The sequence below is a fragment of the Rhodococcus sp. 06-418-5 genome (genome assembly GCF_002258285.1).
In the GTDB taxonomy this organism is placed as follows: Bacteria; Actinomycetota; Actinomycetes; order Mycobacteriales; family Mycobacteriaceae; genus Rhodococcoides.
The window spans coordinates 170,542-285,884 of sequence record NZ_NOYE01000037.1 but is presented as its reverse complement, the minus strand read 5'-3'; the positions used below and the strand labels follow the sequence as shown (position 1 = coordinate 285,884).

105 protein-coding genes and 1 pseudogene (2 of these 106 only partly in view) are annotated in these 115,343 nt (G+C 64.9%); 63 read left to right on the top strand and 43 right to left on the bottom strand.

Features of this window, described 5'->3' with window-relative positions; all coding sequences use genetic code 11:
- The 5 genes from CH274_RS26495 to CH274_RS26475 form a co-directional block, all read left to right on the top strand.
- Positions 1 to 445: the 3' portion of a hypothetical protein gene (locus CH274_RS26495; protein ID WP_094659384.1), read on the top strand. The gene continues 416 nt to the left of window position 1, outside the view; only the last 445 of its 861 coding nucleotides appear in the window; its start codon lies beyond the left edge, outside the window; its stop codon occupies positions 443 to 445.
- A 212-nt stretch (positions 446 to 657) separates the two neighbouring features.
- Positions 658 to 3,234 carry an aminotransferase class III-fold pyridoxal phosphate-dependent enzyme gene (locus CH274_RS26490; protein ID WP_094659594.1) on the top strand — a complete coding sequence of 859 codons (2,577 nt, stop codon included), beginning with the start codon at positions 658 to 660 and terminating at the stop codon, positions 3,232 to 3,234.
- 507 nt (positions 3,235 to 3,741) lie between these two features.
- Positions 3,742 to 7,248: a DNA-directed RNA polymerase subunit beta gene (gene rpoB / locus CH274_RS26485; protein ID WP_032393968.1), complete on the top strand. Its 3,507-nt coding sequence runs from the start codon at positions 3,742 to 3,744 to the stop codon at positions 7,246 to 7,248.
- A gap of 97 nt (positions 7,249 to 7,345) precedes the next feature.
- Positions 7,346 to 11,302, top strand: a complete 3,957-nt coding sequence (locus CH274_RS26480; RefSeq protein WP_032393969.1) for a DNA-directed RNA polymerase subunit beta' — start codon at positions 7,346 to 7,348, stop codon at positions 11,300 to 11,302.
- Between the two features lie 181 nt (positions 11,303 to 11,483).
- On the top strand, positions 11,484 to 11,873 hold the full coding sequence (locus CH274_RS26475) for a VOC family protein (protein WP_094659383.1): 390 nt from the start codon (positions 11,484 to 11,486) through the stop codon (positions 11,871 to 11,873).
- Between the two features lie 12 nt (positions 11,874 to 11,885).
- Here CH274_RS26475 and CH274_RS26470 read toward each other — a convergent pair whose 3' ends face one another.
- The 3 genes from CH274_RS26470 to CH274_RS26465 are packed head-to-tail and all read right to left on the bottom strand — an operon-like array spanning position 11,886 to position 12,757.
- Positions 11,886 to 12,083 carry a hypothetical protein gene (locus CH274_RS26470; RefSeq protein ID WP_094659382.1) on the bottom strand — a complete coding sequence of 66 codons (198 nt, stop codon included), beginning with the start codon at positions 12,081 to 12,083 and terminating at the stop codon, positions 11,886 to 11,888.
- On the bottom strand, positions 12,080 to 12,316 hold the full coding sequence (locus CH274_RS28985; protein ID WP_143546648.1) for a hypothetical protein: 237 nt from the start codon (positions 12,314 to 12,316) through the stop codon (positions 12,080 to 12,082). Before CH274_RS28985 ends, CH274_RS26470 begins: the two co-directional genes overlap by 4 nt.
- Positions 12,317 to 12,334: 18 nt before the next feature.
- Entirely contained in the window at positions 12,335 to 12,757 is a 423-nt protein-coding gene (locus tag CH274_RS26465) for a VOC family protein (RefSeq protein ID WP_094659381.1), read from the bottom strand.
- A gap of 121 nt (positions 12,758 to 12,878) precedes the next feature.
- Between CH274_RS26465 and CH274_RS26460 the strand changes: the two genes are divergently transcribed.
- Positions 12,879 to 14,498, top strand: coding sequence for an alkaline phosphatase D family protein (locus CH274_RS26460; RefSeq protein WP_094659380.1), 1,620 nt, complete (start codon positions 12,879 to 12,881; stop codon positions 14,496 to 14,498).
- Between the two features lie 6 nt (positions 14,499 to 14,504).
- Here CH274_RS26460 and CH274_RS26455 read toward each other — a convergent pair whose 3' ends face one another.
- The gene (locus tag CH274_RS26455) at positions 14,505 to 14,846 is read right to left on the bottom strand and encodes a hypothetical protein (RefSeq protein ID WP_094659379.1); all 342 of its coding nucleotides are present in this window, start codon (positions 14,844 to 14,846) and stop codon (positions 14,505 to 14,507) included.
- Between the two features lie 47 nt (positions 14,847 to 14,893).
- Positions 14,894 to 16,534 carry a GMC oxidoreductase gene (locus tag CH274_RS26450; RefSeq protein ID WP_045199049.1) on the bottom strand — a complete coding sequence of 547 codons (1,641 nt, stop codon included), beginning with the start codon at positions 16,532 to 16,534 and terminating at the stop codon, positions 14,894 to 14,896.
- A 131-nt stretch (positions 16,535 to 16,665) separates the two neighbouring features.
- Between CH274_RS26450 and CH274_RS26445 the strand changes: the two genes are divergently transcribed.
- On the top strand, positions 16,666 to 17,604 hold the full coding sequence (locus CH274_RS26445; protein ID WP_094659378.1) for an endonuclease/exonuclease/phosphatase family protein: 939 nt from the start codon (positions 16,666 to 16,668) through the stop codon (positions 17,602 to 17,604).
- Here the strand turns inward: CH274_RS26445 and CH274_RS26440 are convergent, their stop codons facing one another.
- Positions 17,605 to 17,979: a VOC family protein gene (locus CH274_RS26440; RefSeq protein WP_032393975.1), complete on the bottom strand. Its 375-nt coding sequence runs from the start codon at positions 17,977 to 17,979 to the stop codon at positions 17,605 to 17,607.
- Between the two features lie 93 nt (positions 17,980 to 18,072).
- Between CH274_RS26440 and CH274_RS26435 the strand changes: the two genes are divergently transcribed.
- Positions 18,073 to 19,035 carry an MsnO8 family LLM class oxidoreductase gene (locus CH274_RS26435; protein ID WP_179275868.1) on the top strand — a complete coding sequence of 321 codons (963 nt, stop codon included), beginning with the start codon at positions 18,073 to 18,075 and terminating at the stop codon, positions 19,033 to 19,035.
- Here the strand turns inward: CH274_RS26435 and CH274_RS26430 are convergent.
- Positions 19,011 to 19,910, bottom strand: a complete 900-nt coding sequence (locus CH274_RS26430) for a LysR family transcriptional regulator (protein ID WP_032393977.1) — start codon at positions 19,908 to 19,910, stop codon at positions 19,011 to 19,013. The genes CH274_RS26435 and CH274_RS26430 overlap by 25 nt on opposite strands.
- 130 nt (positions 19,911 to 20,040) lie before the next feature.
- Here CH274_RS26430 and CH274_RS26425 point away from each other — a divergent pair, with 130 nt between their 5' ends.
- The gene (locus CH274_RS26425; RefSeq protein ID WP_094659376.1) at positions 20,041 to 21,363 is read left to right on the top strand and encodes an NAD(P)/FAD-dependent oxidoreductase; all 1,323 of its coding nucleotides are present in this window, start codon (positions 20,041 to 20,043) and stop codon (positions 21,361 to 21,363) included.
- A gap of 10 nt (positions 21,364 to 21,373) precedes the next feature.
- Here the strand turns inward: CH274_RS26425 and CH274_RS26420 are convergent, their stop codons facing one another.
- The 3 genes from CH274_RS26420 to CH274_RS26410 are packed head-to-tail and all read right to left on the bottom strand — an operon-like array spanning position 21,374 to position 23,909.
- Positions 21,374 to 22,024 carry a response regulator transcription factor gene (locus CH274_RS26420; protein WP_032393979.1) on the bottom strand — a complete coding sequence of 217 codons (651 nt, stop codon included), beginning with the start codon at positions 22,022 to 22,024 and terminating at the stop codon, positions 21,374 to 21,376.
- Entirely contained in the window at positions 22,021 to 23,319 is a 1,299-nt protein-coding gene (locus tag CH274_RS26415; RefSeq protein ID WP_094659375.1) for a sensor histidine kinase, read from the bottom strand. The genes CH274_RS26420 and CH274_RS26415 overlap by 4 nt, the downstream gene beginning before the upstream one ends.
- Positions 23,319 to 23,909: a hypothetical protein gene (locus CH274_RS26410; protein WP_179275867.1), complete on the bottom strand. Its 591-nt coding sequence runs from the start codon at positions 23,907 to 23,909 to the stop codon at positions 23,319 to 23,321. Before CH274_RS26410 ends, CH274_RS26415 begins: the two co-directional genes overlap by 1 nt.
- 163 nt (positions 23,910 to 24,072) lie before the next feature.
- Between CH274_RS26410 and CH274_RS26405 the strand changes: the two genes are divergently transcribed.
- A complete protein-coding gene (locus tag CH274_RS26405; protein WP_027498199.1) occupies positions 24,073 to 24,273 on the top strand; it encodes a membrane protein in 201 nt (66 codons plus the stop codon).
- A 17-nt stretch (positions 24,274 to 24,290) separates the two neighbouring features.
- Here the strand turns inward: CH274_RS26405 and CH274_RS26400 are convergent, their stop codons facing one another.
- From CH274_RS26400 to CH274_RS26390, 3 genes are read right to left on the bottom strand one after another with little or no spacing between them, the layout of a single operon-like run.
- Positions 24,291 to 24,815 (bottom strand): SixA phosphatase family protein, encoded by a 525-nt coding sequence (locus tag CH274_RS26400; RefSeq protein ID WP_032394193.1) that lies wholly within the window; start codon positions 24,813 to 24,815, stop codon positions 24,291 to 24,293.
- Complete coding sequence (locus CH274_RS26395) at positions 24,802 to 25,344, bottom strand: GtrA family protein (protein WP_032393981.1); 543 nt, start codon at positions 25,342 to 25,344, stop codon at positions 24,802 to 24,804. The genes CH274_RS26400 and CH274_RS26395 overlap by 14 nt, the downstream gene beginning before the upstream one ends.
- A 60-nt stretch (positions 25,345 to 25,404) precedes the next feature.
- Positions 25,405 to 26,010, bottom strand: coding sequence for a TetR/AcrR family transcriptional regulator (locus CH274_RS26390; RefSeq protein WP_094659374.1), 606 nt, complete (start codon positions 26,008 to 26,010; stop codon positions 25,405 to 25,407).
- A gap of 111 nt (positions 26,011 to 26,121) precedes the next feature.
- Here CH274_RS26390 and CH274_RS26385 point away from each other — a divergent pair, with 111 nt between their 5' ends.
- Complete coding sequence (locus tag CH274_RS26385; RefSeq protein ID WP_094659373.1) at positions 26,122 to 26,373, top strand: hypothetical protein; 252 nt, start codon at positions 26,122 to 26,124, stop codon at positions 26,371 to 26,373.
- Positions 26,374 to 26,480: 107 nt separating this feature from the next.
- The gene (locus CH274_RS26380) at positions 26,481 to 27,425 is read left to right on the top strand and encodes a CPBP family intramembrane glutamic endopeptidase (RefSeq protein WP_256993702.1); all 945 of its coding nucleotides are present in this window, start codon (positions 26,481 to 26,483) and stop codon (positions 27,423 to 27,425) included.
- On the opposite strand, the gene CH274_RS26375 is transcribed toward CH274_RS26380, so the two are convergent.
- On the bottom strand, positions 27,415 to 27,924 hold the full coding sequence (locus CH274_RS26375; RefSeq protein ID WP_094659371.1) for a GNAT family N-acetyltransferase: 510 nt from the start codon (positions 27,922 to 27,924) through the stop codon (positions 27,415 to 27,417). The genes CH274_RS26380 and CH274_RS26375 overlap by 11 nt on opposite strands.
- A gap of 75 nt (positions 27,925 to 27,999) precedes the next feature.
- Between CH274_RS26375 and CH274_RS26370 the strand changes: the two genes are divergently transcribed.
- The 7 genes from CH274_RS26370 (at position 28,000) to CH274_RS26340 (ending at position 35,818) form a co-directional block, all read left to right on the top strand.
- Entirely contained in the window at positions 28,000 to 30,111 is a 2,112-nt protein-coding gene (locus CH274_RS26370; protein ID WP_143546646.1) for an HNH endonuclease signature motif containing protein, read from the top strand.
- A gap of 152 nt (positions 30,112 to 30,263) precedes the next feature.
- Complete coding sequence (locus CH274_RS26365; protein ID WP_179272889.1) at positions 30,264 to 30,815, top strand: biotin transporter BioY; 552 nt, start codon at positions 30,264 to 30,266, stop codon at positions 30,813 to 30,815.
- The gene (locus CH274_RS26360) at positions 30,812 to 31,933 is read left to right on the top strand and encodes an AMP-binding protein (RefSeq protein WP_094659369.1); all 1,122 of its coding nucleotides are present in this window, start codon (positions 30,812 to 30,814) and stop codon (positions 31,931 to 31,933) included. The genes CH274_RS26365 and CH274_RS26360 overlap by 4 nt, the downstream gene beginning before the upstream one ends.
- Positions 31,930 to 33,063 (top strand): thiolase family protein, encoded by a 1,134-nt coding sequence (locus CH274_RS26355; RefSeq protein WP_094659368.1) that lies wholly within the window; start codon positions 31,930 to 31,932, stop codon positions 33,061 to 33,063. The genes CH274_RS26360 and CH274_RS26355 overlap by 4 nt, the downstream gene beginning before the upstream one ends.
- Before the next feature lie 10 nt (positions 33,064 to 33,073).
- Positions 33,074 to 33,754, top strand: coding sequence for an energy-coupling factor ABC transporter ATP-binding protein (locus CH274_RS26350; protein WP_032393986.1), 681 nt, complete (start codon positions 33,074 to 33,076; stop codon positions 33,752 to 33,754).
- Positions 33,751 to 34,377: an energy-coupling factor transporter transmembrane component T family protein gene (locus CH274_RS26345; protein ID WP_094659367.1), complete on the top strand. Its 627-nt coding sequence runs from the start codon at positions 33,751 to 33,753 to the stop codon at positions 34,375 to 34,377. The genes CH274_RS26350 and CH274_RS26345 overlap by 4 nt, the downstream gene beginning before the upstream one ends.
- Positions 34,367 to 35,818, top strand: a complete 1,452-nt coding sequence (locus CH274_RS26340; RefSeq protein WP_094659366.1) for an AMP-binding protein — start codon at positions 34,367 to 34,369, stop codon at positions 35,816 to 35,818. Before CH274_RS26345 ends, CH274_RS26340 begins: the two co-directional genes overlap by 11 nt.
- Here CH274_RS26340 and CH274_RS26335 read toward each other — a convergent pair.
- From CH274_RS26335 to aroQ, 5 genes are all read right to left on the bottom strand, one after another.
- Positions 35,722 to 36,513 (bottom strand): acyl-[acyl-carrier-protein] thioesterase, encoded by a 792-nt coding sequence (locus tag CH274_RS26335; protein WP_373453947.1) that lies wholly within the window; start codon positions 36,511 to 36,513, stop codon positions 35,722 to 35,724. The genes CH274_RS26340 and CH274_RS26335 overlap by 97 nt on opposite strands.
- A gap of 36 nt (positions 36,514 to 36,549) precedes the next feature.
- On the bottom strand, positions 36,550 to 38,088 hold the full coding sequence (locus tag CH274_RS26330; protein ID WP_032393989.1) for a C40 family peptidase: 1,539 nt from the start codon (positions 38,086 to 38,088) through the stop codon (positions 36,550 to 36,552).
- A 119-nt stretch (positions 38,089 to 38,207) separates the two neighbouring features.
- Positions 38,208 to 38,780, bottom strand: a complete 573-nt coding sequence (locus tag CH274_RS26325; RefSeq protein ID WP_032393990.1) for a vitamin K epoxide reductase family protein — start codon at positions 38,778 to 38,780, stop codon at positions 38,208 to 38,210.
- 19 nt (positions 38,781 to 38,799) lie between these two features.
- Positions 38,800 to 39,549: a DsbA family protein gene (locus tag CH274_RS26320; protein WP_256993701.1), complete on the bottom strand. Its 750-nt coding sequence runs from the start codon at positions 39,547 to 39,549 to the stop codon at positions 38,800 to 38,802.
- 62 nt (positions 39,550 to 39,611) lie between these two features.
- Entirely contained in the window at positions 39,612 to 40,046 is a 435-nt protein-coding gene (gene aroQ / locus CH274_RS26315) for a type II 3-dehydroquinate dehydratase (RefSeq protein ID WP_032393992.1), read from the bottom strand.
- Positions 40,047 to 40,169: 123 nt separating this feature from the next.
- On the opposite strand from aroQ, the gene CH274_RS26310 reads away from it, so the two are divergent.
- Both CH274_RS26310 and CH274_RS26305 read left to right on the top strand, forming a co-directional pair.
- Complete coding sequence (locus CH274_RS26310) at positions 40,170 to 41,450, top strand: MFS transporter (protein WP_094646941.1); 1,281 nt, start codon at positions 40,170 to 40,172, stop codon at positions 41,448 to 41,450.
- A gap of 91 nt (positions 41,451 to 41,541) precedes the next feature.
- The gene (locus CH274_RS26305; protein WP_094659364.1) at positions 41,542 to 43,236 is read left to right on the top strand and encodes an MDR family MFS transporter; all 1,695 of its coding nucleotides are present in this window, start codon (positions 41,542 to 41,544) and stop codon (positions 43,234 to 43,236) included.
- 78 nt (positions 43,237 to 43,314) lie between these two features.
- Here the strand turns inward: CH274_RS26305 and CH274_RS26300 are convergent, their stop codons facing one another.
- Positions 43,315 to 43,995: a TetR/AcrR family transcriptional regulator C-terminal domain-containing protein gene (locus tag CH274_RS26300; protein WP_094629527.1), complete on the bottom strand. Its 681-nt coding sequence runs from the start codon at positions 43,993 to 43,995 to the stop codon at positions 43,315 to 43,317.
- Positions 43,996 to 44,385: 390 nt separating this feature from the next.
- Here CH274_RS26300 and CH274_RS29415 point away from each other — a divergent pair, with 390 nt between their 5' ends.
- The 3 genes from CH274_RS29415 (at position 44,386) to CH274_RS26285 (ending at position 48,714) form a co-directional block, all read left to right on the top strand.
- The gene (locus tag CH274_RS29415; protein WP_256993700.1) at positions 44,386 to 45,774 is read left to right on the top strand and encodes an ice-binding family protein; all 1,389 of its coding nucleotides are present in this window, start codon (positions 44,386 to 44,388) and stop codon (positions 45,772 to 45,774) included.
- 3 nt (positions 45,775 to 45,777) lie between these two features.
- Positions 45,778 to 46,455, top strand: a complete 678-nt coding sequence (locus CH274_RS26290) for a class F sortase (protein ID WP_218829242.1) — start codon at positions 45,778 to 45,780, stop codon at positions 46,453 to 46,455.
- 102 nt (positions 46,456 to 46,557) lie between these two features.
- Complete coding sequence (locus CH274_RS26285; RefSeq protein WP_179275866.1) at positions 46,558 to 48,714, top strand: glycosyltransferase family 39 protein; 2,157 nt, start codon at positions 46,558 to 46,560, stop codon at positions 48,712 to 48,714.
- Between the two features lie 83 nt (positions 48,715 to 48,797).
- On the opposite strand, the gene CH274_RS26280 is transcribed toward CH274_RS26285, so the two are convergent.
- On the bottom strand, positions 48,798 to 50,681 hold the full coding sequence (locus tag CH274_RS26280; RefSeq protein ID WP_256993699.1) for an HNH endonuclease signature motif containing protein: 1,884 nt from the start codon (positions 50,679 to 50,681) through the stop codon (positions 48,798 to 48,800).
- A gap of 174 nt (positions 50,682 to 50,855) precedes the next feature.
- Entirely contained in the window at positions 50,856 to 52,007 is a 1,152-nt protein-coding gene (locus CH274_RS28975; protein WP_179275865.1) for a CdaR family transcriptional regulator, read from the bottom strand.
- Between the two features lie 163 nt (positions 52,008 to 52,170).
- On the opposite strand from CH274_RS28975, the gene CH274_RS26265 reads away from it, so the two are divergent.
- From CH274_RS26265 to CH274_RS26245, 5 genes and pseudogenes are all read left to right on the top strand, one after another.
- Complete coding sequence (locus CH274_RS26265; RefSeq protein ID WP_094659589.1) at positions 52,171 to 53,601, top strand: sodium:solute symporter family protein; 1,431 nt, start codon at positions 52,171 to 52,173, stop codon at positions 53,599 to 53,601.
- Positions 53,602 to 53,715: 114 nt separating this feature from the next.
- A complete protein-coding gene (locus CH274_RS26260; protein ID WP_032393997.1) occupies positions 53,716 to 54,114 on the top strand; it encodes a RidA family protein in 399 nt (132 codons plus the stop codon).
- On the top strand, positions 54,111 to 55,409 hold the full coding sequence (locus CH274_RS26255) for a D-amino acid dehydrogenase (RefSeq protein ID WP_094659361.1): 1,299 nt from the start codon (positions 54,111 to 54,113) through the stop codon (positions 55,407 to 55,409). The genes CH274_RS26260 and CH274_RS26255 overlap by 4 nt, the downstream gene beginning before the upstream one ends.
- Positions 55,410 to 55,476: 67 nt before the next feature.
- Positions 55,477 to 55,617 (top strand): annotated as a pseudogene (gene eutB, locus CH274_RS29850) (ethanolamine ammonia-lyase subunit EutB); the annotation flags it as partial.
- A complete protein-coding gene (locus CH274_RS26245) occupies positions 55,598 to 55,963 on the top strand; it encodes a WhiB family transcriptional regulator (RefSeq protein WP_306436615.1) in 366 nt (121 codons plus the stop codon). The pseudogene eutB and the gene CH274_RS26245, both read left to right, overlap by 20 nt.
- A 48-nt stretch (positions 55,964 to 56,011) precedes the next feature.
- Here CH274_RS26245 and CH274_RS26240 read toward each other — a convergent pair whose 3' ends face one another.
- Complete coding sequence (locus CH274_RS26240) at positions 56,012 to 56,416, bottom strand: ASCH domain-containing protein (protein ID WP_094659360.1); 405 nt, start codon at positions 56,414 to 56,416, stop codon at positions 56,012 to 56,014.
- Between the two features lie 7 nt (positions 56,417 to 56,423).
- A complete protein-coding gene (locus CH274_RS26235) occupies positions 56,424 to 57,476 on the bottom strand; it encodes an endonuclease/exonuclease/phosphatase family protein (RefSeq protein WP_179275889.1) in 1,053 nt (350 codons plus the stop codon).
- 100 nt (positions 57,477 to 57,576) lie between these two features.
- Here CH274_RS26235 and CH274_RS26230 point away from each other — a divergent pair, with 100 nt between their 5' ends.
- The 18 genes from CH274_RS26230 to CH274_RS26145 all read left to right on the top strand — a co-directional run bounded on the left by CH274_RS26230 (position 57,577) and on the right by CH274_RS26145 (position 79,196).
- The gene (locus CH274_RS26230) at positions 57,577 to 58,389 is read left to right on the top strand and encodes a TIGR03084 family metal-binding protein (RefSeq protein ID WP_094659359.1); all 813 of its coding nucleotides are present in this window, start codon (positions 57,577 to 57,579) and stop codon (positions 58,387 to 58,389) included.
- Positions 58,386 to 60,080 carry an acyclic terpene utilization AtuA family protein gene (locus CH274_RS26225; RefSeq protein ID WP_094659358.1) on the top strand — a complete coding sequence of 565 codons (1,695 nt, stop codon included), beginning with the start codon at positions 58,386 to 58,388 and terminating at the stop codon, positions 60,078 to 60,080. The genes CH274_RS26230 and CH274_RS26225 overlap by 4 nt, the downstream gene beginning before the upstream one ends.
- Positions 60,077 to 61,225 (top strand): acyl-CoA dehydrogenase family protein, encoded by a 1,149-nt coding sequence (locus CH274_RS26220; protein ID WP_094659357.1) that lies wholly within the window; start codon positions 60,077 to 60,079, stop codon positions 61,223 to 61,225. The genes CH274_RS26225 and CH274_RS26220 overlap by 4 nt, the downstream gene beginning before the upstream one ends.
- Complete coding sequence (locus tag CH274_RS26215; protein WP_094646946.1) at positions 61,222 to 62,820, top strand: acyl-CoA carboxylase subunit beta; 1,599 nt, start codon at positions 61,222 to 61,224, stop codon at positions 62,818 to 62,820. Before CH274_RS26220 ends, CH274_RS26215 begins: the two co-directional genes overlap by 4 nt.
- 4 nt (positions 62,821 to 62,824) lie before the next feature.
- Positions 62,825 to 64,795 carry an ATP-binding protein gene (locus CH274_RS26210; RefSeq protein ID WP_094659356.1) on the top strand — a complete coding sequence of 657 codons (1,971 nt, stop codon included), beginning with the start codon at positions 62,825 to 62,827 and terminating at the stop codon, positions 64,793 to 64,795.
- Entirely contained in the window at positions 64,792 to 65,952 is a 1,161-nt protein-coding gene (locus CH274_RS26205) for an acyl-CoA dehydrogenase family protein (protein WP_094659355.1), read from the top strand. The genes CH274_RS26210 and CH274_RS26205 overlap by 4 nt, the downstream gene beginning before the upstream one ends.
- Positions 65,952 to 66,704, top strand: a complete 753-nt coding sequence (locus CH274_RS26200) for an enoyl-CoA hydratase family protein (RefSeq protein WP_045199092.1) — start codon at positions 65,952 to 65,954, stop codon at positions 66,702 to 66,704. The genes CH274_RS26205 and CH274_RS26200 overlap by 1 nt, the downstream gene beginning before the upstream one ends.
- A gap of 55 nt (positions 66,705 to 66,759) precedes the next feature.
- The gene (locus tag CH274_RS26195; RefSeq protein WP_032394207.1) at positions 66,760 to 67,383 is read left to right on the top strand and encodes a TetR/AcrR family transcriptional regulator; all 624 of its coding nucleotides are present in this window, start codon (positions 66,760 to 66,762) and stop codon (positions 67,381 to 67,383) included.
- Positions 67,384 to 67,430: 47 nt separating this feature from the next.
- Positions 67,431 to 68,849 carry a guanine deaminase gene (locus CH274_RS26190; RefSeq protein WP_256993698.1) on the top strand — a complete coding sequence of 473 codons (1,419 nt, stop codon included), beginning with the start codon at positions 67,431 to 67,433 and terminating at the stop codon, positions 68,847 to 68,849.
- 42 nt (positions 68,850 to 68,891) lie between these two features.
- Entirely contained in the window at positions 68,892 to 69,413 is a 522-nt protein-coding gene (locus CH274_RS26185) for a hypothetical protein (protein WP_094659354.1), read from the top strand.
- A gap of 14 nt (positions 69,414 to 69,427) precedes the next feature.
- Positions 69,428 to 69,946 (top strand): DUF3558 domain-containing protein, encoded by a 519-nt coding sequence (locus CH274_RS26180; RefSeq protein ID WP_094659353.1) that lies wholly within the window; start codon positions 69,428 to 69,430, stop codon positions 69,944 to 69,946.
- On the top strand, positions 69,943 to 70,470 hold the full coding sequence (locus CH274_RS26175; RefSeq protein ID WP_094659352.1) for a DUF3558 domain-containing protein: 528 nt from the start codon (positions 69,943 to 69,945) through the stop codon (positions 70,468 to 70,470). The genes CH274_RS26180 and CH274_RS26175 overlap by 4 nt, the downstream gene beginning before the upstream one ends.
- A gap of 293 nt (positions 70,471 to 70,763) precedes the next feature.
- Positions 70,764 to 71,138: a 30S ribosomal protein S12 gene (rpsL, locus tag CH274_RS26170; RefSeq protein WP_008714048.1), complete on the top strand. Its 375-nt coding sequence runs from the start codon at positions 70,764 to 70,766 to the stop codon at positions 71,136 to 71,138.
- A 1-nt stretch (position 71,139) separates the two neighbouring features.
- A complete protein-coding gene (rpsG, locus tag CH274_RS26165) occupies positions 71,140 to 71,610 on the top strand; it encodes a 30S ribosomal protein S7 (RefSeq protein ID WP_003941856.1) in 471 nt (156 codons plus the stop codon).
- A 95-nt stretch (positions 71,611 to 71,705) separates the two neighbouring features.
- Entirely contained in the window at positions 71,706 to 73,808 is a 2,103-nt protein-coding gene (fusA, locus tag CH274_RS26160) for an elongation factor G (protein WP_045199098.1), read from the top strand.
- A 102-nt stretch (positions 73,809 to 73,910) separates the two neighbouring features.
- Positions 73,911 to 75,101, top strand: a complete 1,191-nt coding sequence (tuf, locus tag CH274_RS26155; protein WP_008714056.1) for an elongation factor Tu — start codon at positions 73,911 to 73,913, stop codon at positions 75,099 to 75,101.
- 277 nt (positions 75,102 to 75,378) lie between these two features.
- Positions 75,379 to 76,674, top strand: coding sequence for a 3' terminal RNA ribose 2'-O-methyltransferase Hen1 (locus CH274_RS26150; protein WP_256993697.1), 1,296 nt, complete (start codon positions 75,379 to 75,381; stop codon positions 76,672 to 76,674).
- Positions 76,671 to 79,196, top strand: a complete 2,526-nt coding sequence (locus tag CH274_RS26145; RefSeq protein WP_094659350.1) for a polynucleotide kinase-phosphatase — start codon at positions 76,671 to 76,673, stop codon at positions 79,194 to 79,196. The genes CH274_RS26150 and CH274_RS26145 overlap by 4 nt, the downstream gene beginning before the upstream one ends.
- 65 nt (positions 79,197 to 79,261) lie before the next feature.
- Here CH274_RS26145 and CH274_RS26140 read toward each other — a convergent pair whose 3' ends face one another.
- The 5 genes from CH274_RS26140 to CH274_RS26120 all read right to left on the bottom strand — a co-directional run bounded on the left by CH274_RS26140 (position 79,262) and on the right by CH274_RS26120 (position 83,089).
- Positions 79,262 to 79,651, bottom strand: coding sequence for a hypothetical protein (locus CH274_RS26140; protein ID WP_094629540.1), 390 nt, complete (start codon positions 79,649 to 79,651; stop codon positions 79,262 to 79,264).
- A 33-nt stretch (positions 79,652 to 79,684) separates the two neighbouring features.
- Positions 79,685 to 80,203: a hypothetical protein gene (locus CH274_RS26135; protein ID WP_141214765.1), complete on the bottom strand. Its 519-nt coding sequence runs from the start codon at positions 80,201 to 80,203 to the stop codon at positions 79,685 to 79,687.
- A 276-nt stretch (positions 80,204 to 80,479) separates the two neighbouring features.
- Positions 80,480 to 81,481: a GAF domain-containing protein gene (locus tag CH274_RS26130; RefSeq protein WP_143546643.1), complete on the bottom strand. Its 1,002-nt coding sequence runs from the start codon at positions 81,479 to 81,481 to the stop codon at positions 80,480 to 80,482.
- Positions 81,482 to 81,605: 124 nt separating this feature from the next.
- Positions 81,606 to 82,157 carry a hypothetical protein gene (locus CH274_RS26125; protein ID WP_094659348.1) on the bottom strand — a complete coding sequence of 184 codons (552 nt, stop codon included), beginning with the start codon at positions 82,155 to 82,157 and terminating at the stop codon, positions 81,606 to 81,608.
- Positions 82,157 to 83,089 (bottom strand): DUF6286 domain-containing Asp23/Gls24 family envelope stress response protein, encoded by a 933-nt coding sequence (locus CH274_RS26120; protein ID WP_094659347.1) that lies wholly within the window; start codon positions 83,087 to 83,089, stop codon positions 82,157 to 82,159. The genes CH274_RS26125 and CH274_RS26120 overlap by 1 nt, the downstream gene beginning before the upstream one ends.
- Before the next feature lie 185 nt (positions 83,090 to 83,274).
- Here CH274_RS26120 and ilvA point away from each other — a divergent pair, with 185 nt between their 5' ends.
- Positions 83,275 to 84,438 carry a threonine ammonia-lyase gene (ilvA, locus tag CH274_RS26115; RefSeq protein ID WP_217901372.1) on the top strand — a complete coding sequence of 388 codons (1,164 nt, stop codon included), beginning with the start codon at positions 83,275 to 83,277 and terminating at the stop codon, positions 84,436 to 84,438.
- Between the two features lie 22 nt (positions 84,439 to 84,460).
- Here the strand turns inward: ilvA and CH274_RS26110 are convergent, their stop codons facing one another.
- Positions 84,461 to 85,597, bottom strand: coding sequence for a hypothetical protein (locus CH274_RS26110; protein ID WP_256993696.1), 1,137 nt, complete (start codon positions 85,595 to 85,597; stop codon positions 84,461 to 84,463).
- 119 nt (positions 85,598 to 85,716) lie between these two features.
- On the opposite strand from CH274_RS26110, the gene CH274_RS26105 reads away from it, so the two are divergent.
- Genes CH274_RS26105 through CH274_RS26095 form a run of 3 tightly spaced genes read left to right on the top strand, consistent with a single transcriptional unit; the run spans position 85,717 to position 90,663 of the window.
- Positions 85,717 to 88,848 (top strand): arabinosyltransferase domain-containing protein, encoded by a 3,132-nt coding sequence (locus CH274_RS26105; protein ID WP_094659346.1) that lies wholly within the window; start codon positions 85,717 to 85,719, stop codon positions 88,846 to 88,848.
- Positions 88,849 to 88,903: 55 nt separating this feature from the next.
- Entirely contained in the window at positions 88,904 to 89,872 is a 969-nt protein-coding gene (locus CH274_RS26100; protein ID WP_032394016.1) for a daunorubicin resistance protein DrrA family ABC transporter ATP-binding protein, read from the top strand.
- Positions 89,869 to 90,663 carry an ABC transporter permease gene (locus CH274_RS26095; RefSeq protein ID WP_032394017.1) on the top strand — a complete coding sequence of 265 codons (795 nt, stop codon included), beginning with the start codon at positions 89,869 to 89,871 and terminating at the stop codon, positions 90,661 to 90,663. The genes CH274_RS26100 and CH274_RS26095 overlap by 4 nt, the downstream gene beginning before the upstream one ends.
- 69 nt (positions 90,664 to 90,732) lie before the next feature.
- On the opposite strand, the gene greA is transcribed toward CH274_RS26095, so the two are convergent.
- On the bottom strand, positions 90,733 to 91,227 hold the full coding sequence (gene greA / locus CH274_RS26090; protein WP_032394210.1) for a transcription elongation factor GreA: 495 nt from the start codon (positions 91,225 to 91,227) through the stop codon (positions 90,733 to 90,735).
- Positions 91,228 to 91,452: 225 nt separating this feature from the next.
- Positions 91,453 to 91,893: a DUF4307 domain-containing protein gene (locus tag CH274_RS26085; protein WP_045199113.1), complete on the bottom strand. Its 441-nt coding sequence runs from the start codon at positions 91,891 to 91,893 to the stop codon at positions 91,453 to 91,455.
- A 103-nt stretch (positions 91,894 to 91,996) separates the two neighbouring features.
- Between CH274_RS26085 and mca the strand changes: the two genes are divergently transcribed.
- From mca to CH274_RS26065, 4 genes are all read left to right on the top strand, one after another.
- Positions 91,997 to 92,872: a mycothiol conjugate amidase Mca gene (gene mca / locus CH274_RS26080; protein WP_179275446.1), complete on the top strand. Its 876-nt coding sequence runs from the start codon at positions 91,997 to 91,999 to the stop codon at positions 92,870 to 92,872.
- Positions 92,869 to 93,141 carry a hypothetical protein gene (locus tag CH274_RS26075; protein ID WP_032394020.1) on the top strand — a complete coding sequence of 91 codons (273 nt, stop codon included), beginning with the start codon at positions 92,869 to 92,871 and terminating at the stop codon, positions 93,139 to 93,141. Before mca ends, CH274_RS26075 begins: the two co-directional genes overlap by 4 nt.
- On the top strand, positions 93,141 to 95,150 hold the full coding sequence (locus CH274_RS26070; protein WP_094659345.1) for a thioredoxin domain-containing protein: 2,010 nt from the start codon (positions 93,141 to 93,143) through the stop codon (positions 95,148 to 95,150). The genes CH274_RS26075 and CH274_RS26070 overlap by 1 nt, the downstream gene beginning before the upstream one ends.
- A 111-nt stretch (positions 95,151 to 95,261) precedes the next feature.
- Positions 95,262 to 96,182, top strand: coding sequence for a sensor domain-containing diguanylate cyclase (locus CH274_RS26065; RefSeq protein WP_179275864.1), 921 nt, complete (start codon positions 95,262 to 95,264; stop codon positions 96,180 to 96,182).
- 7 nt (positions 96,183 to 96,189) lie between these two features.
- Here CH274_RS26065 and trhA read toward each other — a convergent pair whose 3' ends face one another.
- On the bottom strand, positions 96,190 to 96,855 hold the full coding sequence (gene trhA / locus CH274_RS26060; protein WP_032394022.1) for a PAQR family membrane homeostasis protein TrhA: 666 nt from the start codon (positions 96,853 to 96,855) through the stop codon (positions 96,190 to 96,192).
- A gap of 133 nt (positions 96,856 to 96,988) precedes the next feature.
- Here trhA and CH274_RS26055 point away from each other — a divergent pair, with 133 nt between their 5' ends.
- Positions 96,989 to 97,771: an isoprenyl transferase gene (locus tag CH274_RS26055; RefSeq protein ID WP_032394023.1), complete on the top strand. Its 783-nt coding sequence runs from the start codon at positions 96,989 to 96,991 to the stop codon at positions 97,769 to 97,771.
- A 12-nt stretch (positions 97,772 to 97,783) separates the two neighbouring features.
- On the opposite strand, the gene coaA is transcribed toward CH274_RS26055, so the two are convergent.
- Positions 97,784 to 98,707, bottom strand: a complete 924-nt coding sequence (gene coaA, locus CH274_RS26050) for a type I pantothenate kinase (protein ID WP_037191653.1) — start codon at positions 98,705 to 98,707, stop codon at positions 97,784 to 97,786.
- Between the two features lie 135 nt (positions 98,708 to 98,842).
- Here coaA and CH274_RS26045 point away from each other — a divergent pair, with 135 nt between their 5' ends.
- The 3 genes from CH274_RS26045 (at position 98,843) to CH274_RS26035 (ending at position 103,124) form a co-directional block, all read left to right on the top strand.
- Entirely contained in the window at positions 98,843 to 100,039 is a 1,197-nt protein-coding gene (locus CH274_RS26045; protein WP_094659343.1) for a DUF885 domain-containing protein, read from the top strand.
- Between the two features lie 47 nt (positions 100,040 to 100,086).
- On the top strand, positions 100,087 to 101,370 hold the full coding sequence (gene glyA, locus CH274_RS26040; protein WP_032394025.1) for a serine hydroxymethyltransferase: 1,284 nt from the start codon (positions 100,087 to 100,089) through the stop codon (positions 101,368 to 101,370).
- A 428-nt stretch (positions 101,371 to 101,798) separates the two neighbouring features.
- Entirely contained in the window at positions 101,799 to 103,124 is a 1,326-nt protein-coding gene (locus tag CH274_RS26035) for a PhoH family protein (RefSeq protein ID WP_176459373.1), read from the top strand.
- A gap of 181 nt (positions 103,125 to 103,305) precedes the next feature.
- On the opposite strand, the gene CH274_RS26030 is transcribed toward CH274_RS26035, so the two are convergent.
- Together CH274_RS26030 and CH274_RS26025 are read right to left on the bottom strand one after the other, a co-directional pair.
- On the bottom strand, positions 103,306 to 103,713 hold the full coding sequence (locus CH274_RS26030; protein WP_094659342.1) for a limonene-1,2-epoxide hydrolase family protein: 408 nt from the start codon (positions 103,711 to 103,713) through the stop codon (positions 103,306 to 103,308).
- Positions 103,710 to 105,302 carry a serine hydrolase gene (locus CH274_RS26025; protein ID WP_094659341.1) on the bottom strand — a complete coding sequence of 531 codons (1,593 nt, stop codon included), beginning with the start codon at positions 105,300 to 105,302 and terminating at the stop codon, positions 103,710 to 103,712. Before CH274_RS26025 ends, CH274_RS26030 begins: the two co-directional genes overlap by 4 nt.
- A 129-nt stretch (positions 105,303 to 105,431) precedes the next feature.
- On the opposite strand from CH274_RS26025, the gene CH274_RS26020 reads away from it, so the two are divergent.
- Positions 105,432 to 106,289, top strand: coding sequence for an acyl-ACP desaturase (locus tag CH274_RS26020; RefSeq protein WP_032394029.1), 858 nt, complete (start codon positions 105,432 to 105,434; stop codon positions 106,287 to 106,289).
- 101 nt (positions 106,290 to 106,390) lie between these two features.
- Here the strand turns inward: CH274_RS26020 and CH274_RS26015 are convergent, their stop codons facing one another.
- Together CH274_RS26015 and glpX are read right to left on the bottom strand one after the other, a co-directional pair.
- Positions 106,391 to 107,791: a class II fumarate hydratase gene (locus tag CH274_RS26015; RefSeq protein ID WP_032394030.1), complete on the bottom strand. Its 1,401-nt coding sequence runs from the start codon at positions 107,789 to 107,791 to the stop codon at positions 106,391 to 106,393.
- Positions 107,792 to 107,838: 47 nt separating this feature from the next.
- Positions 107,839 to 108,879, bottom strand: coding sequence for a class II fructose-bisphosphatase (gene glpX / locus CH274_RS26010; RefSeq protein WP_032394031.1), 1,041 nt, complete (start codon positions 108,877 to 108,879; stop codon positions 107,839 to 107,841).
- Positions 108,880 to 109,014: 135 nt separating this feature from the next.
- Here glpX and CH274_RS26005 point away from each other — a divergent pair, with 135 nt between their 5' ends.
- Positions 109,015 to 109,587: a DUF4245 domain-containing protein gene (locus CH274_RS26005; RefSeq protein ID WP_094646963.1), complete on the top strand. Its 573-nt coding sequence runs from the start codon at positions 109,015 to 109,017 to the stop codon at positions 109,585 to 109,587.
- Here CH274_RS26005 and CH274_RS26000 read toward each other — a convergent pair.
- Genes CH274_RS26000 through CH274_RS25990 form a run of 3 tightly spaced genes read right to left on the bottom strand, consistent with a single transcriptional unit; the run spans position 109,584 to position 111,696 of the window.
- Entirely contained in the window at positions 109,584 to 109,805 is a 222-nt protein-coding gene (locus tag CH274_RS26000) for an exodeoxyribonuclease VII small subunit (protein WP_032394033.1), read from the bottom strand. The genes CH274_RS26005 and CH274_RS26000 overlap by 4 nt on opposite strands.
- 14 nt (positions 109,806 to 109,819) lie before the next feature.
- Entirely contained in the window at positions 109,820 to 111,082 is a 1,263-nt protein-coding gene (xseA, locus tag CH274_RS25995) for an exodeoxyribonuclease VII large subunit (protein WP_045199124.1), read from the bottom strand.
- Positions 111,079 to 111,696, bottom strand: a complete 618-nt coding sequence (locus CH274_RS25990; RefSeq protein WP_094659340.1) for a lipid droplet-associated protein — start codon at positions 111,694 to 111,696, stop codon at positions 111,079 to 111,081. Before CH274_RS25990 ends, xseA begins: the two co-directional genes overlap by 4 nt.
- Positions 111,697 to 111,818: 122 nt before the next feature.
- On the opposite strand from CH274_RS25990, the gene CH274_RS25985 reads away from it, so the two are divergent.
- On the top strand, positions 111,819 to 112,826 hold the full coding sequence (locus CH274_RS25985) for a 4-hydroxy-3-methylbut-2-enyl diphosphate reductase (RefSeq protein ID WP_045199125.1): 1,008 nt from the start codon (positions 111,819 to 111,821) through the stop codon (positions 112,824 to 112,826).
- 86 nt (positions 112,827 to 112,912) lie between these two features.
- On the opposite strand, the gene CH274_RS25980 is transcribed toward CH274_RS25985, so the two are convergent.
- Complete coding sequence (locus CH274_RS25980) at positions 112,913 to 114,028, bottom strand: DUF6542 domain-containing protein (protein ID WP_179275863.1); 1,116 nt, start codon at positions 114,026 to 114,028, stop codon at positions 112,913 to 112,915.
- Positions 114,029 to 114,048: 20 nt separating this feature from the next.
- Positions 114,049 to 115,215 carry a DNA recombination protein RmuC gene (locus tag CH274_RS25975; protein WP_032394037.1) on the bottom strand — a complete coding sequence of 389 codons (1,167 nt, stop codon included), beginning with the start codon at positions 115,213 to 115,215 and terminating at the stop codon, positions 114,049 to 114,051.
- A gap of 123 nt (positions 115,216 to 115,338) precedes the next feature.
- Here CH274_RS25975 and CH274_RS25970 point away from each other — a divergent pair, with 123 nt between their 5' ends.
- Positions 115,339 to 115,343, top strand: partial view of an exonuclease SbcCD subunit D gene (locus CH274_RS25970; protein ID WP_094659584.1) — the 5' end (the start) only. Its footprint extends 1,186 nt past the window's final position; 5 of the gene's 1,191 nt are visible here — the first part of the coding sequence; it begins with the start codon at positions 115,339 to 115,341; its stop codon lies beyond the right edge, outside the window.

Sequence of the window (115,343 nt, the reverse complement as noted above, 5' to 3'; positions counted from 1 at the left end):
CGTGCTCGGCGCGTTCGCTGCCGTTGCCGCGTTCAAGCCGTTCGCCACGATCGACAATGCGGCCTGGGTTGATTCCGCGGCGACGCAGGAAGTCACCTCGGCTGCGACCGATGCGTTGCAGACTCTGTACACGTACAAGGCCGCCACGATCGACGCCGATTTCGACGCGGCGCGTGCGGTGCTCAATCAGTCGATGCTCGACGAGTTCAACTCCACTGCCGAAACCACCAAATCTGCTGTGGTGCAGACGGATACGGGGACCGAAGCGATGGTCACCGATATCGGAGTCACGCGGCTGGAGGACGGCGTGGCCGAGTTGATCGCCAACGTGAACATCAGTGCCACCCAGAACGGCGTTGCCTCGGGCAGTGCCGAGGGTCCGTTGACGGTGAACATGGAGAAGGTCGACGGCACCTGGAAGCTGTCGGCCATCGACGATCAGTAGGAGCCCAGCCAGCATTCGATTCGGCCCCGTTCGACGCAGAAGCCCTGCTCGGACGGGGCCTTTTCGTGGGCTTTTCCGCCATCTGTCACCGGCTTTCCATCGCGTTACCATCGCGATTGCGTCCTGGCTTGGGACGAGCCCTGGTTGTTCGGGACAACCAATCGAAGCTCGACAGCCAGGGGTGGATCCGATGAAAACGGAGCATGCTGGTCATGACTGACACAACTATCGAATATTCCGTGGTGGACTCCAGGTCCGGTCGATCGGGGTTTGCCGAGCACGTCAATCCCGAACTGTATCGGCTGTTGTCTGCGTTGAATCTGGATCGCGAGTACGTGCGCGGCGACGGGACGGTCCTGTTCGACGCCTCGGGTCGTCGCTATCTCGACTTCGCCGGGGCGTACGGTGCACTCCCGTTCGGGCACGGTCCCACTCCGATCTGGCAGGCGGTCAACGACGTTCGTTGCAGTGGAGAGGCGATTTTCGTACAGCCTTCGGTGTTGAGCGCGGCCGGTGAACTGGCGGATCGGTTGGGGCGCATCGCACCCGACGGATTGACGCGGACGACGTTCGTCAACAGTGGTACCGAGGCCACTGAGGTGGCGCTGAAGATCGCGCGAGCGCACACCGGTCGGCTGGGGGTACTGACGACCGGGAACAGTTTTCATGGCAAGACTCTCGGTGCTCTGTCGGCAACGGGAAACGTCAAGTACCAGAGCGGTTTCGGTGCTCCGGTCGAGGGATTCGATCACATCGAGTTCGGTGATTCGGATGCGCTCGACGCGGCACTGGCGGCGGCCCCCGGGCACTATGCGGTGTTTCTGGTGGAACCGATTCAGGGTGAGGGTGGCGTGGTGTGTCCGCCCGACGGTTACCTGCGCCGCGTGCGGGAGATCTGTGATCGGCACGGGGTGTTGATGGCCCTCGACGAGGTGCAGACCGGGCTCGGCCGGACCGGCAGGATGTTCGCGGCGGAGCACGAGGGCGTGGTGCCGGACATCCTGACCGTCGCCAAGGCGCTCGGTGGCGGCATCGTGCCGGTGGGTGCGGTGTTGTGTGCGCCGAGGCTGGTGAACGAGAGTTTCGCGCTGCGCCACACGTCCACGTTCGCGGGGAACGCGTTGGCTGCACGGGTGGGTATCGCGGTTCTCGACGAGTTGACCCGGGACGACTGCGCGGTGGTGGAGAACGCGGCCGTTGTCGGGCGGCAGTTGAAACTCGATCTGAGTGTGTTGGCAGAGAAGTACCCGTCGGTGGTCACCGAGGTGCGCGGACGCGGGTTGTTGCTCGGCATGGAATTCACCGCGGACGTCAACATGGTCGGGCGGCAGTCGTTGCTGGGATCGATTGCCGATCAACACAATCTGGCCGTGGTGATCTGCTCGTACCTGCTCAACGTCGAGGGGATTCGAGTGGCTCCGACTCTGTTCGGTAACAGGGTGATTCGGATCGAACCGCCGCTGACGGTGTCGGCGGTGCAGTGCTCGCGGCTGGTCGCAGCACTGGATCGGGCGTTGGGGTACGCGGCAGCGGGGGACATGGACGGCTTGTTCGGACATCTGCTCGGCCGCCCGACCGTCGCCACTCCGCCTGCTCTCGAGGCGTTGCGTCCGGGTCGAACGCCCGATATCGCTGTGCGGGCGACGGATCGTCGCTTCGCGTTCATCGCGCACCCTCTCGATCTGGGGTTCTTCGCGGCGTTCGATCCGGCACTCGAGGTGTTCGATCACGGCGAGCGGCAGGATCTGCTCGAGCGGTTCGCGGCGTCGACGTCCGAGCTCGAACCCGCGTCGTTCGTCATCGGCAGTGGCCGGGTCGTCGGAGGTGGGGAGGCGACGGCGCACGGCGATCTGATCGGGCTGCCGTACACCTCCGAGCAGTTGCTGCGTCTGCCGACCGAGCGTGCGCTCACTGTGGTGGGCGGGGCCGTCGAGCTGGCGATCTCGCGCGGTGCGACGGTCGTCGGGTTGGGCGGCTATTCCTCGGTGATCACCGGGAATGGGTTGGGCCTCGGCGCGACGACGCGTCCGATCACCACCGGCAACACGTTCACCGCTGCGGCGAGTCTGCGGGCTGTCCGACGCGTGTGTCGCGAACGCGGTATCGATGTCGCGCGGGCTCGGGTGACGATTCTCGGTGCCGCCGGGGCGATCGGGCGAACCATCGGCAAGCAGTTGGCGGGCGAGGTCGGCGGCATCGTGTTGGTCGGCAGGAAGGGGGAGAGTTCGGTCATCGCGCCCAAGTTGTGGGCGGCTGCGCAGGAGATGGTGGCGAGTGCTCGGGTCGGTGCTGGTTCGGGGGATCTGGCCGGGGCCGCGCACGCGGTCGACGGCGATCTGGACGATCTGATCAGGTCGCGCCATGTCGAGTTCTTCACCGATCCCATTGCTGCAGTGCGTGATTCGTTGATCGTCATCGCTGCCACGTCGGCACCGCATGCGCTGATCGATCCGACGGATCTGATGGAGGGTGCCATCGTCTGCGATGTGGCGCAGCCGCCGAACATCGGCAGGGACGTGCGCAGTGAGCGGCCCGACGTCACGGTGTTCGACGGCGGCATCGTGCGGGTGCCGTCGGGTTCGGATTTCGGGTTGACCTACGGGTTGGCTCCGGGGCTGACGTACGCCTGCATGGCCGAGACGATGCTGATCGCGTTGTCGGGTGAGTTCGGTCTGCGCAGCATCGGCACCACTCTTGACGGCGACAGCGTGGAGCGGTTGGGTGAACTGGCAGATGTCCACGGGTTCACGCTCGCCGAGGCCACGCGGTGGCGCGAGGCCGACCGGTAGACGGCAGGGGGCGGGGCGCGTCGGGGTCCTCGCCCCCGCCCGCCTCGCCCCCGACCGCGTCAATGGACCGTTGCATACGTCTCGGCGGTGCAGTGGTCCATCGACGCGACCGGTTCGAGTGCGGTCTCACGGAAAACGGATCGGGCCGAACCTCTTGACGAAGGGGGCGGCACGGGTCAGTCTTGTCGTCAGGAGCACCCCCAGTGGTTTTTCGAAGCGCAGTGGTTTCGGCATCGGGCGCCCGGCAGGCGACACGCTTTCGCCGAGTCAGCGCGTGAATGGACCCCGGGTGCTACTTTTGATGCCCCCGTTGCGCTGTGCGCACATTTGGGGTACCTTTGGACGTTGCGCTGGCTGCCTCCTGTCCACCTCTCGATCGCTGTTACCCGAAAGCACGTTTTCGGGCCGCTGTGATGGGGATTCGGTCTGGTTGCACCAGCCGAAATTCGCCCCACATATAGCAAACAGATACAGCGGCGGTCGCACTGCACGAGCGACCCGCGTGAGGTGCTGGAAGGACGCATCTTGGCAGTCTCTAGCCAGACCAAGGCAGTTGTCGGAACACCGGGAGCCCCGAGGAGGGTTTCGTTCGCGAACATTCGCGAGCCGTTGGAGGTACCCGGTCTCCTCGATGTACAGACGGATTCGTTCGAATGGCTGGTAGGTGCGCAGAGTTGGCGTGACCGTGCCGCCGCCCGGGGAGACAGCAGTGTCGCCGGTGGACTCGAGGACATCCTGACCGAGCTCTCTCCGATCGAGGATTTCTCGGGCTCGATGTCTCTGTCCTTCTCCGACCCACGATTCGACGAGGTCAAGGCCTCGACGGATGAGTGCAAGGACAAGGACATGACGTACGCGGCTCCGCTGTTCGTCACGGCCGAGTTCATCAACAACAACACCGGTGAGATCAAGAGCCAGACGGTCTTCATGGGTGATTTCCCGATGATGACCGACAAGGGCACCTTCATCATCAACGGCACCGAGCGTGTCGTGGTGTCGCAGCTGGTGCGTTCTCCGGGCGTCTACTTCGATCATTCGATCGACAAGACCACCGAGAAGGACCTGCACAGCGTCAAGGTGATCCCCGGCCGCGGCGCATGGCTCGAGTTCGACGTCGACAAGCGCGACACCGTCGGTGTCCGTATCGACCGCAAGCGTCGCCAGCCCGTCACGGTGCTGCTCAAGGCTCTCGGCTGGTCCACCGAGCAGATCACGGAGCGCTTCGGCTTCTCCGAGATCCTCATGGCCACCCTGGAGAAGGACAACACCGCCGGTACCGACGAGGCACTCCTCGACATCTACCGCAAGCTGCGTCCGGGCGAGCCGCCGACCAAGGAGTCGGCGCAGACCCTGCTGGAGAACCTGTTCTTCAAGGACAAGCGCTACGACCTCGCCCGCGTGGGTCGCTACAAGATCAACAAGAAGCTCGGCCTCAACTCGGGTCAGCCCATCGTGGCGTCGACCCTCACCGAGGAAGACATCGTCGCGACCATCGAGTACCTGGTGCGTCTGCACGCAGGTGAGACCTCGATGACCGCACCCGACGGCGTCGAGGTTCCGGTCGAGGTCGACGACATCGACCACTTCGGCAACCGTCGTCTGCGTACCGTCGGCGAGCTCATCCAGAACCAGATCCGCGTGGGCCTGTCCCGCATGGAGCGCGTCGTGCGCGAACGTATGACGACTCAGGACGTCGAGGCGATCACGCCGCAGACCCTGATCAACATCCGTCCCGTCGTCGCTGCGATCAAGGAGTTCTTCGGAACGTCCCAGCTCTCGCAGTTCATGGACCAGAACAACCCGCTGTCGGGCCTGACGCACAAGCGTCGTCTGTCGGCACTGGGACCCGGCGGTCTCTCACGTGAGCGCGCCGGCCTCGAGGTCCGCGACGTTCACCCGTCGCACTACGGCCGCATGTGCCCCATCGAGACCCCGGAAGGCCCGAACATCGGCCTGATCGGATCGCTCTCGGTGTACGCACGCGTCAACCCGTTCGGGTTCATCGAGACCCCGTACCGCAAGGTCGTCGACGGCAAGGTCACCGACGAGGTCGATTACCTGACCGCCGACGAGGAGGATCGCCACACGCTCGCGCAGGCGAACTCTCCGGTCGACGATTCGGGCCACTTCATCGAGGACAAGATTCTCGTCCGTCGTAAGGGTGGAGAGGTCGAGTTCGTCTCGTCCGACGACATCGACTACATGGACGTCTCGCCGCGACAGATGGTTTCCGTCGCAACCGCGATGATTCCGTTCCTCGAGCACGACGATGCCAACCGTGCCCTGATGGGCGCCAACATGCAGCGTCAGGCCGTCCCGCTGGTTCGCAGCGAGTCGCCGATCGTCGGAACCGGCATGGAGCTGCGTGCAGCCGTCGATGCCGGTGACGTCGTCATCACCGAGAAGACCGGTGTCGTCGAAGAGGTCTCCGCCGACTACGTCACGGTCATGGCCGACGACGGATCGCGCAAGACCTACCGGATGCGCAAGTTCGCGCGCTCCAACCAGGGCACGTGCGCCAACCAGCGTCCGATCGTGGACGAGGGTCAGCGCGTCGAGTCCGGCCAGGTCCTCGCCGACGGCCCCTGCACCGAGAACGGTGAGATGGCACTCGGCAAGAACCTGCTGCTGGCGATCATGCCGTGGGAGGGCCACAACTACGAGGACGCGATCATCCTGTCGCAGCGCCTCGTGGAAGAGGACGTTCTCACCTCGATCCACATCGAGGAGCACGAGATCGATGCTCGCGACACCAAGCTCGGTGCCGAGGAGATCACTCGCGACATCCCGAACGTCTCCGACGAGGTCCTCGCAGACCTCGACGAGCGCGGCATCATCCGGATCGGTGCCGAGGTTCGTGACGGCGACGTGCTGGTCGGAAAGGTCACGCCGAAGGGCGAGACCGAGCTGACCCCCGAAGAGCGCCTGCTGCGCGCCATCTTCGGTGAGAAGGCTCGCGAAGTTCGCGACACCTCGCTCAAGGTTCCGCACGGCGAGAACGGAAAGGTCATCGGCATCCGCGTCTTCTCGCGCGACGACGACGACGATCTGCCTCCCGGCGTCAATGAGCTGGTCCGCGTCTACGTGGCTCAGAAGCGCAAGATCCAGGACGGCGACAAGCTCGCCGGCCGTCACGGCAACAAGGGCGTCATCGGCAAGATCCTCCCGCAGGAGGACATGCCGTTCCTGCCCGACGGCACCCCGATCGACATCATCCTCAACACCCACGGTGTTCCGCGTCGTATGAACATCGGTCAGGTCCTCGAAACCCACCTGGGTTGGATCGGCAAGACCGGTTGGAACGTTCAGATCGCCGCGGACGGCACGAAGCCCGATTGGGCCGAGCGTCTGCCCGAGGAGATGTTGGCGGCTCCGGCCGACAGCAACATCGCCACCCCGGTGTTCGACGGTGCCAAGGAGAATCAGCTCGCCGGCCTGCTGGAGAGCACGATCCCCAACCGCGACGGCGAGCAGATGGTCGGACCCGACGGAAAGGCCACGTTGTTCGACGGCCGCTCCGGCGAGCCGTTCCCGTACCCGGTGTCGGTGGGCTACATGTACATCATCAAGCTGCACCACTTGGTCGACGACAAGATCCACGCTCGTTCGACCGGGCCGTACTCGATGATCACGCAGCAGCCCCTCGGTGGTAAGGCACAGTTCGGTGGTCAGCGCTTCGGTGAGATGGAGTGCTGGGCCATGCAGGCCTACGGTGCCGCGTACACGCTGCAGGAGCTTCTCACCATCAAGTCGGACGACGTTGTCGGCCGCGTGAAGGTGTACGAGGCGATCGTCAAGGGCGAGAACATCCCGGAGCCCGGTATCCCCGAGTCCTTCAAGGTGCTCCTCAAGGAGCTCCAGTCGCTGTGCCTCAACGTGGAGGTGCTGTCCTCGGACGGCGCAGCCATCACGATGGCCGACGGTGACGACGAAGACCTCGAGCGTGCCGCAGCCAACCTGGGAATCAACCTCTCCCGCAACGAAGCAGCCACGGTCGACGACCTCGCTCAGTAGTTCTGTGATCCCCGTGCCTGCGTCACTGCAGGCACGGGGGTGATCACGCTTTTTCTGATTCGGTATCACAACACCCATAACGGGGAAAGGAAGTTACGTGCTCGACGTCAACTTCTTCGATGAACTTCGCATTGGCCTTGCCACTGCGGACGACATCCGTCAGTGGTCCTACGGCGAGGTCAAGAAGCCGGAGACCATCAACTACCGCACGCTCAAGCCCGAGAAGGACGGCCTCTTCTGCGAGAAGATCTTCGGCCCCACTCGGGACTGGGAGTGCTACTGCGGCAAGTACAAGCGCGTCCGCTTCAAGGGCATCATCTGTGAGCGCTGTGGCGTCGAGGTCACTCGCGCCAAGGTGCGTCGTGAGCGCATGGGCCACATCGAACTGGCGGCTCCCGTCACGCACATCTGGTACTTCAAGGGTGTGCCGTCGCGTCTGGGCTACCTGCTCGACCTGGCTCCGAAGGATCTCGAGAAGATCATCTACTTCGCTGCCTACGTCATCACGACGGTCGACGACGAGCTCCGTCACAACGAGCTCTCGACGCTCGAGGCCGAGATGGAGGTCGAGAAGAAGGCCGTCGCAGATCAGCGCGACGCCGATCTCGAGGCTCGTGCGCAGAAGCTCGAAGCCGACATCGCCGAGCTCGAAGCCGAGGGTGCCAAGTCCGACGTGCGCCGCAAGGTCAAGGACGGTGGCGAGCGTGAGATGCGTCAGCTCCGTGACCGCGCGCAGCGTGAGCTCGATCGTCTCGAGGAGATCTGGACCACGTTCACCAAGCTCGCTCCCAAGCAGCTCATCGTGGACGAGCTCATCTACCGCGAGCTCATCGACCGGTACGGCGAGTACTTCACCGGTGCCATGGGTGCCGAGTCGATCCAGAAGCTCATGCAGACCTTCGACATCGATGCCGAGGCGGAGTCTCTTCGCGAGACCATCCGCAGTGGCAAGGGTCAGAAGAAGCTGCGTGCGCTCAAGCGTCTGAAGGTCGTCGCTGCGTTCCAGGCCGGCCGCAACTCGCCGATGGGCATGGTTCTCGACGCTGTCCCGGTCATCCCGCCGGAGCTTCGTCCGATGGTGCAGCTCGACGGTGGACGTTTCGCGACGTCCGACCTCAACGACCTGTACCGCCGCGTCATCAACCGCAACAACCGCCTCAAGCGTCTGATCGATCTCGGTGCCCCCGAGATCATCGTCAACAACGAGAAGCGGATGCTGCAGGAGTCGGTCGACGCCCTGTTCGACAACGGCCGTCGTGGACGTCCGGTCACCGGACCGGGTAACCGTCCGCTCAAGTCGCTGTCCGACTTGCTCAAGGGCAAGCAGGGTCGCTTCCGTCAGAACCTCCTCGGCAAGCGCGTCGACTACTCGGGCCGTTCGGTCATCGTCGTCGGACCGCAGCTCAAGCTGCACCAGTGTGGTCTGCCGAAGCTGATGGCTCTCGAGCTGTTCAAGCCGTTCGTGATGAAGCGCCTGGTGGATCTGAACCACGCGCAGAACATCAAGTCGGCCAAGCGCATGGTCGAGCGTCAGCGTCCGCAGGTGTGGGACGTTCTCGAAGAGGTCATCGCCGAGCACCCCGTGCTGCTGAACCGTGCACCCACCCTGCACCGGTTGGGCATCCAGGCGTTCGAGCCTCAGCTCGTCGAGGGCAAGGCCATCCAGCTGCACCCGCTCGTGTGTGAGGCGTTCAACGCCGACTTCGACGGTGACCAGATGGCTGTCCACCTCCCGCTGTCCGCCGAGGCCCAGGCCGAGGCACGCGTGTTGATGCTGTCCTCGAACAACATCCTCTCGCCGGCATCGGGCCGTCCGCTCGCCATGCCGCGTCTGGACATGGTGACGGGTCTGTACCACCTGACGCGTCTCGACGCCGGTGCTGTCGGCGAGCGCGTCGACGCATCGACCGATCAGGCCGAGTTCGGGGCGTACTCCTCCCCGGCCGAGGCTCAGATGGCCGTCGACCGTGGAGCGCTCACGGTGCAGTCGCAGATTCGGGTTCGTCTCACCACGCAGCGCCCGCCGCGTGACATCGAGAACGAGCTGTTCCCCGAGGGCTGGAACCGCGGCGACGCGTGGACGGCGGAGACCACTCTGGGACGCGTGCTGTTCAACGAGCTGCTTCCGGCGGACTACCCGTTCGTCAACGAGCAGATGCCGAAGAAGCGTCAGTCGACCATCATCAACGATCTCGCCGAGCGTTACCCGATGATCGTGGTCGCGCAGACCGTCGACAAGCTCAAGGACGCAGGCTTCTACTGGGCCACGCGTTCGGGTGTCACCATCTCGATCTCCGACGTCCTCGTGCCGCCGGAGAAGCCGCAGATCATGGAGACCTTCGAGGCTCAGGCCGATCAGATCGAGAAGAAGTACCAGCGTGGCGCACTCGACAAGGTCGAGCGCAACTCCGCACTGGTCAAGATCTGGCAGGACGCGACCGAGCAGGTCGGTAAGGCCATGGAGGCCCACTTCCCCGACGACAACCCGATCCCGATGATCGTGAAGTCCGGCGCAGCCGGAAACATGACTCAGGTTCGCTCGCTCGCCGGCATGAAGGGCTTGGTGACCAATCCGAAGGGTGAGTTCATCCCGCGTCCGATCAAGTCCTCCTTCAAGGAAGGCCTGACGGTCCTCGAGTACTTCATCAACACGCACGGTGCTCGTAAGGGTCTGGCCGACACGGCGCTTCGTACCGCCGACTCGGGCTACCTGACGCGTCGTCTGGTCGACGTCTCGCAGGATGTCATCGTTCGGGAAACCGACTGTGGCACCGAGCGCGGCATCGTCACGACGATCGCCGAGAAGACCGCCGACGGCAAGATGATCCGCGACGCTCACGTCGAGACCAGCACGTACGCCCGCACGTTGGCGAACGACGCTGTCGACGAGAACGGCACGGTCATCGTCGCTCGCGGACACGATCTCGGTGACCCGGCCATCGACGCGCTGCTCGCTGCGGGCATCACGTCGGTCAAGGTTCGCTCGGTGCTCACCTGCACCACGGGAACCGGCGTCTGCGCCACCTGCTACGGCCGCTCGATGGCCACCGGCAAGCTGGTCGACATCGGTGAGGCCGTCGGTATCGTTGCCGCGCAGTCCATCGGTGAGCCCGGAACCCAGCTGACCATGCGTACCTTCCACCAGGGTGGTGTCGCCGGAGATGACATCACCGGTGGTCTGCCTCGCGTGCAGGAGCTGTTCGAGGCACGTGTGCCGAAGGGCAAGGCTCCGATCGCGGACGTGTCGGGACGCATCCAGCTCGAGGACGGCGATCGTTTCTACAAGATCACCATCGTCCCGGACGACGGCGGCGAAGAGGTTGTCTACGACAAGCTCTCCAAGCGTCAGCGTCTGCGCGTCTTCAAGCACGACGACGGCACCGAGCGCCTTCTGGCGGACGGCGACCACGTCGAGGTCGGCCAGCAGCTCATGGAAGGTGCTGCCGATCCGCACGAGGTGCTGCGCGTGATGGGTCCCCGTCAGGTGCAGATCCACCTCGTCAACGAGGTCCAGGAGGTGTACCGGTCGCAGGGTGTGTCGATTCACGACAAGCACATCGAGACGATCGTGCGTCAGATGCTCCGTCGCGTGACGATCATCGACAGCGGCTCCACCGAATTCCTGCCCGGTTCACTGACCGAGCGCAGCGAGTTCGAGTCGAGTAACCGTCGCGTCGTCTCCGAGGGTGGCGAGCCCGCAGCCGGACGTCCGGTCCTGATGGGTATCACCAAGGCATCGCTGGCCACCGACTCGTGGCTGTCGGCTGCGTCCTTCCAGGAGACCACTCGTGTGCTGACCGATGCGGCGATCAATTGCCGTAGCGACAAGCTCATAGGTCTCAAGGAGAACGTCATCATCGGTAAGCTCATCCCGGCTGGTACCGGCATCAACCGGTACCGGAACATCACGGTGCAGCCGACCGAGGAGGCGCGTGCCGCGGCATACGCGGTGCCGTCGTACGACGATCAGTACTACAGCCCGGATGGCTTCGGCCAGGGAACCGGCGCTGCAGTGCCGCTCGACGACTACGGTTTCTCCAACGAATACCGCTAGAGCGACTCCGTCGCATGTGAGCAGAACTTCGTAGCCCACTACGAATTTCCGCTCACGGCGACAGAGCCTGCAGACAAAGCCCCGCATCGACTTCGGTCGATGCGGGGCTTTGTCGTATCTGGTGGGGAGTTCGTATCGGCGTCCGCGGTGAGTTCTCCGTGCCACTCGGGTCAGTAACGGCATGACCAACCCAGAATCCAGCACCATCGTGAACATCGGCGTGGCCATGTTCACCGTCGCAGATCAGGACGCGGCTCTCGACTTCTATTCGCGCGTGCTCGGCTTCGAGATTCGCGGCGATCTGCGGTTCGGCCCCGAAAACGAATACCGGTGGTTGGAGGTGGCCCCGCCGGGATCGACGGCACGGCTCGCCCTGAACCCGCCGATGGGAGGAACGCCCGGCGGCGGATCCATCGGTGTCGAGACAGCCGACGTCGCGGCCGAACACAAGCGTCTGAGTGCACTCGGCGGAGTCGATCTCGACGACTTCATGGAAGAAGTCGACGGTGTTCCGCCCATGTTCGCGCTGCGTGATCCCGACGGCAATTCGGTGTGGGTCGTGCAAGCCTGACGGTTCGACCGGCTATCTCCGGTCGATGAACGTGTACAGCTCGGCGATCGTGCCATGCTTGATGACGGCGAAGTCCTGGCCGGTGACGACGGCTGGAGCGTCGGGTGGCGAGAGTGCCCAGGAGATGCGTGCGACGTCGCCCAGCACGGCGGGTTCGACTGTGACGGAGAAGGACAGGCCGGCGGAGTCGGTGAGGAGTGCGGTGATCACTCACCGAGCGGACGGTCTCGACCACCGACGGCCGCGCCACGGATGCCGTTCTGACCGAGGCGGGCCGGGCGGCTCTGGACGCGTCGGCGGCGGGTCATGTCGAGCTGGTGCATCGCCTGTTCTTCGACGGCCTGGCAACCAAGGAGGTCGACGCTCTCGGATCGATCCTCACTCGTCTGCGCGACCACGTGCGAACCAACGGGACGCTGCCTCGGCCGCAGTGACACGTCCATCAGGTAGCTCCGGGGTGCTCACTCGTGGTGGCAGACGGCTTCGAGGTCGATGCCGTTGAGGTCGCGCACGAAGGATCCGTAGTACGTGGCGTGGTATTCCGGCTGCAGTCCCGGCGGCCGGAGCTCGACTGCTCCTGCCGAGAGTGCTGCCGCGTGGAAGGCGTCGACGGCGGCGCGATCGGGGGCGCTGAACGCGAGATGGGTGTGGGGTCCGATGGCCGATCCCGGTGCGTCGACGATCCAGAAGAAGGGCTTCACGTTCGCCCAGCCGAACGCGATCATGGCGAGCTGGTTGGCCTCGGGGGTGTGCGGTACCCGCATGATTTCGCTGATCCCCAGCGGTGCGAGTGCAGCACCGTAGAACTCGGCGCTGGCGGTGAGATCGGTGACGCCGATGTTGAGGTGGTCGATTTGGGAGCCGGTGCGGTCGATGTTCGTCATGCGCTCGAGTGTGGCCGAGGTCGCGGACGACTTCGGTCCTGAATCGAATGACAACGTCGTGTTCACTTTCCCGTTCGATCGATGACGGGCACAGTTCGCTCGGGCGCGGGAGCCTCGAAGGATGGTGAGACGGGGTAACGAGATACGGTTCGGGCAGGACATCTCTCTGCGTGCCGGGGCCACGCGTCGACAGTTCCTGACATGGAGTGCGCTGGTGGGGGCGCTGGCGTTCACTCCCGAACTCGCGGGAACCACGGCGACGGCAGGTGCGCAGTCCGTGGTGACCCCGGACTACTCGTTCCGCCTCGGCGTGGCATCCGGCGACCCACTGCCCGATTCGGTGGTGCTGTGGACCAGACTCGCCACCGATCCCTTCGCGCCACTGGGTGGAATGACTCCCGGCGTGGTGCCGGTGCGGTGGCAGATCTCGGCGGACGAGCGATTCGCGAGCATCACCCGCGAAGGTATCGAGCTGGCCACCGAGTTCGACGGCTGGTCGATTCACGTCGACGTCCGAGGTCTCGAGCCAGCTCGTGAGTACTTCTATCGCTTCCTCGTCGGGCCGCATGCCAGCCCGGTGGGCCGCACCAAAACTGCACCGGCACTGGGCCAACCGTTGAGCAAGCTCGACTTCGCGTGGGCGTCGTGCCAGAAGTGGGAGGACGGCTACTTCGGCGCGTACCAGGACTTGGCCGCGTCGAATCTCGATGTGGTGTTCTTTCTGGGCGACTACATCTACGAGTACGCGATCAAGGACGAGGGTGCCAGGCAGGGCGAGCCGCGCACCGAATCCGCTGCCCGAGAAACCATGGTGCTCAGCGACTATCGCGACCGATATGCGCTGTACAAGGCGGACGAGAATCTTGCTGCGGCCCACGCGTCGGCACCGTTCGTCTCGACGTTCGACGATCACGAGGTGGACAACAACTGGGCCTCGCAGATCAGCCAGGACGACGACGATCCGCGAGAGTTCTTGTTGCGCAGAGCCGATGCGTTCAAGGCGTGGTGGGAGAACACTCCGGTTCGGGCGAATCTGAAGCCCGTCGGACCGGACATGACGGTCTATCGCCGGTTCTCGTTCGGAGATCTGGTGGACTTTTCGGTACTGGACACGCGGCAGTACCGCAGCGATCAGGCGCACGGCGACGGCGAGCATGCGCAGGACGCCGAGACGGCAGATCCGTCGCGCACGATCACCGGTGCAGCGCAGGAGAAGTGGATACTCGACGGTTTCGCATCACCGTCGAGGTGGAACTTCCTGGCGCACCAGACGGTCATCTCGGACCTGGCCCGTGGGCTCGGCAGCGATCGCAAGGTCGGGATGGACCCGTGGAGCGGATACGAGGCATCTCGGCACCGAATTCTGGACGGGGCCAGGGATCGCGGCACGAAGAACGTCGCGTCGATCGTCGGCGACATTCATCGCACGATCGTCTCCGAGCTACGCCGCGACTACCAGGATCAGGCGTCGTCGATCCAAGGTGTGGAGATCGCGACCACCTCGATCGCGTCGGGTAAGGACGGTGCCGATGTCGACTCGGCCGGCGCGGCCATCGCCGAAGCTTCTCCGCACGTCAAGTACGGAAATGCTCGGCGCGGCTATCTCCGTAGCACGCTGACGAACACCGAATGGCGTTCGGAGGTCAGGGTTCTCGATCGCGTCTCCACACCGGGGGCATCGGTACGAACCGCAGCGACGGTCACCGTCCCCGAAGGCCGCCCCGAGATTCAGCTGGGCTGACGCCGGTCATTGGCGGATCGCGAACATCGGCATCGCCAGACCGAGCAGCATCACGGTGAACAGCAACCATGCCGCGCCCTGCCAGATCGGCCACGTGCCACCGGCACGGTAGGACCTGTATCCCAACGTCAGAGCTCCGATGCCGCCGAGGAAGCACACTGCGGGCACCGACGCGGCCAACACGGGATTCGTGCGGTCGACGACCAGGAACAGCGCGGTCAGTGCCGCAGCCACCGCCACCACGGCCGCACAGTATCCGGCCGCTCTGCGAAAGACGACGGGGTCGTTCCAGCGCTTTTCGACGTCGCGGTCGGCGATGGTGCGTTCGGTCGGATCGTTGGCGGGCATACCGGTGGGTTACCCGCTGCGCGCGGGTCTACCCACGTGTCGGCCGGTCAGCGACCGTCGGCGATGATCTGTGCGACGTTGCGTTCGGCGAGTGCGGTGATGGTCAGCGACGGGTTCGCGGCTCCGGTGCTGCCCGGGATCAACGCACCGTCGACGACGTAGAGCCCGGGGTGACCCTTCACCCGGCCGTAGCCGTCGGTGACGTCGCCCAGCACCGCGCCGCCGAGGGGGTGGGCGGTGAAGGTGTCGTCGACGTCGCGGGTGAACGGTTCGGCCGCGACGATGGTTCCGCCGGCCTGGGCCATCCGATTCTGTACTGCGCGTAGGGCTTCGACGGTGTCCCGGCTGCCGCCCTTCGGCCAATTCAGCGTCAATCGGTCTGTGGCGGAATCGAATCCGAAGTTTCCGCGCAGTGGGTCGATGGTCATGCCGAGTGAGCCGATGAATCCGAGGTTCACGGGAACGCCTGGCACGTACCAGTTCTCGACGGTCAGTGGCAGTGAGGAGTCGTCGACGATGCGGGATGCGCAGGGCGCTCCTTGCGGTCCGGCGGACATCGGCCCGAGCGACCGCGTCATCGACGCGTCGCCGTTGGTGCCCCAGCCGGTGCCGACGAATTCGTTGAGGTTCGGCAGTGCGCCGGTGGTGCGGGCGCGCATCAGCAGTTCGGTGGTGCCGATGGATCCGGCTCCGAGGACGAGCGTGTCGCAGGTGACGGTGCGTGTCTCGACGATGTTGCCGAACGGGTCGAGGCGTTCGATCTCGACGCGGTAGCGGTCGCCGGATTCGGTGCCGATCGCTGCGACGCGGTGGCTGTGGCACACCGTCGCGCGGCCGGTGGCCTCGGCCTGGGGGATGTAGTTCTGCGTCAGGTCGTGCTTGGCACCGTTGGAGTTGCCGAAGGTGCTTGCGCCGACGGTCGCGGACGGCCGCGAGCGTCCGGCGAGCTCGTCGCGGACGACGTTCCAGTTCCAGTTGCCGTCCACTGCCTGTGGGGTGAACCCGGCCCGCCGGGCGTGGTCGTCCCAGGTGCGCGAGTGCGAGAAGTTCGGGCTGTTGTAGACGTCCTCGGGCATCGGCGACGGCCGGAGCATCGAGCGCGCCTTCGGGTACCAGGTGGCAGCCATCTCGTCGTAGTTCAGGCGTCCGCCGAAGGAGGCGTCGAAGAACTTCTTGTCGGGCGCGATGGTGACGCCGGTGTAGACGATCGAGCCACCGCCGACGGCAGCGCCGCGCCAGACCGAGAGGTTCTCGTACCGGGTGGTGTCGAGTACGCCGCCGAACAGGTCGACCGGTCCGACGGGCATTCCGGTGATGTTGGTGAACGAGGTCTGCTGCCACAGTCCGCGTCCGTCGGCGGTCATGTCGGCGGTGAAGATCTCGCGCCACGGGTCACGTGGCCAGCGCAGTCCACGTTCGAGGACGGTGACCTGGGTGCCGGCCTGTGCCATACGAAGGGCGGCAGCGCTGGCACCGAATCCGGAGCCGATGACGAGGACGGGAGAGTGGTCCGGTGGGCGCGGGGGATCGGCGAACAGCTCGGGGACCAGTGATCGGATTCGTTCGGCACCGATGGGGAGTGCGCCTGCTGTGGAAGAACCCGGTGCCCCGGCGGAGCCCAGGACCGGAGCGGCGGCAGCGCCGAGCATTCCGGCAGCGGCCAAACGCAGCAGTTGCCTTCGATTCACGGAAAACTTCCCCCTAGTACGTGCGGACAGCGCTCTCGATTGTGTCGTGTTTGCTGTAAGAAAGCGAACACTTCGGTCGGATATGGGACGGCTCCCAGCTCGGCCTCAGGTTTGCCTGTCACACTCCGCTCATGGTTTCGCCATCGGTGGCTCTGTTACTGCTCTTGGCAGCGGTAGTGGGCATCGCAGCGCACCGTGTCGACGCCCGTGGGCAGGCGATGCTCGTCTTCGGTGCTTTGGCACATGTCCTCATGCTCGCCGCGGTGCCGGGCACTGTTCTCGCGGCCGTGGCGTTCGGTTGGTGGGGGCTGGCGGCGGGCGCGGTTGTATCGGTGGGCGCCGCTGCCACACAGATTCCTCTGTACAGGCACCGCTCCCGGACGGAGGCCGAGCCGGAGCTGACGGTGTTGCACGCCAACATCTGGTTGGGTCAGGCCGATCCCGACGCGTTGGTCGCGCTGGTCGAGCGGCACCGACCCGACGTGCTCACTCTCGTCGAACTGACGCCGGAGGCCGACGCCCGCCTTCGCCCGGTGCTGTCCGGCTCGTTGCCGTACGCGCACGTCAGCGCCGCTCCCGGCGGCGAGGGCACCGGAATCTACAGTCGCTTCCCGCTGGTCGACGAGCAGCGTCACGACGGTTTCGTGACAGAGCTGCTCTCCGCGCGGGTGGAGATGCCGGGCCGGCCGCTGGTGTTCGCAGTCCATCCGGTGCCGCCGTGGCCGCGGGAGCCGTCCGAGTGGGTACGTGAGCTGGGGCTGTTGCGCCAGCTGCTGGCCAAGATCCCCGTCGACGACGGTCCGGTGGTGGTGGCGGGCGACTTCAACGCGACGCAGGACCATCGGCGGTACCGAGATCTCCAGGACGGCCGGTTCGTCGATGCGGCGGTGGCCACCGGGGCGGGCATGCTCAGGACGTACCCGGCGCACACGTGGTATCCGCCGGTGATCGCCATCGACCACGTTCTGGTGGCAGATCTGGCCGTTGGATCGGTGGAAGCCGTGACGATTCCCGGCTCCGACCACCGCGGCATCCTGGCTCGGCTGGCCTTCGGTCCCGGTCAGCGCTGATCAGGACTGTGCGGGCAGTTGCTGCACCGACCACTTGTTGCCGTCGGGGTCGGCGAAGTACACGAACGTGCCCCAGCCTTCGTCCTTCGGCGGGTCGATGGTCAGGCCGGCTGAGGTGAGGTGCTCGTAGGCCTGCTGGACGTTGTCGACGACCATCAGGATTCCGGCGCCCTTGCCCGGCTCGGCGTCGGTGATGTTCTCGCCGATCGCGATGGAGCACGCCGAGCCCGGGGGAGTGAGCTGGACGTATCGGATGCCGTCCCAGGGGCGGGCATCGTGGTCGGCGTTGAAACCGATCGAGACGTAGAAGTCCTTGGCGCGGTCCACGTCGGTGACGGCGAGGGTGACGAGTTCGAGCTTCATGGTGAGGTTCATGACGCAATGATGAGCGCCATTGCGGACACATTCGGTCCGCGTCGAACGAACACTTCGAGAAATATGCCCGACGCCTCGTCGGTTGAGATATCCGTGTTCTTCTCATTGCTCGACAGGTCCCGCACGCGATCCGGTTTCGACGACGCCTCGGCGCTGCGCCATACCGTCGAACGAGCGGTACATGCGGAGAAGATCGGGTTGCATCGGTTCTGGGTGGCCGAGCATCACGGCGTTCCCGGGATCGCGTCGGGCGCGCCTGCGGTTCTCGCGGCGGCGGTGGCGTCGCGCACCTCGCGCATCCGCGTCGGATCCGGCGGAGTGATGCTGCCCAACCATCAGCCGCTGGTCGTGGCCGAGCAATTTCTGATGTTGGAGTCTCTGTTTCCCGACCGGATCGACCTCGGTGTCGGTCGCTCCCTCGGTTTCACCGAGCCGGTTCGGGCAGCATTGCGCAGTGAGCGGACCGACACGTTCGAGGCCGACATCGCCGAATTGCGTTCCTATCTGGACGGTTCGGGTTCGGTGACGGCCCGGCCCGCTGTCCCGTCTCCGCCGGTGTTCGTACTCGCGACGGGAGCCGGTCTCGAGGTTGCCGCTCGCGCCGGGCTTCCGGTCGTCGTCGGCGGACCGATAGTGCATCAGGACGATCCATTGGCGCTCTACCGCAAGCATTTTCGTCCCTCGCCGTCGAATCCCTCACCGTACGTGATTGTTTCGTTGGACGTGACCATCGCAGCGGACACCGCCGATGCCCGCAGGCTCGCCGTCCCGGAGGCGTGGGCGATGGCCAGGTCCAGACGTGAGGGTGAGTTCCCGGCTCTGCAACCGGCGTCGGGGATCGATGAATCACAGTGGACGCCGCAGACGCGGAATCGAATCGAGGCGTCGTTGGCGTCGAGCATCCTCGGCACGGCCGGGCAGGTCCGTCCGCGGCTGGAGGAGGTGGTCGAGCGCACCCGCGCGAACGAGATCATGGCGTCGACGTCGACGTACGATCGCGCCGAACTGTTCGACGCCGATGCCGCGTTCGCTCAGCTCGCGGGGGTGGCGGGTTGAACCGGTGCCGTCGCTGCCAGGGCGGCCACCAGGTCGCGTTGAATGTCGGTGATGGGCACGGTCGCGTCGACCACTGCCGATACCGGGAGTCTCAGCCTGCGGTCGGCCTCGGTGCGGAAGACCAGGCCGGTCTTGGGGGTGCTGTCGGCGGTGCTGGCGTACAGGATGGACCAGCATTGTGGGTTCTTGAGGAGTTCGGCGCTGGCGGTGTGATCGGACGCCACGGGCGGGCCGAAGCTCAGTGGCAGTCCGCTTCGTTTCATCTCACGCTCGATCACCCGGTGCAGCAGGATCTGTTCGCTCCGTTTGGGAAGTAGCAGGGGGTAGCCGGCGAGCTGACTCAGACTCGGGTTGCTCTCACCCGCCAGAGGATGCCCCTCGGGGAGGACGACGACGAGGTCTTCGGTCCACAGCTCGGTGACGTGCAGACCGGAGCGTTCGACGCTGCCGCGGATCAGCGCCACCTGGCAGTCGCCGGACGTCACCGCTTCGATCTGTTCTGCGAATCGTTTCAGGACGAAGTCGATCTCGGCGTCGGGATGGCGCTCGCGTACCGCGACGATGGCGGAGATGGCGTTGGCTGCGAAGGTCATGTTTCCGGTCAGGCGCAGCTGATTACGTTTGCGCGTCGTCAGCGCCAGGGCGGCTTGCTCCAGCTCCACCATGTGCCGGGCGATGGACACCAATTGTGCTCCGACAACGGTCAATCGGACGGTACGAGAGGTTCGCTCGAACAGGGGCTCACCGATTTCTCGTTCCAACTTGGAGATCTGCAGGCTGATCGCCGATTGCGAGACGTAGCAGCGTTCGGCGGCGCGGGAGAAGTTCAGTTCCTCCCCGACCGCGAGGAAGTATTTCAGCTGCCGCAGTTCCATGCGGCCATTCAATCATGAGTTCTGCTCATAGATGCTATTTCAACTTCCGCGTTGATAGAGCATCGCGGTCGGAGTTTCATGGAGGTAGTTCTTCGTAGAGGGAAAGACTCGAGCCGAAAAGGAAAGTGCTGTGCAAACGTACGACGTCGTCATCGTGGGATCGGGATTCGGAGCATTGGCCGCCGCCAAGTCTCTGGGCAAGGCCGGTGTGACGTTCTCGCTGATCTCCAGCACCACCGAACACCTCTTTCAGCCGCTGCTCTACCAGGCCGCAACCGGAATGCTCTCGACGGGCGAGATCGCCCCGCCGATCAGGCGCATTCTCGCGCAGTACGAGTCGGCCGACGTGCGTCTCGGACGCGTCGTCGATGTCGATCCCGAGGCGCACCAGGTCACCTACATCGGTGCCGGGCAGAGCCACACCATCGGCTTCGGTCGTCTCATCGTCGCCACGGGAGCCACGCAGGCGTACTTCGGTCGTGACGAGTTCAAGGACCGCACGTTCGCGCTCAAGACCGTCGACGACGCGATCGCTCTGCGTGAGCAGATTCTGAGCTGCTACGAATCCGCGCACATGACAACCGATTCGGCTGCTCGCAAGGAGCTGTTGAGCTTCGTCGTCGTCGGTGCAGGCGCGACGGGTGTCGAGCTTGCAGGTCAGATCAGGGATCTCGCGCACCGCTACTTCGCCGGCTCGTTCCCGGACATCGATCCCGACGATGTCACGGTGACCCTCGTCGACGGTGTCAAGGAAGTGCTGCCGGCGTTCGGCGGCAAGCTCAGCGCGTACGCCCGTACGAAGCTCGAGAAGTCGGGCGTCGACGTCGTCACCGGTGCCATGGTCACCGATATTGCCGACGACGTGGTGACGGTGCAGGACGTGGACACCAAGACGTCGAGGACGTTCGCCGCCAAGACGGTCATCTGGTCGGCGGGCGTGCAGGCCAGTGATCTGGCGGCCACCGTCGCCGAGCGGACCGGGTGTGAGACCGACCGTGCCGGACGGCTTCTCGTGCACGACGACCTGACGGTCGGTTCGGCGAAGGACATCTACGCGATCGGCGACGTGACGTCGCTGAACAAGTTGCCCGGTCAGTCGCCGGTGGCGATGCAGCAGGGCAGGCACGTTGCGAAGATGATCATCGGAAAGGTCGACGCGGGAACGCCGTTCGAGTACACCGACAAGGGCAGCATGTCGATCGTCGGCCGCTTCAGCGCGGTGGCACGACTGTTCGGCAAGGTCGATATGTCGGGACCGATCGCGTGGATCATGTGGCTCGCGGTGCACCTGATGTACCTGGTCGGCTTCCGGAACCGCTACGTTGCGGTGGTGTCGTGGATGACCTCGTACATCGGCGACAAGCGACCGCACTTCCAGTACACCGACCATTCCGCTTCGCTCGAGGAGCACACCAGCGACACTGCCGACGAAGACGAGCGCAGAGCGGCCTAGTTGTGAAGACCTAGGTCGCGATGCCGTTGCGGTAGGCCCAGATCACCACGTGCACTCGGGTATTGACCTCGAGTTTGCGGCAGATGTTGCCGATGTGGGTCTTGACGGTGCTCTGTTCGACCTGCAGTGAACGGGCGATCTCGTTGTTGCCCAGTCCCTCCGCAAGTAGTCGAACCACTTCCATTTCGCGCAGACTCAGGTCGTGTTGCGGTGCAACGGGAGTGGTTCGACTCGGCCTGCCCCGGCGAGCGAACTCTGTCATCAAGCGCGGGGTCAGTCGTGGAGAGAGCACCGCTCCGCCGTCGGCGACGGTGACCACCGCGTCGGCGAGTTCGTCGGGGTCGGCGTCCTTGAGCAGGAAGCCGGACGCTCCGCTGTCGAGAGCTGCGAACACGTACTCGTCGAGGTCGAACGTGGTGACGACGATGACGCGAACGCTCTCGAACTGTGCCAGTATCTCGCGCGTTGCGGTCAGTCCGTCGCCGTTCGGCATCCTGATGTCCATCAGTACGACGTCCGGTCGCAGTGCCGACACCTGCTGCACGGCATGCCTTCCCGAGCTCGCGTGCCCGACGACCTCGATATCGGGATGGCCGGCGAGGAACAGCTCGAATCCCTGCCGAACCACGGGCTGATCGTCCGCGATGAGGACGGTGATCATGCCGGCATCTCCTGTGGTCGAGAGATCTTTCCGCCGACAGGTAGTCGAGCACGCACGGTCCACGTCGTTCGGTCGTCGGACGATCCTGCATCGAGGGTGCCGCCGAGTAGTGCGGTGCGCTCACGCATTCCGGGGATGCCGAACCCCTGACCCGAGGACTCGCGCAGCTCGGAGCTGTCCGGCGTGAGCGTGTTGGTGACGGTCACCTCGATGGCCGAGTGTAGGTCGGATACCTCGACGTAGACATCGCAGTTCGGCGCATGGCGTCGGGCGTTGGACAGCGATTCCTGAACGACGCGATAGCACGTCAACTGCACCGCGCTGTCGGTGTCGTCGCTGTCTGCGAGGATGCTCGTGTCGATGCGCCCGAACGACATTCGTGACTGGTCGATCAGTTCGGGAAGGTCAGCGATCATCGGCTGCGGAGCGCTGTTGTTCGTCTCGCTCGGGCGCAGTATGCCGACGATCTGGCGTAGGCTGTCGAGGGTCCGTTGGCCGTGTTCGATTGCGCCGGTGAGTAGTTCGCGTGCCTGCTCGGGGTTGCTCGTGATGAGTGTCTTGGTTGCCTTGGCTTGGATGAGCATGCCGGTCAGGTGGTGGGCTGCGACGTCGTGTAATTCGCGTGCCATGGCTCTTCGTTCGTTGTCCAGGGCTGCGTTCAGCTGTTGCCGGTGTTCGAGTTCGGCTCGGCCCAGGGCGGCCTCACTCTCGAGTTCCTGCGCGCGGTTTCGTGCGATGTACTTGCCCAGTGCGATGAGCACCGTGTAGTTGATGGCGAGGTTCGCGATCTGCTCGGCGACCACGCCGATCGTGCCACCGGGGCCGGCCGCGGCATCCGGGTAGGACAGGCGGGTGTCGACGCTGACTGCGATTTCGAGAATCAGCCCGACGGCGATGGGAGCGAACAGGCGTGGCCCGGTCGCCCGAATTGCCAAGGCGACGATGGCGAACCAGTACAGCGGGGTGAACCCGAGAGTCCGGTCCGGCAGGACGAGTATGAGCGCGACGCTGATCGCCACCACCGACAGGTATGCCGTGACGGGAAAGGATCGGCGCACGCACGTCACCGCGGTCATCGCCAGCAGGGCAACGACACTCACTGCGATCAGGGGTGGGTTGCTGACCAGTTCGTCCCGGGTGTCACCGACCGTGCCGGTGGAGAGTTGGAATCCGGCGTAGAAGAGAGTGGCCAGGAGCATTTCGATCGGCAGTACCACGGGATTGCGCGGCCGCCAGGACGGGCGAAACGTGCGCACTACGCGGTGAAAGCCCGGTACCCGGGAATCACCCAGCATCAGAGTCGACTCCGTTCTCCTGCCGCATCTTTCGAGCTCGAGCTCTTCGTACCCGCAGTTTTGGAACCCAGCACCCACAGCGGTCCGGTGACGAACCAGAAGAACGTGATGACGCCCAGTGGCTGGATCACGGTCTTCAGCGCTGCTGCCTGGTCCGAGTCTGCCACGGTGTAGGCCAATGCGTAGGTGATCGCCAGCGCGATGGCGGCGGCGCACAGCCATTTCACGAATCCCCGAATTTCGTTGCGGTAGGCCTGCGGGCCGGTCTTCGGGGGCTTGACCGGTGCGGGTCCACCGGCGAATCGGTGCGTGAAGCGTACATCGAGCCAGGCCACGGTGGAGTGCGCGAACACGACGGTCCAGCCGAGGTAGATACCGGCGAGGCGATGCGCGAATTCGACGTCGCCGCCTCGGTGCAGATCCAGGGCCACCGCCGCGACGAGGACAAGATCGAGGACCGGGAGCAGGGCCAGGGTGAGGGTGCTGGCGCGCCGCATCCGTGCCACGTAGCGCAGGCACAGCCCGCCGATCACCAGTACCCAGAAGCCGACCTCGCAGATCGCGATCGTCAGCAGAATCGGATTGTTCATGGACCCGATCTCACCGCAGCCGACGCGCGCGCAATACCCCCGCGGAGGCGTCGTACCTGGTGGTTCGGCCGAAGGTACGACGCGGCGCTCCACCTAAAGTCGTAGCCGAACGCGCTACTGTGGAATTACGCATACAGGACACGCAGGCGACAGGGAGTCCGTCATGGCAGGCAAGAAGATCGACAGAGTGCACGCACAGTCCGCGTTGGAGACGGTGCGCGAGAACCCCGGCATCGCGTTGATCGCCGCCGCGCCCGCGTTGGTTGTGCTGGCAGTGGTGTGGTGGCTGCTCGGGTTCCCCGCCGCGTTGATTCTGCTGATCGCGGCAGGTGGGGCCGGCTACCTCTACCTCAGGAACCGCTGACTACCGACCAACACTGATCACTGATCGGCGCGCGGGATGCAGAACTCTGTGATGGTTGCCGAGCCTGCGGCCAGCTCTGCCCAGGACGCCTCGGTGGTCAGCACTGCGATGGCCGAGGTGGGAAAGCGGTGTCGCACCTCGCGGGCCAGGTCGGTGTCGTCGTCGGCCGCCAGTTCGAGTGCGGTCCAGGGGATTCCGGGTTCGTGCCCGACGACCAGCAAGGTCGATACCGTCACGTCGTCGAAGTAGGTGTCGGCCAACCGAATTTCGTCGATGATCTCGTCGGCGGACCCGCCGTAGATGTCTCGCTCGAATCGAGTGGGTAGGTCGCCGAGGCCGGTAGCAGCCAGGGTCTCGCGGGTGCGCAGAGCCGTCGAGCACAGCACTGCGTCGACTGTGCCGACGTGCTCGCCGATCCAGGCTCCCGCGAGCGCCGCCTCGCGTTGGCCGCGGGCGGCCAGGGGGCGTTCGTGATCCGGTACTCCGTCGGGGTAGCCGGATTTGCCGTGCCTCATCAGCACGAGGGTCCTAGTGGTCGCCATGCCGTCCACCGTAAACGGTCAGGGCGGCGGGATCGGGAAGAACGTCCACCTGCTCCGGGAAGACGAACTTGCGCATCGCCCACCATCGGAAAGCGGTTGCCAGCAACGTGCCGATGATGGACCCGCTGACGAAGTCGGCGATGTTCTCGGTGAGGAAGGACACGTTCGGCGACCGCAGATCCAGCATGTAACTCGATACCCACAGCGGTAGCTGGTTGATTGCCAGGCCGGTTCCGGCGACGGCGAAGAACAGCGCTGCCTCGTGGTGGCGACGTCGTCCGCCGCGTGCTGTGAACGACCATTCCCGGTTGAGGATGTACGACACGATCGTCGCGATCAGCACGGCCAGAACGTTCGCTGTCACCGGCTTGTCCTGCAGGATCGTCCACTTCAGGCCGAAGAACAGTACGACGGTGACGACGAAGGTGATCGCTCCGACGATGAGGAACTTGAGGGCCTCGGCGTGCTTGACGAGGGGCTCGAGCCAGCGCTGGGGAACGTGGTCGGTGAGGCGGTCGGACACATGCATCCCATCGACGTTACCTCGAGTAACGGATCGGGCCGGATTCGTCGCGGCTGCGAAGAGGGCCTAGAGCCGCGTCTTCAGGTGGTCCCGCAGCATTCGACGGACCTCTCCGGTCGCGAGTTGCTCGGGATATGTCACTGCCTGCAACGTCAGCCCGTCGACGAAGGCGTGCAGTTCGGCGGCCGCGCGTTCGTCTGTGGCGGTGTCGAAGGTGAAGGCGGGGGAGTTCGGTCGATCGAGGTCGTGCAGGTGTGCCCACGCGAGTCGGCACAGATACCGGCTGCCGAACCACCCGGCCGTCTTGAGGGCGGAGAGTCGTTCGTCGACTCTCGCTCGCACGATCGCTTCGAGCCACACCGACGCCTCGGCGCGGCGGTCCTCGTCGAGTGGCAGCATTTCTTCGAGGACGCGGATAGCTCGCGCCAGGCCGTCGCCCTCGGTGGAGTGCGCCTCCAACCGCGCTACGACGCGTTGCGTCATGGCCTCGGCCGCGAACAGGACGAGTTCTCCTTGGTCGGAGAAGTAGTACCGCAGTGATCCGGGGGACACGCCGGCTTCGGCGGCGACGCTGCGTACCGTCGCCCCGTCCATTCCTGCTCGTTCGATGACGCGCCATACGGCGGCGACGATCTCCGCCCGGCGCGCATCGTGGTCGACGATCTTCGGCATCGGTCTGTTCTAGCACCGTGTGGGCAACGGTGTTGCTCGTGGTGGGCGCACTACTGGCCGCGAATGCGGCGATCGAATTGAACCTGGTCTGAATCGACGAGAGGAAACACGATGAATGCACGAGATGCGCGCAGCATCGTCATGATCGTCGCCGGCGCGGTGCTGGCGCTGTTCTTCTGGGACCTGCAGGTGTTCTGGTTCCAGGGCGGCCCGATCGGCTGTGTTCTGGTGGTGCTCGCGACGGTGGACGTGTGGGAATCGCGTCGCCGCACCCCGAAGAAGGGCCTGCTCGCGGAACTGCGAGATGACATCGTCGGCAGCAAGGAATCGAGCGACCCATCCGAGCGTGACACTCGACCGTGAGCGGGCCCTGCCGGTTCGCGTATCGCAAGGACGGTACTGAATTCTCGGCCCAGGCGTGATAAACAAGCTGTTCGGCGATCTGTATCGAGCGGAATGGTGGTGACCTGGTGACGACCGGTGTCGGCGCGGAACTCGCTCGCTCGCCTCGGCGTGGTCTGACCGCTGCCGGCACCGCGGTGATGGTCCTGGGTCTGGTCGCCGGTTGGGTCGTCGTCTACTCGGTGAGCCTGATGGGTGCGCTGTGGCGCTTCCGTGAACCCGACGCGCCGGCACCGACGCTGTCCATGGGGGATCAGTGGGCCGATCTGGCGGTGGGTGCGGCGCAGGTGACGGTCGGTGCTGTGGCGATCGCCGTCGTCTGTCTCGTTCGGCGTCGGAAGCTGCCTGCGGTGTGGCCTGCCCGCAGTGGCACCGCGCTCGAGGCCGCGCTCACCTGGTGCGCGGCGATCGGTGCCGCGTCTGCTGCGCTGCTCGTGTTGTCTCGCATGGACATCGTCCGATTCAGCTTCTCGGTTCCGGCCTCGGTCGAATCCGATTGGCTCGCAGTGGTTTCTGCTCTCACCGTGGGTCTACGCGAGGAGCCGATTCTGGTGGCGCTACCGGTGTTGCTGCTCGTGGGCCGGCTCCCGATCTGGGCGATCATGGCGTTGTCGGCGACGATGCGAGGCCTCCTCTACATGTACTTCGGTGGCGGCGGATTTCTGTGGGCACTGTGCTGGGGTGCCGCGGCGGTCTGGGTGTTCTACCGCTACCGGCGGCTGTGGGTGTTGATCGCCGTCCACGGACTGGTGATGAACATCCAGGTGTTCGATCGAGTGATTCCATCCGATAACTCGGCGACCGTACTGCAGTGGATAAACATTCTGATCCTGTTCGCGGCGCTGCTGTGGTGGCTCACCCCGCGTGCGCTGGAGGCGTTCCTGCCGAACACGGTGGCCGTTCGGTACGGCGATGCGACCGTCGAGACGACTCCGGTGGTGGCCGAGGTGGTCCTGAACCCCGAGAAACTCGACCCCGACGAGTCCAGACGAGAGCCGCCGGTCAAGCCCTGACCATGCGGGCTTCGCGGCACTCCCAGATCGGGTCGAATTTCTCGGTGCCGTCCAGCTCGAATCGATGCTTGCGGTAGAACGCCACCGCACGGTCGTTGGCCGCTGCCACCCACAGGTATGTCGATGCCTCCCGGTCGATAACGGTGGCCATCAGTTCAGTTGCGACTCCGGTCCCGTGGTGCTCGGGCACGACGTTCAGGGACCACAGTTCGGTCGGTGCCGGCGGATCGTCGTCGCGTGGTGGCCCGCCGGTGGCGAAACCGACGATGCGTGAACTACTGGTGTCGACGGCGCAGCGGGTCCGCACACCGCGGCTCGACTGCTCGTCGCGGCGGGCGATGATCTGCTCCCATCGTTCGATGCGGTCGCGAGGGCGGATTGCATCGAGCTTGGCTCTGTTCATCATTCCCGCGTACGTCGCTTTCCAGATCGCCACGTGCGCTGCACCGAGCTGTTCTTCGTCGCCTGGGCGGATCTCGCGAATCGTGTAGCCGACCACGGTTGTAGTTGTACCGCTACGGCGCGTGTTGTTCGTCGGATTTTCTTGTCGGACCCCTCTCGTACTATCGAATGCATGTTCGATAACGGTGGGTGGGGGGTGGCGCAGACGCCGCCGGTCGACGACTGCATCGCGGGCTTTCTCGACGTCATTGCACTCAACCGTGTCAACGAGAACCTTGCTCGGGCGGCGACCGTGCTCGCGTACTGCGACGTGCTCGAGATGCGCCTCGAAGCAGCCGAAGCCGACGGCGGAGATCCGGGCGAGACCGTCCGCGGTGCCCTGTGCGATCTCGCCGTGACGATGACCGGAACGCGTCGCGATGCGTCCGTTGTGCACGATGTCGCGGAGCGTCTGCATCGAATGCCGTTGACCGCCTTACGTTTCGTGACCGGCAGCTTCGACTGGTCGACGGTGGTCACGATCACCTCGGTGCTGCACCGCGCCGGTGACGAGGTGATCGCGGCAATCGAGCACGAGGTCTGTGCGGCGGGTGGCCGAATGCGTCCGCAGGCGTTGCGCAACCGGATCTGGCGGCTGTGGATGAAAGCCGATCCGGTCGGAGCCGCAGCTGCCCGAGAGGCCGCTAAGTCCGAGGAGGTTGGTGTGCGAATCGACCGCACCGGTCCGGGCGGGATCGCATCGCTCATTGCGAAGATCACCGATCTCGAAGCAGCCGAAGCGGACGCCCTCATCGTCGAGATCGTCGGGACGGTCTGCAAGCGCGACCCACGATCGACGGGCACGCTGCGGGCCGCGGGTCTTATGGCGTTGCTGCACGGCGAGCATTCACTGGTGTGTCAGTGCGATCGCGGCGACGACTGCCCGGTGGCCGGCGCTGCCGACGATATCCCTCCTCGACGCGGGCATCTCCTCCAGATCGTGGTGGCGGTGGAGACGCTGCTGGGACTGTCCTCGGAGCCTGCAACCCTCGCCGACGGCACGCCCATCGACCCCGAAGTGGCGCGCATCGTTGCCACGGACGCGAAATGGCAGGCGCTGCTCACCGAGCTGGTCGAGATGCTGAAACCCGAACAGAGAAATTCGGGCGACGACGGATCGAACGATGATGGCCGGGATGACGACGGCCAGGGTAACGGTGGCCCCGATGACGGTGGTCCAGACGATGAGGGCCCCGATGACGGTGGTCCAGACGATGGTGGCCCGGACGGTGGAGGCAGCACGTGCAGCCCCGACGTTGGTGGCCCTCTCGCCGGTGGTGGCAGCACGTGCAGCCCCGACGGACCGGCCCCGGAACGCCCCGATGGTGGTTCGGACTCCGGCCGCGGGCAGTCGAACAGTGATGCCGGCTTCGGCCCCGGCCGTGCCGGCGTCCGCAGCGGCGATGTGTCTGGTTCGGTGTTGAGTCCGTTCGGGCCGTTCTCGACGGCTCCGCCGCTTCTGCGTCGGGTCGTCGGCATGGGCCGGGTGCGTGGTGCCGCCGAGCTTCCGTCCGCGCGTCTCGTGGATGCTCGCTGTTGCCTACCCGTGAATCCGATACTGGGGGAGGAGTCTGTCCGCGATGGGCTCGTCGCACGGTGGCTTTCATGGATCGTCGAACAGCCCGAGCGTGCTCGCGGCATCTTTCCCGACGGTCATGGCGGCGAGTCGGCTCCGTCGCAGTCGGCGGTGACGTATCGGCCCGGTGCCCGCGTCGTCGCGTTCGTTAGGGCTGCGTATCGCACCTGTACGTTTCCGAATTGCGACGTGCCGTCGGCTCGGTGCCAGATCGATCATCTGGTTCCGTTCGATCACGACGATCCCGAGCGCGGCGGCTGGACGATCGTGACCAATCTTCAGCCGGTGTGCGTGTTCCATCATCAGGCGAAGACCTCGGGGGCGTGGTCTGCGGTGATGCTCGCCGGAGGGGCGATTCTGTGGTCGAACTCCGTCGGTCTACGTGCGGTCTCGTTGCCGGACTTCTCGATCGCCTCGCCTCTCCGACGCCGCCGCCGCCGCCGCAAAAGTACATCGGCCGGGACGTCGCTGTCCCCGGCCGAACCCACCCGTTGGGAGCTCGAGTACAGCGGGTGTGCACCGCCGACACTCGAGGACTTTCGTTGTGCAGCAACGGAAAACGAGAGGCAGAAGCTCGCAGGGAAGAGGCGGGCCTACCTCGAACACTGTCGTGTCGTCCATGCGCGTGTTCGGTACGACCGCACCCGATACGACCCTCCGCCCTTCTGAAGAACACCCGCGCCGGTGTGGCACGGGCCTCTGGCCTGCTACCTTGAACGCCGTTCAAGTCTCTGGGGCAGGTCACCGTCCCACTCCTCGAGGAGCCACCCGTGTCAGATGTAGACCGCAGTACTCGCCGGCCGAGCCGTAAGGTCGGACGAATGAACGTCTCGGCCCGCGACATGGCGCAGATCGCAGTGTTCGCAGCACTCATCGCCGCGCTCGGTCTGCCGGGATCCATCACGGTCGGATTCTCGGGTGTGCCCATCACCCTGCAGACCCTCGGCATCATCCTGTCCGGTGCCATCCTCGGACCCCGCAAGGGCACGGCGGCAGTCCTGGTGTTTCTCGCCCTGACGATGATCGGTCTGCCGCTGCTGGCGGGCGGGCGTACCGGCCTCGCAGCGGTGGCCGGGCCCACCGTCGGGTACCTCGTCGGCTGGATCCCGGCTGCATTCCTGATCGGCCTGCTCACTGCGCGAATCCTGCCCAAGTACTCGATCGTGCTCGGCCTGCTGATCAACGCGGTCGGCGGAATCCTGGTCGTCTACGCATTCGGCATCATCGGGCTCGTTCTGCGCACCGATGTCGGACTCTGGGCCGCCGTCACGTCCAACGGACCGTTCCTGCCCGGTGACATCGCCAAAGTCGTCGTCGCGACCGTCGTCGCCAAGAGCGTCCACCGTGCGTACCCGGGCCTGATCAAGGCGTGACCCTCGAGCTGGGAGGTCGAGGCAACGGCACCGCGATCGTCTGGGCGGGTCGCGTGCTCACGTACACGGACCTCGACGCAGCCGTCGAGCAGTGGCCTCACCTCCCGGTGCACGATGCATCGGCGCTCGATCTGCCCGAGGCGTTGATCTGTGTGTTCGCGGCGGCCAGGCAGGGCAGCGCGGTGCGGGTCGAGGATCCGGCCATCAGGCCGGAACGTGCCGACGAGCAGAGTCCCGACGCGTTCCTGCTGGTGGCGACCTCGGGCTCCACCGGTCGCCCGAAACCGCTCGCTCGCACCGTCGCGTCGTGGGTCGACAGCTTCTCGGAGTTCACCGCCATCTCCGGTATCCGACGGACCGACACCGTGCTGATCACCGGACCGCTGCACGCCACGATGCACCTGTTCGCCGCGGTGCACGCACTGTGGCTGGGGGCGTGCATCACCGACGATCCTGCGCAGGCCACTGCCGTTCATGCGGTGCCTGCGGTACTCCGTGACGTCCTCCGCCGGATGCCTCGCGCGAGGGTTGCCGTCGCTGCCGGCGCCGGCCTCGACGATGCTGCCGCGCAGACGATCTCGGCGCAGGACATCAGGCTGGTCGAGTACTACGGCTCGGCGGAGCTGTCGCTGGTGGCGGCACGAGTCGTGGGCGAGCACTCGTCACTGAGACTGCTCCGGGACGTCGAAGCACGCACCGAGGACGGGTACCTGTTCGTTCGATCGCCGTACGCTGCACTGGGTGCGCGCGATTGGTTCGGCGTCGGTGATCTGGCCGAACTGAACGGGTCCGAACTCCTCGTCCACGGCCGCGGGGATGCAGCGATCAACGTGGGCGGAACCACCGTGATCGCCGAGGACGTGGAGAACATCCTGACCGCACTCGACGGCGTCCGAGCTGCGGCAGCGATCGGTACACCGCACGCGGTTCTCGGCCGAACCGTCTCTGCTGTCATCGAACTGGACGGAACCCGCGACCTCGACCTCGTTCGCGCCGACGCTCGCACGATCATGGCCAAGGAAGCACTGCCGCGACGGTGGACGGTGGTGGAGCAACTGCCCCGCACCTCGAGCGGCAAGATCGCGCGAGGGGCATTGCAGGGAACGGCCCTGCAATGACGATCCCTGCTGTGCATGCGCCCGTCATCGTTGCGGCGAAACGCACGGCAATCGGTATCGCCGGGCATGGCTTCGCCGATGTCACCGCCCCCGAGTTGGCCGCTCCTGTGCTCAAAGCTGTTGCGGCAGAGATCGGCTCACTCGACATCCCGATCGACGACGTGATCCTCGGCAACTGCCTCGGTCCCGGCGGCGACGTCGCACGCGTCTCGGCGCTGCTCGCGGGCCTCGGTCTCGACGTTCCAGGTGTCACCGTCGATCGGCAGTGCGGATCCGGACTCGACGCCGTCGTGCAGGCCGCGTCGCGCATCCGCAGCGGCGACGAGACACTGATTCTGGCCGGTGGCGTCGAATCTGCCAGCACCAGCCCGTGGCGATTCTGGCCACCGGTCGACGGTGAAGCACCCGTCCGCTACACGCGAGCGCCGTTCGCGCCACCCGGCTTCGCGGACCCGGACATGGGCGTGGCGGCGGACGACCTCGCGCGAATCCGCGGTATCGGACGCGAGCGCCAAGATGCCTACGCGGCACAGTCTTTCGCGCGCGCGGCGGTCTGCGACTTCTCGGCCGAGATCGTCACCGTGAACGACGTCGCAACCGACGAGCGTATCCGCCCCAACATGACCGCTCAGCGGCTCGGGAGGCTGCGCCCGACCTTCACCTCCGACGGCACCGTCACCGCGGGCAACTCCTGCGGAATATCCGACGGCGCAGCGATTCTGGCCGTCACCACGGCCGAGCGCGCAGCCGGGATGCCGGCGTTGCGCATCCTCGGTAGCGCGGTCGCAGGGTCCGACCCGGCTCTTCCGGGACTGGGTCCGGTGCCGGCGATCGAGAAACTGCTCGCCCGCACCGGGGTGCGCATCGCCGATATCGACACCGTCGAGATCACCGAGGCGTTCGCGTCGGTCGTGCTCGCGGTCTCGGACGAATTGGGCCTCGACGAGGGTCTTATCTGTCCGGAGGGTGGGGCCATCGCCATGGGGCACCCGTGGGGAGCGTCGGGCGCAATTCTGCTGGTACGGTTGGCATCTCGAATGCTGCAACCCGGAGGACCGGCATTGGGCCTGGCGGCCTGCGCCATCGGCGGCGGGCAAGGGATAGCGATGCTGGTGGAGCGGGCAACATGAGCGAGGTTGTATGAGTACGGTCAGGTTCGAGAACATTTCGCACTCGTTCGGGGAGCGGCAGGTGCTCTGCGGCATCGACCTCGAGTTCGACGAGCGGCGCATCGGCATCATCGGATCCAACGGCTCGGGCAAGTCGACGCTCGCCCGGATGATCAACGGTCTGATCAAGCCCGATACCGGCCGCGTCACGGTCGACGGCGTCGATGCCGCGAAGAAGGGTGCGCAGGTCCGCAAGAAGGTCGGCTTCGTGTTCACCGATCCCGATTCGCAGATCGTGATGCCCACGGTCGCAGAGGATCTCGCGTTCTCGTTACGCAGGTCCGGCCTGAGCAAGGCCGAGGTAGCCGAGCGGGTGGACGAAATTCTGGTCCGGTTCCGTCTGGATCGGCACCGCGACCATCCGGCGCACCTGCTCTCGGGTGGACAGAAGCAGCTGCTCGCCATCGGCGCGGTCCTCATCCGACGGCCGGAGGTGGTCGTTGCGGACGAACCGACAACCCTGCTCGATCTGCGCAATGGTCGCGTCGTCGCGCAGGCTCTGGATTCGATGGATCAGCAAGTGATCGTCGTGACCCACCAACTGGCACTGTTGGACAGCTTCGAGCGCGTCATCGTCATCGACGACGGGCGTGTCGCATTCGACGGGGCTCCCGCCGCGGCCGTTCCGGCTTACCGAGAGCTGATCGGATGATCGGTCTCTATCGGCCCGGGACCTCGCTGCTGCACCGGATGAGCCCGGGATCGAAGTTGCTGGCACTGATCGTCGCGATCCTGGCGACGGTGATCTTCGCGCGCACTCCGCTCGAAGTAGGTGTGGTGGCGCTGCTGGTCGCGGCGTTGTTCGCAGTGGCTCGCATTCCGGCGAAAGTGGCGCTGGCGCAACTACGTCCGGTGCTGTGGATGCTGTTGATCATCGGTGTGTTCCAGGTGATCATCACTACCTGGCAGCGCGCTGTGGTGGTGTGTGGGGTGCTGGTGATCTCCGTTGCTCTGGCGGCTCTGGTCACCCTCACCACCCGGGTGACCGACATGCTCGATACCGTCACCGGGGCGCTCGGTCCCGTCCGACGCTTCGGCGTCGATCCGGATCGCATCGGACTGCTCCTGGCTCTCGCCATTCGGTGCATCCCGCTGCTCGCGTCCATCGTTCAGGAGGTGTCGCAGGCGCGTAAGGCACGGGGACTGCAGTGGTCGATGACGGCGCTGGCAACCCCGGTCCTGGTGCGTGCTCTCCGTACCGCCGACGCCATGGGAGACGCGCTCGTTGCGCGCGGTGTGGATGACGATGACGTGAGAAGAGACGATGACCAGTGAGTTGCTCGCCGCCCGAATAGCGCGGCATTCCGACAGTCCCGAGGCGGCGGTCGTCGATGCGACCGGGGGGATCTCCTATCGTGAATTCTGGGGTGCGGTGGAACGCACCGCGGGCTCGTTGGCGGGCTCGAGTCGCATCGCGGTGTTGCCGACGTCGGATATCGGGTCCTTGGTGGTCGTCGTCGCGGCGATGCGTGCCGGGGTGAGTGTCGTTCTGCTGCATCGACATCTGTTGGCTCGTGAATTCGCCGACGCCATGGCGGTGTGCCGGCCCTCGCTGATTGTCGCGCATCCGCGTCAGCACGGGCGGTTGCATGGTTGGGGTGCAGGCAACGTGGTCGCACCGGACGGTCTTGCGCTCGGGCCCACCGAAATCATCGCCACGCCCACACCGAAATCGGAGTTGCTCGTGGGCGTCACCTCCGGAACCACCGGTCCGCCCAAGTTCTTCGTGCGCAATCAGGCGTCGTGGGCGGCGACGCTGGATCGCTCCGATGCCCTGTTCGATCTCGGTCCGGGGGATCGGGTGTCCGCGCCCGGCACTCTCGATCACACGCACTTCCTCTACGGTGCGTTGCACGGACTGACCCGGGGTGCGACGGTCGACCTGCGGGAGCCGACAGCGGCGCTCGAAGATGCTGCGACCCATCTGTATTCGGTCCCGACCATTGCCTGGGACATCGCTCGTTCGGGAGTGCGATCGGCGAGTGTCCGTGAGGTCCTCTCGTCTGCGGCGCGGTGGGCGGAATCGGGTAGGGCAGCGCTGGCGGCGGTACTGCCCAACGCTGGGCTGACACACTTCTACGGGGCGTCTGAACTGAGTTTCGTGTCCTACGACCGAAGCGAACGCGATGGCGCAGAAATCAGTGGGCAGGTGTTCGACGGGGTCGAGATCGAGATCAGGGACGAGCTGCTGTACGTCCGCAGCGACATGCTGTTCGACGGCTATCTGAGCCGAGTGGGAGACCACACGACCCTGACGAACGGTCCGGACAACTACGGATGGATGACGGTCGGCGATCGCGGCAGAGTCGACGACGGTCGCCTGACCTTGCGCGGCCGCGGCAGCGAGACGATCGTCCGGGCCGGTCTCACGGTGGAGTTGACTCCGATCGAGGCAGCCCTGCTCGCAGTTCCCGGTGTGCTCGAGGCCGGGGTGGTCGGGTTGCCCCACGACCGAACCGGCGAGGAACCTGCGGCCGGAGTCGTTGTGGCGCAGAACGATCCGATATCGGTGGCTCGGATTCGCCGGCACCTACGCACCGTACTGCCGGGTCCCAGCCTGCCGGTGGTGCTCGCCGTCGTGGACAGCCTGCCGCGTACGCCGCGCGGCAAGCTCGATCGTCAGGCTCTGGCGGCAACCTTGGCCACGGTGCGCACCGTCGGCTCGCCCGATGCTCCTGTGACGACGAACCAGACGGTGAGCGCCCCTCCGTCGTAGCGGTGGCGCAGAGTGACACGCTCGTTCGCCAACACCGGGCTCAGGTATTCGATGACGGCTCGGTGCGGCGCGGCAGCCAGCTCGGGCACGTTCACCAGCAACTCCTCGATCGCATGCCAGTAGACAGCGTTGTTGAGGTGGTTGAACGGATCGATATCGGTTGCGCGCAAAGGAAATTCGAGGTCGGCCGGCGATTCGGCCTGCACCGGCTCGGTCAACCACGCCTTCCATCGCAACCGGTGCTGATCGGTGGTGCGTCCCAGCATTTCCAGTGCGCCGTCACTGATGCGGGTCGGCATTCCGGTGTCCTTGCTGATGTTGATCCAGAAGCCCTCGGTCTCGATGCGCCCACCCTTCGGTGTCGTCAGTGCCACCCGCATGTTGGACCATCGCGTCGACATCGAGGAACACCAGCGCCGCATATGGACGCGGTCCGGGAAGTGGATCGGCTCGAAGACGTCGATGACGGTGCGTCGCACGATCCACATCGGATCGGTCTTGCCCAACGGTGTGGCATCGAGGTTGTCGGTGCCGATGTCCTGCAGGTAGCGGGCAACGCCGTCGAACCGCAGTCGGTTGTTCGGATCGATGTCGCCGGTCCGCACCGGCCAGCTGGCCTCGAAACCCTCACCGGGCGGCGGCTCCGGTGCCAGTTCGTCGTCGAAGCCTGCCGGTTCCACGCGTGCATTGGTCACGATGGCACTGTACGCGGACAGGCCGAATGTGCACTGTCAGACGATGTGCCGGGCCCGCATGCCGTCGAACACCGGTGCCACACGCACCACGTCTCCGGTGGTGGGAGCGTGCACCATCTGCCCGTTTCCCATGTAGATCGCCACGTGACCCGGCCCGGCCGGGCCGAAGTTTCCGAACAGCAGGTCGCCCGGTTGCGCGAGCTCCATCGGGACCTCGGTGCCCACGTTCCACTGGGTTTCCGAGGTGCGGGGCAGTGTCACTTTCCCGCCCGAGGCCTTGTACAGGGCATACGACGTCAGGCCTGAGCAGTCGAATCCACCGCCGGACGGCCCGTTGATGTTTCCGCCGCCCCATACGTACGGCAGTCCCAGGTAGTCCATCGCCAACTGCACCGATCGGCCGCCGATTCCGGTGAGGTCGAGTCCGGCGAAGGGCGTCAGGATCGCGGCGAACTGCGCTTCGGTCGCTCGGATGCGAGAGACGTACGGCTTGGTCTGCGTCTCGTAATCGAATGTGCCCGAGGGCATGCCGCCCGATCGCAATACAGCCCCTGCGCCTGCGTTGTATCCGGCCAGGGTCAGATCCAAGGTGTCACCGGACACCTTGCCCTCCCGCTTCCACCCGTCGACCTGTCCGTAGATATCGCACAGCAGTGTGCCCGACGCCATCACCGAATCACCGATGCTGTTGACGTCGGCGACGCCGTTGCCGTCGTAGTCCTTGCCGTACGTGGCCCATGTGCCGGGCATGAACTGCCCCGGTCCCTGCGCGCCGGTGCTCGAGACCGGAGCGGTTGGGCCGTGTCGAAAGCCGTTCTCGGCGGCATACAGTGCCGCGATGGTCGTCGCCTTGACGCCGCCGCAGATGTTGCCTGCCTTCTGCAGCCACGGCACGAAGGCCGTGATGGCTCCCACTGCACCCAAACCGATCGGGCCCACGTTGATGCCGGTGAACGTGGCGGGTTGACCGGGGAACAGCGCACGCCGAATGGCCTCGGCCGACGCCATGAACGCGGTCTGGGTGGCGATGTCGGCGGCGGTGTACGTCCGGCCGGCGAATTGAACGGCACCCGCCCCGAGGGCGGCTGCGGTGGTGGACACCGCATTCGACGAGAACACACTGAACGGCAGTGGCGCAGAGGGGGAACCGGCAGTCGACGTGGTCGACAGTGCGGCGGGCAGGGCGGCAACAGCCGTCGGGTCGGTCGGTACCGCAGAACCCTCGGCTGTATCCGTGCCTGCTGCTTCTGCGCCTGCCGCCTCCGCGTCGGCTGCTTCGATGTCTTCCACCGTCGGCAGATCGGGGAGCATCGGTTCGGCGGCGGTGTGTATGCCCTCGGCGGCGTCGGAGAGGGTGCGGTCGGCGATGTCGGCGGCAGGTTCGGGCAGGGTCCCCAGGAGTTCGGTCCACTGATCACTCATCGTGTTCGCCTGATCCTCGGCATCGGCGGCAATCGCGGCCGCCTGATCCTTCACCGCCTGATCGGGAATCGGAGCCGGGGCGTCGGTTCCGGCGACAACTCCGGCGGCGGACACGATGACGGCAACGATGACTGCGAATGGATCGCCTGCCATGTATCGACTCCTGCTACTCGAACGACCTTCCCCGAGCCAGTGGCTGTGATCAGGCTCACTCGGGTGCTGCTCCCATCATGCACGGTGCAGACGTTCGACTCATGAGTTTTGCGAAACTGTCAGAACAGGGATGCCCAGTAGTCCGAGAAGCGGATTCCGATGAGCGCGACGACGATTGCGTACCACACCGCGAGCAGCGTCCACCGCCATTCGAGGAAGAGGCGGCCGACGGTGCCGCCGTTGTTCGGTCCGGAGCCGATCAGTCGGCTCAGAGCCAGCACGAACAACGGCATCGTCACCGCCCAGACCACCATGCAGTACGGGCACAGGGCGTTGATCTCGTACAGGCTCTCGAAGATCAGCCAGTGTACGAACACTTCACCGAGCAGCAGGCCGCCGCTCATGCCGAGCCAGAACCAATGCGGCAGTTCGACGCGGCCGAGCCACAGCACCCCGGCGACGAGAGCAACGGAGAACGCGACGATACCGAGGATGGGGTTCGGAAAACCGAACAGCGCAGCCTGTTTCGTCACCATCACCGACCCGCACGAGAGCACGGGATTCAGGCTGCACGACGGGACGTACGACGCGTCCTCGAGCAGCTTGAATCGCTCGATCGTCAGCGTCAGCGCTGCGAGCAAGCCGAGAGCGCTGAACAGGGTGAAGACAGCGGCACCAGCGCGGGTTCTCATGTCGGTCGTCGGATGCTGCTCAGCTACCGGCGGCGGCGGTGAGAATGTTCTCCGGCGTCGGGTTGGCGATGTCGGTGCCGTTGACCCGCACGTTCGGTGTTCCGTTGATGCCTTCGCCGAGGACCGACTGTGTCTGGGTGGTGACCCAATCGGTGTAGCTGCCGTCGGTGATGCACGACGCGACGGCGGAGGAGTCGGCACCTGCAGCGGCGGCGATCGCGACGAGCTCGTCGTCGGTCAGTCCGGTACCGCCCTCGGACGGCTGCTGCTCGAACATGGCGGTGTGCCAGTTCATCCAGTTGTCGCGGTCGTTCTCGGCGACGCAGATCGACGCACTGGCCGCGCGGGTCGAGTACATGGTTCCGTTCGAGAACCGGTCGAGAATGGAGATGGGGCGGTAGTCGACGGCGACATTGCCTGCGTCGGCCAGCTGCTGCAACGTCGATCCGCTGACGGACTCGAAGTTCTTGCACGCCGGGCACTGGAAGTCCTCGACGACGCTGATGACGGTGGTGGCGTCGGGATTGCCGAAGCGGATGGCACCGTCGTCCGTCAGCGACGTGGGGGTGAGCTGGGCACCGGTCGACCCGCTGGAGCCGGCGGCCGATGCATCCCCCGACGTCGAATCTCGGTTGACGATGAAGAGAGCGATCGCTGCCACGAGCGCGATCAGAACGACTGCGACGACCACCTGAACGAGAGTCCGACGATTCTTGTCGCCGTTCTGCATGGCCTTGATGTCTTTGGAGACGTTCTTGCTCGTGTTCACGGCGACCAGTTTAGGCAGTCGATCCTGAGTGCCGGATGAGAGCCGGCGTCAGCCCAGATGTGTCAGACCAGGGATGCGAGTCGTTGGATGGCGAACCGGTATCCGTCGATCCCGAGCCCGGCAATGACGCCGCTGGCAATGGGGGAGACGAAGGAGTGATGCCGAAATTCCTCGCGGGCATGCACGTTGGAAATGTGCACCTCGATGATCGGCACCTCCGGGATCACGAGCGCGTCGCGCAGCGCCACGGACGTATGCGTCAACCCGCCCGGATTGATGACGATGCCCGACGCCACCCCGCGGGCCTCGTGGATCCAGTCGATGATCTGACCCTCGTGGTTGGACTGCTCGGCTCGGACGGTGAGACCGTGCTCGGCACCGGTCTTCTCGCACAGGGTGACGACGTCGGCGAGGGTGGCGTGGCCGTACACCTCGGGCTGCCTGGTTCCGAGCATGTTCAGATTCGGACCGTTGAGCACCAACACCTGCTTGGCCACGACGTCACTCCTTTTCCTGCTTCGGGTACTACCGAGTCCGATCATTTCACAGCGGGTTGACACAATCGTCCGGTGAAGGCAGTGACCGCGTGAAGGCAGTGACCGCGTGAGGACCGTGACCGCGTGAGAACAGTGTGGGTGGTGTGGGGCATCGGTGTCTTCGCCTACATCGTCGGGGTGCTGCATCGGACGTCCTTCGGCGTCGCGGGCCTGAGTGCGGCCGATCGGTTCTCGGTGTCGCCGTCCCTGCTGTCGTCGTTCGTGGTGCTGCAGGTGGTCGTGTACGCGGGGATGCAGATCCCGGCCGGGGTACTGCTGGATCGCATCGGTTCGCGGAAGATGATCGCCGCGGGCGCGCTGATCATGGCGACGGCTCAGATCACGCTGGCGCTCACCGAATCGCTCCCCGTCGCCGTGGCCGCGCGAGCGTTCGTCGGCGTGGGCGATGCGCTCACCTTCATCTCGGTGCTGCGATTGGTGCCGCGCTGGTTCACGCCCCGGCGAGTACCGATCGTCTCGCAGCTGACGGGTCTGCTGGGCCAGCTCGGCCAGGTGCTCTCGGCGGTCCCGTTCCTGATTCTGTTGAACGGACCCGGCTGGACGTTCGCGTTCGGCAGCGCAGCGGCGCTCGGGCTGCTTGCCCTGGTGCTGGTTCTCGCCCTCGTCCGAGATCGGCCCGACGACGGAGCTGCTCCCGTGTTCGAGCCGACGACGTTGCGACAGACCCTCGCCTCCATCGCCGAGGTGTGGCGACGGCCCGGCACGCGGCTCGGCTTCTTCTCGCACATGGGCACCCAGTTCTCGATCACGGTCTTCGCGTTGCTGTGGGGTGTGCCGTATCTGACGTCGGCGCAGGGCCTGTCGGCGTCGACGGCCGGAGCATTGCTGACGGTGTCGGTGGCGGCCGCGGTGGTGTCGGGCATCGTGGTCGGGCTCCTCACCGGGCGTTACCCGATGCGGCGGTCGTGGCTGGTGCTGGCGATCATGATCAGCAACGCCGCGATGTGGGCCATCGTGCTGTCGCTTCCCGGGCCTGCGCCACTGTGGTTGCTGGTGCTGCTCGTGGTGGTGATCTCCGTGGGTGGTCCCGGTTCGGTGATCGGTTTCGACCTCGCCCGCACGTTCAATCCGAGCGCCAACCTGGGGACGGCTCAGGGGATGGTGAACATCGGCGGCTTCCTGGCGTCACTGTTGGTGATCGCGGGGATCGGATGGATTCTCGACGCGATGGGTGGCTACACGTTCGACAGCTTCCGGATCGCATTGCTCGTGCAGTTCCCGGTGTGGATCATCGCGATCACCGGAGTTCTGCTCACGCGCCGCAAGACCAGACGAGTTCTCGCGGCCGAGGGAATTCATCCGCACACGATGCGTGAGGTGCGCGATCGGATCCGGCGCAAATAACTCTTTGCACCGACGGCATTCTGCGCGCATGCTGGTGTCCCAATATCGTTGTAGGACACAAGCAAATGCTACGTAAAGGTGCGTCAAAGAGATGGTAACCGAGCCTGAAGTGACCCCCGCGTCCGGCGAGTATTCGCATCGCGAGATCATGACGATTCTGTCGGGCCTGATGATGGGCATGTTCCTCGCGGCGCTCGATCAGACCATCGTCTCGACGTCTGTCCGCACCATCGCCGACGACCTCAACGGGTTCTCGGTGCTGGCCTGGGTCACCACGGCCTACCTCATCACCTCGACGGTCTCGACCCCGCTGTACGGCAAACTCTCCGACCTCTACGGGCGCAAGCCGTTCTTCATGACGGCCATCTCGATCTTCGTCGTCGGATCGATGCTGTGCGGCATCGCGACGTCGATGTACGAGCTCGCCGCCTTCCGCGCCATCCAGGGCCTCGGTGCAGGCGGTCTGATGTCGATGGCGCTGGCGATCATCGGCGATATCGTGCCTCCGCGCGAACGCGCCAAGTACCAGGGTTACTTCCTGGCCGTGTTCGGCACGTCCAGCGTGCTCGGACCGGTCATCGGTGGCCTGCTCGCCGGGCAGTCGTCGATTCTCGGAATCACCGGCTGGCGTTGGGTTTTCTACATCAACGTCCCCCTCGGCATCATCGCGCTCGTGGTGGTGTGGCGAGTTCTCAATCTGCCGGTGTACCGCCGCGAGGCGCGCGTCGACTGGTGGGGCGCAGTGCTTCTCAGCGTCGGCCTGGTCCCGCTGCTCATCATCGCCGAGCAGGGTCGCGTTTGGGGATGGAGCTCGCCGCGGGCCCTGCTGTGTTTCGGAATCGGCATCGTCGGCGTCATCGCGTTCGTGCTCGCCGAGATCAAGATGGGCGACGACGCCCTGATTCCCATGCGATTCTTCCGAAACCCGTTGTTCTCGTTGTGTATTGCCGTCAGTGTCATCGCCGGTGCGGCCATGTTCGGTGGCATCTCGCTGCTGCCTCAGTATCTGCAGGTGGTCAAGGGATCGTCGCCGACGCTGGCCGGCTACCAGACCCTGCCCCTCGTCGGTGCCCTGATGGTCGCGTCGATCGTCTCGGGTCGGATGATCTCGAAGACGGGACGCTACAAGATCTTTCCGATCGTCGGTACGGCACTGATGGCGCTCGCGATGTTCGTCTTCCACTACGTGCACGCCGATACCCCGCTGTGGCAGACGATGGTCGTCATGGGCGTGTTCGGCCTCGGGCTCGGTTCGATGATGCAGCCGCTGACCCTGGCCATCCAGAATGCGATGCCGCCCAAGGACATGGGTGTATCCACCTCTGCCGCAACGTTCTTCCGGCAGATCGGTGCGACGGTCGGCGTTGCCGTCTTCCTGTCGATGCTGTTCACCCAGCTCACTCCGAAGACGGGAGACGCGTTGATCGCCGCCAGTTCGACCCCGGCATTCCAGCAGGCAGTACAGAGCGCCGCCATGAGTTCCGATCCGCTCGAATCGGGTTTCGCTCGAGCCATCGCCTCGGGTGACGCCTCCGTCGCAGGCAGTGCACTGCAGGACAGCTCGTTCATCCAGAAGCTCGAACCGGCTCTGGCCGAGCCGTTCCGCATCGGGTTCTCCGACGCCATGGATTACGTGTTCCTGGCCGTGTCGATCCTGATGGTCCTCGGATTCGTACTGGTGCTCTTCCTCAAGGAGGTTCCGCTGCGCACGATGTCCGGCCTGGCCGCTGCGCAGCAGGAACGAGACGAAGAACGAGCGAACGAGGCAGGAACCGGACTGCTCTGATGGCGTGAAGTCCGATGCCGTGAATCCTGGGACAAGGTACGGCTCGGTCCGGTGCGGGGCCCGGGAGCGTCGATCCGCTCAGGTCGAAGGTGCGGTGATGCCTCGGAACAGCACGTCGAGACCCAACTCGAGTTCGAGGGCACCGTCGTACTCGGTGATCAGAGGTGGCAGCGTCGACAGCAGGGGAAATGTGTCGATGGGGAGTCGGCGCAGAGCGAGGCTGAGGCGGTCGCCGGTCTCGTCCGGGTTGGCGGTCGTTTCCTGGGTCTCGCTCACTAGATGGCCGCGTAGGAAGGAGATCATCAGCCGATAGCTCGTCAGGGCCTCGGGCAGCGTGAATCCCGCGGTGGTCAGCAGAATCAGAATGTTCTCGAGTGAGGCCAGTGACCGGGGCGTGCCCAACCCCAGTGGGGTCGCCTGAGGGCAGGTGGTCAGCAGCACCGCCGCGTGCGGGTGTTGGAGGGCGAGCTCACGGTAGTGCCGCGCAAAAATTCTGAGCTGACGCTGCCAATCGGGGTCTGCGCCGTCGACGCAGACGAGTGTGCCCAGTACCGAATCTGCGATGGCGTCGAGCAACGCCTGTTTGGTGGGTAGGTATCGGTAGACGGTCATCGGATCGCGATCGATCGATGCCGCGAGGCTCCGGATCGTCAGGCTGTCGAGTCCGGTTCGATCGACGATGCTCAGGGCGGCGGACACCACGTACTCGCGGTCGATCTTGATATTGGAGTGTGGGCCCGGTCGGTTCGTCGTGGACATCGGTAGGCAACCTCTCGAAAGCAGTGAACCGACCGGTAAGTAGGGGGCAAACAAACTTGTTGTTCGACAACACTTTTCGCTTGACTCATTATCCTACACATGGTGTGCTGTAGCTCTACACCGTAGAGATACGGGGAAACTCTTAGTTGCGGAGTGGGCACGAGCCTCCGCTGATCGCATAGTTGTGTCACCTTGCCGAACTCCGTCGGCCGGTGACGTCATCGAATACGGAACCGCGATACCTCCACGCACTCGGATCGGTCCGGGGCGGCCGTTGAGCGTCGCGACATCAATTGCTGCGCAATCGAACTCGTCGGGGGATCGATTGCGCGGTTCACGAAGTCCGGCAACAAGTCCGCTTCGCCCAACCAGCAGAACGGTATGCAATCCATGCCCGCTTCACAGCACACGTGCACGTCGACCCCCATCAAGCGCAGGGGACGAACCCTCGTTCCGCTTGCCGGTTCGGTCGCTTTGGCCACCAGCGCACTCATGCTGATCAACGTCCCCGCAGCCGAGGCTCAACCCACCACCGTCGAACTCGGCACCGCGGAGAGTTACGCCGTTCTGGCCGGCTCCAAGATCACGAACACCGGCCCGTCGAGGATCGGCGGCAACGTCGGAGTGAGCCCAGGCGTCGGTGTCGAACCGTTCATCACCGGATTCCCACCGGGAGAGCTCACCAGTGGAGTTATCGACGACCGCAATTCGGTTGCAGCGCAGGCGAAAGCGGATCTGAGTACCGGATACGACGACGCCGCCGGTCGACCGGGAGCAACCTCGACCGGAGTCGAACTCGGCGGACAGACATTGTTGGCCGGGTTGTACGGTTCGGGCACGTTCGGCCTGACCGGAACCCTCACACTCGACGCGCAGGGCAACTCCAACGCCGTGTTCATCTTCCAGGCGGCATCGACGCTGATCACGGCATCCGACAGCAGTGTCTCGCTGATCAACGGGGCCAACCCGTGCAACGTGTTCTGGCAGGTCGGAAGCTCGGCCACACTCGGCACCGGTACCGATTTCGTGGGCACGATCATGGCACGGGCGTCGATCACGGCGACCACGAATGCCGATGTGCAGGGACGGCTACTGGCTCTGGACGGAGCTGTCACCCTCGACTCGAACACGATCACCAACCCGGGTTGCGGAACCACCGAGCCGCCCGTGACCACCACGCCTCCGATTATGACCACGCCTCCGGAGACCACCACGCCTCCGGTGACCACCACGCCTCCGGTGACCACGACATCTCCGGAGACCACCACGCCGCCCGTGACCACGACATCTCCGGTGACCACCACACCGCCCGCGACCACGACATCTCCGGGTGACGGTGGCGGTACGCCGGGTGACGGTGGCGGCACGCCGGGTGACGGTGGCGGTACGCCGCCGATCGTCATCGAGGTGCCCCCGATTCCGGGTGTGCCGCCGGTGATCACCATCCCGCCGATCCCGGGTGTCCCGAACGTGCCGAATCAGCCGAACGTGCCGAATCAGCCGAACGTGCCGAATCAGCCGAACGTGCCGAATCAGCCGAACGTGCCGAATCAGCCGAACGTGCCGAACGTGCCGATCACACCGGGTGGCCCGGATCAGCCGGGCACGTACAACCCCGGTGGCCAGATCACACAGATCCCGAACGGTGGTGTCGACACCGGTGACGGCAGTACCGTGAACCGTTCGACTGCAACGTCGTTCGCTCCGATGTGGACATTGCTGGCGGTACTCGCGGTCGGTGCTTTCTCTGCCTTGGCTCTGACTCGTCGTCGGAACTGATCGGTGAGACCTACCGTCGAGGTATCGGTACCTCCGGCCGAATCCGCCCGCACCACGACCCGTCATCGGGTCGTGGTGCGGGCGGTGGCAGCGGCGTTCCTGGTGCTGCTGTCGCTGGTTGTCGGCTGCGCAACGCCCTCGGATGCCGGCCCCGCGCAGAACGAGTCGATGCCCTCGGCTTCTGCTCCCGCCGTCGTCACGCCGTCGGGTGAGGTCGGCGCCGGATCGTCGTCGGCGCCCGGGTCCCCGCCTGCGCGCCTCGAGATCGGTGCGATCGGCGTCGACTCCGATGTGATGGGTCTGGGTCTGCGTCCGGACGGATCGATGGAGGTACCCGCGGGCGGTTTCCCCGCCGGTTGGTACACCGGGTCGCCGGTTCCGGGGCAGCTGGGACCGTCGATCGTTGCGGGGCATGTGGATTGGGGCGGCAGCCCCGGTGTCTTCTACCGGCTGCGCGATCTCGAACTGGGCGACGATGTGACCGTTGTCAGCCAGGACGGCGGCACGGTCCGGTTCGTCGTCAGCGCGGTGGAGCAGTATCCGAAGGATGCGTTTCCCACCGACAAGGTCTACGGAGACATCGACCACCCAGGCTTGCGCTTGATCACCTGTGGCGGCCAATTCGACTCGGATATCTCCAGTTACGACGACAACATCGTCGTGTACGCCGATCGCGTCTGAGCGAGCTCTCTCGCTCACAGCAAGTTCGCAGACTGCTCCCAGCCCGGCCGACGGTCCATCGCACATTCTCGTAGTCGACAACTTCGACGAACAGGATCTGCGATGACTGCCCAACTCGACCGACCGGCCGCGATGCCTCCGTCGCACGCCCGCCAGCCGTCCTGGCAGGACAGGTGGTGGTATCGCCGCCGGCACCTGCTCGGGCTGCTGGTTCTGCTCGCGGCCACGGCAACGCTGTACCTGTGGAACCTGACGGCAAGTGGCTACGCGAACACCTTCTACGCCGCTGCGGTGCAGGCAGGAACCAAGGACTGGACGGCGTGGTTCTTCGGATCGCTCGATTCCGAGAACTTCATCACCGTGGACAAGCCGCCGGCCGCACTGTGGGTGATGGGACTGTCGGCTCGGGTCTTCGGATTCTCGAGCTTCAGCCTGCTTCTTCCCCAGGCGCTGATGGGTGTTGCCTCGGTGGCGACGGTGTATGCCGCGGTCAAACGCGTCGCGAACCCCACGGCTGGTTTGCTCGCCGGCTTCGCCTTGGCGTCTGTTCCTGCGGCGGCGTTGATGTTCGACTTCGACAACCCCGACGCGCTGCTCGTCCTTCTCATGACACTCGGCGGCTACTTCGTCGTGCGGTCTCTGCAGACTTCGGCCGGGCGTCGGGCTGCGATGTGGCTCGCGTTGGCCGGTGTGGCGCTCGGGTTCGCGTTCCTCACCAAGATGTTGCAGGGATTGTTGGTGCTGCCCGCGTTCGGGTTCACTTATCTCGTTGCGGGACAAGCGCAGTTGCGGGCCCGGTTGCTGCATCTCGTCGGCGCGTTCGCAGCGCTGATCGTCGCTGCGGGGTGGTGGGTGTTGACGGTTCAGTTGTGGCCGGAGAGTGCCCGACCGTACATCGGCGGATCCACCGACAACACCGTGATGGATCTGGTGCTCGGGTACAACGGGCTGGGCCGAATTTTCGGTAACACCGGCGGTGGCGGGATGGAGGCTCCGGCCGGAATGAGTGCCGGGGCAGCCGGGTCCAGCTTCGGCGGCTCGACCGGTCTGGACCGACTGTTCGGCAGCGAGATGGGAATCCAGATCTCCTGGCTCATCCCGGCGGCCCTGGTGGCGCTGGTCTTCGGGTTGATCGCTCGTGGCCGAGCACCACGTACCGACCTTCTCCGTGCCTCGCTGATTCTGTGGGGCGGCTGGTTCCTGGTGACAGCGCTGATCTTCAGCTTCATGTCCGGAACGATCCACCCGTACTACACCGTCGCGCTCGCCCCTGCACTCGCGGGCATGATCGGAACCGGCGGCTACGCGCTGTGGCTTCGACGCGAATCGATGTGGGGCAGAGCCGGTATGGCCACCATGATGGTTGCTGCCGGTGCCTGGAGCTGGGTGTTGTTGCACCGCAACGCGGACTGGCTGCCGGCACTGAAATGGATCCTGTTGGTGGGAACAATCGTCGCTGCTGTGATGATTCTGTTCGCGGGGCGGTACCGAAAGCTCACCGCCGCTGCGTTGATCCTCGGAGCCGTGGCCGGTCTCGGCGGCGGCGCGTCGTATGCCATCGCTACGACGACGAACGCGCACAGTGGTTCCATCCCCACTGCAGGTCCGACCGGTGCAGTCAGCGACGGAGGCCTGGGTGGAATGCCAGGCGGCGGTATGCCTGGTGGTGGGATGCCGGGCGATGCCATGCCGAGTGGTGGAATGCCGAGTGGTGGAATGCCGACGGGAGCGATGCCGGGTGATGCTGCTCCGAATGATGCTGTGCCGAATGATGCTGTGCCGAATGATGCTGTGCTGGGCGGTGATGCGGCCATGCCTGCCGATGCGGCCGATCTTCCGGCCGGCTTCGCCACCGGTGACGGCGGCACAGGCGGCATGCCCAGCATGGGTGGCATGGGCGGTGAGACCGACGAGGAGTTGACGGCTCTGCTCGAATCCACGACCACGAGGTGGTCCGCTGCGGTGAACGGTTCGATGTCCGCAGCCGGATACGAGTTGTCGTCCGATACGGCCGTCATGGCCATCGGCGGGTGGAGCGGTGATCCTGCGCCGTCGCTCGACGAGTTCATCGAGTACGTCTCCAACCACGAAGTGACGTACTACGTGTCCGGAGGCATGGGTGGCGGTATGGCTCGTGGAGGAATGGGCGGCGACTCGGAGAGTACGTCCTCACAGATCCAGGAGTGGGTCGAGGCGAACTTCACGGCGACCACGGTCGGCAGCGCGACGGTGTACGACCTGAGTACCTACGCAGGCTGACACCCACGAACGACCACGCACAGTTGTTCCGCCGCAGACATACTCGACTGCGGCGGAACACCTGTGTGCACGCCCGGGCCCGGTCAGAAGGGCGGTGGCTCGTCCTCGGGTGCCCAGGCGGGCACCGGGGTCGGTTGTGGCTGCGCTGGCTGTTGAGTCGACGAATCACGCTGACGTGCCGCCCCTTTCGGTTTCGGATGGACCGTCGGTAGGTGGTCGAAGTCCGCGAGTTGTGTCGTGCCGGGAACCGTGATCGCGGTGGTGCCGGCGTTCGAGAGCCAGAACTCGACACCGTCGGCGAGCATGACGGGAGTCCACAGGCCCATGGTCTTGAGGCTGTGGTGGTAGCGGCACAGGCAGTGCAGGTTGGTGTCGATGGTCCAGCCTCCCGTCGAGGGGTCGCGATGGAGATACGGCACGATGTGGTCGATCTCGCATTGCTGGGCCGGGACATCGCAGCCCGGGTGTCGACAGGTTCGGTCGCGGTACCGAATACGTTCTGCGAGTGCAGTAGTGGGCCGATAGACGAGCGCTCCGGGTGGTGGCTGTACCAGGCCGCCGTGCCCGTCCGGGTGCAGCGCGAGCCCGAGCGCGGGATCTGCTGCGATTGCCGCTTCGAGTTCGGCAACGAACGTGTAGGTGCCGCGATACGGGGTTGCGACACAGCTGTTTCGCGGTGATTGTGTGGACTTCGGGGCTTGCGGGGGCCGAGGAACAGAACCGCCGACACGGCGACGACTGCGCCCGAGCGGATGGAACACCACATGCGACCTGCTGCCCTCGGACCGGCTGTTCTTTGTCCTACGTGCCGTCGATCCTCGGGGCTTCTTTCGGCCACCTCTCGATTCGCCGTGGTTCTTCCTACCGCTGCCGCTGTCGGTCCTGTTGTCGACAGCCTTGTCTTCCTTACCTGCGTCATTCTCGGTGTCGGTGTCGGTGTCGGTGTCGGTGTCGGTGTAGGTATCGGTCTCGCGATCGATGAGTGATTCCAGGTCGTCGCCGTAGCCGAGTTTCTCGGCGAGGTTGCGTGCCTCGGTGAGGAGGATCTGCCAGTGCGCGTTGTCGGCGAGTTCTCGGGCGTATTCGGCATCGATGGTGCCGTGCCCGGACAGGTGCGCTGGATTGGACAGCAGACCGGCGAGCGTGGCGAGGTCGACCGTGATCACGGTCAGCGGCGCACGCCGATCCGGGCGTGAGGTATCGGCCGTGCACGGATTGTCCTCGTCGGGCTCGCACAAGCATGCTATCGACGACTCCTGATGCAGCAGAGCAACATACGCGGCTGCGCGCTTCTGCCCTTTGTTTCGCGGATCGCGTCGGCACACGGTAGCGGCCATCTCGTTGATGAGTTGCCAGGCCGCGGCGGCGTCCGCCGCGGTGAGGTCGGCCTTCAGCGTCGACAGCACATCTTTGTCGGTGTATGTGACGTTGGTGTGCCGTTCCAAGTCCTTGCGTAGAGCGGCAGCCTGTTCGGGAGCGATTCGAAACATGATCGACCAGATTTCCGTCGCCAGCGGGCCGGGTGACAGGCGTCTTGCGGCGTACAGGACCTCGCTTTGGACGGCCGTCGCCGCGTCCTGAGTCAGGTTGTGGGTGCAGCGGTATATCGCGCGGACGCGGGGTAGGTCGAGTTCGCCGGCCTCGAATGCGTCCGCGACGGCGGGAAGTCGCAGTCGAAGGTCCATTCCGACCTCGGCGTATGTGTTCGCAACGGTCTTCGAGCAACCCAGGACGTGCGCAATTTCGGAAGCCGCGTAGTTGCCCGCGTCCTGAATGACATCACCGACGAGGACGTTCTGATGAATGCATGTGTCCCAGATGGCGGCGGCCAGAGCGACCTTGCGAGCGCACGCCTGATTTTCCAGAATCGCGACATCTCGAATCTCGGCCAACGAAGCAGGCTCGATGTACGGCTTCGCTTGCGGCCCGAGATAGGCCGCGAACCGACTGCGCGTCGATGTGGTCACTGTGTCATCGCCCCCGGCAAGTGTTCTCAAACAGTGTAGAACGTGTGTTCGACTGTAATGGAACGTGGCTCGTCCGTCAACGCCAATATCGTTGCAGCGAAACGGAATCGACGTATGAGTGCCCATACACCAACCCACCGACATGTTGCACGTCCAAGTGCGGCGCTCGGGGAGTCAGGGCGAGTCGTGCATCAGCGCGGCGACGTAGAGCAGCACCGAATCGCTTCCGGGCAAGGTCGTGAATCCGGTGAGCTTGTCGATCTTGACTAGCCGGTAGGTGAGAGTGTTTCGGTGCAGGTGAAGTCTTTCCGCCGTCTTGCTTGCGTTGAATCCGCATTCGCCCCATGTCATCAGGGTTCGCTTCAGTACTTCCCAGTCCGGGGCGTGAACGATGTCGCCCAGCACCGTGTCGACCAATCGGCGACGGGTGCTGTCGGGAACGGCCCGAACGGCGTGCAACAGACGCATCCGGTCGATGTCGTGGATGTGTCGTTCGGGAAAGACCTGCCGCCCGAGCTCGAGTGCGTCACGTGCGTCCCGGGCCGACGCGTTCAATCGAGCGACGCCGGACGCGCTCGGCCCCACCCCGACCGAAATCGACCATGCGTTGGCCTTGCCCCGCTCGACGAGCGTCTGCCAGCGACGGCCGTCGTCGGTGTCGGTTCCCACCGGAGGCATCACGGCGACGATGTTTCGGGAAAGTCTGCCGGCAATTTCCTGCGAGGTTTCGGCTGTGTGTCGAATCCATTCCAGCACAACGGTAGTGGGGTCGACGTCTGCGCGCTTGCCGACCTCGGTTGCCGGTGAGGTGTTGTCGGTCTCGACCAGAAACACACGGCGCGGAATGCCGATGTCGAAGGACAGTGCAGCAGCTCGATTCTCGACACTCTGCATGGACACGTCACTACGGTGCCAGTCGAAGACGTCACGCAGAAAGTCTTCGACGGCGCGCTGGCGGGAGACCCTTGTTCCGATACGGCTGGCCTCGCTCATGAGGATTTCCGTCTGACGCTTGACTATCTGCCCGAATTGCTCGACCAGCTCGGGAGCTCCGGACAGACCTACGGTTCCGACCACTCGACCATCGAGGGTCAACGGAAGTGTGGTGCCGGGGAGGCTGCCCTGCAGGCTTCGTACGTCGGCGCTCGAGTGACTGCGTGTGCTGTTGGTTTCTATGACCACGATCGACGCCTCGTGGAATTGGCCGACGCGTCCCCGCTCGCCGCTGCCGAGGACGATCCCGGTGGCGTCGGTGATCAGCACGTTGTGCCCGATGATCTCGGTGATGTCCACTGCGATCTGCTGCGCCAGCTCGGTACTGAGCACGACGAACTCCCGTCCGATTGACTTCGACGTGACGCCGAAGCTGGGGCATGTGTGCAACTTGCCCAAGAATATAGACGTACGGGAGCTGATGCTGGGCTTTTTGATGAAGACCCGAATGCGTGCTCCGTCATACGATTTTTCCATCGCCGACGGAGGAGAAGTCATGCAAGTATTGGATTGGATTGCGGTAGCCGGGTATTTCCTGGTGCTGATCGTGGTCGGTGTGCAGACCATGAAAAAGGTCTCGAATGCCGATGATTTCGCGGTTGCCGGCAATCGTATTGTCTGGCCGGTCTTCTTCGGCAGCCTCGCTGCTGCCTTTCTCGGCGGCGGCGCATCGTTGGGTGTCGCCGGGGCGACGATGCGCGACGGGTACGTCTACATGTTCGCCTTCTGCGCCTTCGGAATACAGACCGTACTGGTGGGACTCTTCGTCGCACCCAAGCTCAAACGCTACCGGGGTGCACACACGCTCGGTGACGTGATGCATTCGCACTACGGCAAGCCCGCACGCGTCATCACGGGTGGATTGTCGATCGTGTTGTGCACCGGAATTCTGGGCGCGCAGGCATTGGCGATCGGTACCGTTGTCAACGCAACGCTCGATGTGCCGCCGACACTGGCGATCGTTCTGGGTATGGGCGTGACCGTCCTCTATTCCGCGTTCGGCGGAGCCTGGGCCGTCATTCAGACCGACCTTCTCCAGTTCGTGTTCCTCGGCGTCCTCATCCCCGTGACGTTGCTCATCGGATTGCATGCAGTGGGAGGGCCTTCGGCTCTCGTCGACGCCCTTCCATCCGACCACCTGACACTGATGGGTGACTACAGCGTCATGAAGTTCGTCGGTTTGTTCGCGGCCCTGCTGCTCGGTGAGACGTTGGTTCCTCCCTATGCGCAGCGCACCTTCTCGACGCCCGACTCCTCGCACGCCCGTAAGGGATTCGTCACGGCCGGTATCTTCTCGTTCTTCTTCTTCTTCATCTCGGCGTCGATCGGAGCCGTTGCATTCGTCCTCTACCCCGACATCGAGCCGGATTCGGCACTCCCGACGGTCGTGACGAACCTGATGCCGATCGGCCTTCTCGGCTTGTTGGTTGCGGCGCTCCTCGCGGTCGTGATGTCGACGGCGTCGAGCTACATCAATTCCAGCGCAGTGGTGTTCACCGACGACCTCTACCGGCCACTGGCCAAGCACGAGGCCTCGCAGCGTAAGAGGCTGAACATCGAACGAACCCTCAGCGTGGTCGTCGGCGCCGGTGCCACCATCTTCGCGCTCACCGTTCCGTCCATCGTGGACGCCCTGCTCTACAGCTACACACTCTGGGCACCGACGATGATCGTGCCACTGTTCGGAGCAGTGCTGTTCGGTGTTCGTTCCGCGCCGGCCGCGCTGTGGGGTATCTCTGCGGGTGCTGCGGTCACGGTCGTGTGGCAATGGGTACTGATGAGCCCGTTCGGTCTGGACGGTCTTCTCCCCGGGGTCGCTGCGAACTCGATCGCCTACACCGTGGCGGCGGTAGCGACGAGCAAGAAGTATCCACGACGAACTCAAACCTCGAACGAACCGATCCTCGACAACACCGGAGCGCACTGATGTTGGAAATACTTTTCTACGGAGCGCCGATTGTCGCAATTTCTGTCACTGCCTGGTGCGGCTTTCTCGGGTGGCGATTCTATTTCCAAGAAGTTCTGAAGAAAGAGGAATGACATGACCCTCGTATCCGCAAATCTCGCAGGCATCGCCGACGAGACCACGAATTACCCCGCGTATGTGCAAGATGGACGAAACATCCATGTTTCGGGTCAGGTGTCGTTCGACGACGGCGGCTCGATCGTGGGCGAGGGTGATCCGGCGAAGCAGACCGAGATCGCGATCGATCGTCTCGAACGAGTACTGCACGCCGCCGGGTCGGATCTGAACCACGTCGTCTCGACGACCGTCTACCTGACGTCGGCGGCGTACGCCGCCGAGATGAACCGGGTATGGCGCGAGCGGTTCGGGCGGCACCGTCCGGCCAGGGCCACGGTCGTTGCAGGCCTACTCGACGAGAGATTGTTGGTCGAGATCACCGCCGTGGCTGTGCATTCCGGCGCGGGTGCCGAATGAGAATCGCAATTCTCGGTGGCGGCATCATCGGTGTCACGAGCGCGTTCTATCTGGCGCGCGATGGCCACGAGGTGGTTGTCTACGACGAGCGCGATCGCGTCGCAGACGACACCACCGCCTCGACGGCAGGGTTGATAGCGCCCGGACATTCGTATGCGTGGGCGTCTCCGCAAGCACCGAAAATGTTGCTTCGATCGCTGGTCGGAGGACAAACCTCCATTCGGGTGAAGCCTCGCCTGGATCCAGCGTTGATTCGTTGGGGCCTGGCGTTCATGCGGGAATGCACGCCCGCACGCAGCCTGAAGAACACCCTCGCCAAGTACGAGCTCGCCTCCTACAGTCAGACCTTGCTCGAGAAGCTCACGGTGGAGGAGTCGCTCGAGTATCACCGAACCGACGGAGGGATCCTGTACCTCTACCGGGACGCAGCCGCCCTCAACGAGGCCAGCAGCAAAGCCGAGCTGATGCGCCGGCAGGGGAGATCGCAACGTCTGCTCACCCGGGAGCAGGCGTTCGAGGTCGACCCTGCTCTCGCCAACAGCACCGTCGACTTCGCTGGAGCTGTTCACGACGAGGACGACGGCACCGGTGACCCGGCGCTGTTCACCGTGGGATTGGCGGCGGCAGCCGAACGCCTCGGTGTCCGGTTCGAGCTGAACACGAGAATCGAGTCACTCGAGTCCGACGGCACCTCGATCGTCAGGGCTCGTACCGCTCGGGGCAGCGATATCGATGCCGACTGCTACGTGTTGGCCCTCGGGAGTGCGTCGAGCGACCTCGCTCGCACCGCAGGGCTGCGCGTTCCGGTATATCCGGCCAAGGGATACAGCCTTTCGGTCGCGATACGAGACCGGTCGCGGGCGCCGCACACAGGCGGTATCGACGAACGATCTCTGGTTGCATGGTCACCGTTCGGGTCGACACTCCGGATGTCGGCCGTCGCCGAGTTCGCCGGTTACGACAAAACCCACGCGCCCTCGAATTTCGCCGAGATACGCGCCGCCGGCGACGAGCTCTTTCCCGGGGCACTGGACTGGAGTTCGGTCGAGTATCGCTCAGGATTGCGCCCGATGACTCCGGACGGGCCTCCCATCATCGGAGCGACGCCTCGCGACAACCTGTTCGTCAACACCGGACACGGTCATGTGGGTTGGACGATGGCCTGTGGTTCGGCCGCACTGCTTACGGCAGAGCTCGGTCGACGTCCAGCCGAGATCGATGCCACACCGTATCGGTTCGACAGGTTCTCACGCCGCACTCGGAAGTCGGCGACTCGGTCGGTCCGAACCAGGTGAACGGCGACCGGTGGACGTTGCGCTCGACAAGCGTCCACCGGTGGTCGTCGGAAAGGGAAAGCCGCTCATGCGCTACCACCGACAGATATCCGGAACGCGTTGTACGTTCTCCTCGTTGGTCGAAGTCATGGCGAAGGCATCGCCTGTGCGATCCGGTGACGAGCTGGCGGGATGCGCGGCTCGCTCGGATGCCGAACGTGCTGCTGCTCGAACAATTTCACCAGCGAACTCGCTGGTTCGGAGAACTACACGATCGAGCGCGAGACGTCCTCGCGTCCCGCGACAGTCGAGTGATGTCGCCTGATCTGCCTCCGCCGCATGTCGGTCATTGGGAGTGGCAATTGGCTGCCCGGTGTCGCTCGATGCCATCCACCGTCTTCTTCCCTCCGGAAGGATTACGTGGTCCGACACTGCGGTACAGCGAACAGGCGGCCAAGGCCGTCTGCGGTCTGTGTCCCGCGTTGACCGAGTGTCGGCAATACGCCATCGACGTGCAGGAGCCACATGGCATCTGGGGCGGACTGACACCTGCCGAGCGCTCCGCACTGGCGTGAACCCGCAGGCGCGAAGCAGTTTCTCGATCCCGAGGCCGCCACCCGGCCTCATTCCGACACGAGTGCGAACCGCTCCAGGACCACCTGGGTGTCGTCGTTCACGGTGAAGTGTGGATCGCCCAGTTCCTCGCGGACCTCCGCCGACTGCCAGAATCTTTCGTGCCCGGCTCGCCACTGCGCGACGTCGACGTATTCTTCGCCCTCGTCGAGCGCGTGTTGCAGCGAAACATCGCTCAGCGCAACGATATCGACGCCTGTCGTCTCGATGACTCCGACCACGACACCCGCCGAATCCACCACCGCGCCTCGTTCGCCGACTCTCGGCAGCTCCTCGTCGGCGTACTGCACCAACAGGCTTGCTGTGCTGGTCTTCTCGCCGGAGAGAACGGCCGCGACCAGGGCATCCCGCAGGGGGCCGGGATACGCGAATTCGACAATCGGTAGATCGATCACGCACCCATCATATTTCGAGGTCGGCCCACACCAGTCGATGGTCCGAGGGATGCTCGGCCTGATTCGGCCAGTACACCTGCGAATCGATGACCATCAGGTCGTCCGAGGGCAACACGTAGTCCACCCGCAGGTCACCCGGCGTCGGATCGGCGAAATCTGCTGTGTCCGTCCCATGTTCGGCCGACGTGGGTGCCGGATCCTGAACCCGCGGAAGGTCGAGAACCTGCGCGATGGCACCGGCAACCGAATCACCGTCGACCGGATCGCTGTTCTGATCACCCAGCATGACGAACGACGCACCGTCCTCGAGCCCACCGCGCACACCGTTGTCGTCGTAGAGGTAGTCCGCGCCCGAGATGTAGTCGGCACTGAGCCTGATCTCGTCGTGGTTGCGCTTGCCGTTGCGGTCCTCGGGTCCGTCGAAGGACGGGGGAGTGGGGTGCGACGCCAGCACGTGCAGCGTCTTCCCGTCCACGTCGATCGGCACGTCCCAGTGCGATTTGCTGGACAGTCGAAGCCGGTCGGACACGTCGCCGTAGTAGTCGCGCGGCAACAGCGAATCCGGCATGTCCTTCCACAAGAAATTTTGGAACGTGCGTACCGAATCGGTCGCGATCGGATATTTCGAGTACACGACCATCCCGTACTGGCCCGGGAACTGACCGAACCCCCAGGCGTCACCCGGTCCGCCGAGTTCGCCGTCCCGGTCCAGATCGAGCCCCGAATCGACGCCGGTGTTCACGGGCGCGGTGAAGGAGTGCGGGTACTGCCCGTCGAGATAGTTGTCGTTGAACAAGGCCACTGCGTCGTCGCCCGAATAGTCGAACTCGTTGACCAGCAACACATCCGGTGAGTTCGCGGCGATCACATCGGCTGCCGCGCGAGCCTGAGCGTTCTCGCCCTGCAGGTCGGTCATCAGCTGCCCGGCTGAGGATCGATTGAGGCTGGCGTTGAACGTCGCCACCCGGATGCTCGACGGTTCGTCGGTGGCGGTGTCCGCAGAGGAGCAACCGGCAGCCATGAAGGTCAGGGTAACGGCGACGGCCGCGAGTCTCGACATTTTCACGTTCCGCACCGTAGAGACGGCAAGCGAACGTAAGGTTACGAATTAACAAGCAAGCGTGCTTGCTTTTTTCAGGACCTCCTGTGAAGCTGGGCTCATGGCAGACCTCGACCCTCTCGTCGACGACCTACGCGCCGAGGGCAACGACCTCGACGCACTCGTGGCCGAACTGACTCCGGAGCAATGGGCGGCACCGACACCGGCCGCGGGCTGGACCGTCGCGCATCAGATCGCACATCTTTCCTGGACCGATCACGTCGCGGAGCGAACTACGTCCGCAGCGTCTGGCAATATCGAGGCCAAGGAGGAGTTCGCTCACACCCTGAAGAAGGCATGGGAGAACCCCACCGGCTTCGTCGACGAGGCCGCCGAGGAAGAATCTCGTAACCCGAACCTCCTGAACGAATGGCGAACCCGACGCCACGCGATGACCGATGCTCTCGTGCAGGTGCCGTCGGGGACCAAGATCGACTGGTTCGGCCCCCCGATGAGCGCCGCGTCGATGGCCACAGCCCGGTTGATGGAGACCTGGGCGCACGGTCAGGATGTCGCCGACGCACTGGGCGTCACCCGCGTCGCCACCGACAGAATTCGCGGCGTCGCGCACATCGGCGTCCGCACAAGGGATTTCGCCTACGCCGTCAATGATCAGGCTCCGCCCACCGAACCGTTTCGCATCGAGCTCACCGCACCGTCGGGTGAGCTCTGGACGTGGGGGACCGAGAACGCTGCCCAACGCGTGAGCGGACCGGCCCTCGACTTCTGCCTCCTCGTCACCCAGCGCGCCCACCGCGACGACCTCGACATCCGCGCCGAGGGAACCGACGCCGCGCACTGGATCACCATCGCCCAAGCCTTCGCAGGCCCTCCCGGGGCCGGACGGCCACAGTCAGGACGAGAGACAGCATGACCGTACGAATCGGCAACTGTTCGGGCTTCTACGGAGACCGGCTGTCCGCGATGCGCGAGATGCTCGAGGGCGGCGAACTCGACTACCTCACGGGCGACTACCTCGCCGAGCTGACGATGCTCATTCTCGGCCGCGATCGGATGAAGGACGCGACCCGGGGCTACGCCAAAACCTTTCTGCGCCAAGCAGAGGACTGCCTCGGATTGGCACTGGACAAGGGTGTCAAGATCGTTGCCAACGCAGGCGGACTCAACCCCCGCGGCCTGGCCGAGGCATTGGAGAAGCTGGACTCCGGCGCGAAGATCGCCTACGTCGACGGCGACGACCTCCTCGGCAGAGCGGCCGAACTCGGCCTCGGCAGCCCGCTGACCGCAAATGCCTACCTCGGCGCGTGGGGCATCGTGGAATGCCTCAACTCCGGGGCGGACGTCGTCGTCACCGGGCGCGTCACCGACGCCAGTGTCATCGTCGGACCTGCGGCGGCTCACTTCGGCTGGACTGCAACCGATTACGACGCATTGGCCGGGGCTGTCGTCGCCGGGCACGTCATCGAATGCGGAACACAGGCGACGGGCGGCAACTACTCCTTCTTCACCGAGATCGCCGACATGTCTCGTCCCGGCTTCCCCATCGCCGAGATCGAGTCCGACGGATCGTCCGTCATCACCAAGCACGAGGGCACGGGCGGTGCTGTCAGCGTCGGCACCGTGACTGCCCAGTTGCTGTACGAAATCACCGGCGGCCGCTACGCGAACCCTGACGTCACCGCACGGATCGACTCAGCGATCCTGACGCAGGAATGCAGCGATCGGGTGTCCATCACCGGTGTGACCGGCGAAGCGCCGCCGCCCACCTACAAGGTCTCGCTCAATGCGCTCGGCGGCTTCCGCAACGAATTCACCATGGTGCTCACCGGACTGGACATCGAAGCCAAAGCCGCACTGGCACAGCATCAGTTCGAGTCCTGGCTCACGGCGCGGCCGACCGAGCTGGACTGGACGCTCGTTCGCACCGACAAGCCCGATGCCGAGACGGAGGAGACGGCCAGTGCTCTGCTGCGCTGCGTCGCCCGTGACAGCAACCCCGACGCCGTCGGACGTCAGTTCTCAGCGGTGGCAGTCGAACTCGCACTGGCGAGCTATCCGGGGTTCTCGGTCACCGCGCCACCCGGGAACGGAGCCCCGTACGGAGTCTTCACCGCAGGCTTCGTCGACGCAGCCGAGGTACCGCACGTCGCGCACCTGGCCGACGGCACCGAGCGCGCCGTCGCACCGTCGACCGAGACGCGGGCACTCGAGCCCCTCGCAGAACCGGCGCTACCGGCACCGCGACCGGACGAGGCGACCATCCGGCTCCCACTCGGCACCATCGCCGCGGCCCGAAGCGGAGACAAGGGCGGCAACGCCAACGTCGGAGTCTGGGTGCGCACCGACGACGAATTCGTCTGGCTCGTCCATGCATTGACGGTCGAGACCCTGAAGCAGATGCTTCCCGAGGCAGAACCGCTCACCGTCACCCGGCACGTACTGCCGAATCTGCGGGCCGTCAACTTCGTCATCGAGGGCATCCTCGGTCAGGGCGTGGCATCGCAGGCCCGATTCGATCCACAGGCCAAGGGACTGGGCGAGTGGCTGCGATCGCGGTACATCGACATCCCCGAAACCCTGGCATTCAAAGGAGACTTCACATGAGTATCTGGACGACGCCGGAGCGTCAGCAGCTTCGAAAGACCGTCCGCAGTTTCGTCGAGCAGGACATCGCTCCGCACATGAACCAGTGGGAGGCCGATGGCGAGATACCGCGTGAGCTGCACAAGAAGGCGGCCGCTCTGGGGTTGATCGGCGCAGGTTTCCCCGAGGAGGTCGGCGGCGACGGTGGAGATCTGGCCGACGCAGTCGTGATCTGCGAGGAGATGCATCAGGCCGGAGCGTCGGGTGGCCTGTTCGCGTCGTTGTTCACCAGCGGAATCGCGTTGCCGCACTTGGTTGCAGCGGGTGACGCCGACCAGATCGAGAAGTGGGTGCGGCCCACGCTGGCGGGGGAGAAGATCGGCTCGCTCGCGATCACCGAGCCGGGTGGCGGCTCCGACGTCGGCCACCTCAGGACGAGGGCGGTCAAGGACGGCGAGCACTACGTCGTCAACGGATCCAAGACCTACATCACCTCGGGGTGCCGAGCAGACTTCGTCGTCACCGCGGTCCGCACCGGAGGGGAGGGTGCAGCCGGTGTCTCGTTGCTAGTCATCGAGAAGGGCACACCCGGGTTCGAGGTAACCGGCAAGCTCGACAAGATGGGGTGGCGCGCATCGGACACCGCTGAGCTGTCGTTCGTCGACGCCCGTGTTCCCGTCGCCAACCTCGTCGGTGCCGAGAACAGTGGTTTCGCGCAGATCGCGCAGGCGTTTCTCACCGAGCGCATTGCGCTCGCGGCCCAGGCCTACGCCAGCGCGCAGCGGTGTCTCGATCTGACGCTGCAGTGGGTTCGTGATCGCGAGACCTTCGGAAAGCCGCTCATCGCACGGCAATCGGTGCAGAACACCGTCACCGAGATGGCGCGCAAGATCGACATCGCACGTGTCTACACCCGATCCCTCGTCGAGCGGTCCCTGCAGGAGAACCAGGACTTCATCGCCGAGGTGTGCTTCGCGAAGAACACCGCCGTCGAGTCGGGAGAGTGGGTCGCCAATCAGGCAGTGCAGCTTTTCGGAGGGTTGGGCTACATGCGCGAGAGCGAGGTCGAGCGGCAGTACCGCGACATGCGCATCCTCGGCATCGGCGGCGGCACCACCGAGATTCTCATCGGACTGGCAGCAAAACGATTGGGGTATCAGGCATGAGCGTGCTGAAGTCCACGCTGGACACGGCCTCGGAGCAGTTCTCCGGGAATGTCGACGCGATGAACACCAAGCTCGACGAGATCGACGCCGAGCACTCGAAGGCTCTGCTCGGCGGCGGTGAGAAGTACATCGAGCGCCACAAGAAGCGTGGCAAGCTCCTCGCCCGCGAACGCATCGAGCTGCTGATCGACGAGGACTCGGCATTTCTCGAACTGTGCCCACTCGCGGCCTGGGGCAGCGACTTTCCCGTCGGGGCCAGCACCGTCATGGGCATCGGCGTCGTCTGCGGGGTCGAGTGCCTCATCGTCGCCAACGATCCGACGGTCCGCGGCGGTGCCAGCAACCCGTGGACGCTGAAGAAGGGTTTCCGCGGCAACGACATCGCCACGCAGAACCGGCTCCCGGTGATCTCGTTGGTCGAATCCGGTGGAGCCGATCTACCGACGCAGAAGGAGGTGTTCATCCCCGGCGGTCGCATGTTCCGTGATCTGACGCAGCTCTCGGCGGCGGGCATCCCCACGATCGCGTTGGTGTTCGGTAACTCCACCGCAGGCGGGGCGTACATCCCCGGTATGTCCGATCACGTCGTCATGGTCAAGGAACGTTCCAAGGTCTTCCTCGCCGGACCGCCGCTGGTGAAGATGGCCACCGGCGAGGACTCGGACGACGAGTCGCTCGGCGGGGCCGAGATGCACGCCCGAAAGTCCGGTCTCGCAGACTACTTCGCCGTCGACGAGCAGGACGCCATCCGCATCGGACGCAGCATCGTCTCCCGATTGAACTGGAAGAAGAAGGGCCCGGAGCCTCGCGTCGAGGTGATCGAGCCTTTGGCCGACCCCGAGGATCTGCTCGGCATCGTTCCCACGGATCTGAAGATCCCGTTCGACCCGCGCGAGGTCATCGCCCGCATCGTCGACGGTTCCGATTTCGACGAGTTCAAGCCCATGTACGGCGGATCGCTGGTCACCGGATGGGCCGAGCTGCACGGATACCCGATCGGCATTCTGGCCAACGCCCGCGGTGTGCTCTTCAGTGAAGAATCGCAGAAGGCGACGCAGTTCATCCAGCTCGCGAACCGGTCCAACACCCCACTGCTGTTCCTGCACAACACCACCGGCTACATGGTCGGCAAGGAGTACGAGGAGGGCGGGATGATCAAGCACGGAGCGATGATGATCAATGCCGTGTCCAACTCCACGGTGCCGCACATCTCCATTCTGCTCGGTGCGTCGTACGGTGCCGGTCACTACGGCATGTGCGGACGGGCATTCGATCCGCGGTTCCTGTTCGCCTGGCCGTCGAGCAAATCGGCCGTCATGGGCGGCGCGCAACTCGCAGGTGTCATCTCGATCGTCGGACGCGCCGCCGCCGAGGCTCGCGGACAGGCCTTCGACGCCGAGGCCGATGCCGGAATGCGCGCGATGATCGAAGGCCAGATCGAGGCCGAGTCGATGCCGATGTTCCTCTCCGGACGCCTCTACGACGACGGCGTCATCGACCCCCGTGATACCCGCACGGTGGTGGGAATGTGCCTGTCGGCCATCGCCACCGCCCCGATCGAAGGCACCGCCAACTTCGGTGTCTTCCGGATGTGAAGCCATGACCATAACGTCCGTTCTAGTAGCCAACCGCGGCGAAATCGCCCGACGCGTCTTCACCACCTGCCGCGCCGAGGGCATCGACACGGTCGCGGTCTTCTCCGACGCCGACGCGAATGCCCCGCACGTGCGGGAGGCCGATGCGGCCGTCCGTCTGCCCGGCAACAGTTCGGCCGAGACCTACCTGCGCGGCGAGCTCGTCATCGCCGCCGCGGTACACGCCGGAGCCGACGCCGTGCACCCGGGATACGGATTCCTCTCCGAGAACGCCGATTTCGCACAGCAGGTCCAGAACGCCGGCCTGACGTGGATCGGGCCGCCCGTCAAGGCGATCGAATTGATGGGTTCGAAGGTCGAGTCCAAGAAGATGATGGCCGACGCCGGAGTGCCGGTGCTGACCCAGCTCGATCCCGAGTCGGTCACCGAGAACGAACTGCCCGTGCTGATCAAGGCCTCCGCAGGCGGAGGCGGGCGCGGCATGCGCATCGTGCGCGACCTCGACAACCTGGACTCGGAGCTCGAAGCGGCCGGGCGCGAGGCACTCTCGGCATTCGGCGACGGAACGGTGTTCGTGGAGCGCTACATCGAGACCGGCCGACACATCGAAGTGCAGGTCATGGCGGACCGATTCGGCACGGTGTGGACGGTGGGCGAGCGTGAGTGCTCGATCCAACGCAGGCATCAGAAGGTCGTCGAGGAGGCACCGTCGCCGCTCGTCGAACGTATCGACGGCATGCGCGAGAAGCTGTTCCATGCGGCGACCTTGGCCACCGAGGCCATCGGCTACGAGGGTGCAGGCACCGTCGAATTCCTCGCCGACGAGAAGGGCAACTTCTTCTTCCTGGAGATGAACACGCGCCTGCAGGTGGAGCATCCGGTCACCGAGTGCACGACCGGACTCGACCTGGTGGCCTTGCAGATCGGGGTCGCCGCGGGGGAGCGGTTGCCCGCCGAGCAGCCGGAGACCCGCGGACACTCCATCGAAGTTCGCCTCTACGCGGAGGATCCGGCTCATGACTGGCAGCCGCAGAGCGGTGCCGTGCACCGATTCGAGATCCCCGGTGCGCAGTTCGAGGTGCTGGACAAGTCCGGCATCAGAGTGGACTCCGGCGTCGAAACCGGCAGTGTGGTGGGAACGCACTACGACCCGATGCTCGCGAAGGTCATTTCGTTCGCGCCGACGCGGGATCAGGCAGCGAACTTGCTGGCGAAAGCGTTGCAGAAGGCCACCGTTCACGGTCTGAAGACCAATCGCGATCTACTGGTCAACATCCTGCGACACCCGGCGTTCCTGGCCGGGGACACCGACACCGCGTTCTTCGACACGCACGGGCTCGATGTCCTGGCTCAGCCGATCGCACAGGGCCGCGCCCAGGAGTTGTCCGCACTCGCAGCGGCATTGGCCGATGCCGCGAGCAACGTCCGGAACGCCCGCGTGAATCGCGGATTGCCAGGCGGCTGGCGCAATCTCCGGTCCCAACCGCAGCGCAAGACGTACAACGACATCACCGTCGAATATTCGATCGGACGCAGCGGACTCACCTCCTCGGTGGGAGGCGTCGAACTCGATGGCGTCGAACTGGTCGAGTACACGCCGACCTCGGTGACGCTCGACGACAACGGAATCCGTCGCATCTTCAAGGTGAGCAGCTACGGATCGGACGTGTTCGTCGATTCCGCACTGGGCCCGGTCGGGTTGATCAAGGCCCCGCGGTTCACCGATCCGACCGACGAGGTCGCGGCGGGTTCCTTGCTCGCACCGATGCCGGGCAGTGTCATCAGAATCGCTGCTGCGCAGGGCGATACCGTCACGGCCGGGCAGTCGATCCTGTGGCTCGAGGCGATGAAGATGGAACACACGGTGACCGCACCCGCGGACGGTGTGCTCACCGAACTGAACGTCACAGAAGGTCAACAGGTCGAAGTCGGCGCAGTGCTGGCCGTGGTAACCGAAGGAGCAGAACAATCATGAGTTTCATCGAGACCGAAGAGCAGAAGGGACTGCGCAACGCAGTCTCGTCATTGGGCAAGCGCTACAACTACATCGACTACGTTCTGCCCAAGGCGCGCAAGGGTGAGCCGCTGACCGAACTGTGGAACGAGGCGGGCAAGCTCGGTTTCCTCGGCGTCAATCTGCCCGAGGAGTACGGCGGCGGTGGCGCAGGCATCTACGAACTCGCGCTCGTGCAGGAAGAACTGGCCGCGCACGGTGCCGGTCTGCTGCTGGTCGTGGTCAGCCCGGCCATCTGCGGCACCATCATCGGCAAGTACGGCACGCCCGATCAGAAGCAGGAGTGGCTCACCGCCCTCGCCGACGGGTCCAAGATCATGGTCTTCGGCATCACCGAACCCGATGCCGGATCCAACTCGCACCAGATCACCACCACGGCGCGTCGCGACGGCGACGAGTGGTTGTTGAGGGGCAACAAGATCTACATCTCCGGTGTCGATCAGGCCGACGCGGTCCTCATCGTCGCGCGGACCGAAGATTCCAAGACGGGCAAGCTCAAGCCGGCCCTGTTCATCGTGCCCACCGACGCTCCGGGGCTGCAGAAGACGCAGATGGAGATGGACATCGTCGAGCCCGATCATCAGTTCGTGCTGTTCCTCGACGACGTTCGGCTTCCCGCCGAGGCGCTCGTCGGTGAGGCCGACGCCGCCCTGATGCAGTTGTTCGCGGGACTGAACCCCGAGCGCATTCTCGGTGCCGCGATGGCTGTCGGTATGGGTCGGTACGCAATCGACGCGGCAGTCAAGTACGCCAACGAGCGCACCGTCTGGAAGACGCCGATCGGAGCGCATCAGGGTCTCGCTCATCCGTTGGCGCAGTGCAAGATCGAACTCGAACTCGCCAAGCTGATGATGCAGAAGGCCGCGGTGCTCTACGACTCCGGCGACGACTTCGGCGCTGCCGAGGCGGCGAACATGGCGAAATACGCTGCGGCCGAAGCCAGTATCAAGGCGCTGGATCAGGCGATCCAGACCCACGGTGGCGCGGGCCTGAGCAGTGAGTACGGGTTGGCTGCGATGCTCGGGGCCGCCCGCATCGCCCGTGTCGCGCCAGTGAGTCGGGAGATGATACTCAACTTCGTGAGCCAGCACTCGCTCGGACTGCCGAGAAGCTACTGATGGCCGTTCTCGTCGAATCGAGCAAGGACACGGCGTATTTGACGTTGGATTCGCCGCAGAATCGGAACGCGCTGTCGTCGGTGTTGGTCGAGGAGCTGACGGCGGGACTGATCGCTGCGGCGCACGACGACGACGTCAGAACGATCGTGCTCGGCCACACCGGCACCACGTTCTGCGCCGGAGCCGACCTCCGAGAGGCCGGCTCGTCGCCGGAACTGCGCACCAGGCAGATGCTGGACCTGATGCGGTTGATCATCGACACCCCGAAACCCGTCGTCGTGCAGATCGACGGACATGTGCGGGCCGGCGGGATGGGCCTGGTCGCGGCGTGCGATATCGCGGTGGCCGGACCCCAGAGTTCGTTCGCGCTGACGGAGGTTCGCCTTGGTCTGGCCGCGTCGGTCATCTCGGTGGCCGTGCTGCCGCGACTGAGCTCCCGGGCAGCGAGTCGCTACTTTCTCACCGGGGAGACGTTCGACGGTGCCACCGCCGAGGCTATCGGTCTGGTCACCGTGGCCGACGCCGTTCCCGCGGCAGCGGTGGCCGACTACATGATCATGTTTCGGAAGTGTTCGCCGCAGGGCCTGGCCGAGTCGAAGCTCCTCACCACGGCCGCGATCCGGCGCGAGATCGACGAACGCGGGTCGGCCGTCGCCGAGCAATCGGCCAGGTTGTTTGCGTCCGACGAGGCCCGAGAGGGGATGATGTCCTTTCTGGAGAAGAGGCCACCGTCCTGGGCGGCCGAAAAATAGAGCGGTCGAGAAGTAGGTCGGCCGAGCGTCGGTAGGAGGGAGTACGGCGATGGTGATGGCGCGCGAACCCAAGCAGGACCGCAGCAGGGTCACGCGTCAGCGACTGCTCGAGGCGACGATCGATTCGCTCGCGGAGCAGGGCTGGGGTGCAACGACGGTCGGCGTGGTCGCCGAACGGGCCGGCGTGTCCCGCGGCGCGACCCAACACCACTTCCCGACGCGTGAGGACCTGATCACCGGAGCACTCGAGTACATGTTCGACACTCGGATGGACAGTGCTCGCCGCGAGGCGCAGGAGATTCCGGCGGGCCCCGGCAGGACGAAACTGGTGGTGGAGCGGCTCGTGGAGTACTACACCGGACCGATGTTCAAAGCGGCACTTCAGGTCTGGACGGCGGCATCGGCCGACCCCGAGTTGCGCGATCGGATCGTCCCTCTCGAAGAGCGGTTCGGTCGCCGTGCCCACCAGATGGCCGTCGAGAACCTCGGTGTCGACGACAACGATCCCGTCTCGCACCGTCTCGTCCAGGCGACCCTCGACCTCGCGCGTGGATTGGGTCTGGCCGATGTCCTGACCGACGACGCACGACGACGAGCCGAGGTCGTGCGCTCGTGGGCAGAGGTACTGGATGCGTCGTTGAACGCTCGGCTGTCCGCAGCTCCGGCGGGAGCGCTCTAGACCCACACGGTCTGCAGCACTGCGCAACCTGTGCTTGAGTCTGGCGGGTGACTTCCGAAATCGCACGCGTGTACCGCGGCCATATTTTTCACGTCGCAGGCTCGCCCACGGTGACGGACGCGGCAGCCGCGTTGGTGTCGATTCCCGACGGTGCGCTCGTGGTGTCGGATGAGGGAAATGTCGAGTTCTGCGGCGAGTTCGATTCTCTCCCAACCCGATTCGCGCAGGTCCCGGTGGTCGATCACCGACCGGGGTTTCTGCTGCCCGGTTTCGTCGACACCCACATTCACTTTCCGCAGACCTACGCCGGAGATTCCTACGGCGGCGGGCAACTGCTCGAATGGTTGAACACCTGCATCTTCCCGTCGGAGTCCCGCTTCGCCGATCCGGAGTTCGCTGCCGCTGCGGCCCGAGACTTCTGCGCCGCGCGCATCCGAGCCGGAACGACGCAGGCGATGGTGTTCGGATCGGCGTTCCCGCACGCGCAGGATTCGCTGTTCGCCGAGACGCTCGAGCACGGACTGCGGATCGTCAGCGGACGCGGGGTCCAGACCACCGGCCCGGCGTCGGCGCAGGCCTTGATCACCGGTGAGGACGAGGCCATCCGGCTGGTGTCCGAGGAGATCGAGAAATGGCACGCAGCCGATACCGGCGACGTCGACACGGCGATGCTGCACGTGGCCGTCGTACCGCGGTTCTCGCTGTCGGTGACGACGGAAACGCTGAAGAACCTCGGTGAGCTCTACGATTCCGTCCGCGCAAGAGGTGTCTACTTCCACACACACCTCAACGAGAACAACCGGCCGGGAACCGGAGAGATCGACGCCACCAAGAACGCCTACGGTGTGGACACGTACCTCGACACCTACGACGGCAAGTTTCTGCCGGGCTCGCAGGTCGGCGGAAAGAGCTTCCTGGGTCGGCGCACCATCCTGGCCCACGCGGTGCACTGTCAGGACGTCGAACTCGCGCGAATGGCGGAGACAGGCACCTCCGTCGCGCACTGTCCCACCTCGCAACAGTTTCTGGGCTCGGGCACGATGCCGTGGCAGCGAACCGTCGCCGCCGGGGTGAACATCGCCATCGGTTCGGACTTCGGCGGTGGTGACGAGTGGCTGCTGCCGCAGGTTCTCGCCGATGCGTTCAAGGTGCACATCTCCGAGCCGGGCGACGCGGGTCTGTCGCTGCATCCGGCCGAACTGCTGTTCACCGGAACACTCGCCGGAGCCCGAGCGCTGGACATGGAGAACCGGATCGGCAATTTCGACGCGGGCAAGGAAGCCGACTTCGTCGTGGTCGATCCGTCCGCATGGCCGCAGCTCGCGGTGGCCGTCGACCACGGTGTCCGCGCCGACGATCCCGAGCTCGCCCGCGATCAGACCCTGTTCGCGTTGCTGATGGCGATGCGCGAACCCGCCATCGTCGGCGTCTACGTCCGGGGCCGGAAGCTCGCCGCTTCGCGGTAACGTATGGCGACTCGCGTCCACAGGATCAGGAGACACACAGGTATGGCTCGTCTGACTCGATTCGGTCTACTCGCAGCTGCATTCGCGGCTGTGAGCACCATGGCCCTCGCGCCGGTCGCACAGGCCCAACCGCCTGCCGATGCGCCGTCCGCACCCATCGAGAACGCACCCGCGCCCGGACCGGTTTCTGTCCCCGTCCTGCAGATCCCCAACCTCGGCGTCACCGTCGGCGGGCTCGTCGTTCCGGATCAGTGGATCGGCACGATCGAGGTCGCGAGCACCGAGACGCCGGGACAGACCCACATCTGGGGCCGCGCCGCCGAGCCACGGATCTGCGCGTCCTACCAGAACTTCGCCAGCCTGCAGGTGGACTTCGTCAACATCGCCAACGGACGCACCGGGTCGGTGAACGCACCGATCTGCCAGCAGGGAAACGGCGTGTTCGTGCATTCGGGCCCGGTCGTCGCAGACACCGGTAGCGGACCGATTCTGTTCACCGCTCATGTTCTGGCCTCCGGCATTCTGTTCGACATTCCGGGCGTCGGCGGATTCTCGGCCCCGTAGATGTGAGCCACCGGATGACGAGACGGTTCGCGATGGTCGTGGCGGCAACAGCGGTGCTGATCGCCGGGTGCGGCGGGGCGGAAGACGACGCTGCGCCGCCGGAGGACACACCCCCGACCACCGCGGCATACGAGCCCGGTCCCTTCTTCGGCGAATGCGGATCGATCACCGACGCCGAGGTGCAGTCCGCGTTCGGCGCGGGCCCGTTCGCTCAGATCACCCGTAATTCCGTCGGTTGCCAGTGGGAGACGGTCGGGTTCGGCGGACCGGGCGTCAGCTTCTCCTGGTATCGCGGCAGCCCCATCGGACGCGAACGCGCCGGTTCCGAGCTGATCGGCCGTCCGGCGAAGGACATCGAGATCGACGGCAACCCCGGGTTCGAGGCCGAGCAGGGTGCGTTGTGCGAGATCGGCGTGCAGTTCGGCGACGACTTCTTCCATTGGTCCATCACGTACTCCGACCAACCTGCGGCGCGCCCGCCGTGCGAGGTCGGAAACGAGCTGGCGACACTGACAGTGGAGCGCAAGCAATGAGAATCCGACGCGTCCTTGCCGCCGCAGCGACCCTGCTGCTCGTCGCAGGCTGTTCTCAGACCGTGCAGGGCACGCCGCGGCCGGCGAGTTTCGGTGGGTCCGGTGGCCGAGAATTCACCGACTTGTTGACCGAGTGCGACGCCGTCTCCGACGACCAGATCCGCGAGACCACCGGTGCCGACGCCATCGCTCGCGGCTTCTTCGGGGCCATCTGCCGGTGGGATCTCGTCGGATCCGCAGGCACGGTGAAGGTCACGTTCAACTGGTTCGAGTCCGGAACTCTGGCGGCCGAACGAGCCGCCGACGAGACGATGATGTACACCGTCACCGACACAACGGTGCAGGGCCGCAAGGCAATCCAGGCCCAGCGTCCCGACGACTCCGCGTCGTGTGGCGTCTCGGCCGGGGCGGATCGGGACGGCATCTTCGGATGGTGGGTGCAGTACCGGCCGGACGCCGCCCATCCCGATCCGTGCCAGGCCGCCGCGAAGCTCGCCGATCTCACGCTGAACCTCAGTCGTTGATCGCGTAGCCACGCGAGGGGTGTTTTGACCCGAGGTCACGCCGCCGGGTATCGTTATGGGTCGTGTCCGGCCTGGCCGGACCGTTTGTGTGCCTATGCGAGGTACAGCCGTGCGCACGTTCGCTCCAAGAGCGCGCAACCGGCTGGACGTGTGGGGGTATGCGACACACCCGACCGCGGGGTGCAAGAGACCCGCGGTAGCAGTACTGGAGCAGCAGCAGTACCGGGTGAGGAGCAGTGTTCTCTTGCTCCAACTGCTAGATCCCTGTTTATCGACACGAAGAAAGCCGGTTCATGCCAACGATCAACCAGCTGGTCCGTAAGGGACGCACCGACAAGGTTGCGAAACTGAAGACCGCTGCCCTCAAGGGCAGTCCCCAGCGCCGTGGTGTGTGCACTCGCGTGTACACCACCACCCCCAAGAAGCCGAACTCCGCTCTCCGTAAGGTCGCGCGTGTTCGCCTGACCTCCTCGGTCGAGGTCACCGCATACATCCCCGGTGAGGGTCACAACCTGCAGGAGCACTCGATGGTGCTCGTTCGCGGTGGTCGTGTGAAGGACCTCCCGGGTGTGCGTTACAAGATCATCCGCGGCTCGCTCGACACCCAGGGTGTCAAGAACCGCAAGCAGGCTCGCAGCCGCTACGGAGCCAAGAAGGAGAAGAGCTGATATGCCACGCAAGGGCCCAGCACCCAAGCGGCCGCTGATCAACGACCCGGTCTACGGATCGCCGTTGGTCACGCAGCTCGTCAACAAGATCCTCCTCGACGGCAAGAAGTCGACCGCAGAGCGCATCGTCTACCAGGCGCTCGAGCAGGCTCGCGAGAAGACCGGCACCGACCCCGTCGTCACGCTCAAGCGTGCACTCGACAACGTCAAGCCGGCCCTCGAGGTTCGCAGCCGTCGCGTCGGTGGTGCCACCTACCAGGTGCCCGTCGAGGTTCGTCCCGGCCGCTCCACCACGCTGGCACTGCGCTGGCTGGTCACGTTCTCGCGCGCTCGTCGCGAGAAGACCATGGTCGAGCGTCTGGCGAACGAGTTGCTCGACGCCAGCAACGGCCTCGGTGCCGCTGTGAAGCGCCGCGAAGACACTCACAAGATGGCCGAAGCCAACAAGGCGTTCGCCCACTACCGCTGGTGATCTCCTCGCTCGGGCGGCATCCGGAACTATCCGATGCCGCCGGAGCGTTGATCAGCTCAGGCAATACCTCTTCCAACACCAAGGCGGGTTAACTCGTGGCACAGGACGTGCTGACCGACCTCAACAAGGTCCGCAACATCGGCATCATGGCCCACATCGATGCCGGCAAGACCACCACTACCGAACGCATCCTCTTCTACACCGGTATCTCGTACAAGATCGGTGAAGTTCACGATGGCGCAGCCACCATGGACTGGATGGAGCAGGAGCAGGAGCGTGGCATCACGATCACCTCTGCTGCCACGACGTGCTTCTGGAACGACAACCAGATCAACATCATCGACACCCCCGGTCACGTCGACTTCACCGTCGAGGTGGAGCGCTCGCTCCGCGTCCTCGACGGCGCAGTCGCAGTGTTCGACGGCAAAGAGGGCGTCGAGCCGCAGTCCGAGCAGGTCTGGCGTCAGGCCGACAAGTACGACGTACCGCGCATCTGCTTCGTCAACAAGATGGACAAGCTCGGCGCGGACTTCTACTACACCGTGCAGACCATCATCGATCGTCTCGGTGCCAAGCCGCTGGTCATCCAGCTGCCCATCGGCGCAGAGAACGACTTCGAGGGCGTCATCGACCTCGTGCAGATGAAGGCTCTCGTGTGGAGTGGCGAGACCAAGCTCGGCGAGAAGTACGAGATCCAGGAGATCCCGGAACACCTCAAGGAGCGCGCGGACGAGTACCGCACCCAGCTGCTCGAGACCGTCGCCGAGTCCGACGAAGCGCTTCTGGAGAAGCACTTCGGTGGCGAAGAGCTCACGGTCGACGAGATCAAGGCTGCCATCCGCAAGATGACGGTCAACAGCGAGCTGTACCCGATCCTGTGTGGATCCGCGTTCAAGAACAAGGGCGTTCAGCCCATGCTCGACGCGGTCATCGACTACCTCCCGTCTCCCCTCGACGTTGCCGAGACCATCGGACACGCCGTCGGCGACGAGGAGAAGGAGATCACTCGCAAGCCGTCCGCAGACGAGCCGTTCGCAGCTCTCGCGTTCAAGATCGCGACCCACCCCTTCTTCGGCAAGCTGACCTACGTCCGGGTGTACTCGGGCAAGGTCGACTCCGGCGCTCAGGTCATCAACTCGACCAAGGGCAAGAAGGAGCGTCTGGGCAAGCTCTTCCAGATGCACTCCAACAAGGAGAACGCGATCGCGACCGCATCTGCCGGTCACATCTACGCCGTCATCGGCCTCAAGGACACCACGACGGGTGACACGCTCTGCGATCCGCAGAACCAGATCATCCTCGAGTCCATGAGCTTCCCGGACCCGGTCATCCAGGTCTCGATCGAGCCGAAGACCAAGTCCGACCAGGAGAAGCTGGGAACAGCGATCCAGAAGCTCGCCGAAGAGGATCCCACCTTCTCGGTGAAGCTGGACGAGGACACCGGCCAGACCGTCATCGGCGGAATGGGCGAGCTGCACCTCGACATCCTCGTCGACCGTATGCGTCGCGAGTTCAAGGTCGAGGCCAACGTCGGCAAGCCGCAGGTCGCGTACCGCGAGACCATCCGCAAGACGGTCGACAAGCACGACTACACCCACAAGAAGCAGACCGGTGGCTCCGGCCAGTTCGCGAAGGTCATCATCAAGCTCGAGCCTTTCGAGGGCGAAGACGGTGCGACCTACGAGTTCGAGAACAAGGTCTCCGGTGGTCGTGTGCCCAGGGAGTACATCCCCTCGGTCGACGCAGGTGCTCAGGACGCCATGCAGTACGGTGTTCTCGCCGGATACCCCCTGGTCAACGTCAAGGTCACACTGCTCGACGGTGCGTACCACGACGTCGACTCGTCGGAAATGGCCTTCAAGGTCGCCGGCTCACAAGCGTTCAAGGAAGCTGCTCGCAAGGCCAGCCCCGTCATCCTCGAACCCGTCATGGCCGTCGAGGTCATCACTCCCGAGGATTACATGGGTGAGGTCATCGGCGACCTGAACTCCCGCCGTGGTCAGATCCAGGCCATGGAGGAACGCAGCGGTGCCCGTATCGTCAAGGCATTGGTTCCGCTGTCGGAGATGTTCGGCTACATCGGAGACCTTCGGTCGAAGACGCAGGGCCGCGCTAACTACTCCATGGTCTTCGATTCCTACGCAGAAGTTCCTGCGAACGTCTCGAAGGAAATCATCGCGAAGGCGACCGGAGAGTAACTCTCTTCAGCTGCTGGACCACGCTCGACCTGTAATAAGTAACAACACATACGCGTGCTTGCCCCGTCGGGGCCGGCACAGATCAGTCCAGGAGGACACACAGTGGCGAAGGCGAAGTTCGATCGGACGAAGCCGCACGTCAACATCGGCACCATCGGTCACGTTGACCACGGTAAGACGACGCTGACGGCTGCAATCACCAAGGTTCTGCACGACAAGTTCCCGGACCTGAACGAGGCCTCGGCTTTCGATCAGATCGACAAGGCTCCGGAGGAGAAGGCTCGTGGTATCACGATCAACATCTCCCACGTCGAGTACCAGACCGAGAAGCGCCACTACGCGCACGTCGATGCACCGGGTCACGCCGACTACATCAAGAACATGATCACCGGCGCGGCACAGATGGACGGCGCAATCCTGGTCGTTGCAGCAACCGACGGCCCGATGCCGCAGACCCGCGAGCACGTGCTGCTCGCCCGCCAGGTCGGTGTCCCGTACATCCTGGTCGCACTGAACAAGGCCGACATGGTCGACGACGACGAGATCATCGAGCTCGTCGAGATGGAGGTCCGCGAGCTCCTCGCTTCGCAGGAGTTCGACGAGGACGCACCGGTCATCAAGGTCTCCGCACTCAAGGCACTCGAGGGTGACGAGAAGTGGGGCGAGTCGGTTCTGGAGCTCATGCAGGCCGTCGACGATTCCGTGCCGGACCCCGTCCGTGAGACCGACAAGCCGTTCCTCATGCCCGTCGAGGACGTCTTCACCATCACCGGTCGTGGCACCGTGGTCACCGGACGTATCGAGCGCGGCTCGGTCAACGTCAACGAAGAGGTCGAGATCGTCGGCATCCGCCCCGGCTCGACCAAGACCACCGTCACCGGAATCGAAATGTTCCGCAAGCTGCTCGACTCGGGCCAGGCAGGCGACAACGTCGGCCTCCTCGTTCGTGGCATCAAGCGCGAAGACGTCGAGCGTGGACAGGTCATCATCAAGCCGGGCACCACGACTCCCCACACGGAGTTCGAGGGCAACGCCTACATCCTCTCGAAGGACGAGGGCGGCCGCCACACGCCGTTCTTCAACAACTACCGCCCGCAGTTCTACTTCCGTACCACGGACGTTACGGGCGTCGTGACCCTTCCCGAGGGCACCGAGATGGTCATGCCCGGTGACAACACCGAGATGTCCGTCACGCTGATCCAGCCGGTCGCCATGGATGTCGGCCTGCGTTTCGCAATCCGTGAGGGCGGTCGTACCGTCGGAGCCGGTCGCGTCACGAAGATCATCAAGTGATCTAGTTCCACCAGCTGTACCGAAGCGGCACTCACCCGAAAGGGTGGGTGCCGCTTTTGCGTGCGCCCGCCCGTTGGCGTCAATGGACCATTGTCGCGGTCAGACGTATGCAGTGGTTCATTCACGTGGTCCGAGGTGTGTCACCCTCCGTGCGTCAATGGACCCTCGCACCGCTCAGACGTATGCAGTGGTCCATTGACGCGGCCCGAGGTGGCACCCGAAAAATGGGACGCATCGGGCTCGGCTGTCCCGTAACGTCGCTGCGGTGCTACTGACCGTGACTGCAAATGCCACAACCGATTTCCCGGACGCCTCCGACATCGGGTATTTGTTGCACAAGCACCCCGATCGCGTGCAGACGCGAAACCTGCCGATGGGCAACACGACCGTGCTGTACCCGGAAGTCTCGGCCACGCGCACCACAGTCGCAGTTCTCGCCGATACCGACGCCGCCTCGGGACTGGCGGTGGCTCTGTCTAGGCTGTTCAAGCAGACGCTGGCCGGCGTGTGCGGCCACAGACCCGAACTGGTCTCTGCTGCAATCGATCTGACTATTGCGCTACCTGCCGCGCCGTCGCGTGGTGCCGGTGATCTCGCGTCGCGGATGTTCGGTCCGCTCGGGTGGGGCGTTCAGGCGACGCCCATTCCGCTCGATTCGACGCAACCGCAGTGGGGCGACTCCGAATACATCGACCTCGTTCTCACCGGCACGTTCACACTGTCGGCTGCGCTGCGGCAACTGTACGTTCTTCTTCCGGTCCTCGACGACGCCAAGCACTACTGGGTGGGCGAGGACGAGGCCGACAAGCTCGTTCAAGCAGCAGGGGATTGGCTGGGAGATCACCCTGAGTCGGCATTGATCGCCTCCCGCTACCTGGCGCACCGTCGCGAACTGGTGGCGTCGGCGTTGGACCGGCTCGTCCCGGATGTGCCCGACGACGTTGCCACGCCGAGAGATCCGTCGTTGGCCGAGCAGCGGGTGCGTGCCGTACTGGCGGCTCTGGCAGGCGTCGGCGCGAAGTCGGTGATCGATCTCGGTTGCGGTGAGGGCCGCCTGCTGCGAGAGCTGTTCGCAACCAACGATTTCGAGCGTATTGTCGGTGCCGACGTGAGTGATCGCGCACTTGCCAAGGCTCAGCGCAGGCTGCGTCTGGACGACATGTCCGATCGGCAGCGCGCTCGGATCGAGCTGGTCCAGTCCTCGGCCACGTACCGCGACGTTCGGTTGCACGGATTCGACGCAATGGTGCTCATGGAGGTCATCGAACACGTCGACCTCGACCGGATCCCGGCGCTGGTGCGTTCGGTGTTTCTTCAGGCGCGTCCGCGTACGGTTCTCGTCACCACACCCAACTCCGAGTACAACGTGCTCTATCCCGGCCTCGAACCGGGAGCCTTCCGTCACGTCGATCACCGATTCGAGTTCACCCGCGCGCAGTTCGAGCAATGGTGCTCGTCGGTGGCACGTGAACACGCCTATGCGGTGCGCGTCGAGGGAATCGGCCCCGTCGACGACATGCACGGCACCCCGACCCAGATGGCCGTATTCACCCGAGAGGAGCAGTCCCGATGAGTACCTTCGACATTCCGGATCGGTCCCTCGTCGTACTCGTGGGTATCAGCGGCTCCGGTAAGTCGTCGTTCGCCGCGCAGCACTTCGGTCCGTACGAGACGGTGTCCAGTGATGCCTGCCGAGGCATGGTGAGCAACGACCCCAATCTGCAGAGCGCAACCAAGGACGCGTTCGCGCTGCTGGAATTCCTGGTCGCAACCAGGCTTCGGGCCGGTCTGCTCACCGTCGTCGACGCGACGAACGTCCAACCGGCTGCGCGTAGAGCACTGATCGCGTTGGCTCGTGAACACGATGTACTCCCGGTGGCCGTCGTACTCGATGTGCCAGAATCTGTGTGTGCACAGCGGAATGCCGAACGAACCGACAGGACGTTCGGCCGAGAAGTGCTGCGTCGCCAGCAGTCCCAGTTGCAGCGCTCGATGCGAGGGCTGTCCAAGGAAGGTTTCCGCTCGGTCCACGTACTCGACGGTGTCGAGGCGGTTGCGTCGGCGACGTTCGTTCGCACCCTGCTGCGCAGTGATCGTCGCAACCTGACCGGGCCCTTCGACGTGATCGGCGACATCCACGGCTGCCTCGCCGAACTCGAAAGCCTGCTCGTAACAATGGGTTACGCGATCGACCGGGACGATGACGGCCGCCCGGTCGGTGCGACGCCGCCGCCTGGTCGTACCGCGGTGTTCGTCGGCGATTATGTCGATCGCGGACCGGACTCGGTGGGAGTCCTGCGGCTCGTTATGGGAATGGTCGGTTCCGGAACGGCATTGGCAGTTCCGGGTAACCACGAGAACAAGCTCGTCAAAGCACTGCGTGGGCGGAAGGTGATCACCTCGCACGGTCTGGCCGAGACCCTCGAACAGCTCGAATCGGAATCCGACGAGTTCCGCCGGGAGGTTCTCGAGTTCTGCGACGGCCTCGTCGCGCACCTCGTGCTCGACGGCGGCAAGCTCGTCGTGGCGCACGCCGGACTGATCGAGAAGTACCACAACAGGGCGTCGGGCAGGGTTCGAAGCTTTGCTCTCTACGGAGATACCACCGGCGAGACCGACGAATTCGGCTTGCCGGTGCGGTATCCGTGGGCGCAGGACTATCGGGGCTCGGCGACCGTGCTGTACGGGCACACGCCGGTGCCGGAAGTGGAGTGGGAGAACAACACTGCGTGCCTCGATACAGGATGCGTCTTCGGTGGGAAGCTCACGGCGCTGCGCTATCCGGAGCGTGAGGTGGTGTCGGTTCCGGCCGAGAAGGTCTGGTACGAGCCTGCCCGCCCGATGGGCACGTTCACGCGGGATGCGGCATCGCTCGATCTGTCCGACGTCATCGGCCCGACTGGCGTCGAGACGTCGCTGCGCGGACGGGTATCGGTTCGGCCGGAGAACGCCGCGGGCGCACTGGAAGTGATGAGTCGGTTCGCGCTGGCTCCGCAGTGGCTGCACTATCTGCCGCCGACGATGGCTCCGAGTGCAACATCGGAGCGCGAGGATTATCTCGAGTATCCGACCGAGGCATTCGACGCGTATCGCGCGCTCGGTGCGTCGACGGTGATCTGCGAGGAGAAGCACATGGGCTCGCGGGTGGTTGTTGTGGTGTGTCGAGATTCAGCCACCGCTCGAAAGAAGTTCGATGCGCCGGAGGGAGTGCTCGGCACCGCGTACACGCGGACGGGTCGTCCGGTGTTCGACGAGTCGCTCACCGGCGAGATGATCTCCGGGGTGTCCGACGCGATCGAGAAGGCCGGTGTGTGGGACGAATTGGTCTCGAGCTGGCTGATTCTCGATTGTGAACTGATGCCGTGGTCCGCCAAAGCGGAGGGCCTGATCAAGACCGAGTACGCCGCGGTCGCCGCGGTGTCCAGGGCGAATCTCGGGGCCGAAGCTGCGGTGCTGGCGGCGGCCGGAGCGCGGGGTCTGGCTGTGCAGGAGTTGCAGGAACGCAACACCGTTCGGCAGGGCAACCTGGGCGAGTTCACCGACGCGTATCGCCGGTACATCTGGCCGACGGACGGACTCGACGGAGTTCGGATCGCGCCGTTTCAGGTGCTGGCGTCGAACGTCGAGACGTATGCGGATCGTCCGCACACGTGGCACCTCGACGTTGCCGACCGATTGGTAGCGGCAGCCCCTGAGGTGTTCGCCACCACCCGGAGAATCGAGGTCGATCTGTTCAACCCAGGTTCGGTTGCGGCAGCGGAGAAATGGTGGGAGGAGTTGACGGCGAAGGGCGGCGAGGGCATGGTCGTCAAACCGGCAGCGAACGCTCCGCGCGGAAAGATGCAGCCCGGCACGAAGGTTCGCGGCCGGGAGTACCTTCGGCTGATCTACGGTGCCGACTACACCGACCCGGATCGACTGACTGCACTGCGCAACCGAAACGTGGGACACAAGCAGTCGATGGCGCTACGCGAGTATGCGCTGGGAATGGAAGCACTGGATCGGTCGGTGCGCGGTGAGCCGCTGTATCGCATCCACCAGGCCGTGTTTGCGGTCCTGGCACTGGAATCCGAGCCGGTCGACCCGCGGTTGTAGGTGCCGTGGGCAGTGGTGTGGTCGAGTGCCACCTGGGGTCCTCAATCACACCACTGCCGCAGGCACTAACCCCTCGGCGACGAGAACGGACTGATGCCTGCGCTGATCGGTGCCGCAATTGCTGCAACGACGGCTATGGACGCCCAGAACGTCGGTGAGTCCAGCATCAGACCGCCTGCGAGACCACACACTGCGACGACGACGCCGCATCCCACCAGCAGTCCCGACCCGACCGTGACGTGAGCGAGGTGGTCTCGCGTCGGATCACGTCGGGCTGCGAGCCACACCATCGTTCCCGAGGTGACGAAGGCCAGAGGGGCGAAGAAGAAGAGGGAGCTACCACCGAGCTTCGACGAGACACTGACGATCAACAGCACGGCTCCGAATGCCACAGGGGCGGCGAGGGGCATCCCGCCGGACCATCGCTCGAACTTGTTTCGGGTGGGAGCTGTCATGGCAATCGTTCCTTTCCTGGGGAGAAGGGCATGTCAGAGTAGGTACTCCGCGAATATTCCGCCGCCGCAGGACAATGCCGCGATCAGGCCGACTCGCCTCAGGACGAACTTGGCAGCCTTGTCCCACGAGTTCACTTGGCTTTCGATCGCCTCCCAAGCACCGACTGCGCCGAAGAAGTCGATTCCGAGGCAGGCACCGACTACTCGCTTGATTTCATCGGTGACTCCACGCGCCTGAGGTCCCGTGGGAGTCGGCTGCCTGTCGAGGACCTTGCCGGTCTCGTCGACGATCGTCACAGTCGCATCATCGCTGATCTGAAAGCCGGCTGTGCCGGCGGGGAGTGGATTGCGTCCCTGTTCTGCCAGCGAAGCATTGAGCGAGGCAACTTCTTCTGCGCTCACGGGGACGAATTCCTCGACGGTGGAGGACACAGCGGGTGGCGCGGGTTGAGCAAGAGCAACAGCGGCCCCGCTCATCGACGTCACGGCGATCATCGAGCCGGCGATCAGGGCGATGGAGGCGGTGCGAGTCCGAGCAGAAATGCGGTTCATGATGTCTCCCGTTCGTGAGTATGGGGCGATTCGGCGACGTGATGCCGGCTGTCGTTCGGACCGAGCCGGGTGCAGTGCCACAACGGATCTGGGCCGGTTGCGTACTCGATGGGATCGGCCTGGAACGAGAGCGCACGCTCGTCCGGCGATCTGCAATTGTGCGGACCATCCCGAGAGAGACAAGGTAGGTCGCGGGTTACGCCTCGTTGACCGAGTCTTTGCGTAATACACCGAACTTTAAACCCGTTGGTGCCGAAGCGCCAGCGCTGCGCGCGATCAGATGCAGGCCTCGGTCACCGTCACCAGCGCGAGCCGAGGTTCTGTATCGTCAGGGAGAATCGGCAGAGCACAAGCGGTCACCGTGTGCGTGGTGTAACCGCCGTCTCGGTCTCTGAATCGGACGGTAATGCTCGGTTCGTCTCCTGCTCCGCCTGCCCGGGACACTGATTTCGCGAGTGTTTCGACTGCTCCGTCGTCGTCCGGGTGCACTCGCGGTCGGGGGTCGGTCGGGTCGAGATTCCAGGCGATGGACGGCGGCGGCGGCCCGTGCCAGTACAAGGTTTCCAACGTGCACAGATCGACTATTGCGGTATGGCGTCGTGCGGTGGCAGAGGCACCGGCTACGAGCCCGCTCATCGTTTCCGGGACTCCGGTAGGGGATGGATAGTTCATGACGAACGGACCGCGGTCGATTGCAATGCCGCGCAGATAGCGACCTTCGCCTTCGACGGTAGTGTGCGCCAGCACCCGAATTCGATGTAACTCGTCCGTGGTCCAACGCTGGGTGGCGTCGAGATCCACTGCGTCGCCGACTGCGCTGGATACCAGCATCGCGAGGACGTCGGTGGCTCGCAATCCGAAATCCAACGTCGCCATCGCTTCTGCTACCGACAAGTGCGCCACATCGGCATTCAGCGCCGGGGAGTCCTTGGAGTGGGCAGTGCCGCGAGTCAGATTCCAGCGAAAGGCCCAAGCATTCGACGGCGGGGAGTCGCACGTGCCTGGATGCAGTCTGGCCCATACCGCCTGGACCGTACCGTCGTCCCCACGAATCGGACGGGCCGAGACGTACCTGCCCGACCCGCATTCGATGTCCACATCCCTGCCCGATTCTGCACACCGAGAAACCGCATCACGTGCGTGGATCGAGTCGGACGACCTCCTCAGGAACACCGCCATGGGAACCTTGCTCTTCTGCGTTGTCCCTACAGCCACCACGCACGCCGCCGAATCCGGTTTGAGAAGAATCAACAGCCAATCGCCGTTTCTACGCCCCATCGAGGCGGACTCCCTTCCACTCGAGTCGAGCTCCACGGATCTTCCCTGCTTCGGGTCGTGTACCGACACCGCACCGGTGAATCCGACAGAAGGGACAGGTGGCCGGGCCCGTCGCAGTGCCGCGCTACCCTCGCTTGTCGACGTGCAGTTGAATGCGGGTGGCGACGTGTGTACCGGCGAGGGATTCGGCCACGAAGGCGGCACGTGATTCGGCTCGGGCGGTGAATGCGACGACATCGAAATCTGCTGCAGCATAGACGGATACAGCAACAGTAGGCATCCCGCGATCGTCGATCGCCGTACCGCGGGCGCGTCGAACACCGGGGAACTCGGCCAACTCCGCGGCGACGCCCGAGGCGATGGCGCTCAGATCCACGTGCGCCGAGAAATGAGGCTCCTCGATGACGCTTGCTGTTCCGGTCGTGCGTGGAGAGAAGTTGCCGATCAGTAGAAGCAGCGCCACGACCACTGCGATGCAGACAACCACAGCCAGCGTCGGCTCCCACCAGCCCTGTTCCGGTAGTTCCGAAATCCGTGCGCGGTCGAAGCGAGACAGCGTTTCTCGCGCCCACGGAACGTCGTAGTGCCAGGCAAGCGCGAATCCGCCACCCGCGATCAACCCCACCCCGGCCACGATCGCGAGAAGTCGATCGACACCGGCGACGAACGTCTTCATCACGACACCCTCGTCGGAGCTGCCAACGACTGCTTCACCGTCAGGCGTCGCCCGCCCGCGGCAACCGACAGTGTCGGAGCAAGTGCCGCGCGCACGTCGACGTCGACACGGTCGGCATCGTAAGCAGCATCCCGCTCGACTCGCACCTCGATCTTCTTGCGCGTGACGACGGTGTGTGCGTCCACCACTCCGCGCGTGGACTGCGCTGCAGCACTGCACAATCGGGCGATATCCGTGGGTGTGGCCCAGACCGTGGACGCGCCCAGGCCGGAATGCGTCTTCGTCCGCGGCTTGACCCCGATGAACACGAGGATGAGCCCGGCGACGACGGCGGCGATCGCGGCGGCGATCATCCAACTCTGCCAGTGCAATCCGGCTGTCCAGGACACAGCGTCGGCGATCCATCGACGTCCGCCGAGGTGGCCGTGCGCGATCAGGAACTCCCTACCGGCGACGAAGGCGAGACCGAGAAGCGCGAATCCCAACAACAGTGCCACCGGCATCGCGGCGGGCCCGGCCGTGGGTGGACGAGGTGGAATCGCTTGCGATTCTTCGGTATCCGAGATCGACGAGGAACCGGTGTCCAGTGTGGCGTCCGATACCAGGACGTTCACTCGATGCACGTGCAGCCCCGTCATCGTCGCCAACGCGGCCTCGACGGTGGCGTGCACCGACTCGGTCACCTCGGTGATCTGCGACGGCCAGGTCACACCGATGTAGAGGTTGACTGCGATCGTGTCCTCGCCGAGGGTGACGTCGGCGCGGGGGAGTTCTCGACCCGTCAGTCGCGAGAAGCCGCCGGTGGTGCGCGTGACCCGAGGATCCTTCAGTGCCGCCGCGATGGCGGTCCGAGAAATGGCCCGATCCTTGATCTCGACGCTGCCACGCATCTCGCGGCCGTCGTCGACCTCGTCGGGTCCAGCCTGCGTCATCACCGAGAATCCTTTGCGCCGGTCGCGGGTCGCTGTGGTGCGGCACGCGCTCCACAACTGTAGTGACGACCGTCTGCGGATGATGTCACGAGAGTAATTGTTCCTGGCATACTGCCACCGTGTCGGAAATTGTGCGGGTGACCGCGTCGGATATTGCGTCGGCCGAGGAGCTGTTGGAGCCGGTCATGCGCCGGACCCCTGTGGTGGCCTCGCGAATTCTGTCGGATCTGACCGGCCACGAGGTGCGCCTGAAGTGCGAGAACCTGCAGCGCACCGGATCGTTCAAGCCGCGCGGGGCATACAACCGCATCGCCCGGCTCGACGCCGAGCAGCGCGCCCGCGGGGTCGTCGCAGCCAGTGCCGGCAATCATGCGCAGGGCGTCGCCTGGGCGGCGTCGCAGGTGGGGATCGACTCGACCGTGTTCATGCCGGTCGGAGTGTCGCTACCCAAGCTCGTCGCCACCAAGGCCTACGGCGCAACGGTTCATCTGGTGGGCAACACGGTGGACGAGGCACTGAAGTCGGCGCGGGAGTTCGCCGAACGCACCGGTGCCACTCTCATTCATCCGTTCGACCATCTCGACATCGTCGCGGGGCAGGCGACGCTCGGTACCGAACTGCTCCAACAGATGCCGGACGTCGGCACCATCGTGATTCCCACCGGCGGTGGGGGACTGCTGGCAGGCGTCGCCGCTGCGGTGAAGCTGACCAAACCCGATATCAGGATCGTCGGGGTACAGGCCGAGGGTGCCGCCGCATGGCCGGCGTCGCTGAAGGCGGGCCATCCCATCGCGTTGACATCGATGTCGACGATGGCCGACGGCATCGCGATCGGCCTGCCCGGATCGGTGCCGTTCGATCACGTGCAGGGCTGGGTCGACGACGTGGTGACCGTGAGCGAGGATGCGCTCTCTCGCGCGTTGGTGCTGTGCATCGAGCGAGCGAAACTCATCGTGGAGCCGGCGGGTGCCGCGGCGGTGGCAGCGCTGATGACGCATTCCGCGGACGAACTCGGATTGACCGGCTCCGTGTGTGCCGTCCTCTCCGGCGGGAACATCGACCCGCTGCTGCTCACCCACGTGATCACCCACGGTCTCCGGGCGGGTGGACGTTATCTCGCTGTACGCGTGACCATTTCGGACAAGCCGGGCGGACTCACCGGCGTACTCGGAGTGGTGCGTGACGCCGGGGCCAGCGTCGTCGACGTCGTCCACTCCCGTACCGGCGGACGCCTGGGCCTCGAGGAGGTCGACGTGATGCTCACCGTCGAGACCCGCGGACCCGACCATCGAGGTTCGGTGCTCGATGCCTTGGGTGCGGCCGGCTACGCGGTGCATGTCGAGAACTGACCCGGTTATCGAGACGACCGATTCAACGACGCAGGCTTCGACGGATCACCTGGCCGACACGTGAACCTGCGCTACGCATGAAGAACAGGGCCGGGGTCCAGTAGCTTCGTCGAATCGCTGTGTGCACGGCCCGCTGCAGGTCGAGGTCGGTGACACCGGACGCGTCCATCGCGGCGAGTGCGGTTCTCAGGTAGCCGCGATCGCGGCTTCTCAGATCCATTCGACGAATAGCGCGTATGTCGATGATCTCGGGGAACGTCGTGCACTGTGCGCCTGCGGCCGCCAACCCGATCCGGGTGCGAACGCATTTGGCGCATCTGCCGCAGTTGAAGGCTCCGTCGAGGTTCTCCCAGCAGACCCGCAGATGGTTCATCGCGGTCCGGTTCTCGCCGATCCGACGAATCTTGCCCAGACGGTGCAGTTCGAGTTCGTGGTGCTCGAACTCGACTGTGCCACTCGACCACAAGGGGTCGAGGTCGGGATGAGAGCCCCACGGTGTGAGTTCCTCGCGGCAGTTCGACGACGGGATGATGACAGTGCTCAGGTGTTGCGACAACGCCAGACCGACGTGCGCCAATGCGGCACCATGAAAGTCGTATCCCCAGTCGAGCGGTAGTCGGTCGCCGAAGGCCGACCTCATCGTGGTCTTGACCTCGATCAACGGTTTGTTCAACTCCGCCGCCGACTCCCTCGCTGCGGCCGAGGCTCTGGCCGCCAGGTTCTCGTCGTCGACATCGATGTCGAAACCGTGCACGAAGATCAGGTGAGTGATGCGATCCGATTCCGTGATCGCCGAGTAGAAGCTGTCGACGCCGCCGCTGAAGAAGCACCCCACTCCTGTCGCGCCGGTGGCGACTCGGCCGGGTTCGGCGGAGATCGACACTTCTCGAAAACGCTTGGGATACCAGTCGAGGAAGACCTTCTGAGCCCCGGACGCACCTCGAAGCGCGGTCGAATCCACGGGGCCGTCGAACGTGATGTCCCAACCCTTGCGCATTCCGGCCGTCAGGAGCGGCGGAAGCCAGGGGGTGGCGGAATGGTCGAGCGAATAATTGGACTCCGTCGTCACTCGAGTCTCGACACCCGACGGAGTCGTTATTCGCGCGGTGATGCGGTCGGCGTCGGTGCCTTCGACATGCACCGCCATCGGGCTGATCACGGTGGAGAGTGTGCCACAGGGAGAGTTGTCCAGGCCGGATTCGTCTCGACGGGCACCTTCAGGACCGGCTGGTAGCTTGAGCAGCGACTTGAACCAGGACATCGGTGGGAGATATTTGCATGGCTCGGCTCGTCGCGATCGTCTCCGCTGTCCTGGGAATCCTGTTGACGATCGCGATACCGCTGTTGCCGATCGAGCAACAGCAGTCCTCGCTGACCTGGCCGCAGGGCGAGACGATCGGCAGCGTCGAAGCTCCGCTCGTCGGCTACACCCCCATCGGCGTCGACGCGACGATTCCGTGTGCTGCCGTCGAACAGTTGCCCGGCGGCGGTCTGTTGTTGTCGACCTCGCCCAAGGGATCGCCCGACGCCTATCGCTACGGTCTCGTTGCCGAGGTGACGGGCGGTGAGGCATCTCAACTGAAGGTGACGTTGCGTGATTCGGTCCTCCTCGAGAAGCCGGTCTCCGAACTGACCGACTGCGCGTTGACGATCACCTCGAACGGTACGGCGACCACGGTCGGGCTGACCGATGCCGAGACCACCACTCGCGAGGGCGATGTTCGGCCGCAGCTGGTCGGAGTCTTCAGCGATCTTCGAGGCACCGTCGACGGCCTCACGCTGACAGCCCAGCTCGACAGTCGATTCTCGTCGACCCCGAGCGCGCTGAAGTGGTTCGCGATGATCGTCGGTGTGCTCGCCACGGGCATCTCGCTGGTGGCGCTGCACCGCCTCGACCTGTCCGACGGCAGGCGCGCCCGACGCTTCCTCCCTCGTCGATGGTGGACGTTCGGCGTGGCCGACGGCGTGGTGATCGGGACCCTGCTGGTGTGGCACCTCATCGGTGCGAACACCTCCGACGACGGTTACCAGCTGGGCATGGCGCGCACGGCCGATCACGCCGGGTACATGGCCAACTACTTCCGCTACTTCGGCGTTCCCGAGACACCTTTCGGCACACCGCTGTACGACATGTTCACCCTCCTCTCGCACGTCTCGACGGCCAGCGTGTGGATGCGGTTGCCGACGCTGATCTGCGCTGTCGTGGCATGGCTCGTCATCAGCCGCGAGGTGATCCCGCGGTTCGGTGCGGCCGCTCGCGCGTCGAAGACGGCGCTGTGGACCGGCGGTCTGGTGATGCTCGCGTTCTGGCTGCCGTACAACAACGGCTTGCGCCCTGAGCCGTTCGTGGCGCTCGGAGTGTTGCTGACGTGGTGCTCGGTGGAGCGCTCGATCGCCACCCGCAGGTTGCTGCCCGCAGCCGCGGCGATTCTGATCGCGGCGTTGACGGTCACGTGCGGACCCTCCGGATTCATCTGCTTCGCGCCGTTGATCGCCGGGGCTCGACCGGTGTTGCAGATCGTCGTCGCCCGCGCGCGTGACTTGGGCTATCGAACACCGGGCAGCACGACACTGGGAGCGGTGACGCTGCTCGCCCCGCTGGTCGCGTCGGGCACGGTTGTATTGGTGTTCGCGTTCGGCAACCAGACCGTGGCGGGCATGCTCGAGATGCAGCGTGTGCACAATGCGGCCGGTCCGAGCCAGGCCTGGTTCGACGAGTACCTGCGCTACCAGTGGCTGATGAACCTGGACATCGACGGCTCGCTCGCGCGTCGCTTCGGGGTGTTCGTCATGATCGTCTCGCTGATCGCAGTGGTCGTGGCGATGCTGCGCAAGGGCGGCAAGATCCCCGGTACCGCAACGGGTCCGGCACGGCGGATCGTCGGCATCACCGTCGGCGCGATGGCCCTGATGATGATCACCCCAACCAAGTGGACCCACCACTTCGGTGTCTTCGCCGGACTCGCTGCATCGGTTGCAGTACTGGCAGCGGTGGCGACCGGTGCCGCGGTGCTGCGTTCGCGACGCAACCGACTCCTGTTCGCTGCTGCGGTCTCGTTTCTGCTGGCCGTCGCGTTCACCGGAACCAACGGCTACTGGTACGTATCGGCGTGGGGAGTTCCGTTCTGGGACAAGCCGATCCTCGTTGCCGGCCTGGGCATCTCGACCATGTTCCTCGGCCTGACCCTGCTGCTGTTGCTCGCAGCGGTTTGGTTCCATCTTCGTGCGCCCTATGTGCGCACCGACACTCCGATGGCACGTTGGTGGTCGGTGCCGCCGATCGCGGTGGCGGCCGCTCTGATGGTGCTGCTGGCCGTGGCATCGATGGCCAAAGGCGCGGTGGCGCAATGGCCGTCGTACTCGATCGCGAAGTCGAACCTCTCCGCGCTGGCCGGTAACACGTGCGGTCTCGCCAACGACGTACTGCTCGAAACCGACCCCAATGCCGATGTGCTGCAACCGGTGAGCGGCGACGCATTCGCCGCGCTGGGTGCCGAGAACGACGGATTCACCCCGAACGGCGTTGCGGGTGATCTGACGGCCGACAAGGAGGCGTCGGCATCGGGTACCTCGAACACCGTCGACACCGAGGAGCAACAGCAGCCGGCGTCGACCACCGGTGCCGGAACCGGTGGCAGCGCACTGCCGTACGGCCTCGATCCGGAGTCCGTGCCGGTGCTCGGCTCGTTCGGGTCCGACACCCCCGCCACGCTGACGACCGGCTGGTACGCGTTGCCTGCCGATCCGGGCGACCTGATCTCCATCGCCGCTGCCGGACGCATCCGCTCGGTGGACTCCGACGGCATCGTCACCTACGGGCAGAGCCTCGAACTCGAGTACGGAGTGGACGGGCAGGCGCAGGGGCGGGTGACGCCCATCGACATCGGTCCGACGCCGTCCTGGCGCAACCTGCGTGTACCCATGGATCGGATTCCGGCCGGCACCAACATGATTCGCCTGGTGCTCTCCGACACCGATCGCGATCCCGACCAGTGGTTGGCGATCACGCCGCCCCGAGTTCCGCGTACTCAGACGCTGAACGAGGTCGTCGGCCGTGACGCTCCGGTGATGCTCGACTGGGAGGTCGGGTTCAACTTCCCGTGCCAGCATCCGTTCGACCATCGTCTCGGGGTTGCCGAAATTCCGCATTACCGGGTACTGCCGGACCGCAGCGGTGCCGTCATCACCAACGCGTGGCAGGACCACTTCGGCGGCGGGCCGCTCGGGTGGATCGACATCGTTGCCTCCGCCCGCACCATCCCGTCGTACCTGTCCGGCGACTGGGACCGCGACTGGGGGGCGATCGAGCAGTACACCCCGTACGACGAATCGGCGCAGGCGGCGCAGATCACAGCAGAAGAGGTGCAGCGTTCGGGTCTGTGGACGCCCGGTCCGATCAAGACCGGTTAATCTCTACGCGTTCGGAAGTCCTTACACCGACCAGGAGAGAAACGGGGATAGGGCAATGGCGAACGCTATAGAAGTAGAGGACCTCGTACTTCGGTACGGCAAGAACGTCGCGCTCGACGGGATCGATTTCACCGTTCCAGAGGGCACGGTGCTCGGTGTGCTCGGCCCCAACGGTGCCGGAAAGACCACGGCGGTCCGTATTCTCGCCACCCTGCTGCAGGCGACATCGGGCTCGGCCAGAATCTTCGGACTCGACGTGCATTCGCAGGCGAACGAGGTGCGGAGCACGATCGGACTGACCGGCCAGTTCGCGGCCGTGGACGAGTACCTGACCGGGTACGAGAACCTCGAGATGGTCGGCCGACTGTTCGGCCTGCGCAAGGCCGAAGCCAGGAAGCGCGCCGACGAGCTGCTCGTGCGCTTCGACCTCGAGTACGCCCGTGACCGCACCGCCAAGCAGTACTCGGGAGGTATGCGTCGGCGACTCGACATCGCGGCCAGCCTGATCGGGCGACCACGAGTGGTGTTCCTCGACGAACCCACCACCGGACTCGATCCGCGCAGCCGGATCACCATGTGGGAGTTCATCGCAGATCTCGTCCGTGATGGAACCACCATTCTGTTGACCACCCAGTACCTCGAAGAGGCCGACCGGCTGGCCGATTCGATCATCGTGTTGAACAAGGGCAAGATCATCGCCCGCGGCACCGCGGACGAGCTCAAGGCGCAAACGGGCGGGGAGCGAGTCGAATTCGTGCTCACCGATCGATCTCAGGCCGATCGCGCGATGCAGATCCTGGCCCCGATCGGCGTCGAGCCGCCCACCCTCGACGATCAGGTCGGCCGGATCGTCATGCCCGTCAACGGGGGATCGAAGGACCTGTCGACCGCACTGGTCGAGCTCGAAACGAACGGAATCGAGGTCGTCGACGTCGGTCTGCGGCGGCCGAATCTCGACGATGTGTTCCTGAGTCTGACCGGTCAGACCACCGGCGAGCCCGAGACGGCGGAGGAAGAGAAATGAGCAACGTCCTTCTGGATTCCGCGATCATCACCAAGCGAAATCTGATCAAGCTCAAGCGAGTTCCCGATCTGCTGTTCTTCGCCACGCTCTCCCCGATCATGTTCGTCCTGCTGTTCGCCTATGTCTTCGGCAGCGCGATCGAGGTTCCCGGCATCGACTACAAGAGTTTCCTGATGGGCGGCATCTTCGTGCAGACGATGATCTTCGGTGCCTCCATCACCGGGTCCTCGCTGGCCGAGGATCTGCAGAAGGGCGTGATGGATCGGTTCCGGTCGTTGCCGATGGCACGTTCGGCCGTCGTCATCGGGCGCACCGCCGCCGATGTCGGAAACAACATCGTGACCATCACGATCATGTCGATCACCGGCCTGATCGTGGGTTGGCGAATCACGTCGTCGTTCTTCGACGCTCTGCTCGGGTACGTCCTGCTGCTGCTGTTCGCCTATTCGATCTCGTGGGTGATGGCGCTGGTGGGCTTGATCGTGCGCTCGCCGGAGATCTTCAACAACGCGTCGTTCATCGTGATCTTTCCGCTGACGTTCATCGCCAACACCTTCGTCCCGATCGACAACTTCCCCAGCGTGCTCAAGACGATCGCCGAGTGGAATCCGATCTCGTCGGTGACGCTGGCGGTGCGAGAGCAGTTCGGCAACACCAACCCGATGGCACCGCCGCCGGAGGTCTGGCCACTGCAGAACCCCGTGCTCTACACCCTGATCTGGGTGGTGTTGATGCTCGTGGTGTTCGTGCCGCTGTCGGTACGCAAGTACCAGAAGACGATGACCGCCTGACATCGACGCAGAAAAGCACCCCCGGTCGCTCGGCGACCGGGGGTGCTTCGATGTCTTCTGGGGAAAGGCTTACGTGTGGTACGGCTCCGCGCTGACGAGCGTGACCTTCATGGTCTTGCCGTTGGGCAGCGTGTACTCGCGGGTGTCGCCGACCTTGGCGTCGATGAGCGATCCGCCCAGCGGTGACGCGGGGGAGTACACCTCGAGCTTGTTGTCGCGGGCACCCTCTTCGCGAGTGGCGATCAGGAACGTCTCCGTGTCGGACTCGTCGCCGTCGTAGTAGACCTTGACGACGGACCCGGGCAGTGCGACACCGGACTGAGTGGGTGCCTCGCCGACCTTCGCGTTGTTGAGCAGCTCCTGCAGCTGGCGGATACGTGCTTCCTGCTGGCCCTGCTCCTCACGCGCAGCGTGGTAGCCGCCGTTCTCCTTCAGATCGCCCTCTTCGCGACGCTCGTTGATCTCGGCGGCGATGACGGGGCGATTGGAAATGAGCTGGTCGAGTTCGCTCTTGAGCCTGTCGTGTGATTCCTGGGTAAGCCAGGTCACCTGGGTCTCGGTCATCTCGATCACTCCCTCGTAGTCGGAATCTCGAGTTCGGATTCCGGTTTCTGAGCAGGTAGGGCACGCAACGAACAGGGGACTCCAATGGTTGGATCCCCTTGGTCGGCCCACATCCTGGAGCCGTCGTCGTCGTTCGCAGGTGAACCCTGCCCGCAATGCAGCAATACACGGCACCTACTGCGGTGGCCGTGTATGGGCCGAGCTTACCACGAACAGGCAGTTCGCCTATCGGGCTCGTAAATATTCGGGAACATCGAGGCTGCAGCCGTAGACGTCGCCGACGGCGGGTGCGGCCGACGTCGTCACCTCGGTGGTCATCTCCACGGTGGTCGACGCCGACTCCGGCGGGATGTACACCTCACGTCTACCGGTCTCGGAGCCGTCGCGCGATCGGGCGCGGACGATGCACACGGCCGGTTGCTCGGGATCCTGCCGGGTGACGCTGAACCTGATCGACATCGTCTGCTCGTCGACGATGTCGAACGAGAGCTGACTGCCCTCGATGGGTTTGACCGAGAACTTGCTGTACGCGTAGTAGGCCACACCCGTTCCGACCAGCAGGACCAACGCCACGAGTGCGATCTTCGTCGCACGTTTCGGGGCCTGCCGAACGCCGCTCGGACCGGAACCCGACGGGTATCTACCTGCGGGAAGTGCGTTGGTCATGTCAGCTCTCGGGGTCGATTCGGGGGTGCCGCTGGGTGCCTGTCGGCATCAGGTGGAACTATAGGTCAGGCAAGAACCAGGCGAATCCGAGGTGAGGAAGAACGTGTCCGGACTGCGGCTCATGGCAGTGCATGCCCATCCCGACGACGAGTCCAGCAAAGGTGCTGCGACAACGGCTCGCTACGCGGCCGAAGGGCACGAGGTTCTGGTCGTCACGCTCACCGGCGGCGAGCGGGGCGACATCCTCAATCCGGCGATGGACATTCCGGGTGTGCACGAGCGCATCCGGGACGTTCGACGCGAGGAGATGGCGGAGGCCGCCCGCATCCTGGGCGTCCGCCAGACGTGGCTCGGCTTCGAGGATTCCGGGTTGCCCGAGGGCGATCCTCTACCGCCTCTCCCCGATGGCTGTTTCGCGCTGGTCCCGTTGGAGGTCTCCACCGAGGCGTTGGTGAAGGTGGTGCGCGAGTTCAAGCCGCACGTCATCACCACCTACGACGAGCGCGGCGGTTACCCGCATCCCGACCACATCCGCTGCCACGAGGTCTCGATGGCCGCTTGGGAGGCCTCGGGCGATCCCGAACGCTTCCCCGACGCCGGTGAGCCCTGGACTCCGCTCAAGCTCTACTACTCGCACGGGTTCATCCGTAAGCGCATGCAGCTCTTCCACGATTGGTTCATCGATCGCGGCGAGGAGAGCCCGTTCGTCGACTGGCTCAAGCGTTGGGACGGACAGCGCGACGAGATCATGGGTCGCATCACCACGCAGGTCACCGTCGGTGACTGGTTCGAGCAACGCGACGACGCACTGCGCGCACACGCGACGCAGATCGACCCCAACGGGTCGTTCTTCGCCGTGCCGCTGGACGTGCAGCGCAAGCTGTGGCCCACCGAGGAGTTCGAGTTGGCTCGCACTCGGGTCACGACGTCGCTGCCCGAGACGGACCTGTTCGCCGGAATAGAAGAGACCACCGAATGATCGTGTCGATCCTCGCCCAGCAGCCCACCGGTCCCGAGTTCGGTAAGTCATCGCCGATCGGCCTGGTGATCCTGGTTGCGCTGCTGGTCGGAACGGCACTGTTGATCTGGTCCATGAACAAGAAGATCAAGCGTCTGCCCGCCACGTTCGAGAAGGAGGATCCGACGTTGGATCAAGCCCTCGACGAAGGCACCGACCGCGGCGGGATCGCAGATCCGTCCCCGCCGGAACGGACTCGAACCGAACCCGCCGCCACCGACGAGCCCTGATGCTCGACGCCAATGCCCTCGGTGAGTCCACCAGCCCGTATCTGAGGCAGCACGCGGACAACCCGGTGCACTGGCAGCAATGGGGACCGCAGGCTCTGCAGTCCGCCCGTGATCGCGATGTTCCCATCCTGCTGTCGATCGGATACTCGGCGTGCCACTGGTGCCACGTCATGGCTCACGAGTCGTTCGAGGACGAGGCGACCGCGGCATCGATGAACGAGCATTTCGTGTGCATCAAGGTCGATCGCGAAGAACGACCCGACCTCGACTCGGTGTACATGAACGCCACCGTCGCGATGACCGGCCAAGGGGGGTGGCCGATGACGTGTTTCCTGACCCCCGACACCGAGCCGTTCTACTGCGGAACGTACTTCCCGCCGGCCCCGCGTCAGGGAATGCCGTCGTTCCAGCAGTTGCTCACCGCGATCGCCGACACCTGGTCGACGCGGCGACAGGAAGTGTTCGACGCCTCCGCCGACATCGTCACCGAACTGCGCAAACACAGCGCAGGCGTGCCCGCGGGTGGACGCCCGATCGACGCCGATGCTCTGGCGGCCTCGGTCTCGGCGATCTGCGCGGACGAGGACACCACCTACGGCGGCTTCGGCCGGGCACCGAAGTTCCCACCCGGCGCGCTGCTCGAAGGTCTGCTTCGCCACTACGAGCGCACCGGCGATACAAAGGTCCTCGGCGTCGTTCGCCGTACCGCGTCGGCCATTGCACGCGGTGGCATCTACGACCAGCTGGGCGGGGGATTCGCGCGCTACTCCGTCGATGCCGAGTGGGTCGTCCCGCACTTCGAGAAGATGCTCTACGACAACGCGCTGCTGTTGCGGTTCTACGCGCACGCGGCCAGGGTCGACGACGATGCGCTCGCCCGGCGGGTGGCGTCGGACACTGCGGAGTTCATGCTCCGTGAACTACGCACGGACAACGGTTGTTTCGCGTCGGCCCTCGATGCCGACACCGAAGGCATAGAGGGTCTGACCTACGCGTGGACCCCGGAGCAACTGATCGAGACTCTCGGTTTCGAGGACGGCGTCTGGGCAGCGGGGTTGTTCGCGGTGAATTCGGCAGGCACGTTCGAGGCAGGTATGTCGGTACTGCAACTGCCCGCCGAACCCGAGGACTACGACCGGTTCGCCCGGGTGCGCGGAGCACTGTCGGCCGCTCGCGCGACTCGGCCCCAACCCGGCCGCGACGACAAGGTCGTCACCGCATGGAACGGGTTGGCGATCACCGCGCTGGTCGAGGCCGGAACCGGGCTGGGGCAGCCGCGTTGGGTCGACGCGGCAGTCGAGTGCGGCGAGCAGCTGTTCGCCGGCCACGTCGAGTCCGGGCGGGTCCGCCGTGCCTCTCTCGGCGGAGCGGTGGGTGAGGCCATCGGTGTGCTCGAGGACTACGCGTGTCTCGCGGTCGCCGCGGCGGCGCTGTTCCAGGCCACCGGAGATTCGGTCTGGTCCGAGCGCATGACGTCGATCATCGACGCCGCGGTCGAGCACTTCGCCGACCCCGACGACGTCGGCGGCTGGTTCGACACCGCCGACGACGCCGAGACTCTCGTGACCCGCCCTCGTGACCCGATCGACGGGGCCACCCCGTCGGGAGCATCCACGATGGCCGAGGCACTGCTCACCGCAGCTGCATTGGTCGATCACAGCTCCTCTGCGCGTTACGCCGAACTGGCGGCTGCGTCGCTGGCACGATCGGCGTCGATTCTCGAACGAGCGCCCAGGTCCGGCGGGCACTGGCTGGCGGTCGCAGAAGCGTCCGTTCGTGGCCCGATCCAGATTGCGGTGTCGACGGCACCCGGCGGTGATCTGCTCTCGGTCGTGCGGGCGCTTGCTCCTGGCGGTTCGGTCGTGGTGGCAGGCGTGACGGATTCGTCGGCGCTGCTGACCGACCGTCCACCCGTCGACGGCCTCGAAACGGCGTACGTGTGTCGTGGCTTCGTGTGCGACCGTCCTGTGACGTCTGCCGAAGATTTGCCGTTCGTACTGCAGAGGTGACGACGCTCGTCGATGCTTCGACGGGAGAACAGTACTGTTGCCGGGAGTTTCCTCGGCCTGGGGTGGTCGAACGTCTGTCAAGGGATCGACGGTGTCATGAGTGAAGGTGTCATGAATGAGGGTGTGATGCGTGCGGGCACCGTGTACGAGGCAGTGACCGACGAACAACGCGCTGCTGTCGCCGAGTTCGTGGCCGCGGTTCCGATGGCGGCCATGGTGCATTCGATGCAGTACGAGGTCGTCGGTGCAAACATCCTGTGCGAGGGTGTGCTCGGGTGCGCGGTGGACGACATGGTCGGTCGACCCGTTGCGGATTTCGTGCCGCTCGGCGATCGCGCGTCCGCGACGCGCATCGCGGTCGAACTCGAGCACCGGTATCCCGATGCGGGCTCCGCCGATCAGGGTCGACCGATCGGAGCGCTGCGTCGAGTGCGCCGCGGCGACGGGGAGGTCGTCTCCTGCTGGATGCATGTCGGAATCGCGAAGATCGCCGGGCGTCGGTTCATCGTCGCGCTGCTGGATCTGGTCAATCCCGTCGCGGACGACACCGTTCGTTGGCGCGATCGCGCCGAGCGCGACGAGTTGACCGGATTGCTGCGACGTGGGCCCTTGCTCGCCCACGTCGACGAATGGATCGTCGAGGATCTGCCGGTCGCTCTGGCATTCGTCGACGTCGACAGGCTGAAATCGATCAACGACGTGCACGGTCACGCTGCGGGCGACGCCATTCTGGAGGCAGCAGGACGTCGCCTGCACCAGTGGTCGCCGCGCGGGAGCGTCGTCGGTCGGTACGCGGGAGACGAGTTCGTGTTCGCCGTGTCGTTCGACGGGGCGAAGGGGACCGACAGCGCCCATATCGCGGATTCGGTGAGGTCGGCGATCTGCGGAGAGCCGGTGCCGTTCGGATCGAATCTGCTCGGGGTGTCGGTGAGTGTCGGCGTTGCCGTGCGTGAGCCGGGGGAGTCGAGAGATCGACTGATTCAGCGCGCCGACGCACTGATGTATCGAGACAAGGCAGCTCGAAGCACCTGAGGGCGGATCAGAACAGTACGAGCCACACGGCGACCAGGTGGCAGGTTGCCGCCAGGACCGTCGCGGCGTGGAAGAACTCGTGATGGCCGAAGGTGGTGGGCCAAGGATTCGGCCACTTGGTGGCGTACAGCACGGCCCCGACGCTGTAGAACACCCCGCCCACGAGCAGCAACAGAAACGGTGCGAAGCCGACGTGCTCGATCAGCGCGGGTGCGACCGGGACGATCGCCCAGCCGAGGAGTAGGTACAGCGGTACCCCGACCCATCGGGGAGCTGTGGGCCACAACATCTTCAGTGCCACCCCGGCGAGGGCCCCGACCCACACGACGACGAGCAGCACGCGTCCGGTCGAGGCGGGTAGACCCAGCACGGCGAACGGGGTGTAGCTACCTGCGATGAACAGGAAGATCATCGAATGATCGGCGCGCTTCATCCAGATCTGCGACGCCGCGGTTTTCCAGTGCACGCGATGGTAGGTGGCACTGACCCCGAACACGCCGCAGACGGTGACGGAATACACGCTCACGGCCACACCCGCACTGACCGAGACCATGCTGAACGCGAGGGTGACGAGGGTGATCGCGCACACCACCGCCACGCCGAACGCGTACAGGTGAATCCAGCCGCGCATACGTGGTTTGACGGGAATCTCGTCCAGTCCGAACATCGTCATGAAAGATGACCTCTCCGTACCGCCGGCGAAACCTACGCCACCGTAGGTTCTGACGCTACTGTACCGGCGACCGGCTCGCAGACGTCGGCGTAAGGTGATCCTTCGTGGTGATGAGAGCAGCGGTGACGAAGCAGTGGTGATCATTCCGCAGAAGGTCCGCGGCGTTCTCTACAACGTGTACGAGCGGCGTCTGCTGAGCCAGCTCGAAGGGGTTCAGCACCCTCGGCACGTGGCGGTGATGTGCGACGGCAATCGCCGCTGGGCGCGCGAGAACGGGTTCACCGACGTCGCGCACGGGCACCGGATGGGAGCCCTGAAGATCGCCGAGATGCTCGGCTGGTGTGACGCGGCCGGAATCGAGATGGCCACCATCTACCTGCTCTCCACCGAGAACCTGCGCCGAGATGCGGACGAATTGGATTCACTGCTCGACATCATCACCGACGTCGTCGAGGAGATCTGCGGACCCGAGATGAACTGGGGCGTCAAACTCGTCGGCACCCTCGATCTGCTCCCCGCGTCGACCGCGCGTCGGCTCAAGGAAGCAGCAGCGCTGACCGAGGGACGATCCGGAACGCACGTCAATGTCGCCGTCGGATACGGCGGGCGGCAGGAAATCGCCGACGCCGTGCAGTCCCTGGTCAGCGAGAAGATCGCCGAGGGCGTCAGCGGCGACGACCTGGTGGCGTCGATCAACGTCGACGAGATCGGCAGTCACCTCTACACCTCCGGCCAACCCGATCCGGATCTCGTCATCCGCACCTCGGGCGAACAGCGACTGTCCGGCTTCCTGCTGTGGCAGAGCGCGTACTCGGAAATCTGGTTCACCGAGGCCTACTGGCCCGAATTCCGTCGCGTCGACTTCCTGCGTGCGCTGCGCGACTTCGCGGCCAGACACCGACGTTTCGGTATCTGATCGAGTTCGGCACTACAGCTTACGAAGCCGCAGCCGGTTGATCGCGTGGTCGTTGTCCTTGCGCAGCACCATCGTCGCTCGCGGTCGCGTGGGCAGGATGTTCTCCACCAGGTTGGGCAGGTTGATCGAATGCCACAGATCCTCGGCCGCGATCTGCGCGTGGTCGTCGGACAGGCCTGCGTAGTGGTGGAAGTGCGAGGACGGATCGGTGAAGGACGTCTTACGCAATGCGAGAAAGCGTTTGACGTACCAACTCTCGATGTCCTCGATCCGCGCGTCGACGTAGATCGAGAAGTCGAACAGATCCGAGACCATCAACCGTGGTCCGGTCTGTAAAACGTTGAGCCCCTCCACGATCAGGATGTCCGGCTGACGGACCATGTGGTACTGGCCCTTGACGATGTCGTACGAGACGTGCGAATAAACCGGTGCGCCGACCTCTTCGGTACCGGACTTGACCTCGGTGACGAATCTGAGCAGTTTGCGCCTGTCGTAACTCTCGGGAAATCCCTTGCGGTGCAGTATGCCTCGACGCATGAGCTCGGCCGTCGGATACAGGAATCCGTCGGTGGTGACCAGATCGACCCGCGGATGGTGGTCCCATCGAGCCAGGAGTGCCTGCAGCACACGGGCCGTCGTCGACTTGCCGACGGCGACACTGCCCGCGACACCGATGACGAACGGGACCTGACGGTCGGGGTGCTTCTCGCCGAGGAACGTCGCGGTCGCGGCGAAGAGTCGTTGCCGAGCCGCGACCTGGAGGTGAATCAGTCGTGCCAGCGGCAGATAAACCTCCGCCACCTCGTCGAGATCGATCTGTTCACCCAGACCACGCAGACCGACGAGTTCTTCCTCGGTCAGCACCAACGGCGTGGATTGGCGCAGCGTGCGCCACTGCACACGGTCGAACTCGACGTACGGACTGGACTCGCTCACGCACCGCTCCAACAGGTCGGAGCTGCGGAGGGTTCGGCTGAGCTCCTGTCGAGCGCGAGTCGCATGGTTCCAGATTGTGCTCGGTGCCGGTCGATCGCGCACGGGCGGGGTCGTTCGCCGTACTAGGGTTCGGTTATGGATGCTGCTTCCCTCGTTCGTGAATACCTGCTGCTGGGCCTGAGTTTCGACCGGCTCGAAGACGGATTCGTCGACGCGTACACCGGCGATCCCGAGTTACGTCGTATCACCGAGAACGCCCCCGCGCCCGAGCCGCGTGAGCTGATCCGTCGGTCACAGACACTGCGCGCCGAGCTCGGCAACGTCGATCTGACGCCCCAGCGCACGACGTTCCTGGACGTCCACCTGCGCGCACTCGAATGCTCGGCACGCAAGTTCGCAGGCGAGGACATCGGCTTCGTCGACGAGGTCTACGCCTACTTCGACGTCCGAATCTCCGCGGGCGATCAGGACCAGTACCTGCAGGCACACCGCATGATGGACGAGGTCCTCGCCGGTCCCGGGTCGCTGGGCGAACGGTTGATCGCGCATCGCCGAGCCGACGTGATTCCGGCCGACCGACTGCAGGACTGTGTCGAGGCGTTCTCGTCCGCACTGCGCGACCGCGTCCGCGCCGAGTACACACTGCCCGACACCGAGAAAGTGACCTACGAGGTCGTCGGCGACAAGCCGTGGTCGGGGTTCAACTACTACCTCGGTGACTACCGGTCGACCGTCGCGATCAACTCCGACATCGAGCAGCAGATGGCCAACCTGCCGCACCTGATCGCGCACGAGTCCTATCCCGGCCACCACACCGAGCACTGCCGCAAGGAGACCGGCCTGGTCGGTGCAGGCCAGCTGGAGCAGACGCTGTTCCTGGTCAACACCCCGCAGTGCTTGATGGCCGAGGGCCTGGCCGATCACGCCCTCGGGGCCATCGTGGGCGAGGGCTGGGGCCTGTGGGCGCAGGAGATCTACGCCGATCTGGGTCTGCGGTTCGACGGCGACAAGGCCGAGCGTCTCGCGGCCGCGTCGAGCCGGCTGCTGGGGGTGCGCCAGGACGCCGCGCTGCTGCTGCACGATCAGCACAAGAGCGAGGACGACGTAGCCGCCTACCTGGAGCGATGGTCGTTGGCATCGCCGCAGCGCGCCCGGCACAGCCTGCGGTTTCTGTCCTCCCCGCTGTGGCGGGCGTACATCAGCACGTACGTCGAGGGCTACAAGCTGCTGGCCGGCTGGCTCGACCGTGGCGAGACGGCGAGTGAGCGCGCACAGCTGTTCGGCAGGCTGCTCGACGAGCCACTGACACCCGGTGCAGTGCGCGTCTCGTAAACTGGCCGAGCCCCCTTCATTCTGCTGTCCCTTTGGAGACTCCTGTTATGACTGACGTCAACAACCTGTCACTGGCCGAACTCGATCCCGAGGTCGCCGAGGCGATGGCCGGTGAGCTGGGGCGTCAGCGCGACACTCTCGAGATGATCGCCTCGGAGAACTTCGTCCCCCGCGCGGTGTTGCAGGCCCAGGGCAGCGTCCTGACCAACAAGTACGCCGAGGGCTACCCCGGTCGCCGCTACTACGGCGGTTGCGAGCACGTCGACATCGTCGAGGATCTCGCGCGCAACCGCGCGAAGGAACTCTTCGGTGCCGAGTTCGCCAACGTGCAGCCGCATGCAGGCGCACAGGCCAATGCCGCGGTGCTGATGGCCCTGATCAACCCGGGCGACAAGATCATGGGCCTCGACCTGGCGCACGGCGGCCACCTCACGCACGGCATGAAGCTCAACTTCTCGGGCAAGCTCTACGAGGTCGAGTCGTACGGGGTGTCGAAGGAAGACCACCGGATCGACATGGACGAGGTGCGCAAGCAGGCCATCGCCGCCAAGCCGCAGGTGCTCATCGCCGGCTGGTCTGCCTACCCGCGCCACCAGGACTTCGCTGCGTTCCGCTCCATCGCCGACGAAGTGGGCGCACTGCTCTGGGTGGACATGGCGCACTTCGCCGGACTCGTCGCCGCAGGCGTGCACCCCTCGCCCGTGCCGTACGCGGACGTCGTCTCCTCGACCGTGCACAAGACCCTCGGTGGACCCCGCTCCGGCATCATCCTGGCCAAGAAGGAATGGGCCAAGAAGCTCAACTCCGCAGTGTTCCCCGGCCAGCAGGGCGGGCCGCTGATGCACGCCATCGCTGCCAAGGCCGTCGCCTTCAAGATCGCTGCGACACCCGAATTCAAGGAACGCCAGGAACGCACCCTCCTCGGTGCATCGCTGCTCGCCGATCGCCTCACCGGTGCCGACGTCGCCGACAAGGGCATCTCCGTCCTCACCGGCGGCACCGACGTGCACCTCGCGCTCGTCGACCTGCGCAACTCCGAGCTCGACGGCCAACAGGCCGAGGACCTCCTGCACGAGGTCGGCATCACCGTCAACCGCAACGCAGTGCCCTTCGACCCGCGTCCGCCGATGGTCACCTCCGGCCTGCGCATCGGCACCGGCGCACTGGCAACCCGCGGATTCGGCGAGGCCGAGTTCACCGAGGTGGCCGACATCATCGGCACCGCCCTGGCCACCGGCGAGGCCAGCGATTCCCTCAAGGACCGCGTCGTGAAGTTGGCACAGAGCAAGCCACTGTACGAGGGCCTCGAAGACTGGGGACTGCTGGGCTGACCCAGCACTCGCGCCCACCCGGTCCGCGTGAATGGACCATTGCACCGCTCGGACGAATGCAGTGGTCCATTCACGCAGAACCCTGGTCTGGGTCAATGGACCATTGCAGCGCCCAGACGTATGCAGTGGTCCATTGACGCATCCGGGGAGGGCACTCTCGGCACCGCTCGATTGCCGACCTGGGTCGATTCGGCCGTAACGCGTTGTTCACCGACACGCCAGACTTCCAACGAGCCGAACCTCGATTTCGGCGGTACCGTCGGCAGTAACAGGCAGCGGGGAAGCTACCTGTGCGGGAGGTTCTGATACGTGACTGAGCTAGTGAGCGCGAGAGGGCCGGTACCCGGTCCTCGTGTCACCTGACACATCGGACCCGACCGGCCGAGCGACAGAGTTTGCGCGGTACCGCGCAGACGTAGGAGCCCCACGTGACCACTTCACGCTCCGTTTCCGCCCCTCTTCGGACATTCGTGCTCGATACCTCGGTCCTGCTTTCGGATCCGTGGGCAGTCATCCGGTTCGCCGAGCACAATGTGGTACTTCCGCTGATCGTCATCAGCGAGTTGGAGGGCAAACGCCACCATCACGAATTGGGATGGTTCGCGCGGGAATCCTTGCGCATGCTCGACGACCTGCGCGTCGAGTTCGGTCGACTCGACCAGCCGGTTCCCATCGGAACATCGGGCGGCACACTGCAAGTCGAGCTCAATCACACCGATCCCTCGGTACTTCCCGTCGGATTCCGCACCGACTCCAACGATTCTCGAATCCTCGCCTGTGCCCTCAATCTGAAGGCAGAGGGCAAGGACGTCGTGCTCGTCAGCAAGGACATTCCGTTGCGCGTCAAGGCCGGTGCCGTCGGTCTCCCCGCCGACGAATACCACGCACACGACGTGGTGCCGTCCGGTTGGACCGGAATGACCGAACTCGAAGTACCGTCCGACGCAGTCGACACGCTGTTCAACGACGGCGTCATCGACCTCGTGGAAGCGCGAGACCTGCCGTGTCACACGGGAGTTCGACTGCTTGCCGGACGGCAGAGTGCACTGGGTCGCGTCACGCCGGACAAGCAGATCCAACTCGTGCGCGGCGAACGTGAGGCGTTCGGCCTGCACGGCCGTTCGGCGGAACAGCGAGTGGCGCTGGATCTTCTGCTCGACGAGAGCATCGGCATCGTCTCGCTCGGCGGAAAAGCAGGCACCGGTAAGTCCGCTCTGGCGCTGACCGCCGGACTGGAGGCCGTTCTCGAACGTCGCTCGCACCGCAAAGTCGTTGTCTTCCGGCCTCTCTACGCCGTCGGTGGCCAGGAGCTCGGCTACCTCCCCGGTAGCGAGAGCGAAAAGATGGGCCCCTGGGGTCAGGCGGTCTTCGACACCCTCGAAGGGCTCGCGAGCCCGGAGGTGATGGAGGAGGTCATCGCCCGCGGAATGCTGGAAGTGTTGCCACTGACGCACATTCGCGGCCGATCGCTGCACGACTCCTTCGTGATCGTCGACGAGGCGCAGTCACTCGAACGCAACGTGCTGCTGACGGTTCTGTCCCGGCTCGGTTCGGGCTCACGCGTCGTACTCACCCACGACGTCGCTCAGCGAGACAACCTGCGCGTCGGACGACACGACGGCGTCGCTGCAGTGATCGAAAAGCTCAAGGGCCACCCACTTTTCGCGCACATCACCCTCACCCGCAGCGAACGTTCACCCATCGCGGCACTGGTGACGGAAATGCTCGAAGAGTTCGGGCCTTCGGGAGCCTGACCCCCCTGGGAGCGTGGAGCCTGCGGGTCGTTCCGCAGGCTCCACTCCTGCCTTCAGGGTCGTTCCGCAGGCTCCACTCCTGCCTTCAGGGTCGTTTCGCAGGCTCCACTCCTGCCTTCAGGGTCGTTTCGCAGGCTCCACTCCTGCCTCGTACCCCACTACGAAGTTCCGCTCACAGGGGTCACTGGCCGAGCACGGCCCGGAATGCCCCTCGCACAAACCCTTTCAGGAAGTCGACATTGTCGAAGTAGTCCCGCCACACGGCTACTTTGCCGTCGCGCAGCTCGAAGGTTCCGCACACCCAGAACTCGATTCGGAGTCGTCGCCAGATCAGCACATCGGTGCGCTCGGTGAGCACGACGTCTGCGTCTGCAGCGATGTTGTGCACGATCACGTCGAAGCCGAACGCAGGCTTGGCGAGCGTCGCCATGAACCTGCCCACGTTCGAGTGGCCGCGAACCTTCGGTAAGCCGACGTTGTGCCACACGACGCGTTCGTCGAGGAGCGACATGGCGCGCTCGGTGTCTCGACTTCTCAACGCGTCGAACAGATCTACTACGGTTTCGGTTGCCTGCTGTGTGTCGGTCACTTGGTGAATCGTCCCAATCCATCGCCGTCGAAGAACTCCAGGGTCAGCGTGTTCCCGTCGAACGTCGCCTCGGAAACGGTTCCGTCGGGTGCATTCTCACCGGTCGGCTCGAACGTGAACGTATCACCGTCCCAGGGCGACAACTCGTAGGAGGTTCCGTTCGGCCCGATGGCCAACACCAGTTTCCCGTTGACCTCCGTTATCGTCGCAGGCCCCCAATAGCTGTTCTGGTACACCCCTGTGTACGACGTGAGAGGTTGTGGTGCAGCGGCATTCGTGGGCGGGGTCTTGCCTGCGAGCTCGCCCTCCGGTTCGCTCATGCCGGCAAAGGCGTTCTTGTACAGCGTTCGCCAGTCCTCCCGCACCTCGCCGAACTGGACGAGGTCAGCGAACTCGGCGGTCACCGTTTCGGCGATGCCGATGGGTGCGGCATTGGTCAGTACGACGATGGCCACGTCGAGGGATGGAATCCAGACGAAGTTGGTGCCCGCTCCGAGCGCGAATGCTCCCGAATGGCTCACCGTCGTGCGACCGGCCGCACTGGTGGAGACGTTGAATCCGTAGCCGTAGTAGCCGGCGCGTGAATCCGGTGTCTCCGACGGGCTCGAGACGATCTGCGCGCTGATCGCGGGCAGGAGGGCTTCGGGGTCCACGAGCTGTCGTCCGTCGTGGTTTCCGTCGGCGATCAGCATCGTCAGCCACTTCGCGAGGTCGTTCACCGAGGAACTGACGCCACCGGCCGGGGTCTGTGGATCGGGTTCCCGCTGGTACTTCGCCACGTACTCGCCGTCGACGAGTACGTGGGGTACGGCCCGGTCGGCCCGAGCGATGTAGTCCGCGAACGACGAGCTGGTCGAGGTCATGCCGAGCGGGCCGTAGATCGTGTCCTGGCTGAGGGTGTCCCAGTCCTTGCCCGACGCCGCAGCGACGGCCTCGGCCGCAGCCGTGATGCCGAAGTTGGTGTAGTGGTACGTGGAGCGGAACGGGTCGAGGGGGACCTCGCGCAGGCGTTCGAGAATCTGTCTGCGGTCGTAACCGAGGTCCTCGAGCAGATCGCCTTCGTGCTCGGGCAGCCCGCTTCGATGCGCATAGAAGTCGCCGACCGTGACGTTCTGGGTCACCCACGGGTCGTCGAGCGCGAACCACGGCAATTCCGAGACCACCGGAGTCGACCAGTCGACCACGCCCGCTCCCACCTGGGACGCGATGACCGTCGCACCCACCGATTTGGACAGCGACGCCAACTGGAACACCGAGTCACCGTCGACGGGGTCGTCCGAGCCCACTTCGCGGACGCCGAACCCCTTCGAGTAGACGACGTCGGATCCGTGCACGACGGCTATGGCCATCCCGGGGATGTTCGACGATGCCATCAGCTCCTCGGCGATGCCGTCGAGCTTGCCGACGGCATCGTCGACGCGGCCGGCCGGAACATCGACGCCCGCGACCTGACCTGGGGACAGGTCACTGGTCGGCGCGGGCTCGGATGTCGGGGGACTGTCTGCGGTCGGTGCGTCGTTCGAGCATCCGACCAGCACGATCAGAGAGCACACAGCAACAAGACACAGAGAATTTCGACCCGACCGCATCACGAGGAGTCCTCACTTCGATGATTGGATGCACATGAGAATAGACCCGCAACGACCTGGCGTTAGGAGAATTCACAATGGTCAGGGGCGCGACGTCGGGCACTCGGGCGCAGGCGCTACGGTTACCGCATGTCTACGAACCTGTCCGACGGTGATCTGCTGGTCCGTTTGGAGCCCGCGGTCGAAGAGAATCTACGACGCCACATCGAGGCAGCGAGCGATTGGCACCCCCATGACCTCGCGCCGTTCGACGACGGCAAGAACTTCGCGTTCCTCGGTGGCGAGGACTGGTCGCCCGAGCAGTCGCATCTCAGCGATGTCGAAATCCTGTCCGCCACGGTCGGCGTGCTGGTGGCCGACAACCTGCCTGCGTACCACCGCGAACTGGCCCACGCGCTCACCGGCCTCGGTGCCTGGTGGAAGTGGACCGGCCGATGGACGTCGGAGGAGAACCGGCAGTCGATAGTGTTGCGCAACTTCCTGGTGCTCACCCGCGCAGTCGATCCGGTCGCCCTGGAGCGGGTACGGATGGAGCACATGACGCTCGGATACGATGCGCCCAGTCAGCATCTGCTCGACATCCTGGCGCATTTCGCCATCGAGGAGGCCGCTGCCGCCCTGCGTAACCGCAACACCATCGCTCTCGGCAAGGATCCGGTGTTGGCCACCATCCTCGGCAAGATCGCCGACGACGACGCCCTGCAGTCGACGTTCTACGCCAATATTCTGAACGAGGCCTTCGCCGTGGTTCCCGATCAGGCCGCCCGCGCCATCGCAGACCGGATCAACGGATTCAAGATTCCCGAGGTCGACCTGCCGGACCGCGGCAGCAGCACCGCCGCTCTCGCCGAAGCCGGAATCTACGACGCCGATCAGGAACGCGAGAAGGTGTTCAAGCCGCTGCTCGCGGGCTGGAAGATCTTCGATCGCACCGATCTGGGCGAGGACGGCCTGAAGGCACGCGAGGAACTCGCTCACCTCGCCTGATTGTTCGGCCCCTTTCGAAAGCGTGAATGGTCCATTGCACACGTCTCGGCGGTGCAATGGACCATTCACGCGTTCAGGGGTTCGGCGGGCGAACGGGAAAGCTAGTCCTTGACCTTCGCCATGGCGAGGACGTCGAGGCGCTTGTCGAGTTCGGCTTCGCTGAGCTTGTCGCCGATCAGTCCGCGGTCGATGACCGTCTGACGGATCGTCTTCTTCTCCTTCAGTGCCTGCTTGGCAACGGCGGCGGCTTCCTCGTAGCCGATCGCGGAGTTCAGCGGCGTCACGATGGACGGCGAGGACTCGGCGAGGGTCTTGAGGTGCTCGACGTTGGCTTCGAGGCCGACGACACACTTGTCGGCGAACAGTACCGAGACGTTGGCGAGCAGCTTGAACGACTCGAGCACGTTGCGCGCCATCATCGGGATGTACACGTTGAGCTCGAATGCGCCCGACGCGCCGCCGAATGCGACTGCGGCGTCGTTGCCGATGACCTGAGCTGCGACCTGCGTAACAGCCTCGGGCAGAACGGGATTGACCTTGCCGGGCATGATGGAGCTACCGGGCTGCAGGTCGGGGAGGGCGATCTCGCCGAGTCCGGTGAGCGGTCCCGATCCCATCCAGCGAATGTCGTTGGCAATCTTGGTCAGTGAGACCGCGATGGTGCGCAGTGCGCCCGATGCCTCGACGAGTCCGTCACGTGCGGCCTGCGCCTCGAACGAATCCTTGGCGGCGGTCAGTGCGTCGATGCCGGTCGACTCAACCAGTGCGGCAACGACTTTCGGGCCGAAGCCGTCGGGTGCGTTGAGTCCGGTGCCGACGGCGGTGCCGCCGATGGGCAGTTCACCGAGCCGCGGCAGGGTGGCCTCGACGCGTTCGATGCCTGCTTCGATCTGACGGGCGTAACCGCCGAATTCCTGACCGAGGGTGACCGGAACGGCGTCCATGAGGTGGGTGCGGCCGGACTTGACGACGTGCTTCCACTCCGTTGCCTTGGTCACGAGAGCCTCGTGGAGGTGACGCAGTGCGGGCACGAGCGACGTCACGGCTGCCTCGGTGGCGGCGACGTGAGTGGCCGTCGGGAACGTGTCGTTGGAGGACTGCGACATGTTCACGTGGTCGTTGGGGTGCACCTCGACGCCTGCCGCCTTGGCGATCGACGCGATGACCTCGTTGGCGTTCATGTTCGAGCTGGTGCCCGAGCCGGTCTGGAAGACGTCGATCGGGAACTGGTCGTCGTGCTTGCCGTCGGCGATCTCGGTTGCGGCGGCGATGATCGCGTCGGCCAGCGTGCCGTCGAGCAGACCGAGGTCTTTGTTGACCTGCGCGCAGGCTGCTTTGAGCAGGCCCATCGCGCGAATCTGAGTGCGCTCGAGCGGACGGCCCGAGATGGGGAAGTTCTCCACGGCACGCTGCGTCTGGGCACGCCAGAGCGCATCGATAGGAACGCGAACCTCTCCCATCGTGTCGTGCTCGATCCGGAACTGCTGTTCGTTCTCTGTCATTGACCTCTTGCCTCGGTAGGGGAGCGGAAACTTCGTCGAGCGGACGGTCAGAAGGACGGGATGGCGCCGGAGGTGTCGCCGTCGAAGTCGATGGTCGAGTACTCCTTGAGCTTGTTGAGCTGGTGGTACGCGTCGATCATGCGGACGGTGCCGGACTTCGAGCGCATCACGATGGACTGCGTGTGTGCACCGCCGCCCGAGTATCGGACGCCCTGGAGCAGGTCGCCGTCGGTGACGCCGGTCGCGGTGAAGAAGACGTTCTCGCCCGAGACCAGATCTTCGGTGGACAGGACGCGATCGAGATCGTGTCCGGCGTCGATCGCCTTCTGGCGTTCGTCGTCGTCGGTCGGAGCCAGCATGCCCTGGTGCACGCCGCCCATGCAGCGCATCGCGGCCGCCGCGATGATGCCTTCGGGAGTTCCGCCGGTGCCCATGAGGATGTCGATGGGGGAGGTGGGTCGGGCGGCGGCGATGGCACCTGCGACGTCGCCGTCGGAGATCAGACGAATGCGAGCGCCGGTGTCGCGCACCTGCTGGATCAGTTCGGCGTGCCGGGGTCGGTCGAGGATGCACACCGTGACGTCGGAGGAGGATCCCTTCTTGATCTTGGCGACGCGCGCGATGTTCTCCGCGACCGGTGCGGTGATGTCGATGACGTCGGCGAAGTCGGGTCCGACGGCGATCTTCTTCATGTAGAAGACGGCGGACGGATCGAACATGGCACCGCGCTCGGCGACCGCGAGAACGGAGATGGCGTTGGGCATGCCCTTGGCCATCAGCGTTGTGCCGTCGACGGGATCGACGGCGAAGTCGACCTCGGGGCCGTTGCCGTTGCCGACCTGTTCGCCGTTGTAGAGCATCGGCGCTTCGTCCTTCTCGCCCTCGCCGATGACGACGACGCCGCGCATCGAGACCGAGCTGACCAACTGACGCATGGCGTCGACTGCTGCTCCGTCGCCACCTTCCTTGTCGCCGCGACCGACCCAGCGACCCGAGGCGAGCGCACCGGCCTCGGTGACGCGTACGAGTTCGAGTGCGAGGTTGCGATCTGGCGCCATGGCGCGAGTGGACTCGGTGCTGGCCGTCATCGGTTTGTAGCCTCCTGGTTGGTGGGGTGTTACCCAGGCGCGATTATCTCACTTCTGTGATGCCCGCGGTGGGGTCGGGTCGTCTGTGAGGCACGCGCCGACCGAGCACTGCTGCGCAGAGGGGATACTGGTGAGGTGGCGAACAGCAAACCCCGGATTCTCAACAACAGCCGCGACATGGTGTGGTCGCTCATACCGCTGGTCATCGCATGTTTGCTGATCGCCGGTATCGCCAGTCAGTGCTCGCTGAGCCCCGGTGGGCCCAAGCAGGGCCCCATCCCCAACTTCGACATCGACACCGCGCTGCAGTACGACGCGTCCGAAATCGGCTTTCCGGTGCGCAATCCGGCTGTTCCCGAGGATTGGACACCCAACTCGGGCAGTCGTCCGACGATCGCAGGCGACAACGGCGGACCTGTGTCGACTGTCGGATACATCACCGGATCGGGTGCGTATCTGCAGCTGACCCAGACCAGCGCCGTCGAGGAAGTGTTGGTTCCCTTCGTCGCCGGCGAGGAGACGGTGTACGCGTCGGGCACACAGAACGTGTCGGGTCGGGACTGGGTCGTCTACGGCGAGGAGGGCTCGCGAAAGTACTGGGTCTCGGACTTCGGTGACGTGCGAATCCTGCTGGGCGGTACTGCCGGCACCGAGGACTTCACCACGCTGGCCGAGTCCCTCGAGGTGACCGAACCGCTCACGCCCTAGCTGTGCTTCTCGGTACTCGCGAGCGCGGTCTCGATCCGCTTGCGGGCACCGGCGAGCTGCTCCTCGCAGCGAGTGGCCAGCTGCTCTCCCCGCTCCCACAGAGCCAGGGAGGCATCGAGATCGAGCCCGCCCTGCTCGAGGATCTTCACCACGCCCACCAATTCGTCGCGGGCCTCCTCGTAGCCCAGTTCCGATACCGGCTTGTCGTTCTCGCTCATGCGTACTCCTTCTGTCATTTGACTCGCCCCATGACTGCGGCGGTGACGGCACCGTCGGCCACGCGCACTCTGATCTGTGTACCCGGTGGCGCGTCCTCGACCGAACGCAGAACCTCGGGATCCGAACCCGCGACCACCCGCTGTACGACGGCATAGCCTCGAGCAAGTGTGGCAGCAGGCCCCAGCGTCGACAGCCTGGCCCGCAGATGTTCGACGAGCGTGTCCTGTGTGGTGAGTTCGCGCTGTACGTCGCGTCTGGCCGCATCGAGCAGCCGCCGAATCTCCTCGCGACGCTGCTCGAGTGCGGCCAGTGGGTCCGCCAGCACCGGTCGGTGTCGAAGCATGTCCAGGCCGCGTGCCTCGCGCTCGACCCAATTGCGCAGCGCTGCAGCACTTCTCGACTTCAATTCCGAGACGAGAGCTTGTTCGGCGACGGCGTCGGGCACCACGAGTTTGGCGGCATCGGTGGGGGTTGCGGCCCGTAGGTCGGCCACGTGATCGCTGAGCGGGCTGTCGGGCTCGTGGCCGATGGCACTGACGATCGGCGTGGTGGCGCGAGAGATGGCGCGGCACAGGGCCTCGTCGGAGAACGGCAGCAGATCCTCGACGCTACCGCCGCCTCGGGCGAGGATGATGACGTCGACGGCGGGGTCGTCGTTCAGCTCCTTCAGGGCGTCCAGAATCGCCGGCACCGATTGCGGACCCTGAACAGGTGTGTTGCGAACCTCGAAGCGGACCGCGGGCCAACGCCTCTGCGCGACGGTGAGCACGTCCTTCTCGGCTGCGCTGGCGCGTGCGGTGATCAGGCCGATGGTGCCCGGTAGGAACGGCAGCGGACGTTTCAGGCGCGGGTCGAACAATCCTTCCGCGGCGAGCAGGGCTCTGAGTCGTTCGATGCGAGCCAGCAGTTCGCCGACGCCCACCGCGCGAATGTCCGTGGCGCGCAGCGAGATCGTTCCCCTGCCGGTGAAGAACGATAGCTTTCCGTAGAGGATGACGCGGGCACCCTCGGTCAGCGGAACGGGTGAACGATCGAGCAACTGCGGCGAACACGTCACCGACAGCGACATGTCGGCCGACGGATCGCGCAGTGTCAGAAAGGCCGTTCTGGTGCCGGGGCGAGCGTTGATCTGGGTGAGCTGCCCCTCCACCCAGATGGAGCCGAGCTTGTCGATCCAGCCGGCGACCTTCATGGCGACGGTACGCACCGGCCATGGCTGTTCGGCGGTGCTCGCGCCTGGTTGGGTGGGACCGGACTGAGTAGGGGGAGTGCTCACTTGGCCTTGGCGGTGGTGATGCGGTTGGCGAGCATCGTCTGGAACGGTGCGCGGGAGAGCGTGTCGTTCTCGTACTCGAGCAGGGTTTCGAGGTCCTCGATCGAGAGTGTGCGCAGGCGCGCGCGCAGCTGCGCCAGGGCGAGGGTGTCGAAGTCGATCATCTCGACGATCTCGGGCTTGTCGGCGGAGGGAGCGCGCTTGGCCGAGGTGTCCTGGACCGGCTCGTCCAGCGGAGGCGTCGAGTACAGAGCGAAGTGGCCGTTCGCAGCGACGGGCTCGGCCACGGGGGCGTCGGGCACATCGACGTCGTCGGTGATCACAGCGGCGTCGAATCTCGACTCGGTGTCGAAGGTCTCGTCTCCGTCCTCGTCGAAGCTGGCCCAGGCGGGCTGCTCCTCGGTCGGGGTCCCGATGACCGGCAGGGTCGCGATGATCAGATCGCCCTTGATGGCCAGCGCCGTCACCTGCTGCTGGAATCGCATGCCACGCGCCAGTGCCTCGCTGACGACCGTCATCGGCAGCATCAGGGCGGAACCGGGAAGCTTGCGAGCCTCTTCCACGACGGTCACGGCGACGCCTGCAGCCACGCGCGCTGCAAAGGGGACTCGAGTCATGTGCACCAGACTGCCCGAAACCGTGAACTTTGGGTAGCCGACAGGCGGTACGACCCACTCCAGCCGGGGCTCGAGGTCACGGAAACGAGGTAGCCGCGCTCGGTGCACGTATCCTGGTAGGTATGTCTTCGGCTGTTCCACTGAATCTTGGTATTGCACAGTCCGCCGGTACGGGTGCGTCCTCGTACGCCGGGGGTAAGCGAGTGCTGCTCGCGGAGCCGCGGGGCTACTGCGCGGGTGTCGATCGTGCGGTCGAGACCGTCGAGAAGGCGCTCGAACAGCACGGTGCGCCGGTGTACGTGCGCAAGGAGATCGTGCACAACCGGCATGTGGTCGAGACGCTGTCCGATCGCGGCGCGGTGTTCGTGGAGGAAACCGACGAGGTTCCCGAGGGATCGCTGCTGGTGTTCTCCGCGCACGGTGTCTCACCTGCCGTACACACCTCTGCGGCCGAGCGAAACCTGCGCACGATCGACGCCACCTGCCCGTTGGTGACCAAGGTGCACCAGGAAGCCAAGCGCTTCGCCCGAGACGACTACGACATCCTGCTCATCGGCCACGAAGGTCACGAGGAGGTCGAGGGCACCGCAGGTGAGGCTCCCGAGCACATTCAGCTGGTCGACGGGCCCGAATCGGTCGACAACGTCACCGTTCGAGACGAGAACAAGGTCATCTGGCTGTCCCAGACCACGCTGAGTGTCGACGAGACGATGCTGACGGTCGCGAAACTGCGTGAGCGCTTCCCGACGCTGCAGGACCCGCCCAGCGACGACATCTGCTACGCCACACAGAACCGTCAGGTCGCCGTGAAAGCGATGGCACCGGAATGCGATCTGGTGATCGTCGTCGGCTCCAAGAACTCCTCCAACTCGGTGCGTTTGGTCGAGGTCGCGCTCGGTGCGGGTGCGCGAGCGAGCTACCTCGTCGACTACGCCAAGGAAATCGACCTGGCCTGGCTCGACGGGGTCGAGACGATCGGTATCACCTCGGGTGCGTCCGTACCGGAGATCCTGGTGCAGGGCGTCATCGAACTGTTCGCCGAGCACGGCTATGCAGACGTGCAGCCGGTCACCACCGCGAACGAGACCCTGGTGTTCTCTCTGCCCCGAGAGTTGCGTCCCGCTCGCTAGAAGCGACGTCAGCGAAAAGTCGACGCCTCGTATCGGAAACCTGCGCAGGAGCAGGAACCGATACGGGGCGTTCGTTCGTGTTCGGGCTAGTCGCTGTGGCGGTCGCGGTAGCGAACCCGCGGCACCGGATGCGGGGGAATGTCGTCCCGGTGCGGGGTGGGTAGAGCGTGATTGCCCTGGCCGTCCTCTGCGGGCGAACCGGGTGCCGAGGAAGCGTTCGTCCGAGGAGTCACGACGGGCCTGGCTCCGGTGCTGTACGGATCGGCGACCTCGCGAGGAGCGTGAACCCGGGCCGAGCGCTCGCGACGAGGTTCGGTCGAATACCGGGGCTCTGCCGAGAAACGAGGCTCGGACGGTTGCGGTCGCTGTGCCTCACGGGACTGTCCCTGCGGATACTGCGTTCGCGGGTACTCGGGCTTCTGGTATTCGGGCTTGTAGTCCTGCCGAGGTGAGTCGGTGGCGGCGTATCGAGTCTGTGGTGCCGACGCGGCCGATCGTCGTGGGCTCGAACTCGAGCGAGGTTCGGCGTCGGGTCGCGGGCGGGAATCGGTGTTTCTGCGACCGACGTACGGCCCGGGCACGATGTCGGTGGCCTCGGCCGCGGAGTCGGTGCTGCGATCGGCTGCAGCTGCGCGCCTGCGGGACCGTTCCGGGCGCTCGTCCTGTGCCCGGCGCTGGGCTCTGGTCGCCTTGTCGTCGCCGGGCTTGCGGCTGCGTCGAACAGTGCCCTCGGTCTTCTGGCTTCGTCGAAGGGTGGGGGCATGCGTGTTCTGGCGTTTGAGCACGATGCGCAGGACTCCGAGTCCGACGGCGACCACGGTGCCGAGCAGCATCAGCGGAAACCGGTTGACCAACGGAATGGCAACGTTGAGGATGATGTCCTTGAGGCTGGTGCCTGCGTTGTCGGTGAAGTACTGGTACGACAGCGGCACGGCCACGAACAGGATCAGTGGGGCTTGCACCATCGCCGTGAACAGTCCGCGGAAGCGGACCAGAAGGACGCCGGCGATGCAGCCGAGGATGTACATGAACGCGAACGCACCGGTCAGCTCGGTACCGCGTGCGGCATCGATCAGAAATCCGAGAAAAGTCAGTCCCGCGGCGATCGCGACGGCACCCCATGCGGGAACGCCGGGCAGGGTCGCGAGGATGGATCGGTGATCCAGCGGTACCCCGGAGCGGGCACGTTGGGAGGTAGACACCCCCCGAGGTTAGCCGTTGTTCAGCCGACTGCATCGCTGACATGACCGAAGTCGTGCCGGTAGCGGGACGAATCGGACAGTTTGGGACGCTCGTCCACTCGGGCGATGTCCACCGGCTCGGCGTCGAACAGTTCGAGCTCGTGCAGCTTTCTCGCCGTCACGCTCACCCGGGTGTCGACCGACCCGACGGTGGAGTTGAAGGACTCGACGGCCTTGCCGAGGTGGGCACCGAGCTTGTCCAGGTGCGTCGAGACGACACCGATCCGCGTGTACAGCTCACGTCCCAACTGCTGGATGCGTGCGGCGTCCTCGGCCAGTGACTCCTGCTTCCACGTGTAGGCGACGGTGCGCAGCAACGCGACCAGGGTGGTCGGGGTGGCCAGGATCACGTTCCGGCCGAAGGCGTACTCGAGCAGACCGGTGTCCGATGTCAGGGCCGCGTCGAGAAACGGGTCGCCGGGAACGAACAGTACGACGAACTCCGGCGTCGGCTCGAACGCCTGCCAGTACGCCTTGTCGGCCAACTGGTCGATGTGGGTTCGCAGTTGCTTGGCGTGGCGTCGCAGATTCTTCTCCCGGGCGCCGGGATCCTCGTCCTGGGCGGCGTCGAGATACGCCGCGAACGGCACCTTGGCGTCGACGACGATCTGGCGTCCGCCGGCGAGACGAACGATCATGTCGGGTCTGATGCCGTCCTTGCTGACCTGAGTGTCGAAATCGCAGTGCTTGAGCATGCCTGCAAGCTCGACGACTCGCTCGAGCTGGATCTCGCCCCACCGGCCCCGGATCTGCGGTGCGCGCAGGGCGGTGACCAGCTGACCGGTCTGGGTGGACAGATGCATCGATGCACGGTGCATACCGGTGACCTGCTCCGACAGTCCCGCGTACGCCCGGATGCGATTGTGCTCGACCTGCCGGACGTGCTCGGAGAGCGCATCGACGGCGTCGTGCAACGGCTCGACCAGGTGCGAGACCTGTTGGCCGATCACGGTCGAATTGCGTCGAGCCGAGTCCTCGTTGACCGCACTCAGTGACTGCCGAAGCATGCCCTCGTGCTCGCGCAGCGCGGCCAGTTGGGCCTCGGCTCGTACGGCGCGATCGCCCATCCGCGAGGCGTGCAACAACCAGCCGACGACCGCGCCGATACCGAGTGCGACGAGCAGTCCGAACGCGGTGAGAATGTTCATGGGGCAGATGATGCAGGACGGTACCGACAACTTCGCTTCTCGATGGCTGTGGACCGCAGCTCACGTCCGACAGGCCGACGAGCCTCGAATAGTTTGTCGGTGCTTGCCGATAGCGTCGAACGCATGAG

Bases quoted from the DNA above. Each gene is read 5' to 3' on its own strand.
- CH274_RS26215 (WP_094646946.1), top strand. From the start codon at position 61,222: ATGAGCGTGCTGAAGTCCACGCTGGACACGGCCTCGGAGCAGTTCTCC.
- CH274_RS26045 (WP_094659343.1), top strand. From the start codon at position 98,843: ATGGATGCTGCTTCCCTCGTTCGTGAATACCTGCTGCTGGGCCTGAGT.
- CH274_RS26345 (WP_094659367.1), top strand. From the start codon at position 33,751: ATGATCGGTCTCTATCGGCCCGGGACCTCGCTGCTGCACCGGATGAGC.
- CH274_RS26210 (WP_094659356.1), top strand. From the start codon at position 62,825: ATGACCATAACGTCCGTTCTAGTAGCCAACCGCGGCGAAATCGCCCGA.
- CH274_RS26440 (WP_032393975.1), bottom strand. From the start codon at position 17,979: ATGAACCTCACCATGAAGCTCGAACTCGTCACCCTCGCCGTCACCGAC.
- CH274_RS25990 (WP_094659340.1), bottom strand. From the start codon at position 111,696: ATGACTCGAGTCCCCTTTGCAGCGCGCGTGGCTGCAGGCGTCGCCGTG.
- CH274_RS26105 (WP_094659346.1), top strand. From the start codon at position 85,717: ATGGCTCGGCTCGTCGCGATCGTCTCCGCTGTCCTGGGAATCCTGTTG.
- CH274_RS26390 (WP_094659374.1), bottom strand. From the start codon at position 26,010: ATGCCGAAGATCGTCGACCACGATGCGCGCCGGGCGGAGATCGTCGCC.
- CH274_RS26260 (WP_032393997.1), top strand. From the start codon at position 53,716: ATGACCCTCGTATCCGCAAATCTCGCAGGCATCGCCGACGAGACCACG.
- CH274_RS28985 (WP_143546648.1), bottom strand. From the start codon at position 12,316: ATGGACGTGTCACTGCGGCCGAGGCAGCGTCCCGTTGGTTCGCACGTG.
- CH274_RS26100 (WP_032394016.1), top strand. From the start codon at position 88,904: ATGGCGAACGCTATAGAAGTAGAGGACCTCGTACTTCGGTACGGCAAG.
- CH274_RS26205 (WP_094659355.1), top strand. From the start codon at position 64,792: ATGAGTTTCATCGAGACCGAAGAGCAGAAGGGACTGCGCAACGCAGTC.
- CH274_RS26305 (WP_094659364.1), top strand. From the start codon at position 41,542: ATGGTAACCGAGCCTGAAGTGACCCCCGCGTCCGGCGAGTATTCGCAT.
- CH274_RS26195 (WP_032394207.1), top strand. From the start codon at position 66,760: ATGGCGCGCGAACCCAAGCAGGACCGCAGCAGGGTCACGCGTCAGCGA.
- CH274_RS26430 (WP_032393977.1), bottom strand. From the start codon at position 19,910: ATGGAACTGCGGCAGCTGAAATACTTCCTCGCGGTCGGGGAGGAACTG.
- CH274_RS26180 (WP_094659353.1), top strand. From the start codon at position 69,428: ATGACGAGACGGTTCGCGATGGTCGTGGCGGCAACAGCGGTGCTGATC.
- CH274_RS26465 (WP_094659381.1), bottom strand. From the start codon at position 12,757: ATGACGAACATCGACCGCACCGGCTCCCAAATCGACCACCTCAACATC.
- CH274_RS26325 (WP_032393990.1), bottom strand. From the start codon at position 38,780: ATGAGAACCCGCGCTGGTGCCGCTGTCTTCACCCTGTTCAGCGCTCTC.
- CH274_RS29415 (WP_256993700.1), top strand. From the start codon at position 44,386: ATGCCCGCTTCACAGCACACGTGCACGTCGACCCCCATCAAGCGCAGG.
- CH274_RS26395 (WP_032393981.1), bottom strand. From the start codon at position 25,344: ATGCATGTGTCCGACCGCCTCACCGACCACGTTCCCCAGCGCTGGCTC.
- CH274_RS25985 (WP_045199125.1), top strand. From the start codon at position 111,819: ATGTCTTCGGCTGTTCCACTGAATCTTGGTATTGCACAGTCCGCCGGT.
- CH274_RS26085 (WP_045199113.1), bottom strand. From the start codon at position 91,893: ATGACCAACGCACTTCCCGCAGGTAGATACCCGTCGGGTTCCGGTCCG.
- CH274_RS26300 (WP_094629527.1), bottom strand. From the start codon at position 43,995: ATGTCCACGACGAACCGACCGGGCCCACACTCCAATATCAAGATCGAC.
- CH274_RS26000 (WP_032394033.1), bottom strand. From the start codon at position 109,805: ATGAGCGAGAACGACAAGCCGGTATCGGAACTGGGCTACGAGGAGGCC.
- CH274_RS25975 (WP_032394037.1), bottom strand. From the start codon at position 115,215: ATGAACATTCTCACCGCGTTCGGACTGCTCGTCGCACTCGGTATCGGC.
- CH274_RS26255 (WP_094659361.1), top strand. From the start codon at position 54,111: ATGAGAATCGCAATTCTCGGTGGCGGCATCATCGGTGTCACGAGCGCG.
- CH274_RS26460 (WP_094659380.1), top strand. From the start codon at position 12,879: ATGGTGAGACGGGGTAACGAGATACGGTTCGGGCAGGACATCTCTCTG.
- CH274_RS26135 (WP_141214765.1), bottom strand. From the start codon at position 80,203: ATGAACCGCATTTCTGCTCGGACTCGCACCGCCTCCATCGCCCTGATC.
- CH274_RS26490 (WP_094659594.1), top strand. From the start codon at position 658: ATGACTGACACAACTATCGAATATTCCGTGGTGGACTCCAGGTCCGGT.
- CH274_RS26145 (WP_094659350.1), top strand. From the start codon at position 76,671: ATGAGTACCTTCGACATTCCGGATCGGTCCCTCGTCGTACTCGTGGGT.
- CH274_RS26265 (WP_094659589.1), top strand. From the start codon at position 52,171: ATGCAAGTATTGGATTGGATTGCGGTAGCCGGGTATTTCCTGGTGCTG.
- glyA (WP_032394025.1), top strand. From the start codon at position 100,087: ATGACTGACGTCAACAACCTGTCACTGGCCGAACTCGATCCCGAGGTC.
- ilvA (WP_217901372.1), top strand. From the start codon at position 83,275: ATGCGCCGGACCCCTGTGGTGGCCTCGCGAATTCTGTCGGATCTGACC.
- CH274_RS26420 (WP_032393979.1), bottom strand. From the start codon at position 22,024: ATGATCACCGTCCTCATCGCGGACGATCAGCCCGTGGTTCGGCAGGGA.
- rpsG (WP_003941856.1), top strand. From the start codon at position 71,140: ATGCCACGCAAGGGCCCAGCACCCAAGCGGCCGCTGATCAACGACCCG.
- CH274_RS26015 (WP_032394030.1), bottom strand. From the start codon at position 107,791: ATGACAGAGAACGAACAGCAGTTCCGGATCGAGCACGACACGATGGGA.
- CH274_RS26415 (WP_094659375.1), bottom strand. From the start codon at position 23,319: ATGCTGGGTGATTCCCGGGTACCGGGCTTTCACCGCGTAGTGCGCACG.
- CH274_RS26365 (WP_179272889.1), top strand. From the start codon at position 30,264: ATGAACGTCTCGGCCCGCGACATGGCGCAGATCGCAGTGTTCGCAGCA.
- CH274_RS26120 (WP_094659347.1), bottom strand. From the start codon at position 83,089: ATGACGCAGGCTGGACCCGACGAGGTCGACGACGGCCGCGAGATGCGT.
- CH274_RS26075 (WP_032394020.1), top strand. From the start codon at position 92,869: ATGATCGTGTCGATCCTCGCCCAGCAGCCCACCGGTCCCGAGTTCGGT.
- CH274_RS26025 (WP_094659341.1), bottom strand. From the start codon at position 105,302: ATGCGGTCGGGTCGAAATTCTCTGTGTCTTGTTGCTGTGTGCTCTCTG.
- CH274_RS26185 (WP_094659354.1), top strand. From the start codon at position 68,892: ATGGCTCGTCTGACTCGATTCGGTCTACTCGCAGCTGCATTCGCGGCT.
- CH274_RS26410 (WP_179275867.1), bottom strand. From the start codon at position 23,909: ATGAACAATCCGATTCTGCTGACGATCGCGATCTGCGAGGTCGGCTTC.
- CH274_RS26445 (WP_094659378.1), top strand. From the start codon at position 16,666: ATGGTTTCGCCATCGGTGGCTCTGTTACTGCTCTTGGCAGCGGTAGTG.
- CH274_RS26285 (WP_179275866.1), top strand. From the start codon at position 46,558: ATGACTGCCCAACTCGACCGACCGGCCGCGATGCCTCCGTCGCACGCC.
- CH274_RS26405 (WP_027498199.1), top strand. From the start codon at position 24,073: ATGGCAGGCAAGAAGATCGACAGAGTGCACGCACAGTCCGCGTTGGAG.
- CH274_RS26020 (WP_032394029.1), top strand. From the start codon at position 105,432: ATGTCTACGAACCTGTCCGACGGTGATCTGCTGGTCCGTTTGGAGCCC.
- CH274_RS26340 (WP_094659366.1), top strand. From the start codon at position 34,367: ATGACCAGTGAGTTGCTCGCCGCCCGAATAGCGCGGCATTCCGACAGT.
- CH274_RS26385 (WP_094659373.1), top strand. From the start codon at position 26,122: ATGAATGCACGAGATGCGCGCAGCATCGTCATGATCGTCGCCGGCGCG.
- trhA (WP_032394022.1), bottom strand. From the start codon at position 96,855: ATGACGATGTTCGGACTGGACGAGATTCCCGTCAAACCACGTATGCGC.
- CH274_RS26175 (WP_094659352.1), top strand. From the start codon at position 69,943: ATGAGAATCCGACGCGTCCTTGCCGCCGCAGCGACCCTGCTGCTCGTC.
- CH274_RS26220 (WP_094659357.1), top strand. From the start codon at position 60,077: ATGAGTATCTGGACGACGCCGGAGCGTCAGCAGCTTCGAAAGACCGTC.
- CH274_RS26355 (WP_094659368.1), top strand. From the start codon at position 31,930: ATGACGATCCCTGCTGTGCATGCGCCCGTCATCGTTGCGGCGAAACGC.
- CH274_RS26225 (WP_094659358.1), top strand. From the start codon at position 58,386: ATGACCGTACGAATCGGCAACTGTTCGGGCTTCTACGGAGACCGGCTG.
- rpsL (WP_008714048.1), top strand. From the start codon at position 70,764: ATGCCAACGATCAACCAGCTGGTCCGTAAGGGACGCACCGACAAGGTT.
- CH274_RS26065 (WP_179275864.1), top strand. From the start codon at position 95,262: ATGAATGAGGGTGTGATGCGTGCGGGCACCGTGTACGAGGCAGTGACC.
- CH274_RS26200 (WP_045199092.1), top strand. From the start codon at position 65,952: ATGGCCGTTCTCGTCGAATCGAGCAAGGACACGGCGTATTTGACGTTG.
- greA (WP_032394210.1), bottom strand. From the start codon at position 91,227: ATGACCGAGACCCAGGTGACCTGGCTTACCCAGGAATCACACGACAGG.
- CH274_RS26245 (WP_306436615.1), top strand. From the start codon at position 55,598: ATGCCGAACGTGCTGCTGCTCGAACAATTTCACCAGCGAACTCGCTGG.
- CH274_RS26330 (WP_032393989.1), bottom strand. From the start codon at position 38,088: ATGGCAGGCGATCCATTCGCAGTCATCGTTGCCGTCATCGTGTCCGCC.
- CH274_RS26230 (WP_094659359.1), top strand. From the start codon at position 57,577: ATGGCAGACCTCGACCCTCTCGTCGACGACCTACGCGCCGAGGGCAAC.
- CH274_RS26235 (WP_179275889.1), bottom strand. From the start codon at position 57,476: ATGTCGAGACTCGCGGCCGTCGCCGTTACCCTGACCTTCATGGCTGCC.
- CH274_RS26095 (WP_032394017.1), top strand. From the start codon at position 89,869: ATGAGCAACGTCCTTCTGGATTCCGCGATCATCACCAAGCGAAATCTG.
- CH274_RS26350 (WP_032393986.1), top strand. From the start codon at position 33,074: ATGAGTACGGTCAGGTTCGAGAACATTTCGCACTCGTTCGGGGAGCGG.
- CH274_RS26455 (WP_094659379.1), bottom strand. From the start codon at position 14,846: ATGCCCGCCAACGATCCGACCGAACGCACCATCGCCGACCGCGACGTC.
- CH274_RS26130 (WP_143546643.1), bottom strand. From the start codon at position 81,481: ATGGGGCGTAGAAACGGCGATTGGCTGTTGATTCTTCTCAAACCGGAT.
- CH274_RS26140 (WP_094629540.1), bottom strand. From the start codon at position 79,651: ATGACAGCTCCCACCCGAAACAAGTTCGAGCGATGGTCCGGCGGGATG.
- CH274_RS26475 (WP_094659383.1), top strand. From the start codon at position 11,484: ATGACCAACCCAGAATCCAGCACCATCGTGAACATCGGCGTGGCCATG.
- CH274_RS26370 (WP_143546646.1), top strand. From the start codon at position 28,000: ATGTTCGATAACGGTGGGTGGGGGGTGGCGCAGACGCCGCCGGTCGAC.
- glpX (WP_032394031.1), bottom strand. From the start codon at position 108,879: ATGACGGCCAGCACCGAGTCCACTCGCGCCATGGCGCCAGATCGCAAC.
- CH274_RS26125 (WP_094659348.1), bottom strand. From the start codon at position 82,157: ATGAAGACGTTCGTCGCCGGTGTCGATCGACTTCTCGCGATCGTGGCC.
- CH274_RS26070 (WP_094659345.1), top strand. From the start codon at position 93,141: ATGCTCGACGCCAATGCCCTCGGTGAGTCCACCAGCCCGTATCTGAGG.
- CH274_RS26400 (WP_032394193.1), bottom strand. From the start codon at position 24,815: ATGGCGACCACTAGGACCCTCGTGCTGATGAGGCACGGCAAATCCGGC.